Origin of the sequence: Serratia sp. C2(1) (genome assembly GCF_036352655.1) — a bacterium.
GTDB lineage: Bacteria > Pseudomonadota > Gammaproteobacteria > Enterobacterales > Enterobacteriaceae > Serratia > Serratia inhibens.
Map to the genome: position 1 here is coordinate 1,951,128 of NZ_JAZFBA010000001.1, position 114,411 is coordinate 2,065,538.

General features: G+C 57.5%; 108 protein-coding genes and 5 pseudogenes (1 of these 113 cut by a window edge). 61 read left to right on the forward strand and 52 right to left on the reverse strand.

Features of this window, described 5'->3' with window-relative positions; translation table 11 throughout:
* The 6 genes from V2S86_RS09070 to V2S86_RS09095 form a co-directional block, all read left to right on the forward strand.
* Window positions 1-183: the 3' portion of an HdeD family acid-resistance protein gene (locus tag V2S86_RS09070; RefSeq protein ID WP_330762140.1), read on the forward strand. 1,110 nt of this gene lie to the left of the window's left edge; 183 of the gene's 1,293 nt are visible here — the last part of the coding sequence; its start codon lies off the left edge, out of view; its stop codon occupies window positions 181-183.
* Window positions 184-247: 64 nt separating this feature from the next.
* On the forward strand, window positions 248-913 hold the full coding sequence (gene hxpB / locus V2S86_RS09075; RefSeq protein WP_330762141.1) for a hexitol phosphatase HxpB: 666 nt from the start codon (window positions 248-250) through the stop codon (window positions 911-913).
* 256 nt (window positions 914-1,169) lie between these two features.
* The gene (kduI, locus tag V2S86_RS09080) at window positions 1,170-2,006 is read left to right on the forward strand and encodes a 5-dehydro-4-deoxy-D-glucuronate isomerase (protein ID WP_330762142.1); all 837 of its coding nucleotides are present in this window, start codon (window positions 1,170-1,172) and stop codon (window positions 2,004-2,006) included.
* 57 nt (window positions 2,007-2,063) lie between these two features.
* Window positions 2,064-2,825 carry a 2-dehydro-3-deoxy-D-gluconate 5-dehydrogenase KduD gene (kduD, locus tag V2S86_RS09085; RefSeq protein ID WP_330762143.1) on the forward strand — a complete coding sequence of 254 codons (762 nt, stop codon included), beginning with the start codon at window positions 2,064-2,066 and terminating at the stop codon, window positions 2,823-2,825.
* Window positions 2,826-3,033: 208 nt separating this feature from the next.
* Entirely contained in the window at window positions 3,034-3,582 is a 549-nt protein-coding gene (locus V2S86_RS09090) for a metal-dependent hydrolase (RefSeq protein ID WP_330762144.1), read from the forward strand.
* Between the two features lie 182 nt (window positions 3,583-3,764).
* The gene (locus tag V2S86_RS09095; protein ID WP_330762145.1) at window positions 3,765-5,156 is read left to right on the forward strand and encodes an L-cystine transporter; all 1,392 of its coding nucleotides are present in this window, start codon (window positions 3,765-3,767) and stop codon (window positions 5,154-5,156) included.
* Between the two features lie 125 nt (window positions 5,157-5,281).
* On the opposite strand, the gene kdgR is transcribed toward V2S86_RS09095, so the two are convergent.
* Window positions 5,282-6,073, reverse strand: a complete 792-nt coding sequence (kdgR, locus tag V2S86_RS09100; protein ID WP_330762146.1) for a DNA-binding transcriptional regulator KdgR — start codon at window positions 6,071-6,073, stop codon at window positions 5,282-5,284.
* A gap of 230 nt (window positions 6,074-6,303) precedes the next feature.
* Between kdgR and V2S86_RS09105 the strand changes: the two genes are divergently transcribed.
* Window positions 6,304-7,698 (forward strand): MFS transporter, encoded by a 1,395-nt coding sequence (locus V2S86_RS09105; RefSeq protein ID WP_330762147.1) that lies wholly within the window; start codon window positions 6,304-6,306, stop codon window positions 7,696-7,698.
* A 48-nt stretch (window positions 7,699-7,746) separates the two neighbouring features.
* Here V2S86_RS09105 and htpX read toward each other — a convergent pair whose 3' ends face one another.
* From htpX to V2S86_RS09130, 5 genes are all read right to left on the reverse strand, one after another.
* Window positions 7,747-8,625, reverse strand: coding sequence for a protease HtpX (gene htpX, locus V2S86_RS09110; RefSeq protein WP_006320327.1), 879 nt, complete (start codon window positions 8,623-8,625; stop codon window positions 7,747-7,749).
* A 197-nt stretch (window positions 8,626-8,822) separates the two neighbouring features.
* Complete coding sequence (locus V2S86_RS09115; protein ID WP_330762148.1) at window positions 8,823-9,125, reverse strand: DUF4260 family protein; 303 nt, start codon at window positions 9,123-9,125, stop codon at window positions 8,823-8,825.
* Window positions 9,126-9,272: 147 nt separating this feature from the next.
* A complete protein-coding gene (gene prc, locus V2S86_RS09120; protein WP_330762149.1) occupies window positions 9,273-11,318 on the reverse strand; it encodes a carboxy terminal-processing peptidase in 2,046 nt (681 codons plus the stop codon).
* A 19-nt stretch (window positions 11,319-11,337) separates the two neighbouring features.
* Entirely contained in the window at window positions 11,338-12,048 is a 711-nt protein-coding gene (gene proQ / locus V2S86_RS09125; RefSeq protein WP_004943519.1) for an RNA chaperone ProQ, read from the reverse strand.
* Window positions 12,049-12,143: 95 nt separating this feature from the next.
* Complete coding sequence (locus V2S86_RS09130; RefSeq protein WP_330762150.1) at window positions 12,144-12,641, reverse strand: GAF domain-containing protein; 498 nt, start codon at window positions 12,639-12,641, stop codon at window positions 12,144-12,146.
* A 603-nt stretch (window positions 12,642-13,244) separates the two neighbouring features.
* Between V2S86_RS09130 and yebS the strand changes: the two genes are divergently transcribed.
* The 10 genes from yebS to V2S86_RS09180 all read left to right on the forward strand — a co-directional run bounded on the left by yebS (window position 13,245) and on the right by V2S86_RS09180 (window position 25,113).
* Window positions 13,245-14,492, forward strand: coding sequence for a membrane integrity lipid transport subunit YebS (gene yebS, locus V2S86_RS09135; RefSeq protein ID WP_330763180.1), 1,248 nt, complete (start codon window positions 13,245-13,247; stop codon window positions 14,490-14,492).
* Window positions 14,461-17,091, forward strand: coding sequence for a PqiB family protein (locus V2S86_RS09140; RefSeq protein WP_330762151.1), 2,631 nt, complete (start codon window positions 14,461-14,463; stop codon window positions 17,089-17,091). Before yebS ends, V2S86_RS09140 begins: the two co-directional genes overlap by 32 nt.
* 99 nt (window positions 17,092-17,190) lie before the next feature.
* Window positions 17,191-18,627 (forward strand): 16S rRNA (cytosine(1407)-C(5))-methyltransferase RsmF, encoded by a 1,437-nt coding sequence (gene rsmF / locus V2S86_RS09145; protein ID WP_330762152.1) that lies wholly within the window; start codon window positions 17,191-17,193, stop codon window positions 18,625-18,627.
* Between the two features lie 273 nt (window positions 18,628-18,900).
* Complete coding sequence (locus V2S86_RS09150) at window positions 18,901-19,440, forward strand: Csu type fimbrial protein (protein ID WP_330762153.1); 540 nt, start codon at window positions 18,901-18,903, stop codon at window positions 19,438-19,440.
* A gap of 2 nt (window positions 19,441-19,442) precedes the next feature.
* Window positions 19,443-19,946 (forward strand): Csu type fimbrial protein, encoded by a 504-nt coding sequence (locus V2S86_RS09155; protein WP_330762154.1) that lies wholly within the window; start codon window positions 19,443-19,445, stop codon window positions 19,944-19,946.
* A gap of 5 nt (window positions 19,947-19,951) precedes the next feature.
* Window positions 19,952-20,500 carry a Csu type fimbrial protein gene (locus V2S86_RS09160; protein ID WP_330762155.1) on the forward strand — a complete coding sequence of 183 codons (549 nt, stop codon included), beginning with the start codon at window positions 19,952-19,954 and terminating at the stop codon, window positions 20,498-20,500.
* A gap of 23 nt (window positions 20,501-20,523) precedes the next feature.
* Window positions 20,524-21,288, forward strand: coding sequence for a fimbrial biogenesis chaperone (locus tag V2S86_RS09165; protein WP_330762156.1), 765 nt, complete (start codon window positions 20,524-20,526; stop codon window positions 21,286-21,288).
* A 151-nt stretch (window positions 21,289-21,439) separates the two neighbouring features.
* Entirely contained in the window at window positions 21,440-23,785 is a 2,346-nt protein-coding gene (locus V2S86_RS09170) for a fimbria/pilus outer membrane usher protein (protein WP_330763181.1), read from the forward strand.
* Between the two features lie 18 nt (window positions 23,786-23,803).
* On the forward strand, window positions 23,804-24,736 hold the full coding sequence (locus V2S86_RS09175; protein ID WP_330762157.1) for a Csu type fimbrial protein: 933 nt from the start codon (window positions 23,804-23,806) through the stop codon (window positions 24,734-24,736).
* A gap of 137 nt (window positions 24,737-24,873) precedes the next feature.
* Window positions 24,874-25,113 (forward strand): YebV family protein, encoded by a 240-nt coding sequence (locus V2S86_RS09180; protein ID WP_004943489.1) that lies wholly within the window; start codon window positions 24,874-24,876, stop codon window positions 25,111-25,113.
* 53 nt (window positions 25,114-25,166) lie between these two features.
* Here V2S86_RS09180 and V2S86_RS09185 read toward each other — a convergent pair whose 3' ends face one another.
* A complete protein-coding gene (locus V2S86_RS09185; RefSeq protein WP_330762158.1) occupies window positions 25,167-25,769 on the reverse strand; it encodes a C39 family peptidase in 603 nt (200 codons plus the stop codon).
* A gap of 1 nt (window position 25,770) precedes the next feature.
* Window positions 25,771-26,163 carry an ASCH domain-containing protein gene (locus V2S86_RS09190; RefSeq protein ID WP_004943482.1) on the reverse strand — a complete coding sequence of 131 codons (393 nt, stop codon included), beginning with the start codon at window positions 26,161-26,163 and terminating at the stop codon, window positions 25,771-25,773.
* Window positions 26,164-26,493: 330 nt separating this feature from the next.
* Between V2S86_RS09190 and yniD the strand changes: the two genes are divergently transcribed.
* Window positions 26,494-26,601 (forward strand): small membrane protein YniD, encoded by a 108-nt coding sequence (yniD, locus tag V2S86_RS09195; protein WP_012144841.1) that lies wholly within the window; start codon window positions 26,494-26,496, stop codon window positions 26,599-26,601.
* A gap of 30 nt (window positions 26,602-26,631) precedes the next feature.
* Here yniD and V2S86_RS09200 read toward each other — a convergent pair whose 3' ends face one another.
* Entirely contained in the window at window positions 26,632-26,796 is a 165-nt protein-coding gene (locus V2S86_RS09200) for a hypothetical protein (protein WP_199685644.1), read from the reverse strand.
* Between the two features lie 168 nt (window positions 26,797-26,964).
* Here V2S86_RS09200 and V2S86_RS09205 point away from each other — a divergent pair, with 168 nt between their 5' ends.
* Window positions 26,965-27,174: a hypothetical protein gene (locus tag V2S86_RS09205; RefSeq protein ID WP_004943477.1), complete on the forward strand. Its 210-nt coding sequence runs from the start codon at window positions 26,965-26,967 to the stop codon at window positions 27,172-27,174.
* Between the two features lie 208 nt (window positions 27,175-27,382).
* Here V2S86_RS09205 and V2S86_RS09210 read toward each other — a convergent pair whose 3' ends face one another.
* Window positions 27,383-28,726, reverse strand: a complete 1,344-nt coding sequence (locus V2S86_RS09210) for a 2-hydroxycarboxylate transporter family protein (protein WP_330762159.1) — start codon at window positions 28,724-28,726, stop codon at window positions 27,383-27,385.
* Between the two features lie 491 nt (window positions 28,727-29,217).
* Here V2S86_RS09210 and pckA point away from each other — a divergent pair, with 491 nt between their 5' ends.
* Window positions 29,218-30,837 carry a phosphoenolpyruvate carboxykinase (ATP) gene (pckA, locus tag V2S86_RS09215; protein WP_330762160.1) on the forward strand — a complete coding sequence of 540 codons (1,620 nt, stop codon included), beginning with the start codon at window positions 29,218-29,220 and terminating at the stop codon, window positions 30,835-30,837.
* 129 nt (window positions 30,838-30,966) lie between these two features.
* On the opposite strand, the gene V2S86_RS09220 is transcribed toward pckA, so the two are convergent.
* From V2S86_RS09220 to V2S86_RS09230, 3 genes and pseudogenes are all read right to left on the reverse strand, one after another.
* Window positions 30,967-31,992, reverse strand: a complete 1,026-nt coding sequence (locus V2S86_RS09220) for an alcohol dehydrogenase catalytic domain-containing protein (protein WP_330762161.1) — start codon at window positions 31,990-31,992, stop codon at window positions 30,967-30,969.
* A gap of 167 nt (window positions 31,993-32,159) precedes the next feature.
* Window positions 32,160-33,080, reverse strand: a complete 921-nt coding sequence (locus tag V2S86_RS09225; protein ID WP_330762162.1) for a LysR family transcriptional regulator — start codon at window positions 33,078-33,080, stop codon at window positions 32,160-32,162.
* Between the two features lie 85 nt (window positions 33,081-33,165).
* A pseudogene (locus V2S86_RS09230) lies at window positions 33,166-33,465 on the reverse strand (TetR/AcrR family transcriptional regulator C-terminal domain-containing protein); the annotation flags it as partial.
* Between V2S86_RS09230 and V2S86_RS09235 the strand changes: the two are divergent.
* From V2S86_RS09235 to V2S86_RS09280, 10 genes are all read left to right on the forward strand, one after another.
* The gene (locus V2S86_RS09235; protein ID WP_442996138.1) at window positions 33,346-33,765 is read left to right on the forward strand and encodes a DAPG hydrolase family protein; all 420 of its coding nucleotides are present in this window, start codon (window positions 33,346-33,348) and stop codon (window positions 33,763-33,765) included. The pseudogene V2S86_RS09230 and the gene V2S86_RS09235 overlap by 120 nt on opposite strands.
* A gap of 92 nt (window positions 33,766-33,857) precedes the next feature.
* Window positions 33,858-35,168 (forward strand): MFS transporter, encoded by a 1,311-nt coding sequence (locus V2S86_RS09240; protein WP_330762163.1) that lies wholly within the window; start codon window positions 33,858-33,860, stop codon window positions 35,166-35,168.
* A gap of 268 nt (window positions 35,169-35,436) precedes the next feature.
* Window positions 35,437-36,438: an ABC transporter substrate-binding protein gene (locus V2S86_RS09245; protein ID WP_330762164.1), complete on the forward strand. Its 1,002-nt coding sequence runs from the start codon at window positions 35,437-35,439 to the stop codon at window positions 36,436-36,438.
* Between the two features lie 62 nt (window positions 36,439-36,500).
* Complete coding sequence (locus V2S86_RS09250) at window positions 36,501-37,373, forward strand: ABC transporter permease (protein ID WP_330762165.1); 873 nt, start codon at window positions 36,501-36,503, stop codon at window positions 37,371-37,373.
* The gene (locus tag V2S86_RS09255) at window positions 37,373-38,143 is read left to right on the forward strand and encodes an ABC transporter ATP-binding protein (protein ID WP_330762166.1); all 771 of its coding nucleotides are present in this window, start codon (window positions 37,373-37,375) and stop codon (window positions 38,141-38,143) included. The genes V2S86_RS09250 and V2S86_RS09255 overlap by 1 nt, the downstream gene beginning before the upstream one ends.
* 10 nt (window positions 38,144-38,153) lie before the next feature.
* Entirely contained in the window at window positions 38,154-39,482 is a 1,329-nt protein-coding gene (gene hisD / locus V2S86_RS09260; RefSeq protein ID WP_330762167.1) for a histidinol dehydrogenase, read from the forward strand.
* A gap of 18 nt (window positions 39,483-39,500) precedes the next feature.
* Window positions 39,501-40,835 (forward strand): hypothetical protein, encoded by a 1,335-nt coding sequence (locus tag V2S86_RS09265; protein ID WP_330762168.1) that lies wholly within the window; start codon window positions 39,501-39,503, stop codon window positions 40,833-40,835.
* Between the two features lie 61 nt (window positions 40,836-40,896).
* Entirely contained in the window at window positions 40,897-41,679 is a 783-nt protein-coding gene (locus V2S86_RS09270; protein WP_330762169.1) for an SDR family NAD(P)-dependent oxidoreductase, read from the forward strand.
* Between the two features lie 195 nt (window positions 41,680-41,874).
* Window positions 41,875-43,134 carry an MFS transporter gene (locus V2S86_RS09275; RefSeq protein WP_330762170.1) on the forward strand — a complete coding sequence of 420 codons (1,260 nt, stop codon included), beginning with the start codon at window positions 41,875-41,877 and terminating at the stop codon, window positions 43,132-43,134.
* Complete coding sequence (locus tag V2S86_RS09280; protein WP_330762171.1) at window positions 43,131-44,573, forward strand: glycoside hydrolase family 32 protein; 1,443 nt, start codon at window positions 43,131-43,133, stop codon at window positions 44,571-44,573. Before V2S86_RS09275 ends, V2S86_RS09280 begins: the two co-directional genes overlap by 4 nt.
* A gap of 50 nt (window positions 44,574-44,623) precedes the next feature.
* Here the strand turns inward: V2S86_RS09280 and V2S86_RS09285 are convergent, their stop codons facing one another.
* The 9 genes from V2S86_RS09285 to V2S86_RS09325 all read right to left on the reverse strand — a co-directional run bounded on the left by V2S86_RS09285 (window position 44,624) and on the right by V2S86_RS09325 (window position 53,970).
* Window positions 44,624-45,625 (reverse strand): LacI family DNA-binding transcriptional regulator, encoded by a 1,002-nt coding sequence (locus V2S86_RS09285; protein WP_330762172.1) that lies wholly within the window; start codon window positions 45,623-45,625, stop codon window positions 44,624-44,626.
* Between the two features lie 57 nt (window positions 45,626-45,682).
* Window positions 45,683-46,777, reverse strand: coding sequence for an iron-containing alcohol dehydrogenase (locus tag V2S86_RS09290; RefSeq protein ID WP_330762173.1), 1,095 nt, complete (start codon window positions 46,775-46,777; stop codon window positions 45,683-45,685).
* Between the two features lie 10 nt (window positions 46,778-46,787).
* Window positions 46,788-47,945: an alpha-hydroxy acid oxidase gene (locus V2S86_RS09295; RefSeq protein ID WP_330762174.1), complete on the reverse strand. Its 1,158-nt coding sequence runs from the start codon at window positions 47,943-47,945 to the stop codon at window positions 46,788-46,790.
* A complete protein-coding gene (hisC, locus tag V2S86_RS09300; protein WP_330762175.1) occupies window positions 47,942-49,087 on the reverse strand; it encodes a histidinol-phosphate transaminase in 1,146 nt (381 codons plus the stop codon). The genes V2S86_RS09295 and hisC overlap by 4 nt, the downstream gene beginning before the upstream one ends.
* An 87-nt stretch (window positions 49,088-49,174) precedes the next feature.
* Window positions 49,175-49,957 carry an ABC transporter ATP-binding protein gene (locus V2S86_RS09305; RefSeq protein WP_330762176.1) on the reverse strand — a complete coding sequence of 261 codons (783 nt, stop codon included), beginning with the start codon at window positions 49,955-49,957 and terminating at the stop codon, window positions 49,175-49,177.
* The gene (locus V2S86_RS09310) at window positions 49,954-50,817 is read right to left on the reverse strand and encodes an ABC transporter permease (protein WP_330762177.1); all 864 of its coding nucleotides are present in this window, start codon (window positions 50,815-50,817) and stop codon (window positions 49,954-49,956) included. Before V2S86_RS09310 ends, V2S86_RS09305 begins: the two co-directional genes overlap by 4 nt.
* A gap of 11 nt (window positions 50,818-50,828) precedes the next feature.
* On the reverse strand, window positions 50,829-51,815 hold the full coding sequence (locus V2S86_RS09315) for an ABC transporter substrate-binding protein (RefSeq protein WP_330762178.1): 987 nt from the start codon (window positions 51,813-51,815) through the stop codon (window positions 50,829-50,831).
* A gap of 221 nt (window positions 51,816-52,036) precedes the next feature.
* Window positions 52,037-52,600 (reverse strand): HutD/Ves family protein, encoded by a 564-nt coding sequence (locus tag V2S86_RS09320; protein ID WP_330762179.1) that lies wholly within the window; start codon window positions 52,598-52,600, stop codon window positions 52,037-52,039.
* A complete protein-coding gene (locus tag V2S86_RS09325; RefSeq protein WP_330762180.1) occupies window positions 52,600-53,970 on the reverse strand; it encodes a formimidoylglutamate deiminase in 1,371 nt (456 codons plus the stop codon). Before V2S86_RS09325 ends, V2S86_RS09320 begins: the two co-directional genes overlap by 1 nt.
* A 408-nt stretch (window positions 53,971-54,378) precedes the next feature.
* Here V2S86_RS09325 and hutC point away from each other — a divergent pair, with 408 nt between their 5' ends.
* The 4 genes from hutC to V2S86_RS09345 all read left to right on the forward strand — a co-directional run bounded on the left by hutC (window position 54,379) and on the right by V2S86_RS09345 (window position 59,138).
* Entirely contained in the window at window positions 54,379-55,095 is a 717-nt protein-coding gene (gene hutC / locus V2S86_RS09330; RefSeq protein WP_208295248.1) for a histidine utilization repressor, read from the forward strand.
* 160 nt (window positions 55,096-55,255) lie between these two features.
* On the forward strand, window positions 55,256-56,479 hold the full coding sequence (gene hutI / locus V2S86_RS09335; protein ID WP_330762182.1) for an imidazolonepropionase: 1,224 nt from the start codon (window positions 55,256-55,258) through the stop codon (window positions 56,477-56,479).
* Window positions 56,476-57,276, forward strand: a complete 801-nt coding sequence (gene hutG / locus V2S86_RS09340; RefSeq protein ID WP_330762183.1) for an N-formylglutamate deformylase — start codon at window positions 56,476-56,478, stop codon at window positions 57,274-57,276. Before hutI ends, hutG begins: the two co-directional genes overlap by 4 nt.
* A 335-nt stretch (window positions 57,277-57,611) precedes the next feature.
* Window positions 57,612-59,138, forward strand: coding sequence for a serine hydrolase domain-containing protein (locus tag V2S86_RS09345; protein WP_330762184.1), 1,527 nt, complete (start codon window positions 57,612-57,614; stop codon window positions 59,136-59,138).
* 9 nt (window positions 59,139-59,147) lie between these two features.
* Here the strand turns inward: V2S86_RS09345 and V2S86_RS09350 are convergent, their stop codons facing one another.
* Window positions 59,148-59,678, reverse strand: a complete 531-nt coding sequence (locus V2S86_RS09350) for a chorismate mutase (RefSeq protein ID WP_330762185.1) — start codon at window positions 59,676-59,678, stop codon at window positions 59,148-59,150.
* Window positions 59,679-60,198: 520 nt separating this feature from the next.
* Window positions 60,199-60,726, reverse strand: coding sequence for an anti-virulence regulator CigR family protein (locus V2S86_RS09355; RefSeq protein WP_330762186.1), 528 nt, complete (start codon window positions 60,724-60,726; stop codon window positions 60,199-60,201).
* Between the two features lie 468 nt (window positions 60,727-61,194).
* On the opposite strand from V2S86_RS09355, the gene V2S86_RS09360 reads away from it, so the two are divergent.
* A complete protein-coding gene (locus tag V2S86_RS09360; RefSeq protein ID WP_006324851.1) occupies window positions 61,195-61,374 on the forward strand; it encodes a hypothetical protein in 180 nt (59 codons plus the stop codon).
* Window positions 61,375-61,427: 53 nt separating this feature from the next.
* Here the strand turns inward: V2S86_RS09360 and V2S86_RS09365 are convergent, their stop codons facing one another.
* The 5 genes from V2S86_RS09365 to V2S86_RS09385 form a co-directional block, all read right to left on the reverse strand.
* Window positions 61,428-62,309, reverse strand: coding sequence for a nucleoside-specific channel-forming protein Tsx (locus V2S86_RS09365; protein ID WP_330762187.1), 882 nt, complete (start codon window positions 62,307-62,309; stop codon window positions 61,428-61,430).
* Window positions 62,310-62,695: 386 nt separating this feature from the next.
* A complete protein-coding gene (locus tag V2S86_RS09370; protein ID WP_330762188.1) occupies window positions 62,696-62,968 on the reverse strand; it encodes a hypothetical protein in 273 nt (90 codons plus the stop codon).
* Window positions 62,969-63,040: 72 nt separating this feature from the next.
* Window positions 63,041-63,934, reverse strand: coding sequence for an aromatic amino acid DMT transporter YddG (gene yddG / locus V2S86_RS09375; RefSeq protein WP_330762189.1), 894 nt, complete (start codon window positions 63,932-63,934; stop codon window positions 63,041-63,043).
* Window positions 63,935-64,025: 91 nt separating this feature from the next.
* The gene (locus V2S86_RS09380) at window positions 64,026-65,396 is read right to left on the reverse strand and encodes an APC family permease (RefSeq protein WP_330762190.1); all 1,371 of its coding nucleotides are present in this window, start codon (window positions 65,394-65,396) and stop codon (window positions 64,026-64,028) included.
* A 302-nt stretch (window positions 65,397-65,698) separates the two neighbouring features.
* Entirely contained in the window at window positions 65,699-67,117 is a 1,419-nt protein-coding gene (locus tag V2S86_RS09385; protein WP_330762191.1) for a glutamine synthetase family protein, read from the reverse strand.
* A gap of 239 nt (window positions 67,118-67,356) precedes the next feature.
* Here V2S86_RS09385 and puuD point away from each other — a divergent pair, with 239 nt between their 5' ends.
* The 4 genes from puuD to V2S86_RS09405 are packed head-to-tail and all read left to right on the forward strand — an operon-like array spanning window position 67,357 to window position 71,475.
* Entirely contained in the window at window positions 67,357-68,118 is a 762-nt protein-coding gene (gene puuD / locus V2S86_RS09390; protein WP_330762192.1) for a gamma-glutamyl-gamma-aminobutyrate hydrolase, read from the forward strand.
* Entirely contained in the window at window positions 68,115-68,672 is a 558-nt protein-coding gene (gene puuR, locus V2S86_RS09395; protein WP_330762193.1) for an HTH-type transcriptional regulator PuuR, read from the forward strand. Before puuD ends, puuR begins: the two co-directional genes overlap by 4 nt.
* Window positions 68,673-68,687: 15 nt before the next feature.
* Window positions 68,688-70,184, forward strand: coding sequence for an aldehyde dehydrogenase PuuC (gene puuC / locus V2S86_RS09400; RefSeq protein ID WP_330762194.1), 1,497 nt, complete (start codon window positions 68,688-68,690; stop codon window positions 70,182-70,184).
* Window positions 70,185-70,194: 10 nt separating this feature from the next.
* On the forward strand, window positions 70,195-71,475 hold the full coding sequence (locus tag V2S86_RS09405; RefSeq protein ID WP_330762195.1) for an NAD(P)/FAD-dependent oxidoreductase: 1,281 nt from the start codon (window positions 70,195-70,197) through the stop codon (window positions 71,473-71,475).
* Window positions 71,476-71,514: 39 nt separating this feature from the next.
* Here the strand turns inward: V2S86_RS09405 and V2S86_RS09410 are convergent, their stop codons facing one another.
* From V2S86_RS09410 to cspE, 4 genes and pseudogenes are all read right to left on the reverse strand, one after another.
* On the reverse strand, window positions 71,515-72,270 hold the full coding sequence (locus V2S86_RS09410) for an SDR family NAD(P)-dependent oxidoreductase (protein WP_311992986.1): 756 nt from the start codon (window positions 72,268-72,270) through the stop codon (window positions 71,515-71,517).
* Between the two features lie 330 nt (window positions 72,271-72,600).
* A complete protein-coding gene (locus V2S86_RS09415; RefSeq protein ID WP_330762196.1) occupies window positions 72,601-73,029 on the reverse strand; it encodes a universal stress protein in 429 nt (142 codons plus the stop codon).
* Between the two features lie 361 nt (window positions 73,030-73,390).
* A pseudogene (locus tag V2S86_RS09420) lies at window positions 73,391-73,469 on the reverse strand.
* A gap of 113 nt (window positions 73,470-73,582) precedes the next feature.
* Entirely contained in the window at window positions 73,583-73,795 is a 213-nt protein-coding gene (gene cspE / locus V2S86_RS09425; RefSeq protein WP_004943356.1) for a transcription antiterminator/RNA stability regulator CspE, read from the reverse strand.
* A gap of 399 nt (window positions 73,796-74,194) precedes the next feature.
* Between cspE and V2S86_RS09430 the strand changes: the two genes are divergently transcribed.
* The 3 genes from V2S86_RS09430 (at window position 74,195) to V2S86_RS09440 (ending at window position 76,024) form a co-directional block, all read left to right on the forward strand.
* On the forward strand, window positions 74,195-74,815 hold the full coding sequence (locus tag V2S86_RS09430; RefSeq protein WP_330763182.1) for a LysE family transporter: 621 nt from the start codon (window positions 74,195-74,197) through the stop codon (window positions 74,813-74,815).
* A gap of 48 nt (window positions 74,816-74,863) precedes the next feature.
* Entirely contained in the window at window positions 74,864-75,193 is a 330-nt protein-coding gene (locus tag V2S86_RS09435; RefSeq protein ID WP_330762197.1) for a DHCW motif cupin fold protein, read from the forward strand.
* A 510-nt stretch (window positions 75,194-75,703) separates the two neighbouring features.
* Window positions 75,704-76,024, forward strand: coding sequence for a hypothetical protein (locus V2S86_RS09440; RefSeq protein WP_330762198.1), 321 nt, complete (start codon window positions 75,704-75,706; stop codon window positions 76,022-76,024).
* A 50-nt stretch (window positions 76,025-76,074) separates the two neighbouring features.
* Here the strand turns inward: V2S86_RS09440 and V2S86_RS09445 are convergent, their stop codons facing one another.
* The 3 genes from V2S86_RS09445 to V2S86_RS09455 all read right to left on the reverse strand — a co-directional run bounded on the left by V2S86_RS09445 (window position 76,075) and on the right by V2S86_RS09455 (window position 77,988).
* Window positions 76,075-76,719 (reverse strand): Qnr family pentapeptide repeat protein, encoded by a 645-nt coding sequence (locus V2S86_RS09445; RefSeq protein WP_330762199.1) that lies wholly within the window; start codon window positions 76,717-76,719, stop codon window positions 76,075-76,077.
* Window positions 76,720-76,887: 168 nt separating this feature from the next.
* Window positions 76,888-77,631 (reverse strand): DUF3658 domain-containing protein, encoded by a 744-nt coding sequence (locus V2S86_RS09450; protein ID WP_330762200.1) that lies wholly within the window; start codon window positions 77,629-77,631, stop codon window positions 76,888-76,890.
* A 147-nt stretch (window positions 77,632-77,778) separates the two neighbouring features.
* Window positions 77,779-77,988, reverse strand: a complete 210-nt coding sequence (locus tag V2S86_RS09455) for a hypothetical protein (protein ID WP_004943339.1) — start codon at window positions 77,986-77,988, stop codon at window positions 77,779-77,781.
* Window positions 77,989-78,141: 153 nt separating this feature from the next.
* Here V2S86_RS09455 and V2S86_RS09460 point away from each other — a divergent pair, with 153 nt between their 5' ends.
* On the forward strand, window positions 78,142-78,492 hold the full coding sequence (locus V2S86_RS09460; protein WP_330762201.1) for a GFA family protein: 351 nt from the start codon (window positions 78,142-78,144) through the stop codon (window positions 78,490-78,492).
* 43 nt (window positions 78,493-78,535) lie between these two features.
* Here the strand turns inward: V2S86_RS09460 and rhaM are convergent, their stop codons facing one another.
* From rhaM to rhaB, 4 genes are read right to left on the reverse strand one after another with little or no spacing between them, the layout of a single operon-like run.
* The gene (gene rhaM / locus V2S86_RS09465; protein WP_330762202.1) at window positions 78,536-78,850 is read right to left on the reverse strand and encodes an L-rhamnose mutarotase; all 315 of its coding nucleotides are present in this window, start codon (window positions 78,848-78,850) and stop codon (window positions 78,536-78,538) included.
* Window positions 78,847-79,683, reverse strand: a complete 837-nt coding sequence (gene rhaD / locus V2S86_RS09470) for a rhamnulose-1-phosphate aldolase (RefSeq protein WP_330762203.1) — start codon at window positions 79,681-79,683, stop codon at window positions 78,847-78,849. Before rhaD ends, rhaM begins: the two co-directional genes overlap by 4 nt.
* 9 nt (window positions 79,684-79,692) lie before the next feature.
* Window positions 79,693-80,949: an L-rhamnose isomerase gene (locus V2S86_RS09475; protein ID WP_330762204.1), complete on the reverse strand. Its 1,257-nt coding sequence runs from the start codon at window positions 80,947-80,949 to the stop codon at window positions 79,693-79,695.
* Window positions 80,946-82,418, reverse strand: a complete 1,473-nt coding sequence (gene rhaB / locus V2S86_RS09480) for a rhamnulokinase (protein ID WP_330762205.1) — start codon at window positions 82,416-82,418, stop codon at window positions 80,946-80,948. The genes V2S86_RS09475 and rhaB overlap by 4 nt, the downstream gene beginning before the upstream one ends.
* A gap of 299 nt (window positions 82,419-82,717) precedes the next feature.
* Here rhaB and rhaS point away from each other — a divergent pair, with 299 nt between their 5' ends.
* Window positions 82,718-83,542 carry an HTH-type transcriptional activator RhaS gene (gene rhaS / locus V2S86_RS09485; RefSeq protein WP_330762206.1) on the forward strand — a complete coding sequence of 275 codons (825 nt, stop codon included), beginning with the start codon at window positions 82,718-82,720 and terminating at the stop codon, window positions 83,540-83,542.
* A 15-nt stretch (window positions 83,543-83,557) separates the two neighbouring features.
* Window positions 83,558-84,427, forward strand: a complete 870-nt coding sequence (gene rhaR, locus V2S86_RS09490; RefSeq protein ID WP_330762207.1) for an HTH-type transcriptional activator RhaR — start codon at window positions 83,558-83,560, stop codon at window positions 84,425-84,427.
* On the opposite strand, the gene rhaT is transcribed toward rhaR, so the two are convergent.
* Complete coding sequence (gene rhaT, locus V2S86_RS09495) at window positions 84,428-85,462, reverse strand: L-rhamnose/proton symporter RhaT (protein ID WP_330762208.1); 1,035 nt, start codon at window positions 85,460-85,462, stop codon at window positions 84,428-84,430. It lies immediately after the preceding gene.
* Window positions 85,463-85,765: 303 nt separating this feature from the next.
* Here rhaT and aldA point away from each other — a divergent pair, with 303 nt between their 5' ends.
* On the forward strand, window positions 85,766-87,205 hold the full coding sequence (gene aldA, locus V2S86_RS09500; RefSeq protein WP_330762209.1) for an aldehyde dehydrogenase: 1,440 nt from the start codon (window positions 85,766-85,768) through the stop codon (window positions 87,203-87,205).
* A 35-nt stretch (window positions 87,206-87,240) separates the two neighbouring features.
* On the opposite strand, the gene V2S86_RS09505 is transcribed toward aldA, so the two are convergent.
* The 3 genes from V2S86_RS09505 to V2S86_RS09515 form a co-directional block, all read right to left on the reverse strand.
* Entirely contained in the window at window positions 87,241-88,413 is a 1,173-nt protein-coding gene (locus tag V2S86_RS09505) for a Gfo/Idh/MocA family protein (protein WP_330762210.1), read from the reverse strand.
* Between the two features lie 14 nt (window positions 88,414-88,427).
* Window positions 88,428-89,351, reverse strand: a complete 924-nt coding sequence (locus V2S86_RS09510; RefSeq protein ID WP_330762211.1) for a TIM barrel protein — start codon at window positions 89,349-89,351, stop codon at window positions 88,428-88,430.
* Between the two features lie 204 nt (window positions 89,352-89,555).
* Window positions 89,556-90,593, reverse strand: coding sequence for a LacI family DNA-binding transcriptional regulator (locus V2S86_RS09515; protein ID WP_330762212.1), 1,038 nt, complete (start codon window positions 90,591-90,593; stop codon window positions 89,556-89,558).
* A 222-nt stretch (window positions 90,594-90,815) separates the two neighbouring features.
* On the opposite strand from V2S86_RS09515, the gene V2S86_RS09520 reads away from it, so the two are divergent.
* The 4 genes from V2S86_RS09520 to V2S86_RS09535 all read left to right on the forward strand — a co-directional run bounded on the left by V2S86_RS09520 (window position 90,816) and on the right by V2S86_RS09535 (window position 94,301).
* Window positions 90,816-92,018, forward strand: a complete 1,203-nt coding sequence (locus tag V2S86_RS09520) for an MFS transporter (RefSeq protein WP_330762214.1) — start codon at window positions 90,816-90,818, stop codon at window positions 92,016-92,018.
* Window positions 92,019-92,065: 47 nt separating this feature from the next.
* Window positions 92,066-92,236, forward strand: coding sequence for a GNAT family N-acetyltransferase (locus V2S86_RS09525; RefSeq protein WP_330763183.1), 171 nt, complete (start codon window positions 92,066-92,068; stop codon window positions 92,234-92,236).
* A gap of 597 nt (window positions 92,237-92,833) precedes the next feature.
* The gene (locus V2S86_RS09530; RefSeq protein ID WP_330762215.1) at window positions 92,834-93,946 is read left to right on the forward strand and encodes an AI-2E family transporter; all 1,113 of its coding nucleotides are present in this window, start codon (window positions 92,834-92,836) and stop codon (window positions 93,944-93,946) included.
* Window positions 93,947-94,121: 175 nt separating this feature from the next.
* Window positions 94,122-94,301, forward strand: a complete 180-nt coding sequence (locus V2S86_RS09535; RefSeq protein ID WP_330762216.1) for a hypothetical protein — start codon at window positions 94,122-94,124, stop codon at window positions 94,299-94,301.
* A 101-nt stretch (window positions 94,302-94,402) separates the two neighbouring features.
* Here the strand turns inward: V2S86_RS09535 and tolA are convergent.
* The 3 genes and pseudogenes from tolA to V2S86_RS09550 form a co-directional block, all read right to left on the reverse strand.
* Window positions 94,403-94,669, reverse strand: a pseudogene (gene tolA, locus V2S86_RS09540) (cell envelope integrity protein TolA); the annotation flags it as partial.
* A 55-nt stretch (window positions 94,670-94,724) separates the two neighbouring features.
* Complete coding sequence (locus V2S86_RS09545; protein ID WP_330763212.1) at window positions 94,725-94,853, reverse strand: hypothetical protein; 129 nt, start codon at window positions 94,851-94,853, stop codon at window positions 94,725-94,727.
* A gap of 835 nt (window positions 94,854-95,688) precedes the next feature.
* Window positions 95,689-95,823, reverse strand: a pseudogene (locus tag V2S86_RS09550) (NADP-dependent isocitrate dehydrogenase); the annotation flags it as partial.
* Between the two features lie 308 nt (window positions 95,824-96,131).
* Between V2S86_RS09550 and V2S86_RS09555 the strand changes: the two are divergent.
* Together V2S86_RS09555 and V2S86_RS09560 are read left to right on the forward strand one after the other, a co-directional pair.
* Complete coding sequence (locus tag V2S86_RS09555; protein WP_330762217.1) at window positions 96,132-96,578, forward strand: STM2901 family protein; 447 nt, start codon at window positions 96,132-96,134, stop codon at window positions 96,576-96,578.
* Window positions 96,572-96,895, forward strand: coding sequence for a DUF1493 family protein (locus V2S86_RS09560; protein ID WP_330762218.1), 324 nt, complete (start codon window positions 96,572-96,574; stop codon window positions 96,893-96,895). Before V2S86_RS09555 ends, V2S86_RS09560 begins: the two co-directional genes overlap by 7 nt.
* Window positions 96,896-99,106: 2,211 nt before the next feature.
* Here the strand turns inward: V2S86_RS09560 and V2S86_RS09565 are convergent.
* On the reverse strand, window positions 99,107-101,011 hold the full coding sequence (locus tag V2S86_RS09565; protein WP_330762219.1) for an Ig-like domain-containing protein: 1,905 nt from the start codon (window positions 101,009-101,011) through the stop codon (window positions 99,107-99,109).
* Between the two features lie 250 nt (window positions 101,012-101,261).
* On the opposite strand from V2S86_RS09565, the pseudogene V2S86_RS09570 reads away from it, so the two are divergent.
* Window positions 101,262-101,451: pseudogene (locus tag V2S86_RS09570) on the forward strand (integrase); the annotation flags it as partial.
* Window positions 101,452-101,562: 111 nt separating this feature from the next.
* On the opposite strand, the gene icd reads toward V2S86_RS09570, so the two are convergent.
* The gene (gene icd, locus V2S86_RS09575; protein ID WP_004943319.1) at window positions 101,563-102,816 is read right to left on the reverse strand and encodes an NADP-dependent isocitrate dehydrogenase; all 1,254 of its coding nucleotides are present in this window, start codon (window positions 102,814-102,816) and stop codon (window positions 101,563-101,565) included.
* A 132-nt stretch (window positions 102,817-102,948) separates the two neighbouring features.
* Here icd and rluE point away from each other — a divergent pair, with 132 nt between their 5' ends.
* The 5 genes from rluE (at window position 102,949) to purB (ending at window position 107,303) form a co-directional block, all read left to right on the forward strand.
* Window positions 102,949-103,575: a 23S rRNA pseudouridine(2457) synthase RluE gene (gene rluE, locus V2S86_RS09580; protein WP_330762220.1), complete on the forward strand. Its 627-nt coding sequence runs from the start codon at window positions 102,949-102,951 to the stop codon at window positions 103,573-103,575.
* Window positions 103,576-103,636: 61 nt separating this feature from the next.
* Entirely contained in the window at window positions 103,637-104,083 is a 447-nt protein-coding gene (locus tag V2S86_RS09585; protein ID WP_311993010.1) for an NUDIX hydrolase, read from the forward strand.
* 94 nt (window positions 104,084-104,177) lie between these two features.
* A complete protein-coding gene (gene mnmA / locus V2S86_RS09590; RefSeq protein WP_330762221.1) occupies window positions 104,178-105,281 on the forward strand; it encodes a tRNA 2-thiouridine(34) synthase MnmA in 1,104 nt (367 codons plus the stop codon).
* A 2-nt stretch (window positions 105,282-105,283) separates the two neighbouring features.
* Window positions 105,284-105,910 carry a high frequency lysogenization protein HflD gene (hflD, locus tag V2S86_RS09595; protein ID WP_311993011.1) on the forward strand — a complete coding sequence of 209 codons (627 nt, stop codon included), beginning with the start codon at window positions 105,284-105,286 and terminating at the stop codon, window positions 105,908-105,910.
* A 22-nt stretch (window positions 105,911-105,932) separates the two neighbouring features.
* Window positions 105,933-107,303, forward strand: a complete 1,371-nt coding sequence (purB, locus tag V2S86_RS09600; RefSeq protein WP_330762222.1) for an adenylosuccinate lyase — start codon at window positions 105,933-105,935, stop codon at window positions 107,301-107,303.
* Window positions 107,304-107,361: 58 nt separating this feature from the next.
* On the opposite strand, the gene V2S86_RS09605 is transcribed toward purB, so the two are convergent.
* The 3 genes from V2S86_RS09605 to pdxR all read right to left on the reverse strand — a co-directional run bounded on the left by V2S86_RS09605 (window position 107,362) and on the right by pdxR (window position 110,175).
* Window positions 107,362-108,063 (reverse strand): GNAT family N-acetyltransferase, encoded by a 702-nt coding sequence (locus tag V2S86_RS09605; RefSeq protein WP_330762223.1) that lies wholly within the window; start codon window positions 108,061-108,063, stop codon window positions 107,362-107,364.
* 21 nt (window positions 108,064-108,084) lie between these two features.
* Complete coding sequence (locus V2S86_RS09610) at window positions 108,085-108,537, reverse strand: GNAT family N-acetyltransferase (protein ID WP_311993013.1); 453 nt, start codon at window positions 108,535-108,537, stop codon at window positions 108,085-108,087.
* Window positions 108,538-108,672: 135 nt separating this feature from the next.
* Entirely contained in the window at window positions 108,673-110,175 is a 1,503-nt protein-coding gene (gene pdxR, locus V2S86_RS09615; protein WP_330762224.1) for a MocR-like pyridoxine biosynthesis transcription factor PdxR, read from the reverse strand.
* A gap of 310 nt (window positions 110,176-110,485) precedes the next feature.
* Between pdxR and V2S86_RS09620 the strand changes: the two genes are divergently transcribed.
* The 3 genes from V2S86_RS09620 to V2S86_RS09630 are packed head-to-tail and all read left to right on the forward strand — an operon-like array spanning window position 110,486 to window position 114,273.
* On the forward strand, window positions 110,486-111,202 hold the full coding sequence (locus tag V2S86_RS09620; RefSeq protein WP_330762225.1) for a gluconate 2-dehydrogenase subunit 3 family protein: 717 nt from the start codon (window positions 110,486-110,488) through the stop codon (window positions 111,200-111,202).
* The gene (locus V2S86_RS09625) at window positions 111,203-112,981 is read left to right on the forward strand and encodes a GMC family oxidoreductase (protein WP_330762226.1); all 1,779 of its coding nucleotides are present in this window, start codon (window positions 111,203-111,205) and stop codon (window positions 112,979-112,981) included.
* A 20-nt stretch (window positions 112,982-113,001) separates the two neighbouring features.
* A complete protein-coding gene (locus V2S86_RS09630; RefSeq protein WP_330762227.1) occupies window positions 113,002-114,273 on the forward strand; it encodes a c-type cytochrome in 1,272 nt (423 codons plus the stop codon).
* The last annotated feature ends 138 nt before the right edge of the window (window positions 114,274-114,411 follow it).

Below are 114,411 nucleotides of genomic sequence, written 5' to 3' on the forward strand. Positions count from 1 at the left end.
AGCCGGGGCGAGAGCATGACCTGGACGCCGGGGCTGGTGCTGGACTACGCGCGCATGCTGCAACAGGTTACCGAGCGACAGCACCAGCGCTGGTGGTCAAAACTGCGAGATCTGTGGCGTATCCTGCGTTTCGGCAAGGCACCCAAAGCGAATGCGGCGCAATCAGGCAGGCAAAAATTTTAGTCTGGTTCCCGGCGGTGATAAAGTGGTGGGTACATTCACCGACGCCGGCAGGAGCTCATCGCTAATGGCCTATTCGCAACGCATTGAAACCGCTATTTTTGATATGGACGGTTTGTTGATCGATTCAGAACCTCTGTGGCTACAGGCGGAACTGGATATCTTTGGCGCACTGGGGCTGGATCTGTCCGACCGCCATAAACTGCCGGACACCCTCGGACTGCGCATCGATCTGGTGGTAAAAATGTGGTATCAGGCCATGCCGTGGCAAGGCGTTTCGCTGGAGGAGGTCTCTGCGCGGATTATCGAACGCGCCATTGAGCTGGTGCATGAAAAACGGCCGTTGCTGCCGGGCGTGCACCAGGCCTTGGAACTGTGCCGCAGCCTGGATCTGAATATCGGGCTTGCCTCCGCATCGCCACTGCACATGCAACAGCAAGTGTTGAAGATGTTCGATCTGGCGGGGTATTTCGACCAGTTGGTGTCCGCCGAATACCTGCCTTACAGCAAACCGCACCCGGAAGTTTACCTTATCGCCGCCGAACGTCTCGGCAGCGATCCGTTGCGCTGCATCACGCTGGAAGACTCGTTCAACGGCATGATTGCCACCAAGGCCGCGAGAATGCGTTCAATCGTCATCCCGGCGCAAGAGTATCGCCACGACACCCGCTGGGCATTGGCGGACCATAAGCTCGATACCCTCGAACAGCTCACGCCTGAGCATCTGGCGTAATCTTCGCGGCGGCGTTATCTCGCTGCCGCCCTGCCTCTCTTTTATCTTCAGATTCCCCCCTAACTTTCAAAACCATGCCTTAGGTCAAAAAATAAATAAAACATTATTTCATTTTTATTGAATTAACGTGCCACCTTATTTATGCTGGGGACATCAAGAAAGCGCCGGGTGGCCGGCGAGCGCTGTCACTGCCACGCAGCGCAACTCTGCCGTTCGGCGCTTTCTCCCGCATTTCTTTAGTCAAAGAGGCATTGAGATGGACGTCCGTCAAAGCATTCATAGCGATCACGCCAAACAGCTCGACACTGCCGGCCTGCGCCGCGAGTTTCTTATCGAGAAAATCTTCGAAGCCGACAGCTACACCATGACCTACAGCCACATTGACCGCATCATCGTCGGCGGCATCAACCCGGTGAGCAAAACGGTGACTATCGGCAGTGAAGTAGGCCAACAGCTTGGCGTCAGTTACTTTTTGGAGCGCCGCGAGCTGGGCGTAATCAATATCGGTGGCGCCGGGGTCATTACCGTCGACGGCGAAACCTATGAAATTGGCCATGAAGAAGCCCTGTATGTCGGCCAGGGCGCTCAGAACGTCGGCTTCAGCAGCCTCGACCCGGCCAAACCGGCCAAGTTCTACTACAACAGCGCCCCGGCGCATACCCGCTACCCGAATCGGAAAATCACGCTGGCAGAAGCCGCCCCTCAGACGCTGGGCGACGACGCCACCAGCAACCGCCGCACCATCAATAAATTCATCGTGCCGGACGTGCTGCCGACCTGTCAGCTCACCATGGGCCTGACCAAACTGGCGCCAGGCAATCTGTGGAATACCATGCCCTGCCACACTCACGAGCGACGCATGGAAGTCTATTTCTATTTCGATATGAACGACGAAACGGCGGTATTTCACATGATGGGTCACCCGCAGGAAACCCGTCATCTGTTGGTGCATAACGAGCAGGCCGTGATCTCCCCAAGTTGGTCGGTTCACGCCGGCGTAGGCACCCAGCGCTATACCTTTATCTGGGGCATGATTGGCGAGAACCAGATCTTTGGCGATATGGACCACGTCGCCGTCAGCGAACTGCGCTGATCCCCTTTCCCCGTAATGGCTGCGCGGCACCCGGCCGCGCGGTGAGAGAGTATGATTATGGTTGCTGATTCTTTTGATTTAACCGGTAAGGTGGCGCTGGTGACCGGTTGCGACACCGGATTGGGCCAAGGCATGGCGGTGGGTCTGGCACAGGCGGGCTGCGATATCATCGGCGTCAACCGCAGCCGCCCGCAGCAGACTCAGGACAAGGTCAGGGCACTCGGTCGGCGTTTTCTCGATCTGCACGCTGACCTGAGCACCATCGACGTGATCTCGCCCCTGCTGGAAAACGCCGTCGCCGAATTCGGTCACATCGACATTCTGGTGAATAACGCCGGCATCATCAGGCGCGACGACGCCATCGATTTCAGTGAAAAAGACTGGGACGATGTGATGAACCTGAATATAAAAACCCTGTTTTTCATGGCACAGGCAGCGGCAAGGCAGTTTATCCGGCAAGGCGGCGGTGGCAAGATCATCAATATTGCCTCAATGCTTTCCTATCAGGGGGGCATTCGCGTGCCATCCTATACCGCGTCAAAAAGTGCAGTGATGGGGGTGACGCGGCTGTTGGCCAACGAATGGGCGAAGCATGGCATTAACGTCAACGCCATTGCCCCCGGCTACATGGCCACCAATAATACCGAGCGGTTGCGTGCCGATGAGGAGCGCAATCTGGAAATTCTGGAGCGCATTCCGGCCGGGCGCTGGGGTCTGCCGGAAGATATGATGGGGCCGGTGGTGTTTCTGGCCTCGGGCGCTTCGGATTACGTTAACGGCTATACCCTCGCGGTCGACGGCGGTTGGCTGGCACGCTGACGTGAAGTTTATCCGTACCGGGCTCTGCATACAGAGCCTTTTTTGCCTCCACGGTTTTCACAACGCGCAATTCATCATCGTGTTACGTAACAACTCGTTGTAAAACCGGGGAAAATAAACAATTAGTTACAGGGTAACCGCTTCCGCTACTGTTAATTTTCCCATATACTGGATAAATTAACAGTTTACCAGCCGGAACAACAGCAGCATGACCGCGGAAGGGCATCTTATTTTCTCTGTCGCTTGCGCGATTTTCGCCAAGAAGGCCGAAGTGACTCCAGAGCTGGCCACCGGCGACTGGTGGCACATCATCCCTGCCGCGCTGCTGACCTCACTGCTGCCCGATATCGATCACCCCAAATCGGTCCTGGGTCAACGCCTGCGCTGGATCGCCATTCCCATTTCCCGTGCCTTTGGGCATCGAGGTTTCACCCACAGCCTGCTGGCGATCATCGGCGGTATGGCATTGTTCCAGTTAGACGTGCCGCGCAGTTGGCCCATTCCGCCCGACGTGCTGCATGCCATGATTATCGGCTATTTCAGCCACCTGTTGGCCGATATGCTCACCCCTGCCGGCGTGCCGCTGCTGTGGCCCTGTCGCTGGCGTTTTCGCCTGCCGGTGCTAAATTCTCAGAAAGGCAATCAGTTGGAGCGCGCCCTGTGCCTGTGCCTAGTGGCTTTCGCCATCTATTGGCAAGGGGGTTGCACCATTCCAGTGCAGTCCTACTTTGAACAAATCAAAAATATCAGACTGTGATCACAAAGATCGGCCACTAAATATTCATAAAGTATATTAATCAAACAAATTCATATCCTACGTTATATCAAATTCCATTTGGATATAAGTGAGCCGTTGCGCAAACTGTTACGATATTTGGTATCGCTACACCTTGGTGCGTAGCCGTTTTTATATAAGAAAAATGATTGGAGACATTGGGGATGAATTTTCCGCTGGTAATTAACGTGGTGGTTTTTGTCGCCCTCCTTTTGCTGTTGGCGCAAACCCGCCATAAGCAATGGAGCCTGGCGAAAAAAGTACTGGTCGGCCTGGTGATGGGCGTCGTATTCGGCCTGGGCCTGCAACTGGTGTATGGCTCGGACAACCCGGTACTGAAAGAATCCATCAGCTGGTTCAACATTGTCGGTAACGGCTATGTGCAACTGCTGCAAATGATCGTGATGCCGCTGGTATTCGCCTCAATCCTGAGCGCGGTAGCCAAGCTGCATAACGCCTCCTCACTGGGCAAAATCAGTTTCCTGACTATCGGTACTCTGCTGTTTACCACGCTGATCGCCGCGTTGGTGGGTGTGCTGGTAACCAACCTGTTTGGCCTGACCGCGGAAGGCCTGGTGCAAGGCACGCAAGAAAGCGCGCGCATGGCGGCCATCCAGAGCAACTATGTCGGTAAAGTGGCGGATCTGACCGTACCGCAGCTGGTATTGTCGTTCGTGCCGAAAAATCCGTTTGCCGATCTGACCGGTGCCAGCCCGACCGCGATCATCAGCGTAGTGATCTTCGCTGCCTTCCTGGGCGTGGCTTCGCTGCAATTGTTGAAAGACGATAAAGAGAAAGGCCAGCGCGTACTGGTGGCTATCGACACCCTGCAAGCCTGGGTGATGAAGCTGGTGCGTCTGGTGATGAAACTGACCCCGTACGGCGTGCTGGCGTTAATGACCAAAGTGGTGGCCGGTTCCAACATCCACGATATCGTCAAACTCGGCAGCTTCGTGGTGGCATCTTACCTCGGTCTGGCAATCATGTTTGGGGTACACGCCCTGCTGCTGGCCTTCACCGGCGTTAACCCGGCGAAATTCTTCCGCAAGGTCTGGCCGGTCATCACCTTCGCCTTCACCAGCCGCTCCAGCGCCGCCAGCATTCCGCTGAACGTTGAAGCGCAGACTCGCCGTCTGGGCGTGCCTGAATCCATCGCCAGCTTCTCCGCTTCATTCGGTGCCACCATTGGCCAGAACGGGTGTGCAGGCCTGTATCCTGCGATGTTGGCGGTGATGGTTGCCCCAACCGTTGGCATCAACCCGTTGGATCCGGTGTGGATCGCCACGCTGGTGGGTATCGTCACCATCAGCTCCGCCGGCGTTGCCGGTGTGGGCGGCGGCGCCACCTTCGCCGCATTGATTGTGCTGCCTGCGCTTGGCCTCCCGGTCACGCTGGTCGCCCTGCTGATTTCGGTCGAACCGCTGATCGACATGGGCCGTACCGCGCTGAACGTCAGTGGTTCGATGACCGCCGGCACCGTCACCAGCCAATTGATGAAGCAGACGGACAAAAGCATTATGGACAGTGAAGACGAAGTGGAACTGGCTCACCAGTAAGTTTCGTCCGCAATAAAAAAACCGGGGCTGCGATGCTCCGGTTTTTTTATGTCTGCGATAGCGATTCGTTGATTTATTTCGGCAGTCGCCTGGCGTGTGGAAAGCGCTACACAATGAAGGCAAGCTTAGAAGGGGTAATCGTGGTAACCCATCTGCTCGGAAATGTTGCGCGCGGCGGTATGCAGGCGTTTCACGTAATCCGCCCTGGCATCTTCGGAGAAACGGATGGTGGGGAATGAGATGCTCAGCCCGGCGATCACCACGCCAAAGCGATCGAATACCGGCACCGCAATGCAACGTAGCCCCTCTTCCTGCTCTTCAATGTCTTCGCCTACCCCGTGTTCACGTACCTGATCCAACACCGACAGCAGCGTAGCGGCGCGGGTAATCGTATGCGGAGTACTGCGGGTAAATTCAATCTGCGACAGAATTTCTTCCACTTCCGTCCGATCGCGCCAGGCCAGCAACACTTTACCGATAGCGGTGCTGTGCAGCGGGTTGCGGCGGCCGATGCGTGAATACATGCGCAGGTTATACATTGAGTCAATTTTATGGATATAGACAATGCTGTCTTCATCCAGCGCACCGAGGTGAATGGTTTCACGGGTGTGGTTCGACAGCTCGCGCATCTGAATATCGGCGCTGCGGATCAGATCGACGTTCTGCAGCGACTTGGCGCCGAGTTCAAACAGCTTGAGAGTAAGCGCATATTTTTCCGATTCCCCTTCCTGAGAGACATAGCCCAGCGACTTCATGGTCTGCAGAAAACGGTAGACGGTGCTTTTGGACATCATGACCCGTTGGGAAAGCTCAGTAATGCCGATCTCGCGTTCCTCGCCCAGCGCTTGCAAGATGCCGAACACTTTCAGCACTGATGAAACAGAATCCGGTTGTTTATCTAGATCTGCGTTAGCCATAGTCATTATCCTACTCAGCTTTTTCTGTTTTAAGAAATTTGAACAAGGGTTTCAGTATACGCGCAAGCCCTGATGCCCCGCAATGGAGCCAAAAGGGAAATGCCAGAAGATGAATGGATTAGGTCCACCCTCATCGGTTATTACAATTGAGCCGGCCAGCGAAGGTGCAATCACCGGCGAATATGATTAGCATATTAATATTCCCCCGTATTAATACCTTTGAGATCAACATGCGTTCTTGTACTGACGGCCTCCCCGTCCCGCAACGCTATGGGGCCATCCTCGCCATCGCCCTGGGCATTACCGTTTCCGTGCTTGACGGTGCGATCGCCAATGTGGCGCTGCCCACCATCGCACGCGATCTTAACGCCAGCCCGGCCAGTTCTATCTGGGTGGTTAATGCCTATCAGTTGGCCATCACCATTTCACTGCTGTCGCTGGCCTCGCTCGGTGACTTGATTGGTTATCGTCGCATCTATCAGGCCGGTTTGCTGGTGTTCAGCATTACCTCGCTGTTTTGCGCCCTGTCCGATTCGCTGGTGACCTTGACCATTGCCCGCGTGCTTCAGGGGTTTGGCGCCGCCGCCATCATGAGCGTCAACACCGCGCTGATCCGCATTATCTATCCGCAGCGCTTTCTCGGGCGCGGCATGGGCATCAACTCACTGATTGTCGCCTTTTCCTCGGCGGCAGGCCCCACGGTGGCGGCGGCGATACTGTCCGTAGCTTCCTGGCAATGGTTGTTTGCCATTAACCTGCCGATTGGCATTGTGGCGCTGGTGCTGGGAATGAAGTTCCTGCCCGGCAATAACCAAAAAAGCAGCAATCAGCGCTTTGACCCGACCAGCGCCGTGATGAACGCCCTGACCTTCGGGCTGTTGATCACCGCCATCAGTGGCTTTGCCCAGGGCCAGAGCCTGACGCTGATATTCAGCGAGATCGCCGCACTGTTGGTTATCGGTTTCTTCTTCGTCCGCCGCCAACTGCGACAAGAGTTTCCGCTGCTGCCGGTCGACCTGCTGCGCATCCCTATTTTCGCCCTGTCGATGGGCACCTCCATCTGTTCCTTCGCCGCGCAAATGCTGGCAATGGTCTCGCTGCCGTTCTTTTTGCAAAGCACGCTGGGCCGCGATGAAGTTGCGACCGGGCTGCTGCTGACACCCTGGCCGCTGGCGATTATCGTTATGGCACCGCTCGCCGGGCGGCTGGTGGAGCGGGTTCACGCCGGGTTATTGGGCTGTATCGGGCTGGGAGTCTTTGCCCTGGGGTTGTTCCTGCTGGCGCTGCTACCGCCTAACCCGTCGGATCTCGACATCATCTGGCGCATGGTGCTGTGCGGTGCCGGCTTCGGGCTATTCCAGTCGCCGAATAACCACACCATTATTTCTGCCGCGCCCCGCAACCGCAGCGGCGGTGCCAGTGGCATGCTCGGTACTGCCCGCCTGTTAGGACAAACCTCCGGCGCCGCGCTGGTGGCGCTGATGTTCAACCTGTTCCCCACCTCAGGTACTCACGCCTCGCTGATCCTGGCCGGTGCTTTCGCCACGCTGGCGGCCGCGGTCAGCAGCCTGCGTATCACCCAACCGCGCGCCGAACCGGCGGAACGCAGCCCGCAAGCCAAATAGCAGACATAAAAAAACCCCGGTAAGCCGGGGTTTTTAACATTCTTAACGTTACTTCAGGTACTGACCTGAACGCAGCGCTTCGATACGCTTATCGAGCGGCGGGTGCGACATGAACAGTTCGCTGAACGACTTGGATTTGCCGTTGATGCAAAACGCCATCATGCTGCCCGCTTCCTGCGGTTCGTAGCTGGTTTTCAGGCGTTGCAGCGCTGCAATCATCTTCTCGCGGCCCACCAGTTTAGCGGAGCCTGCATCGGCGTAGAACTCACGGTGGCGCGAGAACCACATGGTGATGATACTGGCCAGAATGCCGAACACCAGTTCCAGCACCATCGACACACCGAAATAAATCATCGGGTTGCCGTTGCTTTCGCCTTCACCGTCGCGGTTGCCGAGGAAACCGGCGGCTACTTGTGCAATCAAGCGAGAGATGAAGATCACGAAGGTGTTCACGATGCCCTGAATCAGCGTCATGGTGACCATATCGCCGTTGGCGACGTGGCTGATTTCGTGCGCGATAACCGCTTCCGCTTCATCCCGGCTCATGCTCTGCAACAGGCCGGTACTAACGGCAACCAGCGAAGCATCACGGCGTGCGCCGGTGGCGAAAGCGTTAATGTCCGGTGCGTGGTAAATAGCGACCTGCGGCATGGCAATGCCTGCCTGCTGCGACTGACGGCGCACCGTTTCGAGCAACCAGTTTTCGGTTTCGTTACGCGGCTGTTCAATCACTTCCCCGCCTACGGAGCGCAGCGCCATCCATTTGGACATCAGCAGTGAGACAAAGGCACCGCCGAAACCGAACAGACCGGCCATAATCATCAGGCCCTGAACGCTACTGGATTGGATTCCTGTCAGGCTGAGCACCAGCCCGAAAACCAACATCACCGCCAGGTTGGTGAGCAGGAACAGAGCTATACGCATCATAAAATGTTTACTTCCTCATAAATGTTAACAAAACGCTGCCTTGGATACCCTAGATCGTATGGGCATTCGTCACAGTTTCAAGAGTTGCATGCCATTAACCTACTAAAAATACGAAACTTTACAAAATCGGCATTCCAGCATGGCTTTTCAAATTGTAAACGATTGTTGCACAAGGCGGTGGTTTTTCTGACGGCAAGTCAGTGGGATTTGTTATTCAGACGCCCGAGATGGGTATAGGCGAAACCTTGAGCATATTTCAACCCGTAACCCAAGGTGCGGTCAAAACCGATATGGGCACACCCAATCAGCGCCGTCATCAGCCAGAACTGCTGTGGGGAAAAGACAAACAGTAAAGCGCACAGCGCCGGGCCGATATAGGAATGAGCAAGGTTATAACCTATCGCCCCACCTTTTTGCCAAACACATAGCCCAGGAACGGAATGTCCGGTATCAGGAAATAGCCAGCTGTACTCCCGGTGGTAACACAGCGCTACGGACACCAGCAAAACCAGCAGCGACTCAAGCCCGCATCGGAGGAGTTGGCTCGCTCATCATTGCCTCACAGGGGTGTCTAACGCTTCAATGTTCCTTTAGCGGCACCTACAAAAAACGCACCCGAAGGTGCGTTTTTTATTTATCCGGTTGCGTTACTTCGCCGCCGGCTGCTGGGTTGGCTGCGCCTGTTCAAGGTGAGCCAGATCCAACGCGATATGCACGCTTTCATCCAGGTATGGATCCGGTTCCTGGTAATCCTTCGGCAAATCTTCCAGCGCCTTCAGCGGCTTTTTACCGGCGCGCTGCAAGCGATCGTTAATGCGCTGCAAACGGGTAGCGTCATCATCGTGGTTCTCTTTCTCGCGCTGGGCAAGATTGAGCGAGACGATGTTACGCTTGTCTTTCAGCGCCTTGTAATGGGCGATGTCCTGCGCGATGTACTGGAACTCCGGATCCTTGGCTATACGCTGCTCATGGTCTTTCAGCAGTTCAGGATCGAACGGTGTCAGGTCACCGGTTTTGCTGTAGGTAGCCGCGTTGATGCTGTCCCACGGCATGGCGTTGTCTTCAAACGCTTCGCCGGTTTCCGCTGGATCGACGCCGGTAGGCATCAGGATATCCGGCGTTACGCCCTTACGCTGGGTGCTGCCGCCGTTAACGCGGTAGAACTTCTGGATGGTGTATTGCACCGAGCCCAGCGCCGGCCATTCCGGCCGCAGCATCTGATCGTAAATGCGGTTCAGCGAACGATACTGCTGCACGGTACCTTTACCGAAGGTCGGTTCACCGACAATCAGCGCACGGCCGTAGTCCTGCATCGCCGCAGCAAAGATCTCGGAAGCCGAGGCGCTGAAGCGGTCAACCAGCACCACCAGCGGGCCTTTGTAGTAAACGATGCCGTCAGCGTCGGCGTCTTCACGCACTTTGCCGTTGTTATCACGCACCTGTACCACCGGGCCGCTCGGAATGAACAGACCGGAGAGCGAGACCGCTTCGGTCAGTGCGCCGCCGCCGTTGGTACGCAGATCGATGATCAGGCTCTTGACGTTCTGCTTGGCCATTTTCTGCAATTGCACTTTCACGTCATCGGTCAGGCCCACGTAGAAGCCAGGAATGTCCATCACCGCGACTTTCTCTTTGCCGACGGTCTTGATGGTCATTTTCACCGCACGGTCTTCCAGGCGGATACGTTCGCGGGTCAGTGTAACGACGCGGGTTTTGGTGCCCTTGCCGGCCGGCAGGATTTCCAGGCGCACTTTGCTGCCCTTCGGCCCTTTGATCAGGGAAACCACGTCGTCCAGACGCCAGCCGATAACATCGACCACAGGTTTCCCGGTCTGGCCGACGCCGACAATGCGGTCACCCACGGTGATCGCCTTGCTTTTCGCCGCCGGGCCGCCCGGCACCATGGAGTTGATCAACGTGTAATCGTCATCCATCTGCAGTACCGCACCGATGCCTTCCAATGACAGGCTCATCTCGGTGTTGAACTGTTCGGTGTTGCGCGGGGAAAGATAATTGGTGTGCGGGTCGATCTCATGCGCAAAGGCATTCATCGCCAGCTGGAACACGTCTTCGCTGTTGCTTTGCGTCAGGCGCTTGATGGCGAACTGGTAGCGTTTGGTCAGCGTCTCGCGGATTTCTTTGTCGGTCTTGCCGGTCAACTTGAGGTTCAGCTCGTCATATTTGACTTTCGCATCCCACAGGCTGTCCAGTTCGGCCTTGTCTTTCGGCCACGGCGTTTTGCTGCGGTCGAGATCGATAGTGTCGTTGCCGGTAAAGTTCATCGGCTTTTCGAGCAACGACAACGCATAGGTGTAACGCTCAAAACGGCGTTTCTGGGCCAGATTGTACAGCGCGTAGGGCGTATCCAGCTTACCGCTTTTCAGTTCTTCGCCCAGTTGATTGCGCTTGTCGGCGAACTGCGCCACGTCGGAGGCCAGCAACACGTTATGGTTGTAGTCCAGCATATTCAGGTAACGATCGAAGATCTTGCCTGAAAAATCCGCATCGAGGGCAAACTGACGGTAATGAGAGCGAGTGAAGCGCGAGGTTACGCGCTCACTCACAGTAGCATGCTGCGGTTCCTGATGAAGCTGAGGCAGTTGGTCGATGCGGATGTTGGCTGTATCCGCTCCGTAACCGACACCCGCCCACAACAGACCCGCGACTGCTGTTAATCTGACAAATTTGTTCATGCCTTGGTTGGCCTCCGTATCAGAACTGCAAGTGTTCTGCGCGCACAATCATCGCCAGACCGGAAGAGAGCTGCACACGTACGCCATCTTTAGCGATTTCAAGTACGGTTGCATCCATCGCGCTCTGTCCTGCTCTGACTTTGATTTCTTGGCCAATTTGCAGTTTAGAGATATCCGTGACTGGCACATGACGCTGCTGGCTTTCCTCTTTTGCTGCACGAGGTTGACGAGCTTGCTGTGGACGAGTTTGTGGGCGCGGCTTGCGGTTCTCCGGTGCGGCTCCGCCTTCGCGACGTGCAGCAGGTTTTTTACCGGCTGGACGTGGACGGCGTGGCTCGGCATCGGCTGATTCACCGGCAGCTTCACGTTTTTTGGCATTTTGTTCGGCACGCTGTGCCTGAACGCGCGCTTTGGCTTCTTCAAGCTGTTGGCGGGCATGATCGACATGCTGCTGTTCCAGCTCACCGCACGGATTACCGTCCAGATCGACGCGCTGCGCGCCAACTTTGACACCGTACAGATAACGCCAGCTTGAGGTGTACAGGCGCAGTGCAGAACGTAATTGCGTTTTGCTTAAGCTTTCTTCCCCCTGAACACGCTCTACCAGATCTTGAAAAATACCGATTTTCAACGGGCGAGCTTCGCCCTCGGCGCTAAAGCAGAGCGGAAAACGCTCGGCAAGAAAAGCAATGACTTCTTTACTAGAGTTCAACTTAGGTTGATTTTCCATGAAATTTCCTGATTACAACGGGTTGCCAACAAGCCACAGGCATGAACAGGCGTCATTATAATGACGTCATCGGTAAATGCCACGTTAACCGTAGATCAACTTGCCGCCACAGTGACGTATTTCGCACTATCACAGTGTTCCAGTTGCACGCAAAGCCCCGCCACCACTGCTTCCAGGCCCCGTTGGTCCTGTTCGTCGAAACGTTGATAAACCGTGCTGTCGATATCAAGAACGCCGATGATCTGACCGCTAACCTGCAGCGGCAGTACGATTTCCGCATTACTGGCCGCGTCGCAGGCGATGTGCCCCGGGAACGCGTGGACGTCGCCAACGCGCTGCACGCGATTTTCCGCCACCGCGGTTCCGCATACGCCCTTGCCCACCGGAATGCGCACACAGGCGATTTTGCCCTGGAACGGGCCAAGCACCAGTTGGTTGCCGTCCATCAGGTAAAAACCCGCCCAGTTGACGTCGTCAAGACGTTCATTAATCAACGCGCTGGCATTGGACAGTGCGGCAATGAAGTTGGTTTCCCCGTCGAGCAACGCACTCAAATCGCGTTTTAATTCCGCGTAGAATTCTTCTTTTGTCATTTGTTAACCATGGTTATCTATTCCCGTGTTGAATAGAGAGAAACACAGGAACCAGTCATAATGTGTGCACGCTACAATAGATTTAATTTTCTATTGTATATCATGCGGGTAGTTTCACTGTCTTGCCATTTTCCCGTCGGCTTACCCCCAGCATAATTGCTATTGCGCCGCGTTGTCCAAAGCAATCATGAGACGTTTTGAAACAGAGAGTTAGCGTAAGGAACGCGCGATCAACAACCCTGAATTTTATTCTTTTAATATCAATGCATTGAGGATTCGGACTGTCAACGCCCCCTCAGGGTCGGCAAAAGGTTTCGCTACCGGTAGCCCGCAAACGACCGCCGTGACTATAATGAAGCCATATCCAGAAAGGCTCCCCGGAAAACGCTGCGGTGACGGCCGGCCCGCATTGCCCTTCCTACAAAAAATGCGTATAGCCATCGGGTTATTCATCTGTTGCTTCACAAACCCCTGCCGGGCAAGGTATGTTTGCCTCGCAGAAACCCTGTTTACCGCCCCGCGCTTTACCCGAAGCGGGTTACAGCAGGTTTATTTTTCAGCTACGCTATCCATCCGGCGGGCTTTAGAGCAGCTTTTGTCATGATGAAAATACACGCGATCACCGGCCCCCTTTCCAAAGCACGCCACCAGCGCTGTTGCGAATGCGACCTGCTTTTCGTGTTGCCGCCGCTGAACGGCAATCAGGCCGCCTACTGCCCGCGCTGCAATGCTAAAGTGGTGCATGGCCGCGACTGGTCAATGACCCGCCTGACCGCCATGGCGGTCGCCATGCTGCTGCTGATGCCTTTCGCCTTCAGCGAGCCGCTGATCAGCATCCGGTTGCTTGGCACGCGCATTGACGCCAGCCTGCTGGAAGGCATCTGGCAAATGAGCAGCCAGGGCGACCCTCTCACCGCCAGCATGGTGGCGTTTTGTACCTTGGGTGCCCCACTGACGTTGGCGCTGTCGCTGCTTTACCTGCGTTTCGGCCACGCCTTCGGCATGAATTTACGCCCGGTACTGCTGATGCTGGAGCGGTTGAAAGAATGGGTGATGCTCGATATTTACCTGATCGGCATGGCGGTAGCGGCGATAAAAGTCAAAGAGTATGCCGATATCCAGGCCGGCAGCGCGCTGATCGCCTACCTGTCGCTCACGCTGCTCAGCATCCTGACCCTGATCCACCTCAATCTGGAACAGCTGTGGGAGCGCTATTACCCGCAGGAACAGCCGGAAGGCCCGCCGACGGCGCTGCATGTTTGCCTGTCGTGCCATTTCACCGGTTATCCGGACGAGCGGGGACGCTGCCCGCGCTGTCATATCCCCATGTGTCACCGCCAGCCCTATAGCCTGCAAAAAACCTGGGCGGCGCTGATTGCGGCGATGATCTTGTTGCTCCCGGCCAACCTGCTGCCGATTTCCATCGTTTACGCCAACGGCGCACGGCTCGAAGATACCATTTTCTCCGGGGTCGTGTCCTTGGCAACCTCCGGCAACGCGCCGATCGCCGCTATCGTTTTTATCGCCAGCGTGCTGGTGCCTTTTACCAAAGTCATCGTGCTGATCACCCTGCTGTTCAGCATTCATTTCAAGACCTCGCACAGCCTGAAAACGCGTATTCGCCTGCTGCGGCTGGTCACCTGGATCGGCCGCTGGTCCATGCTCGATCTGTTCGTTATTGCGTTAATGATGTCGCTGGTGAATCGCGACCAGCTGTTATCTTTTACTATGGGGCCGGCAGCCTTTTACTTTGGTTCGGCGGTCATTTTAACTATTCTTGCCGTAGAGTGGCTGGATAGCCGATTGATTTGGGATGCACATGCAACAGGAAACGCCGAATACACCGACTGAAGCGCGGGTCAAAAACAAGCGCCGCATTTCGCCATTCTGGTTACTGCCGTTTATCGCCCTGCTGATCGCCGGATGGCTGGTCTACAGCAACTTTCAGGAGCGCGGCAGCACGGTTACCATCGATTTTCAGTCTGCGGCGGGCATAGTCGCAGGCCGCACCCCTGTGCGCTATCAAGGGGTGGAAGTCGGCACCGTGCAGACCATCAGCCTGAGCAAAGATCTGCGCAGCATCGTGGTTGAAGCCAGCATCAAGAGCGATCTGGAAGATTCGCTGCGCGAAGGCACCCAATTCTGGCTGGTTACCCCAAAAGCTTCGCTGGCCGGCGTTTCAGGTCTGGACGCGTTGGTAGGCGGTAACTACATCGGCATGATGCCGGGCAGCGGCAAAGAGCAAACCCATTTCACCGCCCTCGACACCCAACCCAAATACCGTCTGAACACCGGTGAGTTGATGATTCACCTGCACGCCGACGACCTCGGCTCGCTCAACACCGGTTCGCTGGTGTATTACCGTAAAATTCCGGTCGGCAAGGTGTACGACTACACCATCGCCGAAGGCAACAAGGGCGTCACTGTCGACGTGCTGATCGACCGCCGTTTCGCCAATCTGGTGAAAGGTAACAGCCGTTTCTGGAATGTTTCAGGCTTTAAGGGCGATTTCAGCCTGGCGGGCGCGTCGGTGCAGGTTGAGAGCCTGGCGGCGCTGGTCAACGGCGCGATAGCCTTCGATTCACCGCCCGACGGCCAACAAGCCAAGGCCGACCAAAGCTATGACCTGTATCCGGATCTGGCACACAGCCAACGCGGCGTGAACATTACGTTGGATCTGCCGAGCGGTAATAACCTGAACGAGAACCGCACGCCACTGATTTACCAGGGGCTGCAGGTGGGCACCCTGACCAAGTTGACACTGCAGCAGGACAGCAAGGTCACCGGCGAACTGACCGTCGATCCCTCAGTGGTGGATTTGATGCGCAGCGGTACGCGCATCGTGATGCGCAGTCCGCGCCTCAGCCTTAACGACGCCAAAATCAGCCAACTGCTGACCGGCAATACCCTGGAACTGGTGCCGGGCGACGGGGAACCGCAGCAGCATTTCAACGTCCTCGACAGCAGTGAAACCCTGCTGCAACAACCGGGCGTGCTGACCGTAACGCTCAACGCCCCACAAAGCTACGGCATCGACGTAGGCCAGCCGCTGATTGTACACGGCGTCAAGGTCGGCCAGGTGATGAGCCGCGCACTGACCGACAGCGGCGTGGTCTTCACCGCCGCCGTCGAAGCCCAATACCGTCGCCTGCTGCATAAAGACAGCAAATTCGTGGTCAACAGCCGCGTCGACGTCAAGCTGGGGATCGACGGCATGGAAGTGTTGGGCGCCAGCGCGCAAGAGTGGCTGGACGGCGGCGTACGCATCATCCCCGGCAACAAGGGTGAACCGGTCGGTCAGTATCCGCTGTATGCCAACGCCGAGAAGGCCGAAGCCGGCATTATCGGTAACAGCCCAACGCCGACCCTGACGCTGAACGCCGTCAGCCTGCCGGACGTGCAGACAGGTTCGGTGGTGCTGTACCGTAAATTCCAGGTGGGCGAGATCGTTAACGTTCGCCCGAAAGCCAACGAGTTTGAGGTGGACGTCTATATCAGCCCGGAATACCGCAAACTGCTGACCAACGAAAGCATCTTTTGGGCCGAAGGCGGTGCCAAGGTGCAACTGAACGGCAGTGGCCTGACGGTGCAAGCTTCGCCGCTCAACCGGGCGCTGAAAGGCGCCATCAGTTTCGACAATCTGCAGGGCGTCACACTGGATAAAGGCGCCAAGCGCGTGCTGTATGCCAATGAAACCGCCGCCCGCGCGGTGGGCAGCCAGATAATCCTGAAGACCTACGACGCCAGCAAGCTGTCACCCGGCATGCCGCTGCGTTACCTCGGCATCGATATCGGCCAGGTAGATTCGCTGAAGCTGGCGCCGGAGCGCAATGAAGTGCTGGCCAAGGCGGTGTTGTATCCGGAATACGTGCAGACCTTCGCGCGTCTGGGCAGCCGTTTCTCCGTAGTGTCGCCGGAAATTTCCGCTGCCGGAGTCAGCAATCTCGATACCCTGCTGCAGCCGTATATCAACGTCGAGCCAGGGCGCGGCCGCGAACTGCGCAGCTTCGAACTGCAGGAAGCCAGCATCACCGACTCGCGCTATCTGGACGGCCTGAGCGTCATCCTCGACGCAGCGGAAACCGGCTCGCTGCAGGTCGGCACTCCCGTGCTGTTCCGTGGCATGGAAGTGGGCACCATCACCGGTTTCTATCTCGGCGCCATGTCCGATCGCGTCCACGTTGCACTGCGCATCAGCAAGAAATATCAGCACCTGGTGCGCAACAACAGCGTGTTCTGGCTGGCTTCGGGCTACAACTTGCAGTTCGGCCTGACCGGCGGCGTGATCAAGAGCGGCACCTTCCAGCAGTTCATCCGCGGCGGCATTGCCTTCGCTACCCCACCAACCATTCCGCTGGCGCCTAAGTCGACGCCGAACAAGCACTTCATGCTGAATGCGGAAGAGCCGAAAGACTGGAAAGAATGGGGCACCGCAATCCCAAGGGATTAACCGCGTAACCCAATGCCGGCAGGGGTATCCACTCCCCCTGCCGGCCTCTTTTATGCTAAAATCCCGCCCTTGTTTTTATTGCTGCCAGAGAGCTCGCCCGTGGCCAAACCTGCCTCCGTTATTTTGCCTCCCGCTTTTCTCGACGCGACGCGCGCCGTCATGCCCGCCGAACTGTCGATGGACGATTTTATAGCCGCTTGCCAGCGCCCGCTGCGCCGCAGCCTGCGGGTGAATACGTTGAAGATCAGCGTCGCCGACTTTCAGGCGCTGGTGCAAGATTATGACTGGCGGCTGGAACCTATTCCCTGGTGTGCGGAAGGCTTTTGGATCGAGCGTGAGGATGAAGAGTTGCGGCTCGGCAGCGCGGCGGAACACCTGAGCGGCCTGTTTTACATTCAGGAAGCCAGTTCGATGCTGCCGGTCAGCGCCCTGTTCGCCGATCGGGAAAGCCCGCGTCGGGTACTGGACGTGGCCGCGGCACCGGGCTCCAAAACCACCCAGATTGCGGCGCTGATGAATAATCAGGGCGGTATCGTGGCCAACGAATACTCCGCCAGCCGGGTCAAAGTCCTTCACGCCAACATCAGCCGCTGCGGCGTGAAAAACGTGGCGCTGACCCACTTTGACGGCCGGGTATTCGGCGCGGCGCTGCCGGAAAGCTTCGATGCCATTTTGCTCGACGCCCCCTGTTCCGGCGAAGGCGTGGTGCGCAAAGATCCGGACGCCATGAGCAACTGGTCGCCGGAAAGCGTTACCGCCATTGCCGCAACCCAGCGCGAACTGATCGACAGCGCTTTCCATGCGCTGGCCCCCGGCGGCGTCATGGTCTACTCCACCTGCACGCTCAACGCGCAGGAAAATCAGCAAATCGTCAACGGCCTGCTGGCGACCTACGGTGACGCGGTGAGCATTGAACCGCTGGGCGAGCTGTTCCCCGGCGCGGAAAAAGCGCTAACCGCCGAAGGCTTCCTGCACGTCTTCCCGCAGATCTACGACAGCGAGGGGTTTTTCGTGGCGCGGCTGCGCAAGAACCATTCGGTTACCCCGTTGCCAAAACCGAGCTACAAACTGGGTAAATTCCCGTTCACCCCACTTTCCGGCAAGGATTCGGCCGTGATCGGCCAGGCCGCTGCGGCTTCCGGTCTCGCCTGGGATGAAACCAGCCGGTTGTGGGCGCGCGATAAAGAGATCTGGCTGTTCCCTGCAGAGCTGGAAGCGCTGGTCAGCAAAATACGTTTCTCACGCATCGGGGTGAAGTTGGCCGAGTGTTTCCCTAAAGGATACCGCTGGCAGCATGAAGCCGTTATTGCGCTGGCCACCGCCGGCGGCAAGCAGCGTTTCGAGTTGGATGCCGCGCTGGCGCAAGAGTGGTATCACGGCCGCGATCTGTATCCGGAAGCCCCGCCGCAGAGTGATGAATGCATCCTGACCTACCAACAGCAACCATTGGGTATCGCCAAACGTATCGGCAGCCGGATAAAAAACAATCTGCCGCGCGAACTGGTCCGCGACGGCACATTGGATTTCCATCAATAATTTATCCGTTGGCCGGGAAACTCCGGCCAATTAACACCGCTAATAATATTCCTAACAAGAAGTATTACCCTTCTAATAATTCTACATTCACGCTTTCGCACTTCCCAGACGGCGAAATATTGATATCTTTCAAAATAAAGAAACTTTTTAGCCCCCCACCAAGACAATTCCGAGTTCTTACTCTATTAATTAACCTATAAAGAAATTAATACGTTCGGCCCCCTTTCTCGGATGGGCTTTTGCGATTCTCTCTGGCACAGCAAGGAATAAAACATGAAAAAGACTCTGGTGGCGTTGGCCTCGGTAGCAACCCTGCTGTGCGCAAACGGCGCAGCCAACGCAGCAGGCACCATTCAGGGCAACCTGGGGGTGACGTTAACCATCGGTGCAGGTTGCGTAGTGGGTGGCGGAAACAGCAGCGGCTCAGTCAATGATTTTGGCTCCATCAACTTCGGTACCTACTCTTCACTTTCAAATATTATCGACGCCAGCGCAACCGGCTCCGGCGGTGCCGGCACGCTGTCGCTGACCTGCACTGACGGCACCGACTATACCGTCGCGTTGGACAACGGGCTGCACGTAACCACCGGCAGCCAGCGCCGCATGGCCAGCACCGCCGGCGCCTTTATCAATTACAACCTCTACCAGGATCAAGCCCGCGCTACCGCCTGGGGCAGCGGTGCCAACGCCCTGACCGGCACCGGCACCGGTGTGGCGACGCCGCTGATTGTCTACGGACGCGTTCCGGCAGCAGGCAGCACGCCGGCAGCCGATACCTATAACGATACCGTGACGATGACGGTAACCTGGTAAGGGTGCGGCAGGCGGTTTTCGGTTGCGGGTTACTGGCGTTAAGTCTGGCGGTTTATGCCGATAGCAAAACCGCCAATATTGGCGTCAGCGCAACGCTGCTGAATGCGTGCGAAGCCGGCAGCAGCTCGGGAGGCAACGTCAGTTTCGGCTCGCTGAACTTTGGCACGGTGTATTTTCTCACTACCGCCGTCAGCGTAGCCGGGCAACAAAATTCCGGCGCCATCCGCGTGAAATGCAACAACGGCACCAGCTACAACGTGCTGCTTGGCGGCGGACAAAGCGGCAACACCGCCGCCCGCTACCTGCAAAGCGCCGCCAGCCAACGGGTAAACTACAACCTGTACACCAACAGCGCCCACAGCGTCATTTGGGATAATCTGACCGGGGTCTCGCAAACCGCTAACGGCCAGGATAACTGGCTGCCGGTGTATGGCATGATCCCGGTGCAATCCACCCCGCCGGTCGGCAGCTACACCGATACCGTACAGGTGACCATCAATTGGTAACGGCAATGCGCATTTCAGCCTGCGGGCTGCTGCTCGCGATGACGGCGGCCCCGGTAATCGGTGACACCGGCGTCAACGACTTGCAAAAGAGCGCGCCGTTCACCGTCAATGCGACGGTAGTGAAAGGCTGCGTCTTGGGCAGCGGCAACAGCGATGTCACCACCTTCGGCACCCTCAATTTTGGTCAGATCTCTTCGTTGGCCGGCAATATCAATATCGTATCCAGCGCCGGGGCCGGTTCAGTGCTGTTCCGTTGCAACCCGGGTCTGAGCGTCACGCTGGCGCTCGGCGTCGGCAACAACGTCACCGGCTCCATCTCCGCAGGACGCAAACTGAAAAATACCCTGACCACGGAGACACTGCTTTATCAGCTCTACCAGGATAACAACTACTCCACGCTGTGGGGCGATGGCGGCAACGGCGGCAACGCGCAGGTGATCGCCGCCACCGGCAGTACCCAGGAAATCAAGGTTTATGCCCGTTTGTTTTCGGCCAGTACCCTGCCCAGCAGTGGCACTTACAACGATACGGTCTTGCTGACGGTAACTTATTAAGTATTTTGAATAAGGATTTAGCTATGCGTATTCCCTTCTCCCTGCCGTTGACGGCAGCGCTGCTGCTTGTCGGCCAGCAACAGGCGCTGGCTGCAGCGTCGATTCTGATTTGGCCCATCGATCCGGTAATTGAAGATCAACAGCCTGCAACGGCGCTGTGGTTGGAAAACCGCGACACTAAACCTGTCTATATGCAGATACGGGTGCTTGGCTGGAAGCAAACCGACGGCAAAGACGATTACGGCAACCAGAGCGAGGTGATCGCCAGCCCGCCGGTCGCTTCGATAGCGCCGGGCAAGCGCCAACTGATCCGACTGATTAAGCAGACTCCGCCGCCCGCAGGCCAGGAACGCGCCTACCGCATTCTGATTGATGAAGTGCCGGTGAAAGAAAACGACAGCTCGTCCACGCCTGCCGGCGCACAGATGGGGCTGAAATTCCAGATGCGTTATTCCGTGCCGCTGTTTGTCAGTGGCCAGGGTGTCTGGACCAAACCGGACTCTGAAAAGCCGCGCGACTACGCCACCGCCAACCAACCGCAACTCAGCTACCGGTTATTGCAGCAAAGCAGCCAACGCTGGCTGGAAGTGCGTAATCAGGGCATTGTGCACGCGCGTATCTCCAAAGTGACGTTACAGGGAAAAACGCTCAATGCCGGGTTGATGGGCTACGTGTTACCCGGCTCGCAAATGCGCTTTGCCGTGCCGCCTTCGGGCAGTTTCAGCAGCGGTACGTTGCAGGCGACGGTCAATGACAATAAACAACCGATAACCTTCCCGTCTTACTGAGTTCCACGTGCGGTTAACAGGGAAGCCATCACCGAGCGGCAACGGATTCGCGCTGAAACCCTTAGCCTTCGCCGTAGTCTGTGCAGTGGCCACACCGTGGCTACCCTGCACGCACGCCGATGATTTGCCGCCGCCGCCAAGTGCCATCAGCATGCCGGATACCACCCTGTATCTGGAGCCGGTGGTCAACGGCCGCCAGACCGGCAAAGTGGTGCCGGTGGACTATCGTGGCGGTCACTATTACCTCACGCCGCAGCAATTGATCGACGCCGGCCTGCCGGTGGAAGACCAACAGGCAAAAGAAATTGCGGTCGACCTGTTGAAGCAGGTGGATGTCACTTACAGCGGCGAAACCCAGCAGTTGCTGATCGACATCCCCAACGACTGGCTGCCCCAACAGAAATTCAACGCGCAGGCCCCGCTGGATCGCCTGCCGGCGCAAAGCAGCCTCGGCCTGCTGTTCAATTACGACGTTTACGCCAGCCAAAGCAACGCCAACGGCCAACCGGGCTACCTTTCCGCCTGGAGCGAACAGCGGTTGTTTGACGGTTTTGGCGTGGTAGCCAACACCGGTATCTTCCGTGGCAGCTTCAACGGCTCCGCCGGCGATAGCCAGGAGAGCCGTTATATTCGCTACGACAGCCAGTGGCGTTACACGGATGATGAGCGCCTGCTCAGTTATACCGCCGGCGATCTCACCACGGGTTCACTGCCCTGGAGCAGTGCCGTACGCATTGGCGGCGTTCAACTGGCGCGTAACTTTACCGCCCGCCCTGATCTGATCACCTATCCGCTGCCGCAATTTTCCGGCCAGGCGGCGGTGCCCAGCAGTGTCGATCTGTATATCAACAGCTATAAAAACAGCACCACCAACGTCAATCCTGGCCCTTTTACCCTGGATACGGTGCCCTACATCAACGGCGCAGGCGAAGCCAGGGTGGTCACCACCGACGCGCTGGGCCGCCAGGTCAGCACCCTGGTACCCTTTTATGTCGCCAGCAACCTGTTGCAGGCCGGCATGAGTGACTTTAGCCTGTCCACCGGTGCCCTGCGCCGAAATTATGGTTTGAATTCAGCCGATTACGGCCAGTGGGTCGTCAGCGGTAGTGGGCGTTACGGCGTCACGAACTGGTTAACGATGGAAGGCCGCACCGAAGCGGCGGCGGAACTGGCGGTGGCTGGTGCAGGCGCCGATATCCAACTCGGCCAATGGGGCGTGTTGAACGCGTCGTACAGCTACAGCCAGGCCGGCGACAACGCGTTTAACGATTATCAACCTTCGCGGCAGATAAACTATTACGATCCGCTGACCGGTAAGCCACTGTCGCAGCCCGATCCGCAAGCGGTCTACCAATACACCAGCAACCGGGGCGATCAAAGCAGCTTCGGCTACACCTACAGCAACCGGTATTTCAGCCTCAACGCCCAACGTATCCTGCGCAGCGCAGGCTTTGGCGATATTTCGGTTTATAAAAGCGACTACCGCCTGAGCCGCCGTACCGATCAGCTCACCGGCAGCCTGGGGTTGGGCCGCATTGGCAGCGTTGGTGCCGGCTATTTCGACGTGCGTGACGCCATCGGCACGCGCACCCGGCTGGTCAACTTCTCCTACAGCCTGTCGTTATGGCGCAACATGAGCCTGTATGCTTCGGTAAACCGGGAGATCGGCAACAGCGGTTACAGCACCCAGTTACAGCTCTCCATTCCCTTCGACAGTTGGGGCACCGCCAGCGTCAGCGCCTCCCGCGACAACGATAATCGCTGGAGCGAACGCGTCAGCTACAGCCGCGCCGCGCCGACCGACGGCGGCCTGGGCTGGAACCTGGCCTACGCGGATGGACAAAGCGGCGGCAGCTACCGCCAGGCCGACATGACCTGGCGCACCCGTCTGCTCGAGACCCGCGCCGGAATGTACGGCAACAGCGATGACTATACCCGCTGGGGCGAAGTAAGCGGCTCGCTGGTCATGATGAAAGGCGATCTATACGCCACCAACACCATCAACGACGCCTTCGCGCTGGTCTCTACTCAGGGTTACCCGGACATTCCGGTACGCTATGAAAATCAGTTGATCGGCGTGACCAACGCCAAAGGCTATCTGCTGGTGCCGACCGTGACCTCCTATTACCACGCCAAATTCCAGATCGACCCGCTCAATCTCCCTGCGGACGTTGCCATTCCTGCCGTCGAAAAAACCGTGGCGATCCGCGATCACAGCGGTTTCCTGGTCGATTTTCCGGTCCGGCAGATCGCCGCCGCCGACGTCAAACTGGTCGACGCCCAAGGCAAACCGCTGGCCAACGGCAGTGAAGTAGCGGTTATCGGCGGCAGCCAGCGCAGTTATGTGGGCTGGGACGGTATGGCCTATCTGGATCCGGTGCAGCAGCACAACCGGTTGAGCGTTATCCCCGCAGACGGCGGCGCACCTTGTCAGGCGCAGTTCAGCCTGACAAAAACGCAGGGCATCCAGAGCATCGGACCGATCGTTTGCCAGTAACCCATTATGGAGAAAGATATGATTCGGGGATTCAAAGCGATATTACTGACGCTGATGCTGCTGGCAGGCCGGCAAGCGCTGGCTGACTGCGCCACCACCAATGGCAGCGTGACGCTGCCTGGCGGCAGCTCCTTCAGCGTCTACAACGGCCCGATCAGCGCCCAGGGCACCGCCGGGCTGAACTGCACCGGCCTCGGCCTGTCGTTGCTTTCGCAAAACGCCGTAACGGTGAAAATCACCTCAACCACCCACAATATGGCGATAGCCAACACCGACGGTTCCGGCGATCAAATCCCTTACCTGATTTACCCCGATTCGAATTACCAATACGCGTATAGCGTCGGGCAAACCATCGATTACAGCTCATTGAACCTGCTGTCGCTGATCCTCATCTCCTCCAACGTCAATTTCCCGCTGTATGTCAGGACCACCGCTGGGGCCAACGTGCGTTCCGGCACCTATACCGATACCGTCAACCTGACCTGGAACTACCATATCTGCGGTCTGGGCGTGCTTGGCTTGTGCATCTGGTGGGATGGCGTCAACAAGCTCAGTACCGTCACCATTACCGCCGTGATCACCAAAGACTGTTTGCTTGGCACTGCGCAAAACGTCAATTTTGGCAGCATGGCGCTGGTGGGCCAGTTTAACCCGGTGAACCAGAGCATCACCCTCACCTGCACCAAAACCGAAGGTTACAACACCTATTTTACCAACGGCAATAACCCGGTCACCGGCTGGCGGCAGATGAAAAACGGCACCAGCAATTTTATGCAGTATCAAATTTACCTGCCCAACACCACCACCGTCTGGGACAGTACCAACAAGCAAAGCGGCGCCGGAACCGGGTTGGCGCAAAGCATTCCTTATCTGGCGGCGATTAACCCTGCGCAAACCGAAAGACCGGTCGGTACCTACCAGGACAATCTCAGCTTTGTCGTGGAATATTAGCCTCATGCGCTAGTCGCCGGCGCCGATTGTTGCCAGTTTGTATTTTTTATGTGGCATTTTTTGCTCATTTAGCTATGCTCAAAGAGATGGCCTCAACTGGTCATACCTCATACCAGCAGACCGAGCAAGGAGTTCCAATGGGCAAAACCGTGGTAAAAATAGGCAGTTTTGAGGTTGATGATGCGCATTTGTCCTCCTCGTCCGAGCAGGCCAGCACGCTGACCATTCCCTGCAAGTCGGATCCCGACTTGTGCATGCAGTTAGACGGATGGGATGAGCACACCAGCATCCCGGCGACGCTGGATGGCAAACATTCGCTGCTGTTTAAGCAGCATTACGATCGGCAATCCGATGCCTGGGTGATGCGGCTGGCATGAACCACGATGAACTGAAAAACGCGCCGTGAGTCCCAGGAAACACGGCGCGTTTTTTATGTGATGGCGATACCGCGACCGGCGAAGAAACGGCCAAAAATATTCAGCGGCAACGTCACCTGTTGGCGCGTGGCCGGGCTGTCGCCGGAAGGATTATGGAAGGTTACGCCGTCGGCCTCAATGGCGGTGACCAGCACCAGATGGCCGCCCCGCTGCGGCGGTGTCTGATCGGGCCGACGAATGCCCGGGTGTACCGAAGCCATGAAATAACGCCGTTGCGCCAGCAATTCCGGCAACGCCTCAGCGTCGAGACCGACCCGCACCTCAGCGTCCAACGCAAACTGCTCACGCACATAGTCAACAAAAGGCGCGTAGATCAGCCCTTTGATGTTTTCCCCCTCATGGACATAGGCGCCGTACGGCAGGCTGCGACGCGCCAACTCCAACACCGGCGGCGCATCGCCGTCACGGTGGCTCAGTACCATTTTCAGGCAGGCCATTCCGCAAACGTGATTGGCCCATTCGATATATTCCGCCCGATCGCGCGCCCCGCTGCGCGCCCAGTTGGCATCGTCTGCCAAGGTCGCACGCCCGGCAATCAGATCGGCCGCCAGTTCTGGCGTCGCCCATTGGCAAACGTAGGGGACCGCAGTCGTCAAGTCAGAAGGTCTCAATCACTTTGAAATTCATCAGCACCAGCGTCATATCCGGCGAGAACAGCTCATACTCTTCAAAGAAACTCTGCAGCTCTTTACGCCAGTACGCCAATGAACGATCGCCTTCCCCTTCGGCATAGGCATGCGCTTCATCAACCTGATCGTAGGTTTTCATCTCCACCGAGGTCAGCTCTACCGCACAGACCGGAACATTTTTACCGTCAACGACCACAAACACGTCACCGGCCAGCGGAATGCCTTCCCCGTCGAGATTGGAGCAGGTGGCGGTCTTGGTGCCATTGAGGATCAGCTTGACCACATCGTCAGCCTGCTGCTCGGTGTTGCCGAACGCCCAACGTTCGGTGTTCTCATATTTCTTCGGAATTGCCTCTGCCATTGCCTTACCTTATTAAATGAATCATTGTGCAGACAGAATAGTACAACGTATTCCCCGCCGCCTGCACCTGCCGAATTCGCTGCGCCGCGGCGCAAACCCACACCATTTACAGGTTTTTTACGGTAAATCTCTGTGCCTGCATCAGGACAACAGGCATACTGTGATCGATATTCACACCATGGCTCAAGGCCAGGCGGTAAAATGAAAAATGACGACAAAGACCCCGATGACACCTTCAGTGACTTATTAAAAGTCATTGCGCTGGTCGTGATTGCTCTCTTTGTTATCGGCGGCTGGTACTTCAGCTGATCAATAGAACAGGAGATCACCTTGGCCACCAAACGCATGCGCACCAAGCACTGGAAGATGTTTTTGATTCTGCTGCTGATCTGTCTCGCCCTGTTGTTATTGCGCTGGGCGGCAATCGTCTTCGGTTAACGCCGGCCCGGCCGAACCCCGGTGCCGGTTTCAGTTATGGCGTTCGCCCGGCGTTTTAGCCACCGGCTCCAGCAACTCCCGCAAATAGGCTATTCGCGCTTCCCCCTGCGGCAACCACAAACGGCATAACCGATTTTGCACTTCTGCCCGCCGGCTCAGGCGGTAATATTCCGCCAGTTGATCGACCAGTTTCATCACGCACCCTCCAGATATTCGACAGGGTCAGTATTGGGCGAAAAAACCAGAAGAAACACTGATGCCTTATTTTTTATGCTTCCGGTTTTAACGTTGTGCGACCGGTGCAGTGGCGAACCCCAGGCCCAACTGCTACATTGACCAAAAATCACCCAGCCGAGGTAAACGATGATGTTCTCGGAGCAGGAGATAAAACCCGTGTGGGATGAGGTCGCCCGTTTGATTGGTGACAGCGTGATGCAACTGCGCCATCGCGGCGAGGTTTTATCGGTAGAAACGCTGGCGAAGCACCTGGCGCGGCAGCTGGCTGAAAGCAACGATATCGAACGCCGGATCCTGATCGGTGCGGCGATCAACATGCTGAAAGATGGAAAATGAATCGCCAACCGGAAGGGTTGGCGATTCGGCAGAAGCCCGAGGTATGCAAGCCCGGCCTTCTGAGCGCTACTATGTCAGGCTGACACGATGAATTTAATAGGAATTATCGCGTTTTTACCAAAAATCGCTATTTTTGTTGCTCTGGCCCATCGACAGCAAAATAAAAAACCGGTGGGTCCCCCCCGGTTTTCCATCATGATTTTTGGGCTCAGATTAACCAACCCAGCAATAAGGTCGCGCCAATCACCGTCGAAGCACCGCCAATGCGCGTGGCAATTTGCGCGAACGGCATCAGCCCCATACGGTTGGACGCGGACAGGATCGCCACGTCGCCGGTACCACCCAGCCCGCTGTGGCAGCAGGTGACGATCGCCGCTTCAATCGGGTACATTTTCAGGTAAGGCGCAATCAGGAAGCTCACCACGCCCATCGACAACACCACCGAACCGCAGACCACCACATAGCCCACCGAAAACACCGCCACCACGCTTTCCAATGGGACATACAGCATGCCCAGGCCAATCATCAGCGGCCACACCAGCGCGGTGGAAACGAACTTGTAAAAACTGTGCGCACCGGTTTCCATCGAGACCGGGATCACCCGGCAATATTTGCACAGCACGGCAAACAGAATCATCAGCACCGGGCCGGGAATATGCACAATGTGTTCAAACAGCCCGCCGACGATAAAGAAGGCGCAGATCACCAGCAGCCCACCGCCCATCAGTTGGAAATCGACATTGCCGTTGGTTTCCTTGATGGCGAACACCGCGTTTTCCTGCGCCGAACGGATCAGCATGCCGTCACCGCTCAGCGCCTTGCGCTGCAAGCCGATACGCGCCAACACCCCAGCCGCGACGATAGCGAAGATATTGCCCAGCACCGCCGCCGGCGCCAGTTGCGCCACGTAGACGTCCGGCGTCGATCCTAAAATGGCGGAGTACGCCAGCGACAGCGGCAAAATGCCTTCACCAATGCCGCCACCGATGATCGGCACGATGATAAAGAAGAAGGTGTGATAGAAGGTAAAGCCAAACAGCTTGCCCACCAGCAACCCGGTGGCTACCGCCGTCACCGTCCCGACCACCAAAGGCACGAACATGCGGATCATGCCCTGGATCAGAATCACCCGATTCATGCCAAGTATGCTGCCCACCACCAGACTGGCGATAACGAAGTACAACAGATTGGCTTCTTTCATCAGCAGATGGACGGTGCCCATCACGTTGGGCTGGAAGACGTTGAAGTAAACCAGAACCGAAGGCACCATCAGGCATAAAATGGCCGGGCCGCCAATATCCCGCAACACGGGAATACTTTTACCTAAATGCGCCAGCGCGAAACCCAGCGTCATAATCACCGCCAGGCCGCCGATCATATTCTTTGGCAAGAAGTTGGCATAGGCCGACAGGGCTACAATGGCGCAAATAGTGATAAACAACGCGACCGGAACCGCGCCGATATCCATTTGTCGAATTTGGTTAATTAATCCTGATGAATCAGGTAGCGACGTATTTTTCTCACAGGCAATTTCTGCATTTATCTGTTTCATTATTCACCCTGCTGACAAGTGTTCGGTGCGGAAGGGTTCGCCTAACTACATGCGAAGAACGTTATTAAACAAAAACAACTACTTATCATAAATTTTATTACGTATTTTCGTTTTTTAATAATGGAAAAAACAGTGGACAGCCCAGACAATATGATAAAAAATAAAAATACAAAACTAAATTGCGCTGCGTTATTTCAATATTGTGAGCCCCAGCCAATGTTGGTTTTAATTAATTATCGTCAGCATTTTGTAATTAAATTAAGCAGGTTAAAATTCACTGCTATGCTATAGATGGAAGTAAAAATCCGTGCGTTTATTAATGAGAACCGGAGCGGTAATTAGCTGAATCCGGTCAGCTGTACCCGGGCCTCTTCTCTGCACGCGGCACCGTGCGAGAGTGAGGCACATAATATATGCCGTATGGCTTTCATTTTTGCCAATGACTCCACGGCTTGAAAGACTACGGACATAGAACCGATAAGGAAGTAGATATGTCTTCAATCGCTGTTACCCCACAAACGCTGGCCCGCTACGGTATCCATCAGGCTACCGAGATCGTCTATAACCCAAGTTACGAACAACTGTTTACCGAGGAAACCCGCGCCGATCTGCCGGCGCTGGAGCGCGGTACGCTGACCCGGCTTGGCGCCGTTAACGTCGATACCGGCGAATTCACCGGCCGCTCGCCGAAAGACAAATACATCGTGCGTGACGACACCACGCGCGATACCGTTTGGTGGTCCGATAACGGCACCGGCAAAAACGACAACCAACCGCTGTCGCCGGAAGTCTGGCAACACCTGAAAACCCTGGTGGGCAATCAGCTCTCCGGCAAACGTCTGTTTGTGGTGGATGCATTCTGCGGCGCCAATGCCGATACCCGCCTGAAGGTGCGTTTCATCACCGAAGTGGCCTGGCAGGCGCACTTCGTCAAGAACATGTTTATCCGCCCGTCTGACGAGGAGTTGCAGGATTTCGAGCCGGACTTCGTGGTGATGAACGGCGCCAAATGCACCAACCCGGACTGGCAACAACAGGGGCTGCATTCAGAAAACTTCGTCGCCTTCAATCTGACCGAACGCATTCAGTTGATCGGCGGCACCTGGTACGGCGGCGAAATGAAAAAGGGTCTGTTCTCCATCATGAACTACCTGCTGCCGCTGCAAGGCATAGCCTCCATGCACTGCTCGGCCAACGTCGGCGAACAGGGTGACGTGGCGATATTCTTTGGCCTGTCCGGCACCGGCAAAACCACCCTCTCCACCGATCCCAAACGCCAGTTGATCGGTGACGACGAACATGGCTGGGACGACGACGGCGTGTTCAACTTTGAAGGCGGCTGTTATGCGAAGACCATCAAGCTCTCGCAACAGGCCGAGCCGGAAATTTATCAGGCGATCCGCCGTGATGCGCTGCTGGAAAACGTACAGGTGCTGGCAGACGGCAGCATTGACTTCGATGACGCCGGCAAGACCGAGAATACCCGCGTCTCCTACCCGATCGACCACATCGAAAACATCGTCAAACCGGTGTCCAAGGCCGGCCATGCCAAGAAGATCATCTTCCTGACGGCGGATGCCTTCGGGGTATTGCCACCGGTTTCTCGCCTGACGCCGGAACAAACCCAGTATCACTTCCTGTCCGGCTTTACCGCCAAGCTGGCCGGTACCGAACGCGGCATCACCACGCCAACCCCCACCTTCTCCGCCTGTTTCGGCGCCGCGTTCCTGACGCTGCACCCGACGCAGTACGCCGAAGTGCTGGTGAAACGCATGGAAGCGGCCGGTGCCCAGGCCTACCTGGTGAATACCGGCTGGAACGGCAGCGGCAAGCGTATCTCCATCAAGGACACGCGCGGCATTATCGACTCGATTTTGAACGGTGAGATTGAGCACGCCGAGACCTTCACCCTGCCGATCTTTGGCCTGGCGGTCCCGACGGCGCTACCGGGCGTTGATCCTTCAATCCTCGACCCGCGCAAAACCTACGCCGATGAATCGCTATGGCAGGAAAAAGCACAGGATTTGGCACAGCGCTTTATCGATAACTTCGCCAAATACACCGCGACCCCGGCCGGCGAAAAGCTGGTGAGCGCCGGGCCCAAGCTGTAAACACAGCCTGTTTTATCCGGGCGCCTTCAGGCGCCCTTTTTATGTCGCTAAAATGCAAAACGCCCAATGAAGTTCATCGGGCGTTGGCAGGCTGAGTGGTGACAACCTATTGCACCTTGTCTGCATCGCTTAAGGCACGAACACGCCGCGGAAACGCATTTTTCCAGCGGCCAGCCGCTCGTAGGCTTCCTCCGCTTGATCCAGCGAGAAAGTCTCGACGATCGGTTTCACTTTACCTTTGGCCGCGAGATTGAGCACCTCGCCCAGATACTGCTGCCCGCCGTGTGTCGAACCTATGACCCGCTGGCGCATCATATGGAATGGCACGCCGTCGGACGAAATAGCAAAGGGTTTGCTGAAATCCAACCCGCAAAGCACGACGCGGCCGTCAACTCTCAACCCCGTCATCGCTTCCTGAGCGGAATCGAAATCATTGGTTGTCACCAGCAAAATATCTGCGCCGCCGATCTCCAACAATGCCTTTCCTGACTCGACGACCCGATCGGCGCCCAGTTGCAATGCCAAAGGGTGCTTATCCGGCGAATGAGTGATGGCGATCGTCTCGAAACCGCAGGCTTTCGATAGCTGCAACGCGACGTGTCCCAGGCCGCCAATCCCCAAAACGGCCACCTTCTCGTGGGGTTGTGGCGCGGCATCGCGAAGCCCGCTCCAGGTGGTATAACCGGCGCACATCATGGGCGCGGCATCCACATAGGGCAGCCCATCCGGCAACAACACAGTGCCTTCGGCAGCGATGGCGATATATTCGGCATGCCCACCCTGCGCGACGAAACCTGTGGTACGCGGTGAGACGCAATTCATCGCCGTTTGCCCCGTTAAAGGGCGGTTCTCGCGACAATAGGCGCAACGCCCACAAGATGACTGCACCCATGTCGTACCGACGCGATCGCCAATCTGACGCGTATGCACGCCGGCGCCGACCTCAACCACTTCGCCTACCACTTCATGGCCAGGGGTCTGCGGGTAGATATCCCCGCCGTAGCCTTGCGTAGACCATACATCGGTGTAACACATTCCTGAAGCATGCACTTTTACCAATACCTGACCTGGTTCGGCCTTGGGCATCGGCACTTGCCAAACTTCCCAAGGGCGATTGGCCCCCGTCATGACGACGGCTTTCATCTTCTTTTCCATTGCGGGTTCCTTGCGTTGCGATGGCAGTTAATATGCGCCGATATACTCCAGCGCCTTGCCATGCAAGCGTAAGGCACGCCCATTATCGCAACAATGGCGGCCAGCCTCACTGTTGAAGTGAATGACATTCATCAATCGAAGGGACGGAGGAAAAGCACGCAAGCGAGTTATGGCTGCGGTTGTTGCGCACCGCGAATGCAGCTTATCAGCGCCTTCAACCCGTTCGACACATGACGATGACCGGAATAATAGAGGCACAATCCCGGGTATGACGGGCACCACTCCTCCAACACGCGTTCAAGGCGCCCTGCCCGCAGCGCTTCGATTGCCAGGTGATCGGGCACAAAGGCGATGCCAATACCGTCGATGGCGGCATCGACCATTAAAGGTTGATCGGTCAACGTGAGTGGGCCGGTAACATTTATCGATTCCGCGAAGCCATGGCGTTCGAACTCCCAACGATAAATGGCCCCGCTGTCGAAACGAAAACGGATGCAGTTATGGCGCAGCAGATCTTGCGGCACCCTCGGGCGCCCGTGCGCGGCGAAATACTCGGGCGCGGCGATGACGGCAAAGCGCACGGGTTCGCTGACGCGTATTGCGACCATATCCTGCGGCACAGCGTCGGCCAGACGGATCCCGGCATCAAACCCATCGGCAATGATATCGCTGAGTTTGCCGTCACAGACGATATCAAGGTGGACCTGCGGGTATGCAGCCAGAAAGCGGGCCAGCAGCGGGCGTAAAACCATACGGACCGCGCCTTCACTGGCGTTGATCCGCACCGTGCCGCTGGGTGTCCCGCGAAAATCGTCTACCTCTTGCAAGGCATTGCTGATGGAAGACAACGCAGGGCGCAGTTTAGCCGCAAGCTGCTCTCCCGCGTCGGTCAGCGATACGCTGCGCGTCGTGCGATTGAACAATCGAACGGCAAGGCGTTGCTCCAGATTTTTCACTGAATGACTGACCGCCGATGGCGTCACCTCAAGCTCCACCGCCGCCGCATGAAAACTGCGATGCGTCGCGACGGCGAGAAAAACAGTCAGGGCAAAGAGATCGCCATTTTTAAATTGGTGAGCGTTGTTCATTTTATTGGCCAGAAATAGTGAGACAGTATCAATAATGAACATGCCATACTTCAGCGAAAGCCACAACAATGCGGGGCTCGGCCCCTTAATCCCGTACCAAGCCCGGCAGCACCAGCGCCAACGCCGCAGCAATGCGGTTGTCGATGTCGCTGCCCGGCGGCAACAGTCCAAGCGCCATCTGGCGCAAGGGTTCGGCCATCACCATCGCCAGCAGCAGATCGCTGGTCTGCGCGCAGTCCAACTCACGCAACCAGCCGTGCCGTTGTTGGCGCTGCAGCCAGTCCGCCACAATGGCCCGACCGCGTTCAATGCCGTTACGCTGATAGGTTGCCAGCAACGCCTCCCGCCCAGGGAACTCGCTCTGCAACAGGCGAAAGACACCCAGGCGCTATCCGCCGCCATCTGCGCCCGTATCGGCTTCGGCGAGCAGGTGGCGCTGGATGACAATGGCGACCCTCGCGACGGTGAAATGCTGCATTTGGCGCGTGACACGCCTTACGGCTGCGTGCTGCGCAGCCGCTTCCTGCTGGGTAAATCCTGTGCGAACGCGCATGACGAGCTGCCGGACGAGATTGGCTTTAATCTGATGCGCCACTGCTATAACGAATTCAGCTATCTGGCGCAATTCCTGCCGTCGTTGTACTACGCCGAAAATGGCCGTGAGGCGGCGCCGTTACCCTGGTGAATCCCCTTCACACTTCCCGTTGAAAATAATTGATTGTTTTGTCATATGAATTTAGAACTGGATGACAACAATTCAAACGCACGGGAACGGGAATGGACGCACAAACGACGGTTATCGACGCACGCCAGTCACGCCAGGCATTGCTGGCCGGTTCGGTCGGCAATTTTATCGAATGGTATGAATTTGGCGTTTACGGTTTTCTGGCCACCGTCATCGCCGCCAATTTTTTCACCCTGCAGGGTGAAAGTGAAATCACCAGTCTGATCCTCACCTACGCCGCCTTCGCGCTGGCCTTTTTCTGCCGCCCGATCGGCGCAGTGATTTTCGGCCGCATCGGCGATCGGATCGGCCGCCGCCCGACGCTGATTGCGGTATTGCTGCTGATGACCCTGGCCACCGCCCTGATCGGTGTAATGCCGACCTACGCCGCTATCGGCGTCGCCGCCCCGCTGCTGCTGACCCTGCTGCGCATGTTTCAGGGGTTGTTCGCCGGTGGCGAGTTCGGTGGTGCGGTGTCGCTGATGACCGAATTCGCGCCCAAGGGAAAGCGTGGGCTGTACGGCGCCTGGCAATCGCTGACCGTGGCATTCGGGCTGTTGGCCGGTGCAGGTCTGGTCGCCTTGCTGGCCGCGCTGCTGACGCCGGAACAGTTACATGACTGGGGCTGGCGCATTCCCTTCCTGTTGGCGTTGCCGATGGGGGCGGTGGCACTGTGGCTGCGGCTGAAACTGCAGGAAACGCCGACCTTTAAACAGGCGCAGCAAAGCGGCGGCGAAACGGCGCAAGCGCCGGAAGTGTCGCTGGGCGGCGTGCTGAAAACCATTCTGATCGGCATTGGCCGCATGATGGGCTGGTCCGCCGCCGGTTACACCTTCCTGGTAGTGATGCCGTCCTACCTGCAAACCTCGCTGCACGCCACCTTCCAGCAGGCGCTGGTGGCCACGGTGCTGGCCAACGTCGGCTTCGCCCTGACCATTCTGCCCGCCGGCATTCTCAGCGATAAGCTGGGGCGCAAAACGGTAATGTTGACGGCAGTCATCGCGGTGATCCTGTTTACCTTCCCGCTGCTGCACCTGCTGCAAGACCCGCAAAGCTCGCTGCTGACCAAAGGCATGGCGGTATTGATCGCCGGGGCGGTGGTCGGGATGCTGGCCGGCCCCGGCCCGGCAATGCTGGCGGAGATGTTCCCGACCAAAGTGCGCTACACCGGTCTGGGGCTGGCCTATTCGCTCTCCAACGCGGTATTTTCCGGTTCAGCGGGGTTAATCATCACCGGTTTGATCAAACAGACCGGCAACCTCGATATCCCGGCTTATTACGTGGTCGCCACCTCGGTGGTCAGCCTGTTCGCACTGATGACCCTGCGGCGCGACGATCATCTGCGCTCGCTGAACGCGCGTTAATCCCGAAGGGGCGCATAGCGCCCCAAGTTCGATCCGTTGCGCAATTTTTGTGCGCCGTTATAGTGCATCCCCCCAAGCACCGTTCCTATGCCCCCCTCATCCCGCAAGCAAAACGCCTGATTATTTATAATTATTAATAAGTTGAAAAATAATTCCCGCTGCCGTTCGCAGTTGGCCCTTAACTTGCTCCGTCTTGTATATACATGGACGGACATTACCGACACGGACATCACTATTTCCCACCAGTGCGAAAGACGAGGGTTCCCCCATGAAGCAACCAATAAAAACGCTGCAAAAAGTGCTCGCCACCGCCTGCTGCCTCAGCATGCTTGCCGCTCCGGCGTTGGCCGCCGAAGCCCCCTTGTCCAAGCCGGAGGCCGGCACCTTCAAAATGGGCATCGAACCCTGGCTGGGCTACGGCCAATGGCACGTAGCCAATAATCTTGACCTGTTCAAACAACAGGGGCTGGACAAGGTGGATATCATCAACTTCGCCGAAGATAAAGATATCAACGCCGCACTGGCCAGCGGCCAGATCGACGCCGCCAATATCGCCACCCACACCGCCATGGGCATGGTGTCCGCCGGTCTGCCGGTCAAAATCGTGCTGCTGCTCGATCAAAGCCAAACCGCCGACGCGCTGATTGTCGGCCCAGGCATCAAAACGCTGAGCGATCTGAAAGGCAAACAGGTGGCGTACGAAGAAGGCACCACCAGCGACATCCTGCTGCACAGCGCCCTCGCCTCCGCCGGAATGAAATGGAGCGACATCGTACCGGTTCCGATGCCTGCCGACGCCGCAGGTAGCGCGCTGATCGCCAAACGCGTCAGCGCCGCCGTCACCTACGAGCCTTACCTGAGCATGGCGAAGAAACAGGATGCCGGCGTGAAGATGCTGTACAGCGGCGAATCCGATCCGGGCCTGATCAGCGACGTGCTGGTGGTGCGCGACGAGGTGATCAAGACCAAACCGGGCCAGGTCGCCGCCATGATTAAAAGCTGGGATGCCGCGTTACGGCATTATCAGCACAACACCGCGGCGGACCGGGCAATCATCGCCAAACAGGTGGGCGCCAGCCCGGCCGATCTGGCCAGCGCGTTTGACGGCGTGAAGTACTACTCGCTGGCGGAAAACAAACAGGTCCTGAGCGAGCACTTCGCCAAACACACCTTCGCCCACGTGCTGAAAGCGGCCACAGAAGCCAAGCTGGTGAGCAAACCGGTCACGCCGGAAAAGCTCATCGACGCGCGATTCGTTAACGGTCTGTAAGCCGGATTAGCGCCGGCCGGCGGTTTATGACCGGCGCAATGCCCCATCAAAGGAAAAACCCGATGAGCTCTATAAAACTCGATGCGCCTGACGCGCGCACTCATCTGAAAACCGCCCCACCGCCTGGGCGGCGCAGGCGCAAGCCGCTTGGGCTGATGGTGATCGGCAAAACGCCGTCGCGCGGGCTGTTCGTCGCCATCGCCGTGGCGGTGTTCGCGCTGCTGCTGTTGAGTTGGTGGCTGGCGACCCGCAGCGGCGCGGTACCGGCGATTTTTATGCCCACGCTGGACGGCGTATGGCAGCGCATGGTCAGCCTGGCGCAGGACGGTACGCTGTGGAGCGATATTCGCAGCAGCCTGTACCGGATCTCGGTGGCCTTCCTGATTTCGTCGGTGATGGCCATTGTCATCGGCGTGTTGGCCGGTTGTTACGGTTTTTTCAAAGCGGTCACCGAACCGCTGGTGGATTTTGTCCGCTATATGCCGGTGGTGGCCTTTGTGCCGCTGACCATTTTGTGGACCGGCACCGATGACGTGCAGAAATTCCTGATCATCTGGATCGGCACCTTCTTTCAACAGGTACTGATGGTGATCGACACGGTAAAGCGCGTGCCGGGGGATTTTGTCGGTCTGGGGCGCACGCTCGGCATGCCGGACCGCAATATCCTGTTCAAGATCGTGCTGCCCAGCGCGCTGCCGGGCATCTGGGATGCGTTGCGCATCAGCCTCGGCTGGGCCTGGACCTGGCTGGTGCTGGCAGAACTGGTGGCCTCCACCTCAGGACTGGGTTACCGCATCGTGGTATCGCAGCGCTTTTTCCAGACCGACACCATCATCGGCTACATCCTGCTGCTGGGGCTGCTTGGGCTGATCACCGATCAACTGATGCGCGCCGGCGAGCGCGTGTTGTTCCGCTACAACGCGAGGCGTAAATAATGGCGACCCTAACCCTCAATGGCCTGAACAAAAGTTTTCAGTTCGGCAAACGTGCACGCCAGGTGCTGCATGACATCGATCTGACGCTGCACGACAACGAGTTCGTCTCTGTGGTCGGCAGTTCCGGCTGCGGCAAAAGCACCCTGCTGTCGATCGCCGCCGGGCTGGAGGATTTCGACAGCGGCAGCGTGCGCGTTGACGGCGTGGACATTCGCGGGCCGGGCATAGATCGCGGCGTGGTGTTCCAGTCCTATACCCTGCTGCCGTGGCTGACCGCCCGCCAGAATATTGAATTCGCCCTGAAGGCGGCGGGCTATGGCCGCGGCGAATGCCGTGACATCGCCGGCGACCATCTGGCGCTGGTCAAGCTGACCGAATTCGCCGATGCCTATCCCAACGAACTGTCCGGCGGCATGAAACAGCGGGTGGCGATTGCCCGCGCGCTGTCCTACCGGCCGAAAATACTGCTGATGGATGAACCCTTCGGCGCGCTCGACGCCATGACCCGCCACCAGATGCAGCTGCTGCTGACGCGCATCTGGGAAACCCATCGCCTGACGGTAATGTTTGTCACCCACGATATCGAAGAAGCGGTCTACTTGTCGGACCGCATCGTGGTGATGGGGCCGGGCAAAATCAATACCACCTTCCAGGTCGATCTGCCGCGCCCGCGCAGTGAAGAAGTGAGCGGTGACGCACGCTATATCGATCTGCAACGTCAGGTTCTGAAATCCATCCGGGAACAGGCTTCCCAACACGAATTAGCTTAGGAGCATTCCCATGTCGCACACAGTGACCTTTCACGATCTCAGCCACAGCCGGCAATTGCCGGAAGCCCTGTTCCAGCGCACCGAAGCCGACTTGTCGTTTTTTATCGAGCGAGTGCAGCCGATTATCGCGGCGGTACGCGATGAGGGCGATGCCGCGCTGCAGCGCTTCGCACGGGAATTCGACGGCGTGCAGGCCGAGCGGATGTCGATTCGCGTCGAACAAAGCGAGTTCGACGACGCCATGGCGCGGCTGGATCCCGCCGTCACCGCCGCTATCGCCTATGCCGCAGGCAATATCCGCGCGTTTCACGAAGCGCAGAAACCGGAGGAGATGTGGCTGAAAGAGATGCAGCCCGGCGCTTTTGCCGGCGATCGCCATCTGCCGATCGATTCCGTAGCTTGTTACGTGCCGCGCGGCAAAGGCTCGTTCCCCAGCGTACTGCTGATGACCGCGATCCCGGCGCTGGTGGCGGGCGTACCCCGGCCGGTGGTGATCACTCCGCCCGGCCCAGATGGCAAAGTCGATGACGCGACGCTGGTGGCGGCGCAGTTGGTCGGCATCCGCGAAATTTACAAGTGCGGCGGCGCGCAAGGGGTGGCGGCCGTGGCTTATGGCACAGAAACGGTGCCAAAGTGCCTGAAGATCGTCGGCCCCGGCAGCCCCTGGGTGGTGGCCGCCAAACGCCAGTTGGCGCAGTTGATCGATCCCGGCGTGCCAGCCGGCCCCAGCGAAAGCATTATTTTGGCCGATGACAGCGCCAACGGTGCGCTGGCGGCGTTGGACTTGATCATTGAATCGGAACATGGCCCGGACTCCTCCGCCTGGCTGGTGACCTCCAGCCGTCGGGTAGCGGAACAGGCGATCGCCGCGCTACCGGGTTACTGGGCGCAGCTGGACGAGAAACGCGCCGGCTTCTCGCAAAGCGTGCTGTGCGGTACCCATGGCGGTGTGGTGCTGACGCAGGACTTCGCCGCGGCCGTGGCCTTTGTGAATGGTTATGCACCGGAGCATCTGGAGATCCTGGCGGAAGAGCCGCTGGCGGTGATGGGCCAAATTCGCAATGCCGGTGAAATCCTGCTGGGCAATTACACCCCGGTGACGTTAGGCAACTTTGTGCTCGGCCCCAATGCGGTGCTGCCGACCAATGCCGCCGCCAAAGTGGCCGGGCCGCTGTCGGTATTCGACTACATGAAACGCATTTCGGTGGGTTACGTCACCCGCAGCGGCTACGACGCGTTGGCGGAAAAGGCGCACGGGTTTGCCCTGTATGAAGGCTTCCCCGCACACGCGCTGGCGGTGTCACCGCTGCGTAAAACTCTGCTCGATCGTCAGCCCTGAACAGGCAGCGAGGTTACGATGACCGACAATCCTATTCCCCGCGCCGGCCGGGGTGAACCCCTGGCGGCGCAGGCCAGAGCGCTGACCCACGCCGACGAATGGCAGCAGGCGGCGGACAAACTGCGCCGACTGGTGCTGGAGATCACCGGAGTGGCGGTGGGCGAATTGACCATCAACCGCGATCAATACAGCCTGAACTCGCTGAACGGCCAGTTGCAATTGGCCGACGGCCGCGGCCTGTTCTTTAAATACCACCACGAGGAAGGCGAAGACCACACCATCGAGGAGTATTACAACGCCGAGCTGCTGCGCAATAACGGTTTCCGCGTCGACGTGCCGCTGTATGCCTGCGGTGAGCCGGGGCGGCAGATCCTGTTGTACCGGTTGCGCCACGATCGGCGGCTGGCCGACGTGTGCCGCGAGATTGAACTGCAACAGAGCTGGCCGCTGATGGCCCCGGTGGTCGATGCTCAGCACCGCGCCGATGCGGAGATCCTGCAGATGACGCTGCCGACGCTAAAAATCGGCCAGCCTGCGGCGGTAGCTCGCGAGCCGATCCACCAGCTGTTTCATCACCGGCTGGTTAGCCCTGGCGCCACGCCGGGATTGGGCGGCCGGGTGGCGCAGTTCTACGTAGGCAAAACCTTCCAACTGGTGCAGCAAGAATTGAGCTGGGCGCAATTGCAGGACCTGCAATGGGAAATCAACGGCGTGCGCTATCGCCATACGTTGGGCGAACTGCTGTTGCAGGCCGGCGAGTTGCTGGCCCCGGCTGCACTGGCGCAGCACGGCGTCGTGATCGCCCACGGCGACGCGCACAACGCCAACGTATGGTACGAAACCGATCGCCCGCCGCCGCAGTTGGTCAGCTTCGATCCGGCTTTCGCCGGGCGCAATATCCCGGCGCTGCTGGCGGAGATCAAAGCGACTTTCCACAATATTTTCGCCCATCCGTTCTGGTTGTACGAACCGCAGCGCTGCGCGACGCATTACCGGGTGGCTGCCCGGCTGGAGGGGCAAAGGCTGATCGTCGAGCATGACTGGCAGTTGACGCCCTTGCGCGCCGCCTTCCTGCAGGACAAAGGTGCGTTGTACTGGCGGCCATTGCTCAGCGAACTGACGACGCGCGGCTGGTTGCCGCATAACTGGCGGCGGTTGATGCGGCTGGCGCTGTTCTGCTGCCCGACGCTGGTGCTCGATCTGCGCGCCGGCGGCGGCAGCGGCCATACGCCGGAAAGCTCGGCGCTGGGTTTCGCCATCGCCATGATGCTGGGCAGCGAACCGGTCGACGGCAAAGACGTAGCCAGCCGTTGGTTCACCGCCATAGACCCGCAGTTCGGCGGTAAGGCATGAAAACCGGGCGCTTTAGGGCAGAAGCCTGCTGAAACCCATTTCGGTTCCCTGAGGAGAAGTTATGCAAAACACCCATTTACCGCCGGGCCTGGCCCCTTTTTCACTGCGCGGCAAACGTGCGCTGATCACCGGCGCTACGCGGGGCATTGGCCAGGCGCTGGCGATCGGGCTGGCGCAGGCCGGTGCGCAGGTGATCGTCGCCGGGCGACAGCGCGCCGCGCTGCAAGAGGTGGTGCAACAGCTGAACAACTGGGGGGAGCACCCGGAAATGCTGCTGCTGGATGTCCAGGATCCGGCGTCGATTGAAACCGCCTTCGCCACGCTGGCGGGCAAACCGCTGGATATCCTGATCAACAACGCCGGTATCGAACGCCTGTGCCCGTCGCTGGAGGTGGATGAAACGCTGTGGGACAGCATCGTCGGCACCAACCTGAAAGGCGCTTTCTTCTGCGCGCAGGCGGCGGCGCGCCTGATGGTCGAACAGGGCAGCGGCAGCATCATCAACCTGTGCTCATTGACCAGCGAGGTCGGCGTACCGGGGGCTACCGCTTACGGCGCGTCGAAATCCGGGCTGGCGGGCATGACGCGCGCGCTGGCCAGCGAATGGGCCACCCACGGGATCCGGGTCAACGGCATCGGGCCGGGCTATTTTCAGACGGCGATGACCGAGGTGTTTTACCAGGATAACGGTTGGCGCGAGTCCATGCAGGATAAAATCCCGCTAGGCCGCTTTGGCAAGCTGAGCGACCTTACCGGCGCGGCCATTTTCCTCGCCGGCCCGGCGGCGGCCTACATCACAGGTCAGATCCTGTATGTCGACGGCGGTTATCTGGCCAGTATCTGAAGGCGGGCCGGGGGCGAATGCGCCGGCCCCGGCCTCTTTCCAGCCTCTTGCATCCATCCAGTGATGATGATCACAACGCAAATATGTTAACGTTAACTTTTGTGATTAACATCGCAATCCCTGACGTTGGTGGCTTTATTTGGTCAAAGGTTAACGTTAACAATAAGACTGACATCATCCATCAGGGCATCTCACATGAACCGCGAAACAAAAAAATATTATGTGCTTCTAAGCGGCCTGTTGTTCTTCTTCTTCTTCACCTGGTCGGCCAGTTTTTCACTGATCTCCATCTGGCTAAACCAGAAAATCGGCCTGAAAGGCACCGAAACCGGCCTGATCTTCTCGGCCATGTCGATCATGGCGTTGTGCGCGCAGCCGCTGTACGGGTTTATTCAGGACAAACTCGGGCTGCGCAAGCATCTGTTGCTGTTTGTCGGCACGCTGCTGCTGCTCACCGGGCCGTTCTTTATCTATGTTTACGCCCCGCTGCTGCAAACCAATCTGGTGGCCGGCGCACTGGTTGGCGGCCTGTTCGTCAGCCTGGCGTTTAACGCCGGCATTGGCGCGCTGGAATCCTATACCGAGCGCGTCAGCCGCATCGTCGGCTTCGAGTTCGGCCGGGCGCGCATGTGGGGCTCGCTGGGCTGGGCCAGCGCCACCTTCTTTGCCGGCTTTATCTATAACATCAACCCGAACATCAATTTCTGGATCGCCTCGGCCTCGGCGGCGGTATTCCTGCTGTTGCTGTGGCAGGTGCGAGAGTTGAAACCCAACGCCATGGCCGGGCTCGAATACGGCAAACCGGAAAACCTGAAGTTGCAGGACGCCCTGGCGTTGCTGCGCCTGCCGGGGTTCTGGGCGCTGGTGGTGTTCGTGCTCGGCACCAGCATCTACGGCGTCTTCGACCAGCAGTTCCCGGTGTACTTCGCCTCGCAGTTCGCGACCCACGAGGAAGGCAACCGCATGTACGGCTTCCTTAACTCGCTGCAAGTGTTTCTTGAGGCCGGCGGCATGTTCCTGGCGCCGCTGCTGGTCAACCGTATCGGTATCAAACAAAGCCTGCTGCTGGCCAGCAGCGTGATGGCGGTGCGCATGTTCGGCTCCGGCTTCGCCAATGGCGCGCTGATGATTTCCGCCATGAAACTGCTGCATGCCGTAGAACTGCCGATTCTGCTGGTGGCGATGTTCAAATACATCACCACCCGCTTTGACAGCCGCCTGTCCTCCACGCTGTACCTGGTGGGCTTCCAGTTTATCAGTCAGATCGTCGCCGGCATTCTGGCACCGCTGGCCGGTCTCGGCTACGACCGCATCGGCTTTGCCGACACCTATTTGCTGATGGGCTGCGCCGTCGCCGGTACCACGCTGGTTTCCTGCTTTCTGTTGCGCGGCGAGACTCCCGCCCGCGCACCTCAATTTCAATCCACGATAAAATCAAGTGAGCCAATCCAATGAACAATGCCTTAGCTCAAGCCGACCATGCGGTCGAAACCCTGCGCGCCCAGCGTCAGGACGATTATTACCCGCAATTTCATCTGGCGCCGGCCGCCGGCTGGATCAACGATCCCAATGGGCTGCTGTACATTAACGGCGTCTATCATGCGTTCTATCAGCACCACCCCTACGACGAAAACTGGGGACCGATGCACTGGGGCCACGCCATCAGCCGGGATCTGGCGCACTGGCAGCACCAGCCGATAGCCCTGGCACCCGGCGACGACTACGACAAAGACGGCTGTTTCTCCGGCTGCGCGGTGGACGATAACGGCGTGCTGACGCTGATCTACACCGGCCACGTCTGGCTGGACAAAGTGGGCGATGACGATCAGGTGCGCGAGGTGCAGTGCCTGGCCACCAGCGAGGACGGCGTACATTTCGTCAAACACGGGCCGGTGCTGGCGCCGCCGGAAGGCATTCAGCATTTCCGCGATCCCAAGGTCTGGCGCGAGAATGACGGCTGGTGGATGGTGGTCGGCGCCAAACAAAACGGCCTCGGGCAGGCACGGCTTTATCGTTCGAAAGATCTGCGCAGTTGGCAATTTGACCGCGTGCTGGACGGCGCGCAGACGCTGCATCAGGGCTATATGTGGGAGTGCCCGGATTTCTTCCCGCTCGGCGAAAAACAGGTGCTGCTGTTCTCGCCGCAGGGGCTGGCGGCGCAGGGTTACCGCCACCGTAACCGCTTCCAAAGCGGCTATTTGCTCGGTCACTGGCAGCCGGGCGCCGATTTCAACGTCACTCGACCTTTCTGCGAGCTGGACGCCGGGCATGATTTCTATGCGCCGCAAACTTTCACCGCCGCCGACGGCCGCCGCCTGCTGTTCGCCTGGATGGACATGTGGGAATCGCCGATGCCGAGCAAGGCGCAGGGTTGGGCCGGTGCGCTCACCCTGCCCCGCGAACTGACGCTGAATGCCGAGGGCGATGTGCTGATGAACCCGGTGCGGGAGTTGGCGGCGCTGCGCGGTCTGCCGCAGACGTTTGCCGCAGCGCAACTGCGCAACCAACGCCAACTTCTGGCGGAAAACCTGCAAGAGCTGACGCTGTCGTTGGATCTGGCCGCCAGCGATGCCGAACGCTACGGTATCGCCATTGGCGACGCCGCGCGGCTGTACGTGGACAACCAGGCCCACAGGCTGGTATTGGAGCGTTTCAGCGAGGAACCGGGCCTGTGCGGTTGCCGCAGCGTGCCGCTGCCGGCGGGCGACACATTGTCGTTGAGAGTATTTATCGACCGTTCATCGCTGGAAGTGTTCGTCAATCAAGGCGTTGCCTGTCTGACCAGCCGCATCTACCCGACCGACGGCCGGCGCGGCGTGAGCCTGTTTGCCGAAAGCGGCCAGGCGCAGTTTGAAGCGCTACAGGGGTGGGAACTGGCGAGCATCTGGGCCTGAAAATCCTCGGCGCCTGACTGGCAGGGCACGCTTGTCGTGCCCTGTTTCGCTCACATCGATTCGCGCAACAACAGCGGGCAGGCCACCTTCACCGTCTCGCAGTGTTCCAACTGGTTAATCAGATGCAGCGCCGCCTGACGGCCCAGTTCGTAATGCGGCAGTTGCACCGTGGTCAACGGCGGCAGGAACAGTTGGCCGATGCCGACCATGTTGTCATAACCCAGCACCCCCACCTGCTGCGGGATCTGCCAGCCCTGCGCCAACAGCACCTGATACACCATAAACGCCACCCGATCGTTGCCGCACACCACCACATCGCAATCGCGCCGGCCCGGTGCGAAATGCCGTTCCAGCAAGGCCACGCAATCGCGGTAGCGCTCATCGCCGTCGCTCAAATCAAGGTGATATTGCTTGAGTTGGTCTACGTCGCCGCCCGCGTCACGCCAGGCGCGCTCCAACCCGCGACGGCGCAACCCGGCCGCCAGCGTGTTTTCCGGCAGATGAATGCACAGCGGCGCACGGTAGCCTTTGGCGATCAGCGCGCGTATGGCGTCGTACTGGCCCTGTTCGTCATCCGGAATGTAGCTGGCAACGCTGTTTCCCTGACTGACGCAGTTGGCCAGCACCAGCTTTTTATCCAGTAACTTGGGCGGCACTGTGACCTGCCGCAGCCCCATGGTGGTGAAAATCACCCCATCCGGCCGGTGCGCCAGCAGCAAATCTATGGTGTGCTCGGCGCTGTCGTCGGCGAACAGGTTGACCACAAAGCTGTTCCAGCCGTGTTCGCGCGCGGTCTTTTCGATCGACAGGATCATTTCCACCGAGAACGGCGTGGTGGCGGTGTCCAGCGCTAACACACCGAGCGTCTGCACCCGGTTGCTGTCGCCGCGAATGCGCCGGGCCGAGAGATCGGGTACGTAATCCAGTTGGTCGATCGCCTGCTTGACGCGCTGGTAGGTGTCTGGCCGCAGTTTGCCTGGCTCGTTGATGGCGCGGGAAACCGTCATCAGCGACACCCCGGCAAGTTTTGCAACGTCTTTCAGCGAGGCCATGCGCCCTTCTCTGTGTAGGATGGAAAACCAAATAATCCCACAACTTAACGCCGGACTCTACCCCTTGCACATTCTGTCGGCCAGTTCATGTACCCGCTGCATGGCTTGCGCCAACTGGGTAACGGTGACAGGGTGCGGCATGTTGGCCATATCCGGCGCTTCAACCGCCGCCGCCATAATGGCGTTGATGGCTTGATTGTCCAGATCGTCGGCGATATCCGCCAAATGCAGCGGTATCCGGCAGGCCTGCGCCAGCCGCAAGGCAGCCAGCAGTTCCTCGTCGCTGCGCTGTTCCAGCGCCAGCAGGCACAGGTTGCCGTAACCGACCAACAGGCCATGACCAAAATGGCGCGTCTTGTCGCAGACGGTGAAGCCTTCAAACAGCGCATGGGCCGCTGCGGCATGTGCCCCGCTGCCCATGACCGACGTCAGCCCGGCAAACAGGAAGATGGCATCCAGCGCCTGCTCCAGCGCAGCGTCGGCCTGGCATAACTCCGCCGCCTGGCAGGCCGCAGCCCCGTATTCTTCAATCAGTTGGTAACAGATGCGGCTGTTGGCCTGCGCCGCCAGCGCCATGCCGTTCAGTGCCGGCGGGTGGCCGATGGCGCGATACTCATACCATTTCGCCAGCGTATCCCCCAACCCGGCCGCCAACCAGCGGGCGGGTGCCGCGGCCAACAGTTGGCTGTCAATCACCGCCGCCGCCGGGGCATGCGGCAGATGCAGCATGTCGCGAAAGTGGCCGTCGTCATGATAGCGAATAGACAACGGCGTAACGGCAGCGCAAGTGGCGGCAATGGTCGGCACGGTGATGACCGGCAATCCGCAAGCCGCTCCCACCGCCTTGCCGGTATCAATGGCCTTGCCCCCACCCGCCACGATCAACACCTGCGCCGCCGCTGAATGCGCCACTGCGCCCAGCCGCGCAATCTGCGTTTCACTGCATTCGCCGCCATACTGCTCGCAGCCAACCCGCTCCACCGCCGCGGCACGCAGGCAGTTGCCTATGCGCGCTTCGGTAACCGCCAGCCCACGCGCACCGCCGATCAGCATCGCCCTTGAACCGTAACCGGCGCACAGCGTACCGATCTCCTCCAATGCTCCGGCGCCGCGTATCACGCGCGCCGGGAAAGCGATTTGCGCTAAAGACATCTCAGGCTCCTTATCCTCGTTCATTCACCGGCCGCAGCAGATGCGGCCCCAATTCCTGCACGCTGCTACAGCCCAGTTGCGCCAGCGTGCGGTCAATTTCCTCGCTGAAAATCCGCAGTGCCTGAGTCGCGCCAGCCTGCCCAGCCAGCGCCACGCCGTACAACAACGGGCGGCCGAGCAACACGGCATTGGCACCCAGCGCCAGCGCTTTCACCACGTCGGTGCCGCGCCGAAAGCCGCTGTCGATCAGGATCGTCGCCGTCGGCCCACAGGCAGCACGCACCGCCGGCAACAGGCTGATGGGGGCAACGCTGCCGTCGAGCTGGCGGCCGCCGTGGTTGGACAGCACTATGCCATCCGCCCCGGCATCGAGCGCCTGACGGGCATCCTGAGGGTGCAAAATGCCCTTCACCAGCAGCTTGCCCGGCCAGCATTGCCGTACCCAATCCAGCGTTTGCCAGTTCAGCGCGGCGTCCATCTCGCGGGCGAAATAAGCGGCCCCGCTCAGGCCCCGCTGCCGCTCCGCCGGCAAATAAGGTTGCAGATTGCCGAAACCGGGCATGCCCGCCGGGCGCAAGGTATGCCACAACCAGCGAGGGTGCAGCGCCACGTCGCACAGGCTGGCGAGGGAGAGTTTCATTGGCCGCCGGTAGCTGCGCCGATCGCGCTCGCGGTTGCCGAAATGCACCGCATCCACCGACAGCACCAGCGTGTCGCAGCCCGCGGCCAGAGCGCGTTGCAACAGCCCGGCGGTCACCTGCCGATCGCGCAGCACATACAGCTGGAACCAGTGCTGCCCCTGGCCATCGGCGGCAATCTCCTCCAACGAGGCGGTAGATACCGTGCTCTGAATATAGGGAATGCCGAACGCCCGGGCGCTGCGCGCCAGCATCAAATCCGCCTGATAACGCAGCATGCCGTTGTAACCGGTGGGCGCAATCAGCAGCGGTGCCGCCAGTTCCTGCTGCCAAAGCCGAATGCTTAACGTGCGGCGGCTGGCGTCACGCAGCACCGGCGGCACAAACTGCCATTGGCTGAACGCCACCCGGTTACCGCGCAGCGTGTGTTCATCTTCCGCACCGCCCGCCAGGTAACGGTAAGCGAAACGCGGCAGGTAGCGCCGCGCCGCACGCTGCAAATCCGCCACGTTGAGTATCGCCCCGCTCATCCGCGCGCCGCCTCCGCCAGCACCTGTCGCAACGCGCCGAGGAAGCGCCGGTTGTCCGCCGCGCTACCGATCGAAACCCGGATGAACCGCTGATAACCGGCTTCGCGCCAGGGTTTGACGATGATGCCGTGCGCCAGCAACGCTTCGGCTATCCGCTCGCTCGGGTAACCGCAATCAAAGAACAGGAAATTGGCGCTGGACGGCGCCACCTGCAGCCCCAATGCACACAGCGCCGCCGCCATCGCCGCACGCGCTTCACTGACCCAGGCGACGCTGTCGGCCACATGCTGCCGGTCGCGCAATGCTGCCAACGCCGCATTTTGCGCCGCCCGGTTAATGTTGAACGGCGTGCGTACCCGATCGAGCAACGCCACCAGCTCGGCGTCACAGGCCAGTCCGTAACCGACACGCAGCCCGGCCAGCCCGTAAGCTTTGGAGCAGGTGCGCAGCACAATCCACGGGCGGTCCTGTAACGGCAGCAGCGCCAGGCTGTCCGGGTAGTCCGCCAGGTCGGCGCAGTATTCGTAATAGGCCTCGTCGATCACCAGCAGGCAGTCTTGCGGCACGGCGGCGATCAATTGCAAAAAGTCATCGCGTCCGAGCATGCAGCCGACCGGGTTCGACGGGTTGCTGAACACCACCATCTTGGCCGGCCGTTGCAACGCCAGTCGCCAGGCGGCCAGATCGAACTCCAGCGCCTGATTGACCGCCACCAGCGTCACCTCCGCCCCCATCATGCGCGGGTAGATTTCATGCAGGCCAAACGACGGCAGCAGGGTCACGACCCGGTCACCCGGATTAACAAACGCCAGACACAGCATTTCCAAAATGTTTTCAGAACCGTTGCCGATCACCACCTGCTGCGGGGGAATGCCGGTCAGGGCGGCGATTTCCGCCCGTAGCGCCTGGCTGTCAGGATCCGGGTAAATGCCGCTATGCTGAGCCAAATCGCTCAGCGCCTGTTGCACCAGAGGGCTGGCGCCAAGCGGGTTTTCGTTGCTCGCCAGACGGGTAACTTCTGTGACGCCGTAACTATTGCGCACCGCCTCGCTGGACAACCCGGCGTTATAGGCGCCGAGCGAACTTGCCTGCCGGCGCGCCAGGCGGCGCACCGCCTGTGCTGCGGAAGAAATGGCTTGCATCCTCACCTCACGGGTTAATTATCGGTAAAGTCAAAAAGCGCATGACCCCCTTCCCGGCGAATGGGAGGGGTCATGGTCTGACGGGGTTTAGTGCAGGCTTTGCAAGGTTTCGCTGCGGATCTCTTCCGTGACCTGCGCCTTGATCGCCATAAACTCCGGCGACGTTTTCAGGGTGTAATCGCGCGGATGCGGGAAATCGACCGGCACTTCGGTTTTGATCCGCCCCGGGCGCGCGCTGAAAATCGCCACCTTGTTGGCCATAAAAATCGCTTCATCGATGTCATGCGTCACGAACAGCACCGTTTTGCGCGAAGCCTCCCAGATGTTGAGCAACAGCTCTTGCATCATCACCCGCGTCTGGTTATCCAGCGCGCCGAAAGGTTCATCCATCAACAGGATTTTCGGATCGTTGGCCAACGCCCGGGCGATGGCGGTGCGCTGCTGCATGCCGCCGGAAAGCTGGCGCGGGAAATGCCGTTCAAAGCCGCACAACCCAACCTTGTTGATGAAATAGTCGCTGCGTTCTTTCTGCAGCACCGCGCCCACACCGCGTTCCTGCAGGCCAAAACGGATGTTTTGCTCCACCGTGAGCCACGGGAACAGCGTATAGCTCTGGAACACCATGCCGCGATCGGCGCCCGGCCCTTCCACCCGCTGACCATCCAGCCACACTTCCCCCTGCGTCGGGCTGTCCAGCCCGGCAATGATGCGCAGCAGCGTCGACTTGCCGCAGCCGGAAGGCCCGAGAATGGTGATGAAATCATTCTCCTGCACCTGGTAATCGACCGGCAGCAGCGCCTGCGTCTGTTCGCCATGCGGCCCGGTAAAAATTCGCGATACGTTTCTGACATTGAGCTTGTCGGCTTTCATCGCAGAGAACTCCAGATAAACAGGCGTTTGTTAGCCGCCTTGAACAGCAGATCGGACAGCAGACCGATACAGCCGATGACGATAATGCCGAAGATAATCTGCCCAGTGTTCAACAGCGCCTGGCTGTCGACAATCATGTGGCCGATACCGCTGGAAGAACCGATCAGTTCGGCGACAATCACGTAAGTCCAGGCCCAGCCGAGCACCAAACGCAGCAGTTCGGCAATCTCCGGCGCCGCGCCGGGGATCAGCACCCTTCGTACCACGCTGCGATTGGAGGCGCCCAGGGTATAGGCCGCCTCCACCAGATCGCGCCGGGCGGCGCCGACGGTCACCGCCACCATCAGCACTATCTGGAAGAACGAGCCGATAAAGATCACCAGAATTTTCTGCATTTCGCCGATGCCGGCCCACAGGATCAACAGCGGCACAAACGCCGATGCCGGCAGATAGCGGCAAAACGAGACAAAGGGTTCGAGAAACGCCTCCACCAGTTTGTACGAACCCATCATGATGCCGAGCGGCACCGCAATGGCCGCCGCCAGCAGGAAACCGCTCAGCACCCGGAACACCGTCATGCCGATATCCAGCGAGAAATCGTACTCGGTGAACAGCAGTACGCCTTCGCGCAGCATGGTGAGCGGATCGGCCAGAAACGTCGGCGACACCAGCCCGGTGAAGGTCACCAGCCCCCACAGCGCAACGAACAGCGCGAAGAAGGCCAGGCCGAGAAACCAGCGCAACCGCCCGGCAACCGGCCGCAACGGCACCATCATCGGGTTATGCCAGTGCGGCTTGGCGGGCGGCAGCGCCTCAGGCTCCCGTTCCAGTTCCGCCACTGGACTGAGGGGTGAATTCATTTCGGACTCCTTCATGGCTGGTTTACGTAGCTGGCGTCATACAGCGTGCCGATGTCCGGCAGTTTGCGGATCACGCGCATTTCCAGCAGCAGCGCCGCGGCCTCTTTGCTGAAATCGGCGATTTCGCCGCTGAAGAACTTGCGGTTCTGCTCGCGATCCTGCCAACGCAGGTAGCCGGCGGACTCGGCAAACTGCTTGCCGCTGGATTTCACCGCCGCCCCCATGATTTCGTAGGATTTATCCGGCTGCGCCTTGATCATGTCCAACGCGTCGAAATAGCTCTCCACCAGCGCTTTCGCCGCCTGCGGGTTTTTCTTCAACCAGTCCGGCGTGCAGCCCAGCGTATCCATCACCATCGGGTAATCCAGCGTAGTGGCCAGGATTTTTCCTTGTTTGGGATTGTCGCGGACCGTCGACAGGTAAGGTTCGTAGGTCATCGCCGCGTCGTTCTGCCCGGCATTGAAAGCCTGCGCCGCCGCCTGCGGCGACAAGGTGGCCAGCTTGACGTCTTTCAGCGTCATGTGGTTTTTGTCCAGGATCCACGCCAGCGCAAAATAGGAGGAGGTGCCGGGCGCATCGACGCCCACCGTCTTGCCCTTCAACTGCGCCACGCTGCTGATGCCGTTGCGCACCGCCAGCCCGTCGGCCCCGTAAGATTTGTCCAACTGCACGATTTGCGTGATTGGCACGCCGTTGGCGTTCCAGGCGACGTAGGTTTCCACCGTGGTGGCGGCGCACTGCACCCCACCGGAGGCGATCGCCAGATGGCGGTCTTTCTGCGGGATCATTTTCAGATCGACATCCAGGCCATGCTTTTTGAAAATCCCGGCCTTGTCCGCCAGCGTTAACGGAGCGAAGCCGGTCCAGCCGGAGATGCCAATCGCCACCGGCGTATCGGCCGCCTGCGCCGCCGTTGCCGTCACACCGCAAAATCCCGTCGCTGCTGCCAGGATCGAAAGTGTCCCCATTGCCGTTTTCACGGAAAAACCCTTGCTCATGCTGTGCTCCTGTCTTGCCGATAAAACGCCCCCACCGCGGGCGCCAGAATGGCTCTGTATAGTCTTGTCTATACAAGCAAAGTGACTGGAGCAAAGACTGTGCCAAACGCGCAAGCGGCGTGGGCGGCGGAGAAACGGGTTTCAGGAGGGGGCGGGCGAATCATGATGGCGCAGGCGGCGCACCTAATTGGAGCACGCGCGCCGCCTGCCGGGTGAGCGGATTAAACCGGGTGAATATCGGCCCACAGAGCCAGGCTTTCTTTTGCCAGCGGCGTCAGTTGCCCGTCGTGACGTTCGGCCTGCCACCAGCCGCCCTCGCGTGCAGCCAGCGTGACGCCGCCCGCCAGTGACCAGGTTCCTTGCAACACATACAGCACGCCGGCGTGGCCTGCCGGCAAGGTCACGCCGGCGGTGATGCGCTGTACCTTGGCCGCCCAGCGCCCGCGCCGGGTCATGATGTTAAAATCCTGGCTGGCACCGCCCAGCAGCGTAGCGTCCAACGCCACGTCGCCGGAAAAGGCAAAGGGCTCGCCGACCTGCGACAACCGGTGATCGATTTGCCCTGCGCTGAACAAATGCACGCCGTCGCCCTCCAGCAGAGTAATCGAGCGGTCGATGCCGCCAAATGCCGAAAACGGGCCGTCCTGCGCGATGGTGGCGATGCTGGCGCGCCAGTCAAAGTCTTGCGCGCCCGCCGGCCAGCAGGCAATCTCACGGGTTTCGCCGCCGCCGTTGCGCCAGGGCGTCACCGGCAGGGAATCGAAATCAAAACGGGTCAGACTCATCACGCCTCCTGCTGGAAAGTTTTCAGCACCTGCAGGAATTCCGCGCTGCTTTGCTGTTGCAACGCGTGACGCCCCTGCTCGATCACCTGACGGCCGCCGACGAAGACGTCGCGGATTTGCTCTTTGCCGCCGGCGAACAGCCAGCGGTTGAGGATCGAGGCATCGGGTGCCGCGGCCAGATAAGGATCGTCGCCATCCAGTACCAGCCAGTCGGCGCGGTAACCGCTCTGCAAACGGCCAATAGGTGCGCCGCAGGCCTGCGCCCCACCCTGCAATGCCTGTTGGTACAGCACGTCCGCCACCGCCGGTTGTTGTGGCGTGGTCAGGCGGTTACGGCGCTGATCGCGCAGCCGCTGGCCGTATTCGAACCAGCGCAGCTCTTCTACCACGTTGAGCGACACGTGGCTGTCGGAACCTATGCCCCAGCGGCCCTGATGGTGCAGATAGGCGTCACCGGGGAAAATGCCATCGCCCAGGTTGGCCTCGGTGGTCAGGCACAGGCCGGCCACCGCCTGGCTGCGCGCCAATTGCTCGAGCTCTGCGCGATCGAGATGGGTGGCGTGCACCAGGCACCAACGCGAGTCCACCGGCATGTGCTCATACAGCCAGGCCACCGGGCGTTGGCCGCTCCAGGCCAGGCAATCATTGACCTCTTTTTGCTGCTCGGCGATATGGATATGCACCGGCAAGGTATTGTCCGACGCCGCCAGGATCTGCTGCATCTGGCTCAACTCCACCGCACGCAAGGAGTGGAAGCACAGACCTTGGTTTTGCAGCGGTTGGCCCGCCAGTTGGCGGGCAATCACTTGCTGCTGTTGCAGGTAGCTGTCCGCATCCTGAATAAAACGTTTCTGCCCCGGTTGGGCGGGCTGGGCGCCAAAACCGGCATAGCTGTACAGCACCGGCAGCAGGGTCATGCCGATCCCCGCCTGCTGCGCCGCCTGGCTGAGGCGACCGGTCATTTCGCCGCGATCGGCGTAAGGATTGCCGTCGGTGCCATGATGCAGATAGTGGAACTCGGCAACCTGGGTATATCCTCCCTTCAGCATTTCGATATACAGTTGTCGGGCAATAATTTCCACCTGCTCCGGAGTCAGCCGCTGTACCAGGCGATACATCAGATCGCGCCAGGTCCAGAAACTGTCCTGCGGGTTGCCCGCGACCTCTGCCAGCCCGGCCATCGCACGCTGAAAGGCGTGGGAATGCAGGTTCGGCATGCCCGGCACCACATCGCCGTGCAGGCGAACACAGCCTTCGGGATCTGAATCGGCAATCACCTGGGTCAGGTGACCGTGCGCATCGACGTCCAGACGGACGTTATGCGCCCACCCCTCAGGGAGCAGAGCGCGTGAGGCAAAATAAGCAGGCATGGCAGTATTCCACTGTTAGTGTAACGGCTAATAACGCGCGAAGATCACGCATCCGAAAATGCACAGGCCCATCGCATTGCTGTGGCGAACCGGCCCTTATACCCTAGATAATTGGAGTTGCATCACAACAAAACCAAGGGTTTTGTTGAACAGCGCTTGCGCTGGCCCCAACGGGGCGAGGCTTTGCCGAGTAACGCGGCAAGAACGCTTATCCCGATGAGCTTACTGAGGTAAGTGATTCGGGTAAGTGAGCGCAGCCAACACAGAGGCAACTTCAAGTATGACGGGTATAGTTGTATATACATATACATACGCCGACATCAACAGTAAACTGGTGTTATTATTTTTTTATTTGACGAGGTTAACGTCGTGGTTGATCAACAGACCCTGGTACAACTGGCTGCTGCAATGAGCGATACCCCCGCCCCGATCTACCAACGGGTCAAGCAGGCGATCGTAAACCAAATCCGTGCGGGCCATTGGCTGCCGCACCAGCGCGTGCCCTCTGAAAGTGAACTGGTGGCGGAGCTGGGCGTCAGCCGCATGACCATCAACCGCGCACTGCGCGAGCTGACCAGCGAAGGTTTCCTGATCCGCATGCAGGGCGTCGGCACCTTCGTCGCCGAGGCCAAAGCGCATACCGCGCTGCTGGAAGTGCATAACATCGCCGACGAAATCGCCGCGCGCGGCCATCGCCACAGCAGCAAGATCCTGCAACTCAAAGCGCGCCCGGCCAGCGAAGAAGAAGCGCTGGCGCTGGGTATCCAACCCGGCCAACAGCTGTTCTATTCGCAGATCGTGCATTACGAAAACGACCTGCCGGTGCAGGTGGAAGACCGCTGCGTCAATCCGGTGGTCGCGCCCGATTACATGAAGCAGGATTTCGACCGCGTGACGCCGTATATCTACCTGACGCAGGCCGCCCCGCTGACCGCCGGCGAGCACATCGTGGAAGCGGTAGTGCCGACCCGCCAGGAGCGCGACCTGCTGCAACTGGAAGATCACGAACCGGGCCTGTTGATCCACCGCCGCACCTGGTCCGGCAAAAACGTGGTCACCTCGGCGCGCCTGTTGTATCCCGGCAGTCGCTACCAGCTGTTTGGCCGTTTCACCAGCGACGTTTAATTCCCCCGCGGGTGCAGCCCTTGCGCCCGCGCCCTCTCCGCGATCACATCCCGATAACAAATTTTTCCCCCGCCTCTTGTGACAAACCGGTGAATGCGCTAGGTTGTTTTTAATTGTATATACAACCATGTGGGAGCCAAGGCTCCGGCGGAGGAAAGCAATGACGTCTGAGATTCACTGCGACAGCCTGTGGCACGGGGCCGACATCGTCACCATGCGCGACGGCAAGTATCACACCCTCAGCGATGGCGCGATCGCCGTGCGCGCAGGCAAAATCGTCTGGGTGGGCGAATATGCCGCACTGCCCGCGGGGCTGATGGCCGATGAGACGGTGAAATTCGACGGCGGCATCATCACGCCGGGCTTTGTCGACTGCCATACCCATCTGGTGTTCGGCGGCAACCGCAGCGGCGAATTCGAACAGCGCCTGAATGGCGTGAGTTATGCCGAGATCGCCGCCCAGGGTGGCGGCATCATTTCCACCGTCAAAGCCACTCGCGACGCCGACGAAGAGGTGCTGCTCGAGCAAGCGCTGTTCCGTTTACGGCCGCTGTTGGCGGAAGGCGTAACCTGCGTGGAGATCAAATCCGGTTACGGGCTGACGCCGGAAAGCGAGCTGAAAATGCTGCGCGTGGCGCGCCGGCTTGGCGACATGCTGCCGGTTGAGGTGAAAACCACCTGCCTGGCGGCCCACGCGCTGCCGCCGGAATACGCCAACCGCGCCGACGACTATATCGATCTGGTGTGCAATACCATTATTCCTCAGGCCGCCGCCGCCGGGCTGGCGGATGCGGTCGATGCCTTCTGCGAGCATCTGGCGTTCTCACCGGCGCAGGTTGAGCGGGTGTTCGCCGCCGCCGAAGCCGCCGGCTTGCCGGTGAAGCTGCACGCCGAACAGCTTTCCGCCCTCGGCGGCAGCGCGCTGGCGGCACATCATCATGCGCTTTCCGCCGATCATCTGGAATATGCCACCGAGCAAGACGCCCGTGCGATGGGCGACGCAGGCACCGTCGCAGTACTGCTGCCCGGCGCTTATTACCTGCTGCGAGAAACCCAGTGCCCGCCGGTGGACCTGTTCCGCAAGCACCGGGTGGCCATGGCGATCGCCAGCGATGCCAACCCGGGCACCTCACCGGCGCTGTCGCTGCGCCTGATGATCAACATGGCCTGCACGCTGTTCCGTCTGACGCCGGAAGAAGCGCTGGCAGGCGTCACGGTTCATGCCGCCAAAGCGCTGGGCCTGCAAGAGAGCCATGGCACGCTGGAAACCGGCAAGGTGGCGGATTTTGTACACTGGCCGCTTTCCCGTCCGGCTGAACTGGCTTACTGGTTGGGTGGACAACTGCCCTGTACGGTGATTTTCCGAGGAGAAGTACGTCAATGACCATTCGCGATCCCTATGATTTTCAGGCCGGCAGCCTGCCGCTACTGATCAGCATTCCCCATGCCGGCACCCGATTGACGCCGGCGGTCGAAGCCGGTTTGACCGAAGAGGCTCGGCCGCTGCCCGATACCGACTGGCACATCCCGCAGCTGTATGATTTTGCCCGCGCTATGGGTGCCAGCGTGCTGATCGGCAACTACTCGCGCTTTGTCATCGATCTTAACCGCCCGGCGGACGACAAGCCGCTGTATACCACCGCCACCACCGGCCTGTACCCTGACGTGCTGTTTGACGGCCGCCCGAGTTTTTTGCCGGGCAAAGCGCCGTCGGACGAAGAACGCGCAGGCTATTTACAGCAAGTCTGGCAGCCCTACCACCAGCAACTGCAGGATGAACTGGCGCGACTGAAAGCCAAACACGGCTATGCGCTATTGTTCGATGCGCACTCCATCGCCTCGGTGATCCCACGGCTGTTCGACGGCAAACTGCCGGATCTCAATCTGGGCACCAACGGCGGAGAAAGCTGCGCCCCGGCGCTGAGCGATCGCCTGGTGGCCTGCTGCGAACAGCAACAACAGTTTACGCACGTGCTTAACGGTCGTTTTAAAGGCGGATACATCACCCGTGCTTATGGACAGCCGCAGCAACAGCAGCATGCGATTCAGTTGGAGCTGGCACAGGTCAACTACATGTCCGAGCAGTATCCCTTTGCCTTTGAGCCACAACGGGCGGCCGCTTTGCAGCGTCTGCTGAAGCAAATGATCGATAGCCTGCTGTCCTGCGAGCTACCGCGTTAACCCAGCGCTGTACCCAAGCCGGGGCGATCCCTCTTGCCCCGGCGTCACCAAGACGTCACTTCGCCTCCTGATTTTTTGGCATAAAGCATGCCTCCTTTCTTGCGCCCGCTTCAATTTGCGTACTGCTTCGCAGTTTGAGTGAAAACCCTTGTATCTGGTCGGAACAGCGCACAAAACAGCGGCATAGAGATCGCAGGGTACGCCACAATCTGCCGAAAATCCTGGCCGTTGCCTGGAAATAACTCCCCGTAAACCTTTCCCCGGCAACCTTGGCTGCCAGGGTTCCGGCTGCGCGGTGCGAGACCCAAAATTGATCACCCACTCTGGAGGCTACCATGTCTGAAACCCCGTTAAACTGGCGTGCCGCACAGGCCGTTGCCAATCGTCTGTTGGCGAATTGGCGCTCCGATGGCGAACCCGGTGGAGCAATGACCCTGTTCGACGCCAGGCAGATACGGGCGACCGCCAGCGCCGGCCTGGCCGACCTGGCGCAAAATACCCCTTTTACCGCCGATAGCGTGGTGCGCTACGCCTCGATCACCAAGCACATCTTCGCCGCACTGGCGTTGAACGCCACCGGTAACGCCCTCAGTCTGCACCATCGTCTCGGCGATTTGCTGCCAGAACTGCATGCCCCGCTGGCGGAGGTGACCGTCGGTCAGGCGCTGGACATGACCAGCGGGCTGCCCGACGTGCGTGAAACTCTGGGGCTGCTCGGTATCTCGGTACATACCCGCAGCGATGCGCAGCCGGTGATGCAGTTCCTGCAGGGGCTGCGTGAGCTAAATTATCCGGCCGGCAGCGAAGTGGCCTACACCAATACCGGATATCGGTTGGTTGAGGCTGCGCTAAAAGCCAAAGGCTATGACTTCGAACAGCTGGTGCAACAGCATATTGCCAAGCCGCTGCAGGTTCAGTTATGGGCGCCGGAAAGTTGGTTTGACGTGGTGCCCGGCCTGGCGCCCGGCTACTGGCGCTCCCCGCAGGGTTGGCAACTGGCCAGCGCCGGTCTGCACCTGTCCGCCTCCGGCAGCCTGGCCGGCAGCGCCAATGCCCTCACCCGCTGGCTGCAAAGGCTGCTGGCTGATGAAGGCCCGGGCCAGGGTGTGTTGGCACAGCTTGGCACCCCACGGCGGCTCAATCAGGGCCAGCTCAGCGCTTACGGTCTGGGGTTGGCGCAAACTTCGCTCGGCGCGCATCCTTTACTGGGCCACGGAGGTTCACATGCCGGTTACAAAAGCTATTTTCTGCTGACGCCCGATCGGCAGGCTGGGGTAGCGCTGGTGGCCAACCGCGAGGATTGCGACAGCTTTGGCATGGTGCTGCAGGTGATGGCCGCCCTGCTCGATGAAGCAATGCCGCAACGCAGCACCGCCATTCCCGACGGCATTTACGCCACGGTGGCAGAGCCTTACTGGCTGGAGGTGACAGAGGGTAACCTAAGCTATTTGGGGATCGGCGAACCGCTTTACCAGGCCGATGACGGCTACGCGGTGTCGCTTTCTGCCCATATGCCAATGCGGTTGAAATGGACCGGTGAAGCGGTTGAAGGCGAAGTGGGCCACGTGGCGCGCCGCTTCCTGCCGGTAACGCCCAACGACGACTGCCTGAAGCACGTACAGGGTCTCTGGTATCACCCGCAGTACCGCACCGCCTTCGAGATATGCGGCGATCGGGTGCACATCGGCGTGGGTCCGGCGGCGCAGACCGGCACAATCAGTTCGCTCGGCCACGGCCGTATGCTGGTAGAAAGTAGCGACGGCCCGTGGCTAAAACGCTTTTGTCTGTATTTTCGCGGTTACAGCGTGGATCTGATCGCCAACCGCAGCCGGGTGCTGACCTTTCAGCGCGGCAGCGATTAGCTACGCCGCTCACCCCGCTTTACCGGCCCTGACCGCCAGTAAAGCGGTGAACAACCGCTGCTTGTCGGCTTCGCCGAGATTAGCCTGACGAATGGCGCTAACAAAAGCGCCGCGTGCCTGTTCCGTCAAGGGCCCGGCTTTTAATTGCTGCGCCAGCCGTTGCAAAATGCGGTTGCTTAGCTCGGCGATCTGCGGTCGCACGCGGTCCAGCGGGCGCGGTTGCCAACCGCTTTCAGGCGTCGCCAGCCAGTCTGCGCGATAGCGGTACTGAATCGCCTTGGCGGCGTCCATCTGTGCCACGATAAACGGCCGCACCGAGTGCGGATCCAACCCTAATCGACCCGCCTCCGCCTCTGTACTGGCCAGCACCTTGGCTTCCTGCGTAAGATCCTCGATCGGCAAGTGCTGCCGAGCTTTGTAACCGGCGACATCTTTCATATAAGCCAGACGCTGGTTGACCAATTCGCCAAGCGTCCCCCCGTCGTCTGCCAGCGCTGAAAAACTGGCCAGACAGCAGGCGAACAATAACGCTCTGAACATGGTCCTTTCCTTTTTGTTTGCCCAAATAAAGAAAGCAGAGTTCATCACAATCGCCGCGGCTCAGGCAACTCTCCAGCGGAAAGAAAAAAGCCCCGCCGAAGCGTAATGCTGGTCAGTTAGCCTTTTTCTGAAGGTGTTGGTGAAGTTTTCGGTCGATAAAGGTGAGATGCACCATGAGACTCTCGCGCCTCGACCGAGCAAGGGACCGTAAGGCGCGGCCCCTTGCAACCCGCGCCTTTGCCCTGTCAGACGGTTGGCTGCGCCAACTCCCCTCCCTCCGTCACCGCGCATCACGGCCGGCTACGCGGGTGCAGCGGACAGACGATGTTAAGCGAGGGCGCGGGTGGAGGGGCCGCGCCTTCGGGCCCTTCAATTGCCATTCATTGTGGTAGCAGAGAAATGCGGGATATTTACGGCCATTCCTCCTGGAACGCACAGAGATTGGATAAAAAAATGCCAGTCAGGCTTAACTGACCGGCATTATCGCCGAAGCGAGGCTTTGAGTCGAAGACGCCGGGCGTTAGTCAAACACGCCGTTAATCACCGAAGCTACAATGGCGGTGCTCAACGCCACCAACACCAGATCGTTACCGGCAATGCGCCATTCGTAACCCGGATAGGACGGCAGATCGCGCAGCATTGAAGAAGGCACCATTTTCTTGGCGATGCCTGGAGGCAACGGTTTGCCGCGTGCCAGGTTCTTGGCGATGCCCGGCGGCAGAGAACGATAGCCGGTCAGGCCGTAATTCAGCGCCAGCGAACGTACCCGATCGTGAGAGATATTGACCGACACCAGATCGCGTTCGTCACCTTTGGCTTTATGGCCTTTGTCTTTATTGCCTTTATCTTTATTGCCTTTGACGTGGTCGCCGCTATTGCCTTTGCCGCTGTTGCCGTGACCATTACCGCCACCGTTGCCTTGACTGTTGCCGTGCCCGCCGCCGTTGCCATTGCCATTGCCGCCCTTATCGGCGAACACTGGCGCAGAAGACAGACCCAGCGAGACAATCAGCGCCAGTGCCGTGAGAGTAGTACGACTTTTGTTCATGTTATGACTTCCTGCTTGGGGTATTACATTAACTATAGCGGTAATTCCCCCCATAAAGGATAAGGAAAACTCCGAGATTGTGAGCAGTAAAAATAGGGCCGGGCCGGCCAGAGTAAGGAGAGTGATGAAAGATTATTCCAGCGCAAAACTATTCGAAAAAACCGAGCCTCGCGACAAGATTTTTCTTGCAGCAAAATAAGCCTTGCAGTACTTTGGAAAGGTACCAAAAAGAGTTAGTCTGCTCTTTTTCGTCGCACCTCAAATCTTATTTTATCGTCCAGAATGATAAACTGAATGCTTCCCGCCACTCCGTGCGGGATTCTTTTTTTACTAAATTTGACGCCTGTCGCACCCTCCTGGTGCTTTATGTTGAGATTTGGTAGCCGATACTTTAAATTCAGCGTCTGAGAAACCTTAACCTCCCGCGGTGGCCAGTTGGCAACGGGTGGGCGTTCAGGAGCAAAAGACATGCAAATGACCCTCATGGAATATATCACTCAGCACTTTAACGGCGATCTTCACCGCTACGCGCAATCCGAAGGCGTGAGCCGTGAACAAATCATCCATTGGATCGATAATGAATGCCATGTAATCAAAGGACGATTATTTATGCCGGTGAGACATTTACCGGGTGAACAAGCGCAGTGATAACAAAAAAACCCCGCCAAAGCGGGGTTTTCTGTTTCTGATACCACGGAAAATCAGAAGTTATAACCGGCCACGAGGTAATAGGCCCAGCCTGTAGATTTAATTGGCCCCTGCGGCGTACCGATCTCCGAGCCATCTTGCCACTGACCGCCGTTATGGAAGTAACGGGCCACGAACGAGTAGTGCCAGTGATCGTAGTTCAGCGCCAGAATGTGGCTGGAAGCGATAGAGTTGCTGGTGCGAACCTGTTTCCCGGTACCGTCGGTCCAGTTGCTGTCTTTGCCCAGATCGGAACCGAAGTCAAAGTTGGTGAAACCGATGTAACTCAGGTTTCCGCCCCACAACGGGGTCAACGGCACAAAGTATTTCACCTTGAAGCGGTAACCATCCCAGCTGTTCTCATTGGCGGCCTGGTAGTTTTCCCACTGGTATTTGGCATAGATGTTCATCGACAGGCTCATCGGCAGGCCGGTATCGATGTCCGTACCCAGACCCATGTACCAGGTATTCTGGCGGCCGTCGGCGTTATGACCCAGGTCATAGATATAGTTGTTGGCGAAGTACCACTCTTTGAACGGCCCGAAGCTCAGATCTGTGCCGGTCAGCTTGTCGATGGAGAAGCGCGGCTCGATCTCCATAAACAGCGGTGAACCCTTGTCCCAGATGCCGCGGTCCGGCGTATTGCCGACGCCGAAGAACTTAGGCACATCGACGTAGCCATAGAAATCGAACCAATCTTTTTTGGCGAAGGCTTCGTATTCAAGATACACATCGTTGTTCAATTGCGGTCCGAAACGGGTGTGGTAGCTGCCCACCACGTTAACGCTCTGGTGCCACCAATCCGAGACGAATTGGCTGTCTTTGCTATCAGCCATTGATGATGCACTGTAAGACGCTGCGAGCAATACACCTGCTGCTAGAGCTATTTTTTTCATTTTTATTACCACATGCTTAAAGGGCCATTTCCTGCCCGTTAGAAAAGATGACAATGAGTCTGACGACACCTGGCGTTGCCCCGCTGACTGTTTCTCGGGCGACACGCGCATTATAGAAATCACCGAGTGTAATAATCTGTGATCCAGTTATGCATTTCGCGAATAGGTAATCGATTGCGTTCACATTTGTCAAATTATGTTTCATGCAAATTCACGATCGATGTGATTTTTGTCATGCTCGGTGATTTATAAAGCAGTTTTTGTGCCAATTGTGCACAACACCCAAAATGAGCGCGGATGGCATTTTTAGGCCAAAAAAACCGGCTCAAAACGGCCGGCTGAAGAAAAGAGATGTGTGGGAAACGGGTCTGATGGCCGTGGAAAACTCAACGCACGCTCGGCACCGCTTTGGCTATATTTTCCTGGCGGAAAACCACTTCCTGCCCCGGAGCCACCTCCCACTCTTTAGGTGGGATGTCCACCTTCGGCGCAGCGGCAACCACCGAGCCGAAAATCAACTTGCCTTCCCTGCGCAGTATGCCGACATCAAGCTGGTATTCATGGCGCAAGTTAGCGGTGGTCAGGCGCACTGTATCACCGCGCATATAGCTTTCATCGTCAATCACTGGCTGCTGAATGAATTGGATATCGTCTCTCATTTTTATGTTCCTTCAGGCACTATCGCTAGTTAAATTCTAGTCCACTATCCCAGGGTCGACTGATAATTTCCGTTACTTTCCACGGGTTGCCCGCCAGCAGATCAGCGAACCGAGTGTGACCATCACCACGCCCTGCCAGAAACTGACCGTCAGCGAAGTATCAAGCACCAGCGCGGCAAATACCGCCGACAACACCGGCGTAAAATAAGATACCGTCGCCAGCAGCGTCATGTTGCCGTGCAAAATGCCGACATTCCACGCCGCATAACCGACACCCATCGCCATACCGGCACACAGCAGCGTCAGGCTCACCGGCCAGGTAAACTGCATGCCGCTTTCGTCGCTGAAGGCATATTTCAGCCACAGCGCCACGGCGGTCAGCGTAATAAACAGCACCACGCCGTTGCTGCCCTGCGCAATTTTTTTGGTCAGGTTGCAGTACAGTGCCCAAATCACCGCGCCGCCAAAAGCCAGCGCATAACTCAACGGGTTACTGCGCACATTATCCAGCATCTGCGCCGGCGACCATCCGCCCTCACCGCTCATGATCCAGCCAATACCGAACAGCGACAACAGCAGCCCGGGCAACAGCCACCATTTAGCTCTTTGCCCGTTGAACACCAGCGCCATCAGCACGGTAAAACAGGGCCAGAGATAGTTGATCATCCCCACTTCTATCGCCTGCAACCGGGTATTGGCATAGCCCAGCGACAACGACAGGCAGATCTCATAGCTGACAAACAGCAGGCTGCCGAGGATCAGATAAAGGCGGGGAAAATGGCGCAGATTCGGCAAACGCAGCACCAGCAGCAAAAACAGTGCACTGACGCTGTAGATCATCGCCGCACCGCCAATCGGCCCCACCCCTTCACTGACGCTGCGGATCAGACCAACGACGCTGCTCCACAACAGGATCGCCAATAAACCGAACAACGTGGCTTTATGCTGGGCGGGTAAAGAAAACATGAAGACGATCCAATGGGTTATTTTTTATCGGAATTTTCACTCTACTGCCGGACGGCGGAAAAAGAAAGGCGGGAAAACCCGCCTGATTTCGTTACTGCTGAGGCTGCCGCTCAAACTGCGGCGGTGGCTGGCGAAAACGCCGGGTGAGGTACACCAGATACGCAAAGCCCAGCGCCGCCCAGATCAGCCCCATGGTCAGCGAACTTTTTTCCAGGTTCAACCACAACACCGCCACCGTCAGCGCACCAATCAGCGGCAGGATCAGGTAGTTGAAACGGTCCTTCCAGCTTTTGTTGCGCCCCTCGCGAATAAAGAAATGGCCGATAACCGACAGATTAACGAAGGTGAAGGCCACCAACGCGCCGAAGTTGATCAGCGCCGTGGCGGTGACCAGATCAAAAGACAGCGCGGACAGCGTCACCAGCCCAACCATCAGCACGTTCAATGCCGGCGTGCGCCATTTCGGGTGGATATAGCCGAAGAATTTTTCCGGGAACACGTTATCGCGCCCCATCACGTACAGCAGCCGTGAAACGCTGGCGTGCGAAGCCAGGCCGGAAGCCAGCGTATTGATAAAGGTAGTGCAAAGGAAGATGGCCTGGAACAGCTTGCCCCCCACGTACAGCGCGATTTCCGGCAGCGCCGCATCCGGCTGGTGAAAACGCTGAATGGAAGGGAAAAACAGCTGGATAAAGAACGATACGCTGATAAAGATCACCCCGCCGTACAGCGCGGTAAGAAAGATTGCACGCGGGATCACCTTGGCGGCATTGGGCGTTTCTTCGCACAGGGTGGTGACCGCATCAAAACCGAGGAACGAGAAGCACAGGATGGTAGCGCCGGTGATAATCGGCAACAGATGCGCGTTCTCACTGATGAACGGCTGCAAACTCCATACCGTTCCTACCCCTTCGCCATTGCGCAGGCCGTGCACCACCAGGTAGATAAACACCAGAATAATCGCCACCTGGGCCAGTACGAACAACATATTGAAGTTCGCCACCAGATTGACGCTTTTCAGGTTAATCGCCGTCATGATGATCACAAACCCCACCACCCACATCCAGGGCGGTACCTCGGGGAACAGCGCGGTCAGGTAAATTTTCGCCAGCAGCGTGTTGATCATCGGCAGGAACAGATAATCCAGCAGCGAGGACCAGCCGACCAGAAAGCCGACGTGCGGGTTGATCGCTTTCTGCGCATAGGTGTAAGCCGAGCCGGCGGTCGGGAACTGGCGTACCAGCTTGCCGTAGCTGATGGCGGTAAACAGCACCCCAGCCAGCGCAAACAGGTAGGAAGAAGGCACATGGCCGTCGGTGACGCCGGACACGATGCCGAAAGTATCGAACACCGTCATCGGCGTCAGATATGCCAGGCCCATCATCACCACCTGCCACAGCTTGAGGGTTTTGCGCAGTTGCGGCTTGGCCGCCGGATTACAGTCGGTAGCATTAATCGTCATAGCGTTTCCCCTCGTTGTCCTCTGCTGGTAACCGTTTAACGTCATTCAGAGAGGCCGCGGGGAAACTGCTGCTCGGGCGGCGGGAAAAGCGATACGAAGGCAAACGAGCTCGGCCAGCGAATAGGCACGGGCCAGCGCCCGCGCTGACTGACGGTAGGGTAATGGCTGTCATGGTTATTTCCTCGCCGGCGTCCTGTACGCCCAGATGGAAGAAATGCGGTACCGCAGCGCGTAGCTTCGCAGGCCACAGGATAGCCGGCGCAATGCGCCAGACGCGCGCGGTAGGTTCGGATTGAGCGGGGTCAGGCGTTTTTCAGCATCCACTCGATTTCGGTTTCGGTGATCAGGCGCTCGAACTGCACCATTTCATCCGTTTTACAGGCCAGGTAAACATGGCTGAACCTTTCGCCGAGCAGCGCATTCAGCACCGGCTGGTGCTCGAACTCGTACAGCGCATCGCTCTGGCGGATGGGGAATGCCAGTCCCTCCTGCTCCAATCCGTTGCCGGTCACCGGTTCTTGCAGCGGCAACGGCGTTTCCAGCCCGTAAACAATCCCCGCCAAAATGGTCGCCATCACCAGATAAGGGTTGGCATCGGCACCGGCCACGCGGTACTCCACGCGGTGGTTATCGCGATCGCCGCAGGGGATGCGCAGCGCCACGGTGCGGTTGTTATGGCCCCAGGAAGCCTGGGTCGGCACGTACATGCCCGGCTGGAAGCGGCGATAGGCGTTAACGTTGGGCGCCAGCAACGCAATAGAAGAAGGCATCAGGGCGATCATCCCCGCCAGCGCCTGCTTCAGCAACGCGGAATCCTCGCCGTCGTCATCGGCCAATACGTTGTTGCCCTGTTTGTCGAGCATGCTGATATGCACGTGCATCCCGCTGCCGGCGTGTTCTTCATACGGCTTGGCCATAAAGGTCGCGTGCATATTGTGGTTTTCCGCCACCATGCGGATCAGGCGCTTCAGCGCCAACGCGTGGTCGCAGGCTTGCAGAACGTTATCGGTATGATGCAGGTTTACCTCAAACTGGCCCGGTGAGGCTTCCGCCACCGCCCCGTCCGCCGGGATGCCCTGCAAGCGCGCCAGCTCGTCGATGTCGCTCAGCACGTCGGCGAAGTGATTAAGGTTGTCGACGGAATACACCTGACTCTGGGTATTGCGCTCCTGAGTACCTGGCGCACACGGCGGCTGAAGATAGCCCTCTGAGTCGCGCAGGCGATCGATGAGATAGAACTCCAACTCTACCGCTACTACGGGGGAAAGCCCGCGCTGACGCAAACGCTGCCACACGCGGTTCAGCACATTACGCGGTTCAACGTCAAAGGGAGTACCATCTTCATCCAGCATGGTGAGCAGTACCTGGCCGATATATTGCGGATCCGCCGCCGACGGCGTCAGCGTGCCCGGCACCGGGACACAGATATGATCCGGCTCACCCAGTTCCTGCCCCAGCCCGGCTTCTTCTACTACGTTGCCGAGAATATCCATCGCAAACACCGACGCCGGGAAGTAACAGCCCTTCTCCAGCTTGCTCAGGCCACTGACAGGTATGCGTTTGCCGCGGAAGCTGCCGTTGAGATCGGTCAGCAGAACGTCAACGTGCTGAGTCAATGGATAACGTTCCAGGTACTTCTTCACTTCACGCTGGAACGCGCTACTTCGCCTTTCTTTGTTGTGCTGAACAAAGTTTTCCACTTCTACTATGTTGGTCTGCATGATTCACCCGCCATTTATGTTTTTGTCTGTGGTTCCCACACCTATTGCCGTCGATATTTTTTGACCATCGCGTTCAATATAATGCCCAAAAATGAAACATAGTTGCAACAAAATTGTTTTGCAAGTGTTAATTTGAGTTTGAACATTGCTCATTTGACTGCTAGGTTTATAAAATATTGAACTAAAACGGCACTTGAGAAGCTTATCGTTCATAATTTCGAACACCCCAAGGGGATAGCATGGGCAATATATTTAACAGACCAATGGTCGGCGTAGTGATGTGCAGGTATAGGTTAAACGAGCATCTCACTCAGACCTTGCAAGAAAAGTACCTGAATGCAGTAATCACCGCCGGAGGGTTGCCGATCGCCCTGCCGCACGCGCTGGCGGAGCCCACACTGCTGGAAGAATTGCTGCCGCACCTCGATGGCATTTTGCTGCCCGGCAGCCCCAGTAACGTGCAGCCGCACCTTTATGGTGAAAACGGCGATGAGCCTGACGCCGATCCCGGGCGAGATGAATTGAGCCTGGCGCTGATCCGTCATGCGCTCGACAGGCGCATTCCCCTTTTCGCCATTTGCCGTGGCATGCAGGAGATGGTGGTTGCCACCCAAGGCACTTTGCATCGTCGATTGTTTGAACTGCCCGAACTGCTCGAACACCGTGAAGATCACGACCTGCCACTGGATCAACAATACGCCCCCGCCCACGAAGTCATCGTTCAGGACGGCGGGCTGCTTTCGCAACTGATACCGGATTGCAACAGATTCTGGGTTAACTCACTGCACGGGCAAGGGTCAAAAACCCTCGGTCCCAACGTCCGCATCGAAGCCCACGCCGCCGATGGGCTGGTGGAGGCGATCAGCCTGCGTGACCAGCCCTTCGCGCTGGGCGTGCAATGGCACCCGGAATGGAACAGTGAAGAATACGCCCTGTCGCGCCTGTTGTTCGACGGCTTCATTACCGCTTGCCGGCACTACCAAAAGGAAAAACGCCTATGAGCGATGTCAGCTTGGCACCGGGAAAACGTCTGTCGCAGATCCGCCAGCAATTAGGGTTGTCACAGCGCCGCGCCGCCGAACTGTCTGGATTAACCCACAGCGCCATCAGCACTATCGAGCAGGACAAGGCCAGCCCGGCCATCAGCACGCTGCAAAAGCTGCTGACGGTGTATGGGCTGTCGCTGTCGGCGTTTTTCGCCGAGCCGGAAAAGCCGGATGAGACGCGGATTGTCATCGATCATGAAGATCTGATCGAGATTGGCAGCCAGGGGGTGTCGATGAAACTGATTCACAACGGCGACCCCAACCGCACGCTGGCGATGATGATAGAAACCTACGAACCGGGCACCACCACCGGCGAACGCATAAAACATCAGGGGGAAGAGATAGGCACCCTGCTGGAAGGCGAAGTGCTGCTGCAGGTCAATGGACAGAACTATCACCTGTTGGCCGGCCAGAGCTACGCCATCAACACCGGCATTCCCCACAGTTTCAGCAACACGTCGGCGCGGATTTGCCGGATTATCAGCGCCCATACGCCGACGACATTCTGATCAACGGAGCAAGGCATGGACTTCCATCACCTGCAATATTGGCAACACCGGGCGCAAGCCCTGAATATTGAGAACCGACTGTTTATTAATGGCCGTTATCAACAGGCCGCTGAAGGCGAAACCTTTACCGTAGAGGATCCTGCCGCTCAACGCGCATTGACGCAGGTGGCGCGGGGGAGCAGCGCCGATATCGATCTGGCTGTCAGCACGGCGCGCGAGGTGTTTGAACGCGGCGACTGGTCACGGGCCGCACCGGCGCAACGCAAGGCTACCTTGCTGCGACTGGCGGCATTGATGGAGCAGCACCAAGAGGAATTGGCACTGCTGGAAACGCTGGATACCGGCAAGCCGATCCTCCACAGTTTGCGCGACGACGTGCCCGGCGCTATCCGCTGTCTGCGCTGGTACGCCGAAGCTGTCGACAAGGTCTACGGCGAAATCGCCCCCACCGGCGGCGACGCGCTGGCGTTGATCGAACGCGAGCCGATCGGCGTGGTTGGCGCTATCGTACCCTGGAACTTCCCGTTGCTGCTGGCCTGCTGGAAACTCGGCCCGGCGCTGGCCACCGGCAACAGCGTGATCCTCAAACCTTCGGAGAAATCCCCGCTGAGCGCGATCTATCTGGGCAAGCTGGCGCAACAGGCCGGGTTGCCGGGCGGCGTGCTGAACATCATCCCCGGTTACGGCCAGGATGCGGGCAAGGCGCTGGCGCTGCATAACGACGTCGACGCCCTCACCTTCACCGGCTCTACCCTGGTTGCCAAACAGCTGATGATCTACGCCGGTCAATCCAATATGAAACGGGTATGGCTGGAAGCCGGCGGTAAAAGCGCCAATATCATTTTTGCCGACTGCCCGGACCTGGACAAAGCGGCACAGGGCGCGGCGGCGGGTATCTTCTACAACCAGGGGCAAGTGTGTATCGCCGGCACCCGGCTGCTGGTGGAAGAGAGCATTCAGCAGGAATTCTTGCAAGCCCTGCGTAAGCATGCGGCAGCCTTTATGCCGGGGGATCCGCTCGATCCGGCCACGGTGATGGGCACGCTGATCGATCAGGCTCACTGTGAAAAAGTGGCCGATTATATCGAGCAAGGATTGAGCCAGGGCGCAGCACTGTTCCTTGATGGCCGCGAGCACCCGCGCAGCGGCCACGCCGGTTATCTCGGCCCAACCATTCTCACCCAGGTGGATAACACCATGAGCGTGGCGCGCGATGAGATTTTCGGTCCGGTGCTGGCGGTAACGTCCTTTAACGGCGAACAGCAGGCATTGCAGTTAGCCAACGACAGCGAGTATGGCCTGGGCGCCGCCGTCTGGACGCGCGACCTGTCCCGCGCCCACCGCATGGCTCGCCAACTGAAAGCCGGTTCGGTTTTCGTCAATAACTACAACGACGGAGACATGACCGTGCCGTTCGGCGGCTACAAGCAAAGCGGCAACGGCCGCGACAAATCGCTGCATGCGCTGGATAAATTCACCGAACTGAAAACCACCTGGATTTCGCTGGCATAAGGGCCCCATCATGACTGAACACGTAAAAAGCTACTATGCGGCTTCGGCCAACAGCCATCAGCTCTGGCCGCAATTGAATGAATCTATTGAATGCGACGTTTGCATCGTCGGCGGCGGTTACACAGGCCTGTCTTCTGCGCTGTTCCTGGTAGAGGCCGGCTACAACGTGGTGGTGCTGGAATCCGCCCGCATCGGCTTCGGCGCCAGCGGCCGTAACGGCGGCCAGTTGGTGAATTCCTACAGCCGCGACATTGACGTCATCGAAGAACGCTATGGCGCAGAAAGCGCCCGGATGCTCGGCAGCATGATGTTCGAAGGCGCAGAGATCATTCGCAGCCGTATCAAGCGATACGCCATCGAATGCGACTATCGCCCCGGCGGCATCTTCGCCGCGCTGAACAACCGGCAATATCATGCGCTGATCGAGCAGAAACAGAATTGGGAGCGTTACGGCAATACCCAGTTGGAGCTGCTGGACGCCGGGCGCATCCGTGAGGAAGTGAACAGCGAACGCTACGTCGGCGCGCTGCTGGATCACAGCGGCGGTCATATTCATCCGCTGAATCTGGCGCTCGGCGAAGCCGAGGCGATTCGCCTGCAGGGCGGGCGCATCTTCGAGCAGTCGGCGGTGACCCATATCCGCCACGGCGAACCCGCGCTGGTCAGCACCGCAGGCGGCCAGGTGAAGGCCCGCTATGTGATTGTGGCCGGTAATGCTTATCTGGGCGATAAGCTGGAGCCCAGGTTGGCGAAACGCAGCATGCCGTGCGGTACCCAGGTGGTGGCGACCGAACCGCTGGTGCCGGAAGTAGCGCAGTCGCTCATTCCGCAGAATTACTGCGTGGAAGACTGCAACTACCTGCTGGATTATTACCGCATTACCGGCGATAACCGCCTGCTGTACGGCGGCGGCGTGGTGTATGGCGCGCGCGATCCGGACGATATCGATAATCTGATTCGGCCAAAACTGTTGAAAACCTTCCCGCAATTGAAAGGCGTTCGCATCGACTACCGCTGGACCGGCAACTTCCTGCTCACGCTGTCGCGCATGCCGCAATTCGGCCGGCTGGAGAATAATGTGTATTACATGCAGGGCTACAGCGGCCACGGCGTGACCTGTACCCATCTGGCGGGCAAGCTGATTGCCGAGCTGATGCGTGGCGATGCGGAGCGTTTCGATGCCTTTGCCAAGCTGCCGCACCTGCCGTTCTTCGGTGGCCGCAACCTGCAAATCCCGTTCACCGCGATTGGCGCAGCCTACTATACGCTGCGGGATCGGATTGGGGTGTAATGCCGAGGGGCCCGGCGCACCGGGCCTCCGTACTCATGGTTATACGATCTTCGGTTGACCGTCTGATGCGGTCGCGCCGCCGTCAACCGGGATGTTGGCGCCGTTGATAAAGCTGGCATCGTCGCTGGCCAGAAACGCCATCACCGCCGCCACTTCTTCCGGCTCTGCCGCACGCCCCAACGCAATACGCTCGTTGAACTTGTCGCGGATCTCCTGCGGCCAGCCATTGGTCATATTGGTTTTCACCAGGCTCGGGCACACCGAATTCACGCGTACGCCGTCACCGCCGTGATCCAGCGCCATGGCGCGCGTCAGGTTGACCACCGCCCCTTTCGCCGCGCAGTAATAAGCCGCCCCCCAGTCGCCCCCCAGGCCGGATACCGAGGCAGTGTTAACGATGCAGCCCTTGGTTTTCAGCAGATGGGGCATCGCGAATTTTGAGCAGAACACCACGCCGTCGATATCCACCCCGGCGATGCGCCGCCAGTCGGCTACGCTGGTTTCCAGCACGGTACCTGCCACGTGCACGCCGGCATTGTTCAGCAGCACGTCGATACGGCCCAACTTCGCCGCCACCTCGTTCATCATTTTTTCAACCGCAACCGGGTCGGAAACGTCGATGTGCACCGCCATCGCCCTGCCTTTCGGCAGCGAGGCGGCAACGGTATCTACCGCGTCCTTCGCCCAGTCCGCCAGCACCACCACGGCGCCCTCGGCGGAAAATCGGCGTGCCGCCGCCTCCCCCATCCCGTTGCCCGCACCGGTGATGACCACTACTTTGTTGTCGAAACGCATGAGACCTCCTCCATGTGAATATATTTCTATAAATCATACAAATCCTGCTGAGATCCGAGGATAAAACTCATGGAGGGCAAGGGCCAGTCAAAACGTGCGGTTTATTAATCATAAAGAGGTATATCCTGACAATTCAGCACATAAAGCCGGGCATTATCAGAATTAACCCAATGCTTTGATCGTATTAATAAAATCAAGTGACGAGACTATTTCAACAAAGAATCATCAGCAATCTATAAGTTCAATAACGTCCCTATACCGCCGTTCGTTGGATAAGCGGCAGTAATGGGAAATCGCCGCCGCTTCGGTTAGCAGCGGCGATGAACAGGCTTATTTCTTGTCGATTGGGATCACCAACAGATCAACCTGCAGGTGGTTGATGGCCTGTCGCGCCGAGGACATCAGCCGGCTCCAGATATCCTGGTGATGACCAAAAATCACCAAATCAATGCCCTTCGCCTTCACCGCCCTGTTCAGCTCTTCCGTCAATTCGCCACGCCCGATAATCACCTCCTCGACCGGATAGGATGACTGGCCCTTGATCGCGTTCAGCATATTTTTCACGCGTTCCGAAAAAGTGCGGTCAGTGTAGTTATATTCACCCACGCCCAGTTCGGCGTAATAGCCGGTGTGGTGGATATCGATATAGATCAGGGATAACCTGGCATTGAGCGCGCCGGCCAGCCTGGCGCCCTTGCCCAGCAGGAACTCGGCGTCTTCGCTGAGATCGGTTGCGACAACGATATGTTGATAAGCCATGATGCTGCCCTCCGCATTGCGCTGATGAACAGAAATGGCGCCCCCGACAGGGGCTTTTCACTCGTATCTTATACAGTTCAAGTTTAGTTCAGCGCCAAGATGACCGCTTGCCTGGCCCCTATGGGTCTGGTTATGCAACGATGTTTTCTGACCGACAGGCATAAAAAAACCCCGGCGTTTAGCCAGGGTCATCAATGTTTGCCGGTTACTTTCCCGGCTGTCATGTTATGGCGTAAGCGTCCATCGAACACTCCAACGTTACGCAGCCTAAGCACAACTTTTTCACAACAGAAAAAAAGACTGAGACGCCGCTTTATTATTTATGCGCCAATCTGTTTTGCTATTGCCAATAATAAATTATTGGAACGTCATCGAGGAATCGAACCCCAGTCCGCCAGTAAATAAATTCACTGCCGCTCTTCCTGCTGAGCTAATGACGTATTCATGAATACTCCGGGCGAACCCGGAGTTTATTCGGGCAACGCTTTTATTTCTTATCCGCTCCGGCTTAAGCCATCATCGCTATCGCAAGAAATAAAACATTACCTTAAAATTATAAAACCACTACGTTGCCTGCTGAAGGGCCTTTTGCACCACTTTCGATGGTGAACTCAACGCGCTGGCCTTCATCAAGAGTTTTGAAATCATTGCTCTGAATGGCAGAGAAGTGCACGAACACGTCTTTGCTGCCGTCTGCCGGAGAGATAAAACCAAAACCTTTACCCGCATCAAACCATTTTACCAAACCAGTCATTTTAGTAGACATAGATATTTCCTTTATATTTTGAGACGCCATACGGCGATAGAGGTCTGTTTTTGTTGGAAACTTATTGGGCACTAGAGAAGGTAATTCGCGGGAGAAGAGGTATCTATGGGATATCACTAATACTGAGAACTGCTTTACTAAAACTGCTTTCATAAGGTCTGTACTACAAACCGATGACGCTATTTACACACAGCCAGATTATTTAAGCAAGGAATATTTATAATTATATTTATTTACACTATGAATTCATTACATTCCCCGGCGCGGAAAACTCACAGCCAAGAAAGGCGGCATGCGGACGAAAGAAAAATGTCCCTCTCCGCACGATATCGGGATGGATTGTGGCCGCGATTCATTATAAAACTGCTGATATGTTCTTTTCTGATCGGCTGTAACATGATGATCGATATGCCCGCAGTAATCGCCGTCTTCACCCTGTATGTGGTCGGCGTAGTGGTGCCTGGCCCCAATTTTGTCGCCGTAGCGCATAAAGCCGTCTCTGCCCGCCGGGCGGAAGCCTTCGCCCTGGTCGCCGGTATCGTGCTGGTCAATCTGTTCTGGGCCAGCGGCGCGATCCTCGGCATCGGCCTGGTTTTTGCCCTGTTCCCCTGGCTGGCGATGGCGGTCAAGATCGCCGGAGCCGGCTATCTGATTTGGTTTGGCTGCCGCCTGTTCGCCAAGGCCAAACCCGATTCGGGTTTGATAAACGCCAGCGCTCGTGAAAAAAGTGGATCCCGCGTCGCCTTTCTGCAGGGTATCGCGACCAATATTGCCAACCCAAAATCTGTCGCCTTCTACGCCGCAGTATTTTCGTCAGCGGCGCCGGCGCATGTCTCAGCGGCGACCTTCGCCGCCATGCTGGCGGAAGTGGCGGTGATTGCCGGTTGTTGGTACGGACTGGTCGTCCTGGTGTTGTCGCACGCCCCGATCGCCGCCGCCTACCGCCGCCGCAAAGCCCATATCGACAGGATCTGCGGCACATTGATTGTTGGGCTGGGAATACGGCAGTTGCTGCGTTGACCGTGGCGTGTCCGCCCAATTTACAGGCTGTGTCTCAGGAAAAAAACCATGAAAATATCCGATCTCCCTTTCGGTACCACTGACTGGCAAGACATCGCCGCAACGGAGCACCCAGGCGTTACCGGCATGGCCTACTGGCGAACTCGCCGGTTCGGCGACCTGCGTGTAAGAATGGTTGAATACACGGCCGACTACCTCGCAGATCACTGGTGTACCAAAGGCCATATCCTTCTGTGTCTGAGCGGGGAGTTACATACCGAGTTGGCCGATGGCAGACGCTTTGTTCTGCTGCCGGGCATGAGCTATCAGGTGGCGGACGACGCAGAACCGCACCGCTCGTCAACACCCGGCGGAGCGCAGCTGTTTATCGTCGATTAATGCCTGTGCCAGCTTCCAGGGGCTGTCGTTATGTCTTATCAAGGCTATTTATTTATGCCCAGGGCCAGCCATCGGCCCCGCCCATCTTCGTCCTGCCTGGCTACTTCAGCCTGATACAATCACGGCCCGGTTTTCACGGGAAAATCCGTTTAGGTTTGGATAACTGCACTACGGCTGGCTCCCTCAGTATTTATCTACGGCTTGAACATCACGCTCAGATGACCCTTTTTGCCACCGTTGCCTGGATTTTTTACTGATATAAAGGTGAAGGGGTGTCAGGTGCGCATTATTCATACCCCCATCTAATTTGTCATGATTTAGTAACAAAACCTTAACTAATCAATAAGTTCTCGACACCGGCGCATCACCGTTGTTAGGATCGTTATTGTGAAGTACTAATATAGTTTCCTACGTGGTTGTAACGGGATGGTTATGATTTACAAAAAGACAATGGCTCTGGCAGCCCTTGCTATCAGTCTGACAGGGTGTCAGCCAACGCCACCCAGCTATGTGTCAAACGCTAACGCGCTGTTGGAAAAACAAATCACTCATATTGCCGGTGAAAAGGCCAAGTGCCAATACACCAGTAAAAACGGTTTCTGGCTTTCCGCTTGCTCTTCATCTGATACGCACCCCTCCCCTTTGTTCGCGCTGTTCGAACCGGAAGGCGTGATGCAGGCCAGCGATAACCTGGCGATTTTTGTTACGCCGGTCAATGAAGACGCCCATTATTTCACCCAACAGCCGGGTTTCACCATCCCGGTAACGACGCGGGAAATCCCGGTCAATGCCGATGCAGTGATCAACTCACTGGCCCCGGCGACACGCTAGTTTTTCTGGCTCTGTCATGAGAAGTCGACGCACCTCAATGCGACAAAGGCTTAACCGATAATCGCGATGCCCAGCCGTTCCATGATTTGGAACGCCTGATAACTGTCCAGCTTGACCCCTTGCAAATCGATACCACGCACGTCCAGCTCGCCCAATTCGGAATTGGTCAGGTCGCAATGGGTAAAGTTGGCGGCACGCCAGTCGAACGAAGAAAATTCGCCCCCGGAGAGATCGGAGCCGCTAAAGGTCGCGCCGAGGATCTGCGCCCCATTCCAGCGGTTTTCCCACAGCTCGCACTTCTCCAGCACCACTTTCGAAAAGTTGGCGTAGCTGAGGTTGGTTTTGGTGATGTAAGCACTGCAGAACCAGGTACGCGGGGTGATCATGTTCATAAAACTGGCACCGCGAAAATCGGCACCCTGGGCGCGACACTCGCGGATTTCAATGCCCAGCGCGCTGGCATTTCTGAAGTCCGCCATCGATAAATCGCAGCTTTTGAAGCCGGCGTCTTTCAATAGCGCACGGCTGAAATTGCCGCCTTGCCGGCTCTCGCGATCATAAAACTGGCAGCCGATAAACTCGGTGCCGGTCAGATCAGCCCCAGAGAAATCACAGTTGCGAAAAATGCCGTTTTCAATCTTCTCACCGGTAAACCGGTTACGAGCAATTTTTTCACCATCCAAAACCAGCGCCATGCAACCCACCTGTTTATTTATACAGTCAGTGGCGCATTATAAGCCGATCCTCTCGGGCGAGAAAACCGCTTTGGCGTATTTTCTCCGCCGGAAGGCACAAAAAAAACCGCTTTGGTATATTTTCCCGCCGAGAGGCACAAAAAGAGCGATCATGCGCTGTAAGGGCGTTTATGCCTGCCTGACCTTGATACGGTTCATGTTCATCCCGGCGCTCTGAGCCTGCAATGCGCCCTGGGCAATCAAGGCGTACAACCGGAAATTAAGAAAGGTATCCCCCACCGGATAGGGCGAATTCGCCATAGCTTCGCCCACCACCCGCGAACCCTGGGTGTAATCTGCGGGGCAGGCATCCAGCAGCTGACGGTCGTAAAAATCCTGCGCCTGCCCCTGCACCGCGTTTTCCGCGAAGATCCGCACCGGGGCATTCTCTGCCAGCAGGCGACGCCAGTCGGCGGTGAGGGCCGCTTTCTCTTCCGACGTCAGTTCACGCCGCCGGATCCACAGCGGTTCCAGCATCTCCGCCGGGCACCAGTGGGTGCTCGGTCGCCCGGTGTGTTCGGTGACGCTGACGACAAAGAGCGGGCGCTCGCCAAGCAGCGGCAGCAACGCACGCAGCATCAGCTGTTCATCGGCGTTATCGCCAACCCACAGGGTCACTTGCCCGGTGACGGCGGCAAGCTGCGCTTTTAACGTCGTCATGCTCGCCAGGCACTCTTCGGAGGTGTTCCACTCGGGTGCGTGAACGGATTGGTACAGATCGCGAAACCAGCGGGTTCTGGCCTGCAGCGCGCTATCGTCGTCGAGCGCATACAGCGGCCCAAACGACAGCCTGTCGGGAAAATCCAGCACGTCCTCTCCCGGGTAAGCCAGCCGCACACAGCTGCCCGACAATGCGATATGCACATCCTTCATCAACGTTCTCCTCACGCACTTTCCTAAGATAATCCTGAGGTCGATTTTACAACTTTTCCCGCTTCGCTCTATGACAAACAATCCGAATATGTCGGACAAAATGCAAAAAACCGCCCACAGGGGCGGTTGATGATGGGGCGCAGGAACTTACTTCAATGCTTCCTGAATGGCATCCGCCATGGGGCCAATGTGCTTTTCCGCGGCTTTCAACTGAAAATCCACGCCGTTACCGTCGTTGGTATCGGACAACGTGGCCTTAATCAACTCCAGCGCCGCCTGCACCGCCACCAACCTTTTATGCTGTTCGTCCGTGACAGGTTTGGAACTCATCGTCGCCGGGTAGTATTGCTCTAACATCGTTCTCTCCTTGTGATTGGGCCAATCTCTACCCTACCAGCCTTTTCCCCGGTTCTCTAATGAGGCAGATCACTGCGTCGTCCCACAGAAGCCTGAGCGGCGAAAAAGTGAACTATAATGGGACGAACCGACGTTTTCAGCAGGTGAGCCCCTATGCCATTTCAAGGAAGCTGTCACTGCGGCGCCGTCACCTTTACGGTGAAGGCCGAACTGCCCCACGAAGCCTTAAGCTGTAACTGCTCCATTTGCCGCCGCAAAGGCATGCTGCTGGCATTCTTCCCTGTCGATACCTTCGAGCTGAACAGCGGTGAAGACTTGCTGCGCGGCTATACCTTCAACAAACACATTATTCAGCATCAGTTCTGCCAAACCTGCGGTACCGAGACTTTTGCCTACGCCAAGGGCCCGGACGGCGCGGCGATGTGCGCCATCAATCTGCGTTGCGTACCTGCTGTGGCGCTGGATGGGTTGAAAATCCACCCGTTTGACGGTGCCAGTGCCTGAATGGCAACAAGGCGGGAAATATCCCGCCCTGGTATTTTGTCCGCTACGCCAAATAAAACACCGGTTTCAGCGCTTCGCTCACCGGGCTATTGTCGGCATGGCTCGGCATTAAATCACGCATCGACATCCACCAGCGTTGGCACACGTCGGTGCCGGCCAGCGCCTGCCAGCGCGCCTCAGAGTCAATCTCGACTACCGCGAACAACAGGCTGCGCCCGGCATCCAGAAAGATGCTGTAGTGATGCGCCCCATGCTGTTTCAGCGTTTGCGCCAGCTCCGGCCAGATCGGCGCATGGCGGCGCTGATACTCCTCATGAGCATGCGGATAGACCTGCATCACAAACGCCTTGCGGATCATAACTCACGCTCCACGTTAAGCGCCGCCGCCCAGGGTTTCACCTCGAAACGTTCGCCGAGGGCGATCAACTGCGTTTTGCTGATGGTCTGCTTCATGCCATTCATCGACAGCACCTTCACCAGCACCTGCGCCGATTTTTCTGCCGTATCGATCAGGCCGAAGGCGTCGTCCAGGGAAGGGCCGGCGGCAAAAATGCCGTGGAATGGCCACAGTACCAGCGAATGCGAACGCATCTGCCTTGAGGTTTGCTCACCGATGCCGTCAGTGCCCGGCACCATCCAGGGCACGATGCCGACACCGTCCGGGAACACCACCAGGCACTCGGTGCTGCCTTCCCACAGCAGGCGAGTGAAGCTCGCCGCATCCAGTTCCAGCACATAGCTCAGGGCAATCAAGTGGGTGGCGTGGCAGTGCATAATCACCCGGTCACGCCCGTCGGTCAGCGTTTTGCGCACGCAGTGCGACTGAAAATGCGACGCCAGTTCCGAGGTCGGCACGCCGCCGTTGGTCAGCCCCCAGTGAATGCTGTAGGCGTGGCCGTCTTCGCTGACCCGCAGCAGCACCAGGCTGTCGGCGGGGTCAAGCTGCACATTGCGGAAAAACTTGCCCGAGCCGGTCACCAGGAACCAGCAGTTGGCCAGCTCAACCGCCGGTCGGCTCAGTTCGACCCGGCGCGGCTGAGGATAAAAATCGGCGGCATAGGGTTGCACCTCTTCGTCCAGCAAACGCAGGCTGACGTTGCCGCCGTTGCGTTCGTCCCAGCCCTTGAGCCACATATCCGAGGTGGCTTTCACCATGCCCTGAACAAACCATGAAGTAAGAAGTTGTTGCATACGACGCCCTTAACGTTGATTGAGGATCTGTTTTTCGTACTGGCGGACTTCGCCCAGCCAACCGGCATCGGCGGGCACGTCGTGGCGCAGGCAATAAGCCTCCCAAACCGCCTGCCACGGCAGCGATTTTTGTTCTTCCAGCATCGCCAGCCGCGCGGTGTAGTCACCGTCGTTTTCCAGCCGGCGCAGCAGCTCTATCGGCTCCAGCAACGCGCGCAACAGCGCCTTGCGGGCATTGCGCGTGCCGATCACCCAGGCGGCGATGCGGTTGATCGAGGCATCGAAGAAGTCGAGGCCGATATGCACCTTGTCCAGCAGGTTGTGGCGCACAATCTCATGGGCGATGGCCTGGGTTTCGTCATCCAGCAGCACCACGTGGTCGCTGTCCCAGCGCACCGGGCGGCTGACGTGCAACAACAGGCGCGGCACGAACAGCATGGCGGTGGAGATTTTGTCGGAAATCACTTCGGTCGGGTGGAAATGGCCGGCATCCAGCGTCAGCGCCACCTGACGACTGGTGGCGTAGCCCATGTAAAACTCATTGGATCCCACGGTGTAGCTTTCCGCGCCAATGCCGAACAGTTTGCTTTCCACCGCGTCAATGTGATGACGGGGATCCAGCGGTTGGCTTATCACCTCATCCAGCGCACTCAACAGGCGCTGGCGCGGCGCCAGGCGATCGACGGTGAGATCTTTCATGCCGTCCGGCACCCAGATATTCATCACCGACGGCGTGCCTAACTGCTCGCCGAAATAGGCTGAAACCCGACGGCTGGCCTGACAGTGCTCAATCCAGAAACGGCGGATGGCCGGATTGGCGTGCGCCAGGGTGAACCCGTCGCTGCTCAGCGGGTGCGAAAAACAGCTTGGATTGAAATCCAGCCCCAGGCGGTGGGTTTTGGCCCACGCCACCCAATGGCGAAAATGCGTCGGTTCAATCGCGTTGCGTTCCACCGGGGTCTCGCTCTCGAGATAGATCGCATGCAGATTCACCCGCTTCGGCCCCGGGATCAGGGATATCGCCCGCTCCAGATCGGCGCGCAACTGGTTGGCGGTGGTTGCCCTGCCGGGGTAGTTGCCGGTGGCCTGAATGCCGCCGGTCAGCGCCCCCTGCGGGTTTTCAAAACCGCGCACGTCGTCGCCCTGCCAACAATGCATGGAGATGGGGATGCGGTCCAACCGAGCCAGCGCCTGCTCAACGTCGATACCGACGTCCTCAAAGCGCTGTCTGGCGAGCGCGAACGCCTGTTCAATTAGTCGGGTCATAAGCAAAGTTCCTTGGTCGAGGGAGTCAGCGTTTGAAACCGCAGCCAACCTGCCGCCAGGGGGCCGGCGGGCTGCGGTGAAAAAATCTGTTGAGGAAAGTTAGCGGCCAGGACTCGCCGGAAGGTTGTCACGTCCGCCACCTCCCCCAGCGCGATCAGTTGACTGCCGATATTGCCCAGCGTCGAGGCCTCTGTCGGCCCGGCCGACAGCGGGATACCGCAGGCATCTGCGCACAGCTGGTTAAGCAAAGGGTTCTGACTGCCGCCGCCCACGATATGCAACCGGCTGAAGGGCTGCCCGCGCAAGCTTTGCAATTCGCCCAACACCTGGCGGTACAGCAGCGCCAGGCTGTCGAAAATGCAGCGTGCCAGCGCGGCGGGCGTTTGCGGCGCCGGCATGCCCTGTTCGATGCAGGCGTCCTGAATTTCGCGCACCATGCCCGGCGGATTGATAAAGCGCGGGGCATTGGGATGGATCAGCGAACGGCAGCCCGGCTGCGCCGCCGCGTCCTCGATCAGCCGGCACAGGTCGGCAATGTTCAGTTCGTCGCATACCCGTTGCAACAGCCACAGCCCCATGATGTTTTTCAATACCCGATAACCCCCTTCCGCACCGCCTTCGTTGGTCACGTTGGCCGCCAGCGCCGCAGCATCGGTGTATGGTTGGCGGCTCTCAAAGCCCATCAATGACCAGGTGCCGGAGCTGAGGTAAGCCGCGTGCTCATCCTGCAGCGGCGTTGCCAGCACCGCGCTGGCGGTATCGTGAGTGGCCACCGCAATCACCGGCACCCGCGCGCCGCGCGCCGTCCGCCAATGGCCCACGGTGTTGCCCGGTGCCGTCGGGCGGCCAAACCAGGCCGCTTTCGCCCCGGCCCAGGCCAGCAGTTCCTCATCCCACTCGCCGCTGTGAATATTCAGCAACTGGGTCGTGGTGGCGTTGGTGTATTCCCAGTTCAATTGCCCGGTGAGCCGATAATGCAGGTAGTCCGGGATCAATAAAGCATGGGCGACATGCGGCACCAGCTCCGGATGACGCCGGCTAAAAGCGCGCAACTGGTAAAGGGTGTTGAAAGGCAAAAATTGGATGCCGGTACGCTGGTACAACCGGCCGGCGCCGATCTCGCGCTGCGCCTGTTGCATCAGGCCATGAGTGCGGCCATCGCGATAGGCGACCGGCAGGCCGACGCGTCGCCCTTCGGCGTCCAACAGCAGATAATCCACACCCCAGGCATCAATGCCGATGCTGTCCGGCGTAATGCCCTGTTCATCCAACTGCCGCAGCCCCTGGCGTATCGCCCGCTCCAGCGCTTCGATGTCCCAGCAGTCATGGCCGTCGATCGGAGTCAGCCTGTTGCTGAAGCGGGTGACTTCATGCAGAGTGATTTGCCGCTCGTCAGGCCGGTAGCAACCCAGCATGACGCGGCCGCTGGAGGCGCCGAGATCGACAGAGACGATATTGCGAAAGGTCATGACGTGGCTTCCTGATGAATCGATGACATCAGTCTAAAACCCTGCGCGAACCGCACCTTGTCGCCACTGCCAGCCAGCCTGCGGCGCTGGCAATACCGCAAAGATTAACGTGACGCAGTTCACACTTCGCCTTTTTACCGTCCTGGCCGCCGCCTGTGACGCTGCGCTCACTTTGGCCTTTTCCCCTGCCATTCTTGAAAAATGAACGCACTGCACGGCATTTTTGCGTCGCAATTTAAAGGCGACCATCGGCAGCCTCATTTAGTATCTGTTACGGATTCGTTAACGGAGATCAACAGATGGCTATTCTGCACGGCAGTGATTTCTTCGCTTCAAGCCAGTATCCGGTCGCCATTGAGCCACGAGTGCCACAACTGACTTTCCCTGAACACCACCATGATTTCCACGAGATTGTGATTGTGGAACAAGGTGCCGGCACCCACGTGTTGAATGGCCAGCCGCAAACGCTGTGCAGCGGCTGCGTGTGTTTTATCCGCGACTGCGACCGCCATCTTTATGAGCAGACCGATAATCTTCACCTGACCAACGTGCTTTACCGCGGCCCCAACGCCTTTCGTTTTCTGTCCGGGCTGGAACAGCTGCTGCCGGCGGCGCAGGAGGATCAGCCGCTGCCGCACTGGCGCATCGGCAATAAGCTGCTGACGCAGGTTCAGGTGATTATTCAGCGGCTGGAACAGACGCCCCAAGCGTTCAGCCTCGAGCATTTGGCGGAGCAGGAACTGTTGTTTATGCAGCTGTTGGTGTTGCTGCGGCGAGGATGCGCAGCGGCCGCCATCGACGATCAGGAAGGCCGCCTGCGCCGGCTGTTGGACTGGCTGGCGGAACACTACAGCGACGAGATCAACTGGGACGAGCTGGCCGAGCGTTTTTCCCTCTCGTTGCGCACGCTGCACCGCCAAATGAAAAAACAGACCGGCAACACCCCGCAGCGTTACCTCAACCGGCTGCGGCTGCTCCAGGCGCGGCAGATGCTGCGGCACGACGAGGCGCGCATCACCGACATTGCCTATCAATGCGGATTTGGTGACAGCAATCACTTTTCCACACTTTTCAAACGCGAGTTCGGCTATTCACCCCGTACTCTGAGGCAGAACGATTTCTGAACCTGAGGTGCCCTGGTGAAAACCCCACTCCTGCTGGCCAAAGAGGATTATCTGCCGTCGCCGTTGATGCCGGTGGCGGTGGCCGATCGCGCGCCGCAGCCGTCATTTCCGCCGCATACCCATGAATTTAGCGAGATCGTGCTGGTGTGGCGCGGTAACGGCATGCACGTGCTGAACGATCAGCCCTGGCGAGTCACCTGCGGCGACATGTTTTACATCCGCGACCACGATTGCCACAGCTACGAGTCCGTCAACGATCTGGTGCTGGATAATATTCTCTACTGCCCGGAGCGTTTCCAACTGGCGATCGGCTGGGCGGAACTGCTGCCGCCGGACAACGCGCAACGCCAGTCCCACTGGCGTCTGACCACTCGCGGCATGGCGCTGGCGCGTGGGGTGATCCAACAGTTGGCGCTGGAAAGCCGTAAAACCGACCTGCTGTCGATACAGCTTACCGAGGCGCTGTTCCTGCAATTGGTGTTGATCCTGCGCCGCCATCGCTATGCCGCCGGGCAGGATAACCGCTTGCCGGATGGCGAACAGCTGGATTTGCTGATGTCGGCGCTGCAGGGCGACAGCGGCGCCCGTTTTGATCTGGCCGCATTCTGCCTGCACCATCAACTGGCGGAGCGCAGTCTGAAACAGCTGTTCCGCCAGCAGACCGGCATGACCATCGGCCATTATCTGCGCCAGTTACAGCTGTGCCGGGCAAAGTACCTGCTGCGCTGCGGCGACGAACTGATCGGTGAAGTGGCCGCCCGCTGCGGCTTTGACGACAGCAACTATTTCTCCGTGGTATTCACCCGCGAAACCGGCGTCACGCCGAGCGCATGGCGCCAGCGCTTTGAACGCGCCGAACGCCCCGCTTTTGCGCTAAAACGCTGATCATCCCGCCATTCCCAGGCCGACCACATTGGCGGCCACAATGATCGTCAGGCAGCCGATGCAAAGCACCCGGACCGGTCGGCGGCCGGCATTTTTCCACTCGTTGAGCAACAGCCCAACCAGGCCGCCGCACAGCACGTAGAAACTCATGTGCAGCATCCAGCTGATAAAATCATACTGCACCGGTATGTTGGCGTGGCCCCAGGCATAGAAGAAGAATTGCAGATACCACAGGGTGCCGCCCAGCAGCGAGAACAGCACGTTGGCCACCAGCAGCGAGCGGGCCTGCGAGAAATCGGCCTTGATCGACAAGTCCGCTTTTGCCGCCAGCCGGATAAAACAGTACCCAAGGTTGATTACCGCTCCACCGCCCATGATCACCACGTAACTCGGCAGTGCCACGTACAGCGGATTGATCCCCAAATCTGCCGCAGCCTGGTGCATAGGCTTGGCGGCATCCATGGCGAACGACATGCCGGCGGAGAAGATCCCGCACATCACCGCCAGCAGCAACCCTTTGCGCAGGTTGAATTCTTCGGCGCAGATCCCCATCGCCCGCTCTTTCAGCACGCCGGCCCAGGAGACGATCGCCACGCCGACCAGGGCAATCGCCACCCCCAGCAGCGTCATCTGGCCGCCGGCGGAGCTGAACAGCGCCACAAAGCGCCCCTGCAACAATGGCGTCATCAGGGTTCCCACCACCAGCGTAATGCCGATGGCGATACCGATGCCCATCGACATGCCCAGATAGCGCATGGTCAGGCCATAGTTCACATTGCCGATGCCCCACATGGCGCCGAACAAAAACACCGGCAGCAGCGTCGACAGGCCAAAGGCCGCATAATAGCGCCAAAAATCCGGCAACAGCACGTAGCTCACCGCCCAGGGCAGGATCAGCCACGACATCAGGCCACCGATCGACCACATGGTTTCCCACGACCAGCGGTGGACTTTTTTGAACGGGGCATAGAAGCAGGCAGCGCTGGCGGCCCCCACCAGATGCCACAAAATCCCCAACATGACAGCGTTATTCATTGTTATTTATTCCTTCGTTGCAAGTGATGTGGACAATAAACAGGCACGAAGGAGTCTATAAATATTGCCCGGCGCGCAACCTTAGCCTGGCTGCCAGTTCTGGTGGAAGCTGGCAAAAAACAAGGGGTGGCACCGACCGGGATCACAAATTCATCGCCGCGCCGTGCCGGGAGAACGCGGCGTGGCGGCCACCGTTGCGTGGCTGCCATTGCGGCGCCAACGGTGGCAATGGCGCAAAGGTGATTAACACGGGAAGGCCATTACCATAACAAGGCATTAACAATAACCTTGCGGAGCCCTGCCATGACCCCTAACCAGAAACAGATGTATATAAACGGTGAGTTTGTTGCCAACCGCAACGGGCGTTGGATTGACGTCATCAACCCCGCTACCGAGCAAGTCATCATGCAAATCCCGCAAGGCAGCGGAGACGATGCCAGGCAGGCGATTGACGCCGCCGAAGCCGCACAGGCGGAATGGGAAGCGCTGCCCGCCGTTCAGCGCGGCCAGTGGCTGCATCGGCTGGCCGCCGGCGTTCGCCGGCGGGAACCGGAGCTAACCTCGCTGATCGTGGCCGAAGGCGGAAAAACCCGCGAACTGGCGCAGATTGAAGTGCTGTTCACCGCCGATTACCTCGACTATATGGCGGAGTGGGCGCGCCGTTACGAAGGCGAAATCATCCCGAGCGATCGCCCGAATGAAAATATCTTCCTGTTCAAAAAAGCCATCGGCGTGATTGCGGGTATCTTGCCGTGGAACTTTCCGTTCTTTCTGATAGCGCGCAAAGCCGCACCGGCGCTGGTGACCGGCAACACCATCGTCGTCAAACCCAGCGAATTGACGCCGGGCAATGCGCTGCTGTTTGCCGAGATAGCCCATGAGATCGGCCTGCCGAAAGGCGTGTTTAACCTGGTGACCGGCTATGGGCCAGAGGTAGGCCAGGCGCTGGCGGCCAACCCGAAAACGGGCATGGTCAGCCTGACCGGTAGCGTCGGCGCCGGTGTCGCCACCCTGCGCGCCGCGGCGGAAAACGTCACCAAAGTCTCGCTGGAATTGGGCGGCAAAGCCCCGGCTATCGTGATGGCGGATGCCGATCTCGATTTGGCGATCAAGGCCATCGTCAGCTCGCGCATTATCAACAGCGGCCAGGTGTGCAACTGCGTCGAGCGCGTTTATGTGCAGCGCGACATTTACCCGCAGTTTATGACGCGGCTAACCGAGGCATTCCGTCAGGTGACCTTCGGTGACCCGAACCAACAGACCGGACTGGACATGGGGCCGTTAATCAGTGCCGAGGCGCTGCAGAGAGTCGAGGAGAAAGTGGCGCGAGCGGTCAGCCAGGGGGCCAAACTGGTGATGGGCGGCAAACGCGAGGCTCGTACCGGCTACTTTTTCCCACCGACCATTCTGAGCGACGTTCAACAGGAAATGGACATCATGCACGAGGAAATTTTCGGCCCGGTACTGCCGGTGGCGGTGTTCGACAGCCTGGAGCAGGCGATCGCCATGGCTAACGACAGCGAATATGGCCTCACCTCGTCGATTTTCACCCGTGATCTCAACGTGGCGATGATGGCGATCAAACAGCTAAAATTCGGCGAAACCTACGTCAACAGGGAGAACTTCGAGGCGATGCAGGGTTTTCACGCCGGCTGGCGCAAATCGGGCATTGGCGGCGCCGATGGCCGCCACGGGCTGGAGGAGTATCTGCAAACGCAGGTTGTCTATCTGCAGTTCCAATAATGATCTCGCCGAGGCCCCGCCCCGCCAGCGGGGTTTTAGCGAAACTCAACCCAGCCGGCGCCGGCATCGGCGGAACGCACGCAGTTTTCCACCCAGCGCACCCCCATCGCCCCGGCATGCACGTCGGGGTACCAGAAATCGGCCAGGAAAGCCTCGTCCCGCCGATCGGTGGCGTCCATCGCCAGCGCGAAACGGCGGTACAGATTTGACCAGGCTTCAAACAGCCCCTCGGGATGACCGCCGCCAATCCTGTCGTCCGCCAACGCGGCGTGATCCAGGTAAGGCATGCCCCGCTCCAGAATGCGCACCGGCTCGCCCTGTACTTCAAAGCGCATTTGGTTAGGCTGTTCGTCCCACCATTCCAGGCTCGCCTTCTCGCCGACGATGCGTACCTTCTGCCCGTGCATCGAGCCGCTGTTGACCGCCGAGCACCACATCGAACCAACGGCGCCATTGTCGTACTCCATCAGCACATAGGCGTTGTCTTCCAACGGCGCGCGGGTTTTGACAAAGCTCTGGCGGCTGCACATCAGGCGTTTGACCTTCAATTGCGGCACCATGGTTTCCGCCAGGAACAACGGATGCGTGGCCAGATCGCCCAGCACATAGCTCGGGCCGACAAAACGCGGGTCTACCCGCCAGCGCGTGCTGGGGTTTTCCTGCTCCACCGCCGTGGCGTGAAAACCGTGAGAGAACTGCATGTTGATAATGCGAATGTCGCCCAACAGGCCGTCGGCAATCATCTGCCGGGCCTGCAAAATCAACTGGTGACCGGAATAACCGTAGGTGACGCCGATAATTTTTTGCCGTTTTTCACACAGCTCGACCAGCGTTTGCGCCTCTTCGGCGGTAAAGCACAACGGTTTTTCGCACACTACGTGCAGACCCGCTTCCAGCGCCGCTTGGCAAATAGCAAAATGGGTGTTGTTGGGCGTGGCGATGGAAACCGCCTCGATACCGTCGGACCTCGCGGCTTCCTCGCGAAAGAGCGTGGCGTAATCCGGGTAACAGCGCTCCGCCGCCACCCCGAGGCTTTGCCCGAAGCTGCGCCCGCGTTGCGCGTCAATATCAAATGCGCCTGCCACCAGGCTGAAAGTCCCGTCGCGCAGCGCGGCGGAACGATGGATATAGCCAATTTGGCTGGTACCGCCGCCACCCACCATGCCCCAGCGCAGGGATCGTTCCAGAGGTTTAATGCCGTTGATCATCACCTTTCTCCTGATTAAAAACCGACTTTTCGCAAATAGTTAAGGCTGTCCGTCACATCCTGCAGGCTGCCCTGCACGTTGCGCGGATCGCGTTCCTGCTCAATGGTGATCCACCCCCGGTAACCGCGTGCCGCCAGCAATGCCCGCACCGCAGGGTAGTCAATGACGCCCTGGCCCAACGGACACATCACCCCTTCCGCGCAGGCGGTAAAGAAGTCCAGCCCACGCGCCAGCACGTCGCGGAAGACTTTCGGGTTAACGTCCTTGAAATGCAGATAATCGATGCGCGTAAAATAGGTGTCGAGCCAGGCGACCGGATCCATGCCGGAGTAATACAGGTGGCCGGTGTCCAGGCACAGCCCGGCGGTGTGATGCGGAATTTGGCCGGCCAGCCGGTCGATTTCATCGGCGAACTCGATACAGCCACCGGCATGCGGATGGATCACCGGCCTGACGCCATATTCCCGCCAGGCAATCTCGCTGACCGTTTTGATGTGGCCGATCATCCGGTTCCAATCCGTATCGCTCAGGCGCGGCGCCTGTGCATACTGGCCGGCCAATTTGGCCCGCTGCGGATTGCCGAAATCGATAATCACCAGATACGGCGCGGAGAAAACGCTGCCCTGCGTTTCCCGCGCTTTAGGCGCCTGCGACAAATTGCGGCAAATGTTGTGCGTCAGCGCGAGGATATGGCTGAAGTTTTGTTCGCTGACCAGGTCATCAAAAATGGTGCCGGCCACCAGCGAAAGCCTGTGCCGTTCCAGTTCAGTGCTCAAGGCTAAGGCGTCGATCGGCAGGTAGCCCCACGGCCCCAGTTCTATGCTGCCGTAGCCGGCGGCGCTCGTCTCCTGCAGCACTTTCCGGTAAGGCGGAAGATAGGGATTTTTAGGGTCGTCCACCCCCCAACTGCAGGGGGCATTGGCAATCGGCAGATTCATCGTCTTGGTTCCGTGTTGAGCAGCATGTAGCGCCAGTATCAAACAAATATTTCGAAACATCCAATGATGAAATTTTCATTTTTTGATGGTGATCGCGTTAAATTTGATAGTTAAAATGATGGTTTTTTATCAAACACAGACGGGCCGTCACCTGTGAGGTATAGGCGGCAATTCAGGGAAAACGGCCCGCAGCGGGGCCGGCGATCAGATATTTTCTTTGGTGATCAGATCAAAGCGGTTAATCGCGTGCATAAAACCAGGGTGTTCGCCGCCGGCGGCGGCGACAAAGGTGTTGATGACCGACGCGGCGAATTCATGAAGGCGGTGCGTCAACATCAGATCCAGCGTGCCGTCGAGCAACGCCATCTCCGCGTTTTCCACCGGGCCATGACAAACCAGCATCACGTCGTGCTGCCTGCCGCTCTCCTGCAACGCGGCGATAATCCCTTCCACGCCGCCGCAGGGCGCGTACAACGCCACCAATTCAGGGTGCTGCGCCAACATGCTCAGGGTCACCTGTCTGGCGCTCTCGGCCCGCTCATGGCTGCGTAACGGCTCCAGCACCCGGTGGTCGCTCAGGTGTTCGCGCAGGTAAGAGCGAAAACTGATTTCGCAGGTTTCCTGGCACAGGAAGCGATTGTCGCCGATGATAACCCCAATTTCTCCCTGTTTTCGACACATACGTTCTACCGCCCAGGCAGCGGTGCGGCCGGCCTGCTGATTATCCAGGCCAACATAACCGGCCCTGCTGTGCACCGACAGATCCGACAACAGCGTAAACACCTTCACGCCCACGCGGCTGGCTTCTTCGACCGCATAACGGATCATCGGGTTATCCAGCGCCACCACCCCCATCACGTCCACGCTCTGGCTGAGTTGCGTAATGGCGGCGGCGGTATCGCCTACCGCGCTGATATCATGAAAAATGAACTGCGGCGGATGAGCCAGATCGTAGTACGGCGCGGCCTGTTCCAGCAGGCTTTCCGCTAACTGCGCATAAAAAGAATGTTCCCGGCGCAGCAGGATAAAGCCCATTTTGAGCCGCACCGGCGACTGCCCGGCCGCCTCGAACAACCGATGAGACTTTTCGAGGGCAAAGCCCAGTTTTTTCGCCGCCGCAATGACTTTGCGTTCCGTTTCCGGCCGTACCGGGGCTCGCCGGTTCATCACCCGGTCAACCGTAGCAATGCCGACCCGAGCCTCCCGGGCGATGGCACTCATGGTGGTTTTCTTGCCTGCCATACTCTTCCTTATCATGATTTTGATAAAAACTATCATGACGTCGATGACGGAGGAAACCCGGCCCGGGGATTTGTGTGATCGGGCGCGCGAATAGCGATTCGAGTCGTTGCACAGCGCGGTAAAAAGCTCGAAATGAACGTTTTTCGGGCAGGTGAAGCCATAATTGAACTGCTGCTATTTTCGCCGTAACGCATAGTCTGATTTTGACCCCCGGAGCGAATCATGACATCGACAAAATCCGACGCCATCGAGTATGCGGCACCCAATGCCACCCAGTGGCCGGCGATCCTGAACATAGTGTTCGCCGGTATTGCGGCAGCCCTGCAGGTGGGCAAAGCGACGATTGCATTACCGGAGTTGCAACGCGAGTTCGGCCGCTCGCTGGAATCGTTAAGCTGGGTAATCTCGGCCTTCCCTTTCGTTGGCGTGTTCAGCGGCATCCTCGTCGGCATTTTGGTCCGTCGCTGGGGCGATCGCCGCTTGCTGTGCCTTGGGCTGGTGACCATCAGCGCCGCCAGCTTTGTCGGCGCCAGCCTGCATAACTTCAACGGACTGATCGCCACGCGGTTTATTGAGGGCCTGGGTTTCGTCATCGTCGTGGTCGCCGCCCCAGCGATTCTCAATCGCGTGGTTCAGCCGCAAAAACGTAATCTGGTGTTTGGCATCTGGAGCACCTTTATGCCGGCGGGCATCGCCCTCTCGATGTTTTTCGGCCCGCTCCTCGGCGGCTGGCAACAGAGCTGGCTGGCGAGCGCCGCTCTGACGCTGCTAGCGGCGTTGCTGCTGCCGCTGACTACCCGCCGGGAGGCTACCGGCTCCGCAGCGGCTTCACGCATCGACCTGCGCCAGGCGTTGTCTCGCCTGTTGCGTGCACGACAACCTGGGCTGTTGGCGCTGATATTCACCAGCTACAACCTGCTGTTCTTTGCGGTAATGGCTTTTTTGCCTCTATTTTTGATGCAGCACCTCGGGCTGTCGTTCGCCGGCACGGGCAGCATCAGTGCCGCGATCATAGCCGTCAATATGATTGGCAATCTCTCCGCCGGTTTGTTGTTGTCGCGTGGGATTAGCGCCAAAACGCTGCTCACCGGGACCTTTATCGCCATGGGGCTGACCGGCAGCGGTATCTTCTTCTCGGTAACGCCGATGAATATGCTGATACCGCTGTGTTTTTTATTTTCCGCCATCAGCGGCATGCTGCCTTCTACCATTCTCGCCGCCACGCCGATGTCGTCACCGGAACCGGCCCTCATCCCCCTGTGCCTGGGGTTGGTAATGCAAGGCAATTATCTGGGCCAGGTGATCGCCCCCATCGCGATAAGCAGCATCGTCGCCAATGCCGGCTGGTCCGCCTCCGCCGCAATGGTACTGGCCGCCGCCGCGCTGGGCGTGGCGTTGGCATTGCGACTATCAAGCCGACAGTAAAGACAAATAAAAAAGGCCGCTTGCGCGGGCAAGGTATCGCCCATAGGTTGATCGCGGTTATCGAGCAAAAAGCGCAATCGCTGGGTTATGGCGAACTGTATTTGGAAACCGGCGTTAACCAACCCGAGGCGATTAGCCTGTACCGAAAAGCCGGCTACCGACAGACAACGCGCTTTGGCAATTATTCGCCTGATCCGCTGAGCATTTATATTATATGATGAAGCGCCTGAAGGGTCAGGCGTGATGAAAGACATCCGATCTGAGCGGGAGATTCAACGGCCGGCGTTTAACTTATGGAGCTCCGCCGTCTTTTCCTGGCCCGAACGCAACCTCTGAATAGCGTAATTTTATTTTTTATCCGCCCTGTTCAGCATACCCTGGCAAATCACTATAGTTATCTTGATGGATATGGCCAATGGTGCTCCAACCCCGTCAGTGACAAAGTGCCTGTGGCTATCAGGTAAATCACCAAACCGCCAAAAGCGATCGCAACCATTATCTCAATGAATCTAAGTCGCTTATGCTCAGTCATGTGCCTGCCTCTCAGTTTCAGGTGAAAATACGTTCACCTAAAACGTAGATAACCTGCCCCTTCACATCAAGGCGAACTAACAAAATGAAACACAATCAATAAGGTTTATTTATAATTCACACATAAATCCACGAGCAAGCCGGTTTGCAGGCTATAGAATCTCCGCTCACCAACAATCCGCTAACTGTTAAGTCATTGTGATGCTATGGTTTGTTTTTCACTGCTCGTCAATGTCGATGAGCACAAGGATTCACCTATAAAATCTATCATCAGAGGGACTGATATGATGTCTAAAGGTATTTCAAAGGGATTCTTTATTCTGATCCTTTTCATCGTAACCGCCGCTTTTCTGGACGTATTGGGTCCCTACTATTCGTCGGTGCTCTGGGCCGTCATATTGGCCGTGATTTTCCACCCGTTGAAAAACAAGCTTAAGCAATACCTGGGCGACCGCAACGGCCTGGTTTCATTGTTAACCTTGCTGGTGATCTGCCTGATTGTGTTCACCCCGTTGGCAATCATCGCTTCGTCGCTGGCGCTTGAATTCAACGTTCTCTACCAAAAACTGCAGAACAACAATACCCAACTGCCTGCCATGCTGGCCGAAGTGATGCAGCACTTACCCGGCTGGGCACGGCATTTTCTGGCGGAGCATAATCTCGACAGCGCCGCGGAAATACAAAAGCAGCTTTCCGAAGTGGCACTCAAGGGCGGGCAATTCCTGGCGGGCAGCGTGTTCCTGATCGGCAAAGGGACGTTCAACTTTGCCGTCGGCTTTGGCATCATGCTCTATCTGCTGTTCTTCCTGCTGAAAGACGGCCCCTATCTGGTGACCCTGGCGCTTGAAGCGCTGCCGCTGTCCGAGCACGTTAAACACCACTTGTTCGTGAAGTTCGCCGCCGTGTCCCGTGCTACGGTGAAAGGCACCGTGGTGGTGGCGATTGTGCAAGGCGCCCTCGGCGGCCTGGCATTTTACATCACCGGCATCGATGGCAGTTTGTTGTGGGGCGCGCTGATGGCCTTCCTGTCCATTATCCCCGCCGTAGGTTCCGCCATTATCTGGGTGCCGGCAGCCATCTATTTCTTCGCCACCGGCATGCTGTGGCAAGGGGCATTCCTGGTCGGGTTCTTCGTGGTGGTTATCGGGTTGGTTGACAACATTCTGCGCCCGCTGCTGGTCGGCAAAGACACCAAGATGCCGGATTACCTCATCCTGATTTCCACGTTGGGCGGCATGGAGATTTACGGCATCAATGGCTTTGTTATCGGCCCGTTGATCGCCGCACTGTTCATCGCCTGCTGGAATATCCTTTCCGGCCGCGACAGCGAGGAGACCACCGATGAGATTGATGAGGCCTTTATCGAAGAAGGCAAGAATCACCCTGATGCCGGTTAAGCGGCGTTGAAGCAGAGATTGTATTAATTCCGGGGGGCCTGTTCAGGCCCCCGACTTTTGCCATCGCGTTACGCCGAACACCCTTATGTTATCCTCGCACCTGTGTTGTGAGAGGCTTGATTGTTAATGCAAAAGGGTTGATATTTTCATCCTTATCTCTCGAAAAGGATGTCCCATGAGCGCCGCCTGGATCAAAGCGTGGTTTACCTTCGCCACCGTCTATACCTGCATTGCCCTCAGCAAAGAAATAAGTGAGCAATTCTTCGCCTGTTCTCGGTGGGCTCAACTCGTCGGCGTCATCATCATGACGGCAATCGTTTGGAGCACTCGCGCCAAACTGAAAGAAATGAAATAAGGTCGTTGATCATAAAAAATGGGAGCCCAGAGGCTCCCGTTTTTATTCAAATTGACCCGACCTAAATAGCGTTGACACGGCTTCCCCTCGCACTCAGGTGCTCAGGGGCGGAATTCCAATACGGGATGTTTAAAGGCCTCATAAACGGCTGGTGAAGGCGGTTTGGGAAAGCGGGCCTTTGCGGCCGCCTTTATCGCTGCGCGACAAAGATCAGGGTCACCCTCTTCGGCTCGGACAGCTAAAAGCATGCCATCCGGCGCCAGCATAATTCTTAAAGCACATCGTTTACCGGCATATGAGCCGGCATCTTGAAAATGGCTTTGAATAGCGGATCGTATCTGCGCGGCATACTGGCTAGCCTCCGCCCCAGGTTCAGGCGCTGTTTTACCTTCGAGGGGAGTAAAAAGCGCATCAACACCCTGATCAGACGGCACGGGTGTAACCGCAGATCTCGTCTTCGCACACCCCGTCACCAACAGCGCAGCGATAACCAGCGATAACCAGCGATAATGCCGGCGCGCAAATCCCAAACCCCAAATGAACTCTTTTCATGATTCCCTTCTTTAATAGAATATCCACAGGGAAGAATAATAAACCAACACGGGCAGATTTAAGCATTCTGAGATCAATGTATTGAAACCCACATGTTGTTGAGTTTCGCTTCAATCAGGCGCGTTTCCGGCGATACCCGTTCTGACAGGTGTGCGTAGGATATGCGTTGGGGCTGAAATGCAAAAAGGCCACACCGGGGTGCAGCCTGTGATTACGCGATGTGTAATCGATTTTTCAATGGTGAATGCCGCTGTGTTGCATTACTGGGTGGATTACAGATTAGAACATTGATTTGTGATATCACTGCGCCAAGACTTACCCTTATCCTTGACCTTGCAGTTATGTGCATCTCGATGGCTTAACACTTTACCGGAGCAGTTCTTCGCGCTGTAGCACGTGCCAGCCGCCGCAGATGCGGTTAAGGGAAGTAAGAGGCATGAAGATAGAACAACTAAAATCGACAAATTTTTCATAGCATGTTTCCTTATGCGTAAGTTCATAAATTGATCTTTCGTTGCGCGCACAACAACTTTAGAATAGCCTTATCACACTTTATTTCACGCTTATATGCTAATTCGTATATTAAATATTTATGTAAAAATCCACGTAATATAAAAATATCGGATTTTTCAACTAACCTTGTTTTGTGAAAAATCACCGCACCAATGGTCGGTTCGCTCAGAGACAGGATGTGTTTGCGTTGTGGTTACTGGGGCTAAAACGATACGATAAAGGCCAAGCATAAGCTCAGCCCTGTAATTTTGATAATCGCTGCAATCTAAGTAAAAAACGGGAGCAACAAGGCTCCCGTTCTTATTCAAACACTAAAACACACTTACATGTGCTTAACGATAGCGTCGCCAAACTCTGAACATTTCAGCAGTTTAGCGCCTTCCATGCCTTTAACGATCAGGTCAGCCGCTTCGAACCAGCCCATGTGACGCAGCAGCACATACCATGCAAAAATTAACATACTGAATTATATAAACAAATGTCATAATTTTAGATTTTGGAATATCAAGTGAATCGTGTCTAACGCACCTTTATTCATGGTGGTTTCAGTTGAGTTTTGCAGAACGAACTGCCCCAGAGTCAAAGCAATCAACCGGCACAAAATGATGATCGGCCACCGTTATTTTTCTCTCGAACCAAAGCGGCAGCATCCCGCAACACACCTCAGAACAAAAACCAGGCAATTTTCCCAAATCAGCATCCAGCATAGAAATGTTTCGCTTCAGTTGGTATGTTAGGCAACAACTAAAATGACAAGGAAAAGTTATGGATACGGTTGAGGAATTAGGCGGGACGTATTTTTATAGAGGCGTTTCAAATGTTTCAGCGGGAGAACTTTTCTTTTGGGTTTTCCTTGACGCCGTAAATGAGCAGTTTGGGGCTTCCGATATTGTAGCTGCAGCCAGCATCATTCTGGGGCAGCCAACCCGCCCCACAAGAGGTAAATTCGCTGGAGCGACTAAAGGCACATCCATAGCTTCGGAAACAGCTCGACGCTATTTAAACATCGAGCTCCCTTTTCGACTCCCTACGTTCACCAACGCCAGTATCAAAACCTTGAAACCAAAATTTGTGAATAACCTGGGAGCATTTGTTGGCCGCACTGTTCCAGTACTCGGGTGGGTAATTCTTGCATACGATGTGTCTTCTATCGCATTTAAAGCTACAACTACTTACAATCGGATAGCCAGAGGAAGCGATAAAATATGGTAACCGACGAAGATGTTTTAATGTTCTTTCGGGAACAGCTACCCAAAGTCACTACTTTGTGGCTTAAACCTGTTCTACTTCAACCAGACGATATCCTGCAAGAATTTTCAGAGGTCGAGGATTTAGCATTAGTAATAGATAAATATTCCACTCAATTCGATATTGATGTTTCAGAATTAAATATCGAAGATTATTATCCATGGGAAATACCATGGTTTTTCCGTAAATGGTTCATAGTAAGTCCCGTCAAGCAGTCAAAAAAGCCGCTAACCGTCAGAATGTTTGCTGAATCAGCCAAGGCTGGCCGCTGGCTGTATTAGGCCGGCACTCGCCGGCCATCACTAATCAATACGCCTTCCAGGCAGAGAACACGAGCGGATTGCCGAATGCATAACGCCGGTACTCAACCGCTGAATTATAGGGCATAAACACCTGACGACAGGCCCCCTCATCTACCCCGGTGCGGAATACCATCAATGCACCAGCCACTGCCTCAGGATAATTCAGCGCCAACGTGGCATTGCTGGTCACGTTCTGGAAATAGGAAATATGCGCCAGAGGTGACTGAAAAGTACTTGGATGTGCGTGAAAAAGTATTTTACCTTGCTGTAATAACGGAAAAGACCGGATATGGAAATCCGGAGAGTTTCGGAAGAGACGAGATAACCAACTGAATTCTATAATAAACAAAAAAGACCGAATACGATGCCTTTTCCCGCACCATATTATTTAATTCATTAAATATCATATGGTTAAAACAAAAATCGATTAAAGCACACTCAAGAAAGCATGCTAAAACACGTCAAAACAATCAAACACATATCATTTTTTCTAGGGATGTTCGGAAAATATTCGAAAGGAATTTTCGAAAAATCTACCCAGAAGCCAACTGCCAACTGCGTGGAGCGAAGCGCTTTGGGCGTACCAGCGTGCTGATGAACGGATGGTGAGGCCACAGTGATACGCTTTTTTTGGTTAACGATGTCACTAGTGGTATACGATTTTCCAATAATAACATCGTTAACCGCTAAGAAACGTTTAAAGGTATTCGATATACGCGACTGAGCTCCCGTAAGATGGTCCTGCGGGCGTTGTCGGTGTGATAGAAAGAGTACTTTCGATTTCCACCACGTTTTGTCCAGCAGCCAGGACCCCGCTCCCATTCGACGTCAGTTGTGCAACAGCCCCATTACTCATGGTGACACGACCAAGGGCCGGGAAGCTAATACGGGCGGCGGTAGTGATAGTGCAATTAACTTGCACCTGCTCTTTTGCAGTAGAAGTAGTATATCCCTGCTCTAGGGTGCCGTGGTCCAGGGTTACAGACGGCGAGGTAACGGTACAGGTTTCGTTTACGGGTGGAACGGACGTACATGACCCCGCTGGGCGATCGAGCTGCGACAGGGATACAGCATTCCCGCTATTCGTTCGGGTGAACGCGATGCCGATGCATGCGCCGGTAGGAATAACACTACTCGAACCACTCCACCCAGCGACGTTAATACCCTTATTATAGAGTGCAACACCAGCGTAAGACATGGTGGACGCAGGCTCCACGCCAGGTAGCGAAACGCCACCACCAATTCTGTACCCCGTTAGGGTACCTATGTTATTGGGGGCGTAGAAGAGCACTACCGGTCTACGGGTCCCACCGACATTGCTGGTCCGAACGGCATCAGGGAGGTCCATCAAGGCCCAACTGACATCGAATTGGAATGAACTACCCAACCTTTCAACCGAAATCGATGTTGCGACTGGGTAAGGATCCCCCATGGCGGGGGCGGCAAGAACGGCAGTCAATACGGCGACGATCCACTGTTTCATATTTGGTCTATCCACATGTAGTTAGGGGGCTTGTTAGCAGGAACTACCCGTTCCGGCGCAGTACTCGCCCGTTATTTCTCCGTGCCCTATAAGCCCGCACCCACACTACCATTTGAGTTAGTGACGAGATGCGCCTAAAGCCGCAGGCAACGTGCACGATGATGTTTTAGCGCCCGTGGCACTTTGGCAGTCCCGCGACAGAGAATCCGACCTTCGCTCGTTCCATATTCAAACCAGTCAATATCGGTATCATCTGGGCAAATTAAACCCCACCCACGGCAAAGGGTGTGTTAAATTAAGCCGTTGTATCCGTTTGAATATCAGCGATATAGCGAGTGTCGTTGTTCCATTCCGTAAAACGACATCCAGATACAACGCTATCGAAAAATCTCTGGGGTGACTGTGGGGAAAATGGTAACCAGTGGGTAATCTCGTGAAAACCATTTAGTGTTTTTCTGCAAAATTAAGAATTTCAGATCGTAAAAAATCTTTATTTAGATTTTTCCTCTGGAAAGACCAACAAAATCAGGTGGGGGGGAGACTTTAATTTTTCTACAAAACCAAGCGATAAGGTAGGGATGCAGGTGTCGGGAGGGTGAAAAAATAAAGGTTTTGGAGTAAGAGGGAGCAAGTAGCCGATCTTTCTGTGAATTTAGCCACCGCTCCTCCCCAACCGCCGCAGAAAAAAATTCTGCAAAAAAATTATCTCAATACGCATTCCAATCAGAAAATACTCTCGGCTCCCCAAACGCGTAACGTCGGTATTCTACCGTTGAGTTATACGGCATGTAGGTCGGACGACTCGCCCCCTCATCCACGCCAGTACGGTATACCTTCAGCGCGCCGGCCACCGCCTCAGGATAATTCAGCGCCAACGTGGCATTGCTGGTCACGTTCTGGAAGTACTCTCCCGGCTCAGTGACATTGTTCAAGTCGGTGCCTACGGGTAGCGTTTTATCGGCCACAGGCACGGCACCTGTTTCCTCTGCTGTCACTGCATCCTTCGTCGCCAGTTCGCCCAACCCGAGGTTTTTCTGTGACTCAGCTTGTGCCGCTTCACCGGTGTCTGCCATCTCGGATAGGTTATTTTTGATTGCCAAAAAGTCCGACTCCACCGGGGCAGCAGCTACCTTCACAACCCTACTGGCACTTTTCCCTGAAACATCCCCGGTAACACTGATCGTCGCCGTTCCCTCTCCAGCAGCTATCAGTTGCCCATCACTTCCCACAGCGCTGTCAGTTGATGCATAACTGAGGGTTTCCGTGGCATTTGACGGGGTTTTCGTCACAACCAGTTCGTAGGTGTTGCCTGCAACCTGATCGGGAATGGCCGCCAGTACGATAGCGGTCAGCAGGATGTCCACGCGCACCGTCACGCGTACGCTGAGCCCAGTGCTAACGCTGGCGATAATGTCCGTATTGCCGGGACCAACCGCACGAAACAACCCGTTCACGTCAATAGTCCCTGCTGCGGTATTGGTGCTTATCCATGTCACCGGGAAGTTGGGAGCCAGATCAGCAGGCAGCACCTGAGCGGTAAACTGCTGTGTCGCACCAACACCAATGTTCAGCGAGGAAGGCGTTACGATAATGTTCGTCGGCGTGGGATCCGGTTTTATATTGTCTGCCTGATCCGTTTTGACTATGTACATCAATGCCAGATTCTTTGGCCTGGTTTCAGGGGCTAAATTCACCGCTAGCGAAGGTGATACCTGCCCTGTTCGAGCAGAATATTGGCGTATCTGTTCATCACCAAGACTGTTACGCGTATTCGACGAAGGCACATCAAAACGGTAGTACGTCTCAATACCTGCTAGGTGAGCATGGTCTGGAAACCCATCGCCCTGATCGCTGCCAATGACACGGCCAAAATCAGGATCGGCTGTTGAACCATGCGCCCATCCACGAACAAACTTCCCTCGCAAGTCAGGAACATTACCCGATGGGAATACAGCATGTAACTTGGGGTTCTTGGTTATATCAAATCCCTGTCCATTGGCTTCAATCCATCCATCAGGCGGTGTCATGCTGCCCCATGGAACAATAACCCCTACTGGCAACAGGAACGGCGCCAGTTCAGTCGTTATGTCGCTGATGGCATTCTTGATCGACTGCTGCAACGTTGGCGGCGTAATGATTAGCGTATCGTCAGTACCAGCATCAGCTTCATCCTGTGATGCTCGGCGATAGATGAAACCCTGCCATTTAGCATCTTTTGTGCCCGGTTCAGTTGCGTTGTTCTCCGCCAGCGAAACATAAGAGACAAATGCCCCATTATGACGGTGGCGGACCACCACGCCAGCGCCATACTGATAAGCCGTGCCGCCGTTGTTCGCTGGCATAATCCATTCCGGAAAGGCGTCGGTCTGATATTGACGCAAGGCGAACGTAATGGCGTTCAGGATACTGTTCATCGCGTCACGCTCTACCGCTTTAGCGTCGGCGTCACTCATCAGGTCTTTTTGATAATCTTCTCCCCAACCCTCGATAAAACTGACAAAACCCTCCGCATTTTTCTCGTCGGGAATTTGTTGTTTATCGCCGGTGCTGGCAAAGAGAATACGAAAAAACTTCTGATCCATTATGTTCTCCAAATAAAAAAGCAACTGCATATATAGTTGCCTCAGCTAAAAACGGTGATTAATGGTAGTTGTGCCAACGACAGAAAAAAATATTCGATGCCATTAATACCAATAGGATAATGAATAACGTAGTTCGTTGGTGACACCCTCACTCTCGCCCAGCGGTGTATACGTACCGGTATTCAGATCAAGTCGTTGGGTTGCCTCACCAAAAACCATCAAAACGACGGTCACCGGTAAAGCCCCGGTGTTTGCCTTGAAGTTTGCAAATAACGAAATTCGCGAGCTGTCGGGGTTATCTTGGAGCAAGGGCACGCCACCCAATTTTCACGAAATTCGTTCGCTGGCAGAACGCTTATACCGGGAGCAAAAAAATCAATACTCGGGATTTACTTGGGCATAAAAGCCAGCGTCAAACCGATCGATACAACGATGATCGAGGAAAAGAATGGAGAGTTGTTGGGGCGTGAAATTCGGTCATTTTTCATACCGTTTTGCAGAGGTTTTGCAGAAGAACTTTTTAGGTGGGAAAAAGTACGGGGACATCTCGCCCCCGTTAACATTAGCTACAATGGAGTAACTTACATGTGTTTAACGATAGCGTCGCCAAACTCTGAACATTTCAGCAGCTTAGCGCCTTCCATTAGGCGTTCGAAGTCATAGGTCACGGTCTTGGCAGCGATGGCGCCTTCCATGCCCTTAACGATCAGGTCAGCCGCTTCGAACCAGCCCATGTGACGCAGCATCATTTCTGCGGACAGGATGATGGAACCTGGGTTCACTTTGTCCTGGCCGGCATACTTAGGTGCGGTGCCGTGGGTCGCTTCGAACAGCGCGCAATCGGAACCGATGTTGGCGCCAGGGGCGATACCGATACCGCCAACCTGTGCGGCCAGGGCGTCGGAGATGTAGTCACCGTTCAGGTTCATACAGGCGATCACGTCGTATTCCGCCGGGCGCAGCAGGATTTGCTGCAGGAAGGCGTCGGCGATCACGTCTTTAACCACGATCTCTTTACCGGTGTTCGGGTTCTTGATTTTCAGCCACGGGCCGCCGTCGATCAGTTCGCCGCCGAACTCTTCGCGCGCCAGTTCGTAGCCCCAATCCTTGAAGGCACCTTCGGTGAACTTCATGATGTTGCCTTTGTGAACCAGGGTCACAGAGTCACGGTCGTTGGTGATGGCGTATTCGATCGCCGCACGCACCAGACGCTTGGTCCCTTCTTCGGAACATGGCTTGACGCCGATACCGCATTGTTCCGGGAAGCGGATTTTCTTCACGCCCATTTCGTCGCGCAGGAACTTGATCACTTTGTCTGCTTCGGCAGAACCGGCTTTCCATTCGATACCCGCGTAGATGTCTTCGGCGTTTTCGCGGAAGATCACCATGTCGGTCAGCTCTGGCTGTTTAACCGGGCTAGGGGTGCCCTGGTAGTAACGCACCGGACGCAGACACACGTACAGGTCCAGTTGCTGGCGCAGAGCCACGTTCAGGGAGCGAATACCGCCACCGACCGGGGTAGTCAGCGGGCCTTTGATGGCAACGCGGTAGTCACGGATCAGATCCAGGGTTTCTTCCGGCAGCCACACGTCTTTCCCGTAAACGTGAGTGGATTTTTCACCGGTGTAGATTTCCATCCAGGAGATTTTACGTTCGCCGTGGTAGGCCTTTTTCACAGCCGCATCAACCACGTGAATCATAGCAGGGGTAACGTCAACGCCAATGCCGTCGCCTTCGATGAACGGGATGATCGGGTTATTCGGAACAACCAGTTTACCCTGGGCATCGACCGTAATCTGTTTACCTTCTGCCGGAACAACTACTTTGCTTTCCATCAACCTCTCCTTCAAGCGCAATTTTTGTTAATGCTTTGTAAGATGCGTGTAGATACTACTCGAATATTCAGTCCGCGCCAATCCGAAACGGATTCGGTTATAATGCGCCTATCATCCGTAATCTCAACTGTTATGAAAAAATTCCCTGTTAAAAATCACAACGTTAAACGATTCAGCCGACCGAACGCCGCCAAACCCGCGGTAGTACAGGGCCCGCGCCGCGTGGTGTTATTCAATAAGCCCTTCGATGTGCTCCCCCAATTTACCGATGAAGCCGGCCGCGCCACGCTGAAAGAATACATTCCTTTTCCCGATGTATACGCCGCCGGGCGGCTGGATCGCGACAGCGAAGGGTTATTGGTGCTGACCAATGACGGCAAGCTGCAAGCGCAGCTCACCCAGCCGGGCAAACGCACCGGTAAAGTGTATTACGTCCAGGTGGAAGGTGCGCCACAGGAAGCCGATCTGGCGCAGCTCCGCAGCGGCGTGACGCTCAAAGACGGCCCCACTCTGCCGGCCGGCGTGGAGTTGGTCAGCGAGCCGCAATGGCTGTGGCCGCGCAATCCGCCGATCCGCGAACGCAAGGCGATCCCTACCGCCTGGCTGAAAATCACCCTGTTCGAGGGCCGAAATCGCCAGGTGCGTCGCATGACCGCGCATATCGGGTTCCCTACCCTGCGCCTGATTCGCTACAGTATGGGCGAGCTTTCCCTGGGTGCATTGCAACCTGGCGAATGGAAAACCCTTGATTCGCTGTAGTCATCTGCGGGAAAAACCAAGGGTATGCCAGCACACCAACCAGCCGCTGTAAGGGGCCGTTATGTTTAAACCGCACGTCACCGTTGCCTGCGTGGTTCACGCCGCCGGGAAGTTTCTGATCGTCGAAGAGACCATCAACAATAAGGCGTTATGGAATCAGCCGGCCGGCCACCTGGAGGCCGATGAAACCCTGGTGCAAGCCGCCGAACGCGAACTGTGGGAAGAAACCGGTATTCGCGCCACGCCGCAGTCGTTCCTCAAGCTGCACCAGTGGATCGCCCCGGACAACACGCCGTTTTTGCGTTTTTGCTTTGTCATTGAGCTGGAGCACCCCCTCCCCACCGAACCGCAAGACAGCGATATCGATCGCTGCCTGTGGCTGAGCGCCGAAGAGATTTTGCAAGCACCTAACCTGCGTTCCGCACTGGTTGCGGAAAGCCTCCGCTGTTACCAGCAGCCGGAGCGCTACCCGCTCTCCTTGGTCAGCAGCTATAACTGGCCGTTCTGAGATGAATAAGTGCCGTGCGCCGGCGCGGCCAACGTGGTAAAATCCTGCGCTTGTTTTTTATCGCACGGTTCGTGTTCAAGTTCGTGAGACTCCCATGTCAGATAACAGCCAGAAAAAAGTAATCGTCGGTATGTCCGGCGGCGTCGACTCTTCCGTTACTGCCTATTTGTTACAGCAGCAGGGCTATCAGGTCGCTGGGCTGTTTATGAAGAACTGGGAAGAGGACGACGACGAAGAATATTGCTCCGCAGCGACCGATTTGGCCGACGCGCAGGCAGTATGCGACAAACTCGGCATCGAGCTGCATACGGTGAACTTCGCGGCAGAGTACTGGGACAACGTTTTTGAGCTGTTCCTCGAAGAGTACAAGGCCGGCCGCACGCCGAACCCGGACATCCTGTGCAATAAAGAAATCAAATTCAAAGCCTTCCTGGAATTCGCCGCAGAAGATCTGGGGGCGGATTTTATCGCCACCGGGCACTACGTGCGCCGCCAGGACGTGGACGGCAAAAGCCGCCTGCTGCGCGGCGTCGACGGCAACAAAGACCAGAGCTATTTCCTGTACACCCTGAGCCACGAGCAGGTCGCGCAAAGCCTGTTCCCGGTCGGTGAACTGGAAAAGCCGGAGGTGCGCCGCATCGCCGAGCAACTGGAGCTGGTTACCGCCAAGAAAAAAGACTCTACCGGCATCTGTTTTATCGGCGAGCGCAAATTCCGTGATTTCCTCGGCCGCTACCTGCCGGCGCAGCCAGGCCCTATCGTCAGCGTCGATGGCCAGACCGTCGGCGAGCACCAGGGGCTGATGTATCATACCCTCGGCCAGCGCAAAGGGCTGGGCATCGGCGGCATGAAGGACAGCAGCGAAGATCCGTGGTACGTGGTAGACAAAGACGTCGCCAACAACGTACTGGTAGTCGCTCAGGGGCATGATCACCCGCGCCTGATGTCCACTGGCCTGATCGCGCAGCAGCTGCATTGGGTCGATCGCCTGCCGCTGAGCGGGCCAGTACGCTGTACGGTGAAAACACGTTACCGCCAGCAGGATATCCCGTGCACCGTTACGCCACTGGATGACCAGCGCATCGAAGTGCGTTTCGACGAGCCGGTCGCCGCCGTCACCCCAGGCCAGTCAGCCGTGTTTTATCAGGACGAAATCTGCCTCGGCGGCGGCATTATCGAACAGCGTTTACAGGAGTAACCGTGGCGAAGAATTATTATGACATTACGCTGGCGATGGCTGGCATCAGCCAGTCGGCGCGTCTGGTCCAGCAGCTGGCGCACGAAGGGCAATGCGATAAAGACGCCTTGCATGTCTCGTTGAGCAGCCTGCTGCAAATGGATCCGCCTTCCACGCTGGCGGTGTTCGGCGGCGAAGAGCGCAACCTGAAAATGGGCCTCGAGACGCTGATGGGCGTACTCAATGCCAATAACAAGGGGCCAGGTGCCGAACTGACCCGCTACACCATCAGCCTGATGGTGCTGGAGCGCAAGCTCAACGCCAACAAACAGGCGATGAACCAGCTTGGCGAACGCCTCGGCCAGCTTGAGCGCCAGTTGGCGCATTTCGATTTGGAATCGGACACCATTATCAGCGCGCTGGCCGGCATTTATGTCGACGTGGTCAGCCCGCTCGGGCCGCGCATCCAGGTGATAGGTTCGCCGGCGATCCTGCAGAACACCCAGGTGCAGGCCAAGGTTCGCGCCACACTGCTGGCCGGCATCCGTGCCGCCGTGCTGTGGCAGCAGGTTGGCGGCAGCCGCCTGCAATTAATGTTTTCTCGTAATCGTCTGTTTAAACAGGCGCAAAATATCGTTGCTCATTGTTAATCGATCCCAGGAGTTGCTACCGATGGAATTATCCTCACTGACCGCCGTTTCACCCGTTGATGGACGCTACGGTGATAAAGTCAGCGCACTGCGCACCATTTTCAGCGAATACGGTCTGCTGAAATTCCGCGTGCAGGTTGAAGTACGTTGGCTGCAAAAACTGGCCGCCTGCGCAGAAATCAAGGAAGTTCCCGCTTTTGACGCCGACGCAAACGCTTTCCTCGACAAGATCGTCGCAGAATTCAGCGAAGAAGACGCACAGCGCATCAAGACTATCGAACGCACCACCAACCACGACGTGAAAGCGGTTGAGTATTTCCTGAAGGAAAAAGTGGAAACCGTCCCTGCCCTGCAGGCGGTCTCCGAGTTCATCCACTTTGCCTGCACCTCAGAAGATATCAACAACCTGTCCCACGCGCTGATGCTGCAAACCGCACGTCAGGACGTGGTGCTGCCGTACTGGCGCAAAATCATCGATTCGATCAAGGGCCTGGCGCTGGAATATCGCGACATTCCTTTGCTGTCCCGCACCCACGGCCAGCCGGCGACCCCGTCGACCGTAGGTAAAGAATTCGCCAACGTGGCCTACCGTATGGAACGCCAGTTCCGTCAGCTGGAACGCGTCGAAATCATGGGTAAAATCAACGGTGCGGTCGGCAACTACAACGCCCACATCGTCGCTTACCCAGAAGTGGACTGGCACCAGTTCAGCGAAACCTTCGTCACCTCGCTGGGCATCACCTGGAACCCGTACACCACGCAGATCGAGCCGCATGACTACATCGCCGAGCTGTTCGACTGCGTGGCGCGCTTCAACACCATCCTGATCGACTTCGACCGTGATATCTGGGGTTACATCGCCCTGAATCACTTCAAGCAGAAGACCATCGCCGGTGAAATCGGCTCTTCCACCATGCCGCACAAGGTCAACCCGATCGACTTCGAAAACTCCGAAGGCAACCTGGGCCTGTCCAACGCGGTGCTGGGCCACCTGGCCAGCAAACTGCCGGTTTCCCGCTGGCAGCGCGATCTGACCGATTCCACCGTGCTGCGTAATCTGGGCGTGGGCCTGGGCTATGCGTTGATCGCCTATCAGGCGACCATGAAAGGCATCAGCAAGCTGGAAGTCAACCAGGCGCACCTGCTGGACGAGCTGGATCACAACTGGGAAGTGCTGGCCGAGCCGATCCAGACCGTGATGCGCCGTTACGGCATCGAAAAGCCGTACGAGAAGCTGAAAGAACTGACCCGCGGCAAGCGCGTGGATGCCGCCGGCATGCAGGCGTTCATCGAGGGTCTGGCGCTGCCGGAAGAAGAGAAAACCCGCCTGAAAGCCATGACCCCGGCTAACTACATTGGCCGCGCCGCCACTATGGTTGACGAGCTGAAATAATCGGTCTGGGCAGAAAGCAAAAAGGCGGCCAAATGGCCGCCTTTCGTATTTTAGCGCCTCAACGCATAAATGCCTGCAATCGCTGCTTCTGCTGCCCCTGCGCGTTGAAGTTGTCGGGGCTTAACCACTGCTCGAAGGCGGCTTTAATGGCCGGCCAGCGATCCGAGGTGATGGCGAACCAGTCGGTATCGCGGCTACGGCCCTTGGTGATCACCGCATACCTGAACCGGCCCTCGTAATTGAAACCGAACCTTGCCGCCGCCTGTCTGGACGGCGCGTTGTGGCTGTCGCACTTCCATTCGCAGCGGCGATAACCCAAATCATCGAACAGGTGCCGCAGCATCAGATAGATGGCTTCCGTTGCGCTGGAGCGTTGCTTCATCGCCGGCGACCAACTGACGTGGCCAATCTCCAGCACGCCGTTGCCTTCATCGATGCGCATATAAGCTACGGTGCCGACCGGTGCCTGGCTTGCGCTATCGAACACCGTCAGGTTCACCAACGCGGGATTAGCCTGAAGCTGAGTCAGATGCTGCAACATCGCCGCCGGGCTGTCCGGCCGCTCGCTGGGTAAATAGGTCCAGTCGCGGCCATCCGGTGCCAGTTGGAATGCGCTGAACAGGGCAGCATGATCCCGCTGCGGATCAAGCGCTTTCAGAAAACAAAAATGCCCGTCAAGCGGCTCTCCGGCAGGCCGTTGCGGCACCCGCCAATCGGTTAATGGCTCGCCCACCGGCTGCCCGAATTGATTGAACGCCATACAACCCCTCGTAGTCGGTAATTAACGGGTATAGATGATAAACGAACTTCTTTTGCCTATTTTGTCGTACAGCGAACGTGCCGGGGCGTTATATTCCTGCGTCATCCAGTAAACCCGATCGCTGCCCTTTTCATTGGCAAGCTGATAAGCCTGCTTAAATAACTTCTCGGACACCTTCTTGCCGCGCGCCACCGGGGAAACGTAGAGATCTTCAATATAGCAATAGCCGGCGGAGCTCCAGGTTGAAGGATGGAAAATCAGGTTCATCAACCCCAGAAGATTGCCGTTTGCGTCTTCCGCCACCAGCCCATAGACCTGCTGATCCGAGCATAAGCGCTCAAAAGTGTGCTCGGTGACCTGCGCGGCAATTTCCGCACGATAAAAATGAAGATATCCCTGCCACAGATCCAACCACTGCGATTTATCGCCGTTTTGTATTTTGCGTACCACAACGTCATTGTTTACTGGGTGCATAGTGCCTCTCTGGTTTTAAGATATTATTTCCACAAGAGAAATAACCTAATGCCAACAGGGTACACCGGCCATTGCGGGCTGAATACAGACCAATTCATAACAGTGAGCAGACCAATTTTGACGACATAAACGCCTTTAATCGGCCTGCGGCAGCGCGCTGAAAACAGAGGATAATTTTTTGATGAATTTGACGATTTCATCCGGTGTGTAGGCCGAGAAGCCAAACACCAGCGCCCCTTCCCGAGGTTGGCCGGTGTAAAAATCCGCCAGCCCATAGACTTTCATCCCCTGCGCGGCGGCGGCCCGAATCAAGCGCCGCTCGGTAGCCGCATCCGCCAGCGGGCATACCAATTGCAGCCCGCCCTGCGGCAGCGGTGGCCGAGTCCAGGCAGCAAGATGCTGATGGACCGCCGCATGCAGAATATCGAGCCTGGCCTTATACAGCTTGCGCATATTCCTTAAGTGTTCAGCATAAAAATCGCCATTTAAAAAGCGGAACAGGGTCATTTGCGGCAACGCAGAGGTATAACCATCCTGGAATTGTTTGGCGGCCACCATAGGTTTGATTAACTGTGGCGGAACGATGATAAAACCGATGCGCAGCCCCGGAAACAAGGTTTTGCTGAAGGTGCCGATATACAACGTGCGTTGGTATTTATCCAGCCCCTGTAACGAGGCCCTGGTCAGCCCGTCATAATTGAATTCGGAATCGTAATCATCTTCAATAATCCAGGCCTTGTGCTGCTGCGCCCATTCCAGCAATTTTAATCTTCTGTCGAGGCTGAGCGAATGCCCCAGCGGATAATGATGAGATGGCGTGACATACACGCCCCGCCCGCGATGGCGCGCGTCGATTAATGCGTCAATATCCATTCCGTCATGATCGACCGCGACAGGCTGGGCGATGATCCCCGCGGACTGCACCAGCTTTTTAGCCCCCTGATACCCCGGCTCTTCGACAAATACCCTGTCGCCAGGATTGAACAACACCTGGGTACACAGCGACAGCGCCTGTTGGGAACTGGTCGACACTATTACCTGGTCCACATTGGCCTTAACGCCCCGTTCGCGCCGCAGATACTCAATGATCTCGCCCCTCAGTTCCACCAATCCCTGGGGATCGGCATAGCCCAACAGACGTTCGCCATACTGCCGTACCGCCAGCCTTTCCAGCTGCAGCCAGCTATCTATCGGGAACAGCCGCAGGTCAGGCAGAGACGGCGTGAGTGAACTGGCGCGGCTGGTATGCGGCACATGGGCGGCCACCAGCAACGAGCGGCCATGCGCGCTCAGTTCCCGCTCCGCCAACAGTGCGTTTTCGGCATCGTCCGCCGCCAACAGTTCGCGGCCAATCAGGGTGCTTTGCTGATAACTGACAAAGCTGCCGCGCCCCACCGCCCGGGCAATATAGCCTTCGGCTTCCAGTTGGGCATAGGTCTGCTCAACGGTGGCGCGTGAAATTCCCAGCCGGGCAGCCAGCACCCGGCTGGGAGGAAGTTTCGCCAGATATTGCAGCTCCCCCGCCGTCACTTGCTGTTTGATGGTCAGATGCAGCGCAGCTTTGCGCGTCATGCCCTGTTGCAAATGCCGGGCAAAGGCAGCCAGTAGGTTGTCTGGGGAGGTGGGGCTGTGTTTCATGGTGCTCCGGTCAGAGGAAAGGGGCAGTTTTACTGCCCTACTTTACCTTATTTCAGCCCCTTCGCGGGCATGCCAGGGGATTGTTCGGGATCAAATCCATTGTAAATAAAATGTTTTGAAACAGATCATTTATTGTTCCATTTGCGACGCAAGCCCTACACTTAAACAACCACATAATTAGCGTGCTAATTATGTGGCAGGTCTCATTTTCATGACCCGACCTTGCCCGTTTACTGCTGCTGGATAGCGGCGGTGCAGACTCGTATTGCCTGCGCGGGCATTTACTGTGAAACATGTTCAAGGTGGAATTATGTCGCAACAGCAAAACCCCACGCCGCCTCGGCGTAACTTTCTAAAAAAGACCCTGGCGTTAATCCCGCTGGCCGCTACGAGTAGCGGCATGATGGCGCGGGAAGCGAAAGCCGCGCCCACCGCCGGCGTCTCTGCCCACTATGTGCCGGTTTATTTCAATAACGACGAATGGCGTTTTCTGCTGGCAGCCTGCGATCGGCTCATCCCGAGCGATGCTAACGGCCCCGGCGCGGTGGATCAGGACGTACCGGTTTTTATCGACCGGCAAATGGAAACCCCCTACGGCCACGGTGGGCTGTGGTATATGCATCCGCCGTTCGTGCCTTCCGCGCCGGAGTTGGGCTATCAGTCCAAGTTGACGCCACGTGAAACCTATCGAACCGGCATTCGCGAGATTAATGCCCACTGCCGGCGGCAGTTCCAAAAAGCCTTTGCCGATCTCGGCCACGCCGAACAGGAACAGCTGCTGACGGCGCTGGAACACGGCCAGCTGGATTCCGATTCTCTGCCCGGCACGCTGTTTTTCAATCAACTGCTGGCCAATACCAAAGAAGGGTATCTGGCCGACCCGGTTCACGGCGGCAACCAGACATTGGCCTCATGGAAGCTGATCGGTTTTCCCGGCGCACGGGCGGATTACACCGATTGGGTCAACCGGCCCAATCAGCCTTATCCTCTCGGCCCGGTCAGTATCTCAAGCAAAAGGAATGCATAAATGAGCGCAATTAAAAAACCGCCGGTAGACGTGGTGATCGTCGGGTTTGGCTGGACCGGCGCCATAATGGGAATAGAGTTGACCGAAAGCGGCCTGAGCGTGCTGGCGCTTGAACGCGGCGAACGGCGTGACACCTATCCGGACTTCGCCTACCCGCGTATTGCCGACGAACTGACCTACGGTATCCGCCTGAAGCTGGCGCAGGAAATGGCGCATGAAACCGTAACCGTTCGCCACACGCCGGCCGACTTCGCGGTGCCCTATCGCCAGCTCGGTTCATTTCTGCCCGGCAACGGCGTCGGTGGCGCCGGCGTCCACTGGAACGGCATGCACTGGCGTGCATTGCCTTCCGATTTAAAGTTGCATACCACCCTTAATGAAAAATACGGCGCCAAATGGATCCCGGAAGGCATGACGTTGCAGGATTATCCGCTCAGCTACCAAGAGTTGGAGCCTTACTTCGATAAATTCGAAAAAGTCTGCGGCACCGCCGGCAAGGCCGGTAACCTGCAGGGCAACATCATCAAGGGCGGCAACCCGTTCGAAGGGCCGCGCAGCAGCGAATACCCTACCCCGGCGCTAAAACAGCTCTACTCCGGTTCGCTGTTTGGCCAGGCCGCCGAATCTTTGGGTTACCACCCGTTCCCCGTTCCTGCCGCCAACTGCTCCGAGCCCTACGCCAATACTTACGGCGTCCAACTCGGCCCCTGCAATTTTTGCGGCTATTGCGAGCGCTTCGGTTGCTTTATGTACTCCAAGGCGTCGCCGCAGACCACCATTCTGCCGGTGCTGACCAAACGTAAAAACTTTGAACTTCGCACCCAGGCGCAGGTGATCAAAGTGAATCTGGACAGCAGCGGCAAGAAAGCCACCGGCGTCACTTACATCAACGCGCAAGGGCAAGAGATCGAACAGCCGGCCGATCTGGTGATCCTCAGCGCCTTCCAGTTGCATAACGTTCGCCTGCTGCTGCTCTCCGGCATCGGTAAACCTTACGATCCGGTGACCGGCGAAGGCGTGGTCGGCAAGAATTACGCCTATCAGATGAACAGCGGTATTTCACTGTTTTACGGCCAGGATACCCACTTCAATCCGTTTATCGGCGCAGGTGCGGCCGGTATGGTGATCGACGATCTGAACGGTGAAAACTTCGATCATGCCGATTTGGGTTTTATCGGCGGCGCCTATATCTCCGCTACCCGCTCCGGCGGGCGGCCGATTCAGCAAATGATGCTGCCGCCAGGCACCCCCAGTTGGGGCAGCGGCTGGAAACAGGGCATCAAGGATAACTACCCGCACTCGATGAGCATCGGCTCCGAAGGCTCGGTGATGCCGTACCGCGATTGCTACCTGGATCTGGACCCAACCTACAAGGACGCTTACGGCCTGCCCCTGCTGCGCATGACTTTCGACTGGAAACAAAATGAGATCAAAATGACGCAGCACATCACCGGCAAAATGGCGGATATCGCCAGCGCCATGAAACCCAAACAGATGGCGGTGTCGGTGAAGAAAACCGGTGACCATTATGATGTGCGGCCTTATCAATCGACGCACACTACCGGCGGCGCCATTATCGGCGACAGCCCGGCCACCAGCGTGGTGAATAAGTATCTGCAGTGCTGGGATGTGCCAAACGTGTTTGTCACCGGCGCCTGTGCCTTCCCGCAGAATCTGGCCTACAACCCTACCGGCATCGTCGGCGCGCTGGCCTACCACTCGGCCGAGGCGATCCGTAATCAGTATCTGAAAAATCCCGGCCCGCTGGTTCAGGCCTGACGGCATCATAAGGAGCTTATATGAAAGGATTTATCCCCTCGCTGTTAGCGCTGCTGATGCTGAATGCCGGTGCGGCACAGGCGGCCGACGATGCGCAAAGGATCCAGCACGGAGAATATCTGGCGCGTGCGGGCGACTGCGCCGCCTGCCATACCGCTCCCGGCGGCGTTCCCTTTGCCGGCGGCCTGAAAATGGCCACCCCGATCGGCGCCATTTACTCCACCAACATCACGCCGGACAAACAGACCGGCATCGGCGAATACAGCCTGCAAGCGTTCAGCGACGCATTGCGCAAGGGCGTGGCACGCGACGGCACCCGGCTGTATCCGGCCATGCCCTACCCGTCATTCGCCAAAATCAGCGACGATGATGTGCGCGATTTGTATCTGTACTTCACCCATCAGGTTAAGCCGGTAGCACAGCAAAATAAGGACAGCGATATTCCCTGGCCGCTGAATATGCGCTGGCCGCTGGCGCTCTGGAATCTGGCATTTCGTGAGGACGGCAGCTACCGGCCGGATGCCAAACAGAGCGCGGAATGGAACCGCGGCGCCTATCTGGTTCAGGGCCTGGGGCACTGCGGCACCTGCCACACGCCGCGTGGCATCGGTTTCCAGGAGAAAGCGCTCACCCAGAGCGACAGCGCCTATTTGAGCGGGGGCACGCTGGAGGGTTGGCACGCCGCCAATCTGCGCGCAGACCCGGTCGGCGGGTTGGGCAATTGGCGAACGGAAGATATCACCCGTTTCCTGAAAACCGGCCACACCCCAAGGTTTGCCGCTTTTGGCTCAATGGTGGACGTCGTGCAGGACAGCACCCAGCACCTGAGCGACGCCGATTTGCAGGCGATCGCCGGCTACCTGCAATCACTGTCGGGCGACAACCGGCAAAAGCCGCCGCAGGCCGACGCCCAAACGGCGAAAGCGCTGTTTAGCGGCGATGTCAGCCGGCCTGGCGCGCAAGCCTATCTGGATAACTGCGCCGCCTGCCACCGCAGCAATGGCCTGGGTTATCGCGATACCTTCCCGCAGTTGGCGCACAACCCGGCGCTGTTAAACGAGGACCCGTCTTCGCTGATCAGCATTATTATCAACGGCTCCCGCACGCCGATGACCGTCAGCACCCCCACCGGGCTGACCATGCCGGACTTCGGCTGGCGGCTGAGCGACGAACAAGTCGCCCAGGTTGCCAGTTTTGTGCGCAACAGTTGGGGTAATCATGCCCCGGCGGTGACCGCAGAGCAGGTTCGGGAGATCCGTAAAAACAGCGCAGTAAAACCCGCTCGGCAGTAGTTCTTCCCGGGCGCGCCTTCTGCGCCCGTCACTTTGCATCACGCAGTTGCCTGCGCTTTAGAGCGCGCCTTCACCCCTCCTCTGTTTAAGTTTGGTTTAACTTTGCTCCGCCATTGTTTATCCGGCGTTTATCAGCCC

Bases quoted from the DNA above. Each gene is read 5' to 3' on its own strand.
- hxpB (WP_330762141.1), top strand. From the start codon at position 248: ATGGCCTATTCGCAACGCATTGAAACCGCTATTTTTGATATGGACGGT.
- kduI (WP_330762142.1), top strand. From the start codon at position 1,170: ATGGACGTCCGTCAAAGCATTCATAGCGATCACGCCAAACAGCTCGAC.
- kduD (WP_330762143.1), top strand. From the start codon at position 2,064: ATGGTTGCTGATTCTTTTGATTTAACCGGTAAGGTGGCGCTGGTGACC.
- V2S86_RS09090 (WP_330762144.1), top strand. From the start codon at position 3,034: ATGACCGCGGAAGGGCATCTTATTTTCTCTGTCGCTTGCGCGATTTTC.
- V2S86_RS09095 (WP_330762145.1), top strand. From the start codon at position 3,765: ATGAATTTTCCGCTGGTAATTAACGTGGTGGTTTTTGTCGCCCTCCTT.
- kdgR (WP_330762146.1), bottom strand. From the start codon at position 6,073: ATGGCTAACGCAGATCTAGATAAACAACCGGATTCTGTTTCATCAGTG.
- V2S86_RS09105 (WP_330762147.1), top strand. From the start codon at position 6,304: ATGCGTTCTTGTACTGACGGCCTCCCCGTCCCGCAACGCTATGGGGCC.
- htpX (WP_006320327.1), bottom strand. From the start codon at position 8,625: ATGATGCGTATAGCTCTGTTCCTGCTCACCAACCTGGCGGTGATGTTG.
- prc (WP_330762149.1), bottom strand. From the start codon at position 11,318: ATGAACAAATTTGTCAGATTAACAGCAGTCGCGGGTCTGTTGTGGGCG.
- proQ (WP_004943519.1), bottom strand. From the start codon at position 12,048: ATGGAAAATCAACCTAAGTTGAACTCTAGTAAAGAAGTCATTGCTTTT.
- V2S86_RS09130 (WP_330762150.1), bottom strand. From the start codon at position 12,641: ATGACAAAAGAAGAATTCTACGCGGAATTAAAACGCGATTTGAGTGCG.
- yebS (WP_330763180.1), top strand. From the start codon at position 13,245: ATGAAAATACACGCGATCACCGGCCCCCTTTCCAAAGCACGCCACCAG.
- V2S86_RS09140 (WP_330762151.1), top strand. From the start codon at position 14,461: ATGCAACAGGAAACGCCGAATACACCGACTGAAGCGCGGGTCAAAAAC.
- V2S86_RS09150 (WP_330762153.1), top strand. From the start codon at position 18,901: ATGAAAAAGACTCTGGTGGCGTTGGCCTCGGTAGCAACCCTGCTGTGC.
- V2S86_RS09160 (WP_330762155.1), top strand. From the start codon at position 19,952: ATGCGCATTTCAGCCTGCGGGCTGCTGCTCGCGATGACGGCGGCCCCG.
- V2S86_RS09165 (WP_330762156.1), top strand. From the start codon at position 20,524: ATGCGTATTCCCTTCTCCCTGCCGTTGACGGCAGCGCTGCTGCTTGTC.
- V2S86_RS09170 (WP_330763181.1), top strand. From the start codon at position 21,440: ATGCCGGATACCACCCTGTATCTGGAGCCGGTGGTCAACGGCCGCCAG.
- V2S86_RS09175 (WP_330762157.1), top strand. From the start codon at position 23,804: ATGATTCGGGGATTCAAAGCGATATTACTGACGCTGATGCTGCTGGCA.
- V2S86_RS09180 (WP_004943489.1), top strand. From the start codon at position 24,874: ATGGGCAAAACCGTGGTAAAAATAGGCAGTTTTGAGGTTGATGATGCG.
- V2S86_RS09190 (WP_004943482.1), bottom strand. From the start codon at position 26,163: ATGGCAGAGGCAATTCCGAAGAAATATGAGAACACCGAACGTTGGGCG.
- V2S86_RS09200 (WP_199685644.1), bottom strand. From the start codon at position 26,796: ATGAAACTGGTCGATCAACTGGCGGAATATTACCGCCTGAGCCGGCGG.
- V2S86_RS09205 (WP_004943477.1), top strand. From the start codon at position 26,965: ATGATGTTCTCGGAGCAGGAGATAAAACCCGTGTGGGATGAGGTCGCC.
- V2S86_RS09210 (WP_330762159.1), bottom strand. From the start codon at position 28,726: ATGAAACAGATAAATGCAGAAATTGCCTGTGAGAAAAATACGTCGCTA.
- pckA (WP_330762160.1), top strand. From the start codon at position 29,218: ATGTCTTCAATCGCTGTTACCCCACAAACGCTGGCCCGCTACGGTATC.
- V2S86_RS09220 (WP_330762161.1), bottom strand. From the start codon at position 31,992: ATGGAAAAGAAGATGAAAGCCGTCGTCATGACGGGGGCCAATCGCCCT.
- V2S86_RS09225 (WP_330762162.1), bottom strand. From the start codon at position 33,080: ATGAACAACGCTCACCAATTTAAAAATGGCGATCTCTTTGCCCTGACT.
- V2S86_RS09240 (WP_330762163.1), top strand. From the start codon at position 33,858: ATGGACGCACAAACGACGGTTATCGACGCACGCCAGTCACGCCAGGCA.
- V2S86_RS09245 (WP_330762164.1), top strand. From the start codon at position 35,437: ATGAAGCAACCAATAAAAACGCTGCAAAAAGTGCTCGCCACCGCCTGC.
- V2S86_RS09250 (WP_330762165.1), top strand. From the start codon at position 36,501: ATGAGCTCTATAAAACTCGATGCGCCTGACGCGCGCACTCATCTGAAA.
- V2S86_RS09255 (WP_330762166.1), top strand. From the start codon at position 37,373: ATGGCGACCCTAACCCTCAATGGCCTGAACAAAAGTTTTCAGTTCGGC.
- hisD (WP_330762167.1), top strand. From the start codon at position 38,154: ATGTCGCACACAGTGACCTTTCACGATCTCAGCCACAGCCGGCAATTG.
- V2S86_RS09265 (WP_330762168.1), top strand. From the start codon at position 39,501: ATGACCGACAATCCTATTCCCCGCGCCGGCCGGGGTGAACCCCTGGCG.
- V2S86_RS09270 (WP_330762169.1), top strand. From the start codon at position 40,897: ATGCAAAACACCCATTTACCGCCGGGCCTGGCCCCTTTTTCACTGCGC.
- V2S86_RS09275 (WP_330762170.1), top strand. From the start codon at position 41,875: ATGAACCGCGAAACAAAAAAATATTATGTGCTTCTAAGCGGCCTGTTG.
- V2S86_RS09280 (WP_330762171.1), top strand. From the start codon at position 43,131: ATGAACAATGCCTTAGCTCAAGCCGACCATGCGGTCGAAACCCTGCGC.
- V2S86_RS09285 (WP_330762172.1), bottom strand. From the start codon at position 45,625: ATGGCCTCGCTGAAAGACGTTGCAAAACTTGCCGGGGTGTCGCTGATG.
- V2S86_RS09290 (WP_330762173.1), bottom strand. From the start codon at position 46,777: ATGTCTTTAGCGCAAATCGCTTTCCCGGCGCGCGTGATACGCGGCGCC.
- V2S86_RS09295 (WP_330762174.1), bottom strand. From the start codon at position 47,945: ATGAGCGGGGCGATACTCAACGTGGCGGATTTGCAGCGTGCGGCGCGG.
- hisC (WP_330762175.1), bottom strand. From the start codon at position 49,087: ATGCAAGCCATTTCTTCCGCAGCACAGGCGGTGCGCCGCCTGGCGCGC.
- V2S86_RS09305 (WP_330762176.1), bottom strand. From the start codon at position 49,957: ATGAAAGCCGACAAGCTCAATGTCAGAAACGTATCGCGAATTTTTACC.
- V2S86_RS09310 (WP_330762177.1), bottom strand. From the start codon at position 50,817: ATGAATTCACCCCTCAGTCCAGTGGCGGAACTGGAACGGGAGCCTGAG.
- V2S86_RS09315 (WP_330762178.1), bottom strand. From the start codon at position 51,815: ATGAGCAAGGGTTTTTCCGTGAAAACGGCAATGGGGACACTTTCGATC.
- V2S86_RS09320 (WP_330762179.1), bottom strand. From the start codon at position 52,600: ATGAGTCTGACCCGTTTTGATTTCGATTCCCTGCCGGTGACGCCCTGG.
- V2S86_RS09325 (WP_330762180.1), bottom strand. From the start codon at position 53,970: ATGCCTGCTTATTTTGCCTCACGCGCTCTGCTCCCTGAGGGGTGGGCG.
- hutC (WP_208295248.1), top strand. From the start codon at position 54,379: ATGAGCGATACCCCCGCCCCGATCTACCAACGGGTCAAGCAGGCGATC.
- hutI (WP_330762182.1), top strand. From the start codon at position 55,256: ATGACGTCTGAGATTCACTGCGACAGCCTGTGGCACGGGGCCGACATC.
- hutG (WP_330762183.1), top strand. From the start codon at position 56,476: ATGACCATTCGCGATCCCTATGATTTTCAGGCCGGCAGCCTGCCGCTA.
- V2S86_RS09345 (WP_330762184.1), top strand. From the start codon at position 57,612: ATGTCTGAAACCCCGTTAAACTGGCGTGCCGCACAGGCCGTTGCCAAT.
- V2S86_RS09350 (WP_330762185.1), bottom strand. From the start codon at position 59,678: ATGTTCAGAGCGTTATTGTTCGCCTGCTGTCTGGCCAGTTTTTCAGCG.
- V2S86_RS09355 (WP_330762186.1), bottom strand. From the start codon at position 60,726: ATGAACAAAAGTCGTACTACTCTCACGGCACTGGCGCTGATTGTCTCG.
- V2S86_RS09360 (WP_006324851.1), top strand. From the start codon at position 61,195: ATGCAAATGACCCTCATGGAATATATCACTCAGCACTTTAACGGCGAT.
- V2S86_RS09365 (WP_330762187.1), bottom strand. From the start codon at position 62,309: ATGAAAAAAATAGCTCTAGCAGCAGGTGTATTGCTCGCAGCGTCTTAC.
- V2S86_RS09370 (WP_330762188.1), bottom strand. From the start codon at position 62,968: ATGAGAGACGATATCCAATTCATTCAGCAGCCAGTGATTGACGATGAA.
- yddG (WP_330762189.1), bottom strand. From the start codon at position 63,934: ATGTTTTCTTTACCCGCCCAGCATAAAGCCACGTTGTTCGGTTTATTG.
- V2S86_RS09380 (WP_330762190.1), bottom strand. From the start codon at position 65,396: ATGACGATTAATGCTACCGACTGTAATCCGGCGGCCAAGCCGCAACTG.
- V2S86_RS09385 (WP_330762191.1), bottom strand. From the start codon at position 67,117: ATGCAGACCAACATAGTAGAAGTGGAAAACTTTGTTCAGCACAACAAA.
- puuD (WP_330762192.1), top strand. From the start codon at position 67,357: ATGGGCAATATATTTAACAGACCAATGGTCGGCGTAGTGATGTGCAGG.
- puuR (WP_330762193.1), top strand. From the start codon at position 68,115: ATGAGCGATGTCAGCTTGGCACCGGGAAAACGTCTGTCGCAGATCCGC.
- puuC (WP_330762194.1), top strand. From the start codon at position 68,688: ATGGACTTCCATCACCTGCAATATTGGCAACACCGGGCGCAAGCCCTG.
- V2S86_RS09405 (WP_330762195.1), top strand. From the start codon at position 70,195: ATGACTGAACACGTAAAAAGCTACTATGCGGCTTCGGCCAACAGCCAT.
- V2S86_RS09410 (WP_311992986.1), bottom strand. From the start codon at position 72,270: ATGCGTTTCGACAACAAAGTAGTGGTCATCACCGGTGCGGGCAACGGG.
- V2S86_RS09415 (WP_330762196.1), bottom strand. From the start codon at position 73,029: ATGGCTTATCAACATATCGTTGTCGCAACCGATCTCAGCGAAGACGCC.
- cspE (WP_004943356.1), bottom strand. From the start codon at position 73,795: ATGTCTACTAAAATGACTGGTTTGGTAAAATGGTTTGATGCGGGTAAA.
- V2S86_RS09430 (WP_330763182.1), top strand. From the start codon at position 74,195: ATGATCGATATGCCCGCAGTAATCGCCGTCTTCACCCTGTATGTGGTC.
- V2S86_RS09435 (WP_330762197.1), top strand. From the start codon at position 74,864: ATGAAAATATCCGATCTCCCTTTCGGTACCACTGACTGGCAAGACATC.
- V2S86_RS09445 (WP_330762199.1), bottom strand. From the start codon at position 76,719: ATGGCGCTGGTTTTGGATGGTGAAAAAATTGCTCGTAACCGGTTTACC.
- V2S86_RS09450 (WP_330762200.1), bottom strand. From the start codon at position 77,631: ATGAAGGATGTGCATATCGCATTGTCGGGCAGCTGTGTGCGGCTGGCT.
- V2S86_RS09455 (WP_004943339.1), bottom strand. From the start codon at position 77,988: ATGTTAGAGCAATACTACCCGGCGACGATGAGTTCCAAACCTGTCACG.
- V2S86_RS09460 (WP_330762201.1), top strand. From the start codon at position 78,142: ATGCCATTTCAAGGAAGCTGTCACTGCGGCGCCGTCACCTTTACGGTG.
- rhaM (WP_330762202.1), bottom strand. From the start codon at position 78,850: ATGATCCGCAAGGCGTTTGTGATGCAGGTCTATCCGCATGCTCATGAG.
- rhaD (WP_330762203.1), bottom strand. From the start codon at position 79,683: ATGCAACAACTTCTTACTTCATGGTTTGTTCAGGGCATGGTGAAAGCC.
- V2S86_RS09475 (WP_330762204.1), bottom strand. From the start codon at position 80,949: ATGACCCGACTAATTGAACAGGCGTTCGCGCTCGCCAGACAGCGCTTT.
- rhaB (WP_330762205.1), bottom strand. From the start codon at position 82,418: ATGACCTTTCGCAATATCGTCTCTGTCGATCTCGGCGCCTCCAGCGGC.
- rhaS (WP_330762206.1), top strand. From the start codon at position 82,718: ATGGCTATTCTGCACGGCAGTGATTTCTTCGCTTCAAGCCAGTATCCG.
- rhaT (WP_330762208.1), bottom strand. From the start codon at position 85,462: ATGAATAACGCTGTCATGTTGGGGATTTTGTGGCATCTGGTGGGGGCC.
- aldA (WP_330762209.1), top strand. From the start codon at position 85,766: ATGACCCCTAACCAGAAACAGATGTATATAAACGGTGAGTTTGTTGCC.
- V2S86_RS09505 (WP_330762210.1), bottom strand. From the start codon at position 88,413: ATGATCAACGGCATTAAACCTCTGGAACGATCCCTGCGCTGGGGCATG.
- V2S86_RS09510 (WP_330762211.1), bottom strand. From the start codon at position 89,351: ATGAATCTGCCGATTGCCAATGCCCCCTGCAGTTGGGGGGTGGACGAC.
- V2S86_RS09515 (WP_330762212.1), bottom strand. From the start codon at position 90,593: ATGGCAGGCAAGAAAACCACCATGAGTGCCATCGCCCGGGAGGCTCGG.
- V2S86_RS09520 (WP_330762214.1), top strand. From the start codon at position 90,816: ATGACATCGACAAAATCCGACGCCATCGAGTATGCGGCACCCAATGCC.
- V2S86_RS09530 (WP_330762215.1), top strand. From the start codon at position 92,834: ATGATGTCTAAAGGTATTTCAAAGGGATTCTTTATTCTGATCCTTTTC.
- V2S86_RS09535 (WP_330762216.1), top strand. From the start codon at position 94,122: ATGAGCGCCGCCTGGATCAAAGCGTGGTTTACCTTCGCCACCGTCTAT.
- V2S86_RS09545 (WP_330763212.1), bottom strand. From the start codon at position 94,853: ATGAAAAGAGTTCATTTGGGGTTTGGGATTTGCGCGCCGGCATTATCG.
- V2S86_RS09555 (WP_330762217.1), top strand. From the start codon at position 96,132: ATGGATACGGTTGAGGAATTAGGCGGGACGTATTTTTATAGAGGCGTT.
- V2S86_RS09560 (WP_330762218.1), top strand. From the start codon at position 96,572: ATGGTAACCGACGAAGATGTTTTAATGTTCTTTCGGGAACAGCTACCC.
- V2S86_RS09565 (WP_330762219.1), bottom strand. From the start codon at position 101,011: ATGCAGTTGCTTTTTTATTTGGAGAACATAATGGATCAGAAGTTTTTT.
- icd (WP_004943319.1), bottom strand. From the start codon at position 102,816: ATGGAAAGCAAAGTAGTTGTTCCGGCAGAAGGTAAACAGATTACGGTC.
- rluE (WP_330762220.1), top strand. From the start codon at position 102,949: ATGAAAAAATTCCCTGTTAAAAATCACAACGTTAAACGATTCAGCCGA.
- V2S86_RS09585 (WP_311993010.1), top strand. From the start codon at position 103,637: ATGTTTAAACCGCACGTCACCGTTGCCTGCGTGGTTCACGCCGCCGGG.
- mnmA (WP_330762221.1), top strand. From the start codon at position 104,178: ATGTCAGATAACAGCCAGAAAAAAGTAATCGTCGGTATGTCCGGCGGC.
- purB (WP_330762222.1), top strand. From the start codon at position 105,933: ATGGAATTATCCTCACTGACCGCCGTTTCACCCGTTGATGGACGCTAC.
- V2S86_RS09605 (WP_330762223.1), bottom strand. From the start codon at position 108,063: ATGGCGTTCAATCAATTCGGGCAGCCGGTGGGCGAGCCATTAACCGAT.
- V2S86_RS09610 (WP_311993013.1), bottom strand. From the start codon at position 108,537: ATGCACCCAGTAAACAATGACGTTGTGGTACGCAAAATACAAAACGGC.
- pdxR (WP_330762224.1), bottom strand. From the start codon at position 110,175: ATGAAACACAGCCCCACCTCCCCAGACAACCTACTGGCTGCCTTTGCC.
- V2S86_RS09620 (WP_330762225.1), top strand. From the start codon at position 110,486: ATGTCGCAACAGCAAAACCCCACGCCGCCTCGGCGTAACTTTCTAAAA.
- V2S86_RS09625 (WP_330762226.1), top strand. From the start codon at position 111,203: ATGAGCGCAATTAAAAAACCGCCGGTAGACGTGGTGATCGTCGGGTTT.
- V2S86_RS09630 (WP_330762227.1), top strand. From the start codon at position 113,002: ATGAAAGGATTTATCCCCTCGCTGTTAGCGCTGCTGATGCTGAATGCC.